Source organism: Devosia sediminis (genome assembly GCF_016411825.1).
In the GTDB taxonomy this organism is placed as follows: Bacteria; Pseudomonadota; Alphaproteobacteria; order Rhizobiales; family Devosiaceae; genus Devosia; species Devosia sediminis.
On record NZ_JAEKMH010000003.1, the window covers coordinates 54,918 to 164,312 of the forward strand.

Consider the following 109,395-nt stretch of genomic DNA (forward strand, 5'->3'; position numbering starts at 1 on the left):
GCATGGGTCTGTTCGAGGACGCTGCGGACGGTTGCTGCCAGGGTCGATTGCGCCTTGTAGGCGGGCGTGATGACGGCGACGGTCTGGGACATTGCGAGCTCCCCCCTGCTTGAACCTTGGGCCTTGCCGACCCATATCTGGCTCAGTCGGACGATGCCACTCCTATCGGGTCGCCGGCGACCGTTGCTTGACGATCAAGGACGATTCTCGACGATGACGCGTATCTCGGTGTTTTCCGCTCCCTTCCTCCTCGGCTTTGACAGCTTCGAGGAGCGCATCGACCGGCTGGCCCGCTCGGCCGAGGGCTATCCGCCCTACAATATCGAGCGCTCGACCGGTGGCGACGGCGCCGAGCGGTTCATGATCTCGATTGCGGTGGCTGGATTTGCCCGTTCAGACCTCGACGTGAGCGTGGAAGACAATCAGCTGATGGTCCGCGGCCGGCAGGCCGATGACCCCGCAAGGGAGTTCCTGCACCGCGGGATTGCCGCCCGCCAGTTCCAGCGCAGCTTCCTCCTCGCCGACGGCATGGAGGTTAAGGATGCAACTTTGGGGCATGGTATGCTCGTTATTGCTCTCGAGCGCCCCCGCGCGCCCAAGATTGCCCGGCAGATCGACATTCGCTCCTTGTGAGAAGAAGAACAAAGAAAGGGCCGAGAAATGATGGACAACAAGCGTAACACCGAAGACCTGCTCGACGCCGCCAACCCCCTCAAGCACCTGACGCGCGCGCAGTTCGCTGCCCTGGGTGGCGATGCGGTGGCCTATGTGAAGCCGGTTTCCGGCCTGGTGCTGTCGGCGATGATCGATGACGCCGAATTCGACGTCGCCACCCAGTATCAGCTTGTCATGTCGGCCGACGGCACGCCGCTGATGGTGGCCGATACCGCCGAAGCCGTCTCCGAATGGCTGGGCGACCAGAATATCGGGGTCGCGACCCTCCACTGACGGCGTCGCCTTCCCCATGAAAAGACCCCCGCAGCCTGGCTGCGGGGGTCTTGTGTTTCTGGAGCCGATGTCAGGCCGCGTAGGTGGTCCGCACCGGCGCGGTCAGAATGGCGTGGAGCCGGACCGGATCGGTCTCGGCACGCAACTGGTCGGTAATGCTTTCGGTCCGCAAAAGCCGCGCCACGCGCGACAGGGCCTTGAGGTGATCGGCGCCCGCGCCTACAGGAGCCAGCAGCATGACCACGAGGTCGACCGGCTGGTCGTCCACCGCATCGAAATCGATTGGCTGGTCGAGCCGGGCGAACACGGCCGTCACGGATTTGAGGCCCTGCAGCTTGCCATGCGGAATGGCAATGCCATTCCCGAGGCCCGTCGATCCGAGTTCCTCGCGGCCCGTAAGGGTCGCAAGGATCTGATCCTGTGGAAAAGCGGTAAGCTCTGACGCCGTTTTCGCAAGGGTTTCAAAGAGCTGGCTTTTATTGGCTACGCCCGTGCAAGACAGCACGGCGTGCTTTGCCAGAATATCGGCCAATTCCATCAAACTGCCTTAGGATCTACTCGGGTATCGCCCGCGATGTTCATCGCTCAATTGGCGCCCAGGGCCGGATCGATCCAGCCTATATTGCCATCTGCGCGGCGGTAGACCACATTCAGCCCGCCATGTCCAGCATGGCGGAACATCACGACCTGTTGTCCGGAAAAATCGAGCTCCATCACCGCCTCTTCGACGCTCATTTGCCGCAGGCTCTTGGTGGTCTCGGCGATGACGGGGGGTGCATAGTCCTCGTCCAGTTCGTCGACGTCATCGGACGCGCCAAACACGGTATATTGAGCGGTGACGCCATCGACGCCGCTGCCATTGGCGCCCTTGCGGTGCTGCTTGAGCTTGCGATTATAGCGCCGCAGGCGCTTTTCGATATTGAGCGCCATGACTTCATAGGCGCTGGTCGCGTCGCCGGCCTGGGCGCTGGCCTGGAGCGTGGCACCCGAATCGAGATGCACGACGCAGTCAGCGCGATATCCGATGCCATCCGGTGTCAGGGTCAGATGTCCGTCATAGCCGCCATCGAAATATTTCCCGACAACGGAGGCGAAATGGTCCTCCGCCTTGCCCCTGAGGGCATCGCCAACATCCATGTTTTTTCCCGAAACGCGTAGGGTCATGGCTCTTGTTCCTTTCGGTCGTTAAGCGCGACGCGAGAGGTCCACAAAGCCGCTTCCCGGCTTTACGGGACCCGCGTCTGCCGACACATCCTAAATGGGGTGTCGACCAAAAGGATGCTAGACCCGGCCGAGGGAACCTGTCCATGCGCAACTGGCCGCAGGGAGGCGAATATGCGGGTGACAGCCACACGAGCGCCGCATAGGCTTCCCCGGCGCCGATTTGCAGGGTGGCGGTTCAGGCGATGCGGCCTGCCGTTTCAAAGGCCTTCTTCTGCCTGCGTCGAATCACCGAAGAGGGAATATTCATGCCCTCCCGATACTTGGCGACGGTGCGCCGGGCGACGTCTATGCCCTGTTCCTTGCGCAGCATGTCGGCAATGGTGTCATCCGAAAGGATTTCATTGGCCGGCTCGGCATCGATCAACTGCCGGATCCGGTGGCGCACGGCTTCCGCCGAATGCTCGCCTTCGCCGGTCGCCGAGGCGATGGCGGTGGTGAAGAAGTACTTCATCTCGTAAAGGCCGCGCGGCGTGGCCATGTATTTGTTCGAGGTCACCCGGCTGATGGTGGATTCGTGCATGTCGATGGCCTCGGCCACCGTCTTGAGCGTCATCGGCTTCAGATGCGCCACGCCATGGACCAGAAAGCCATCCTGCTGGCGCACGATTTCGGCCGCCACCTTGGTGATGGTCTGGGCGCGCTGGTCGAGGCTCTTGGTCAGCCAGTTGGCGGTGTTGAGGCACTCCGACAGGAAGGTCTTTTCCGCCGTGTCACGGGTCTTCTTGCTCACCGTCGCATAATAGGTGCGGTTCACCAGCACGCGCGGCAGCACGTCGGAATTGAGTTCGATCTGCCAGTCGCCATCGGGACCGGGGCGCACAAAGACATCGGGCACCACGGACTCGACCGGCGAGGCGTCAAAGGCCAGGCCCGGCTTGGGGTCGAGCTGGCGCAGTTCGGCCAGCATGTCGGCAAGGTCTTCGCGATCGCAGCCGACGGCCCGCAGCAGGCCCGGCATGTCATGCGCGGCCAGAAGGTGCAGGTTGGCGATCAGCGCCTGCATCACCGGATCGAGCCGGTCGCGCTCGCGCAGTTGCAGCGACAGGCATTCAGCGACCGTGCGGGCGAAGATGCCCACCGGATCGCAGGTCTGGAGCACGGCGAGCACGGCCTCCACATCGGCCAGCTCTGCGCCGAGCAAGGTGGCCACGGCCTCCGGCTCGACCATCAGATATCCGGCCTCGTTGACCCCGTCGATCAGGTGCTGGGCGATCAGCCGGTCGGCTGCGGTGCGCAGCAGCAGGTGCGCCTGTGCCTCTAGGTGGTCGGAAAGGCGCGGGCGGCTCGCGACATACTGGTCGAGATCGGCGGCCTCGCCCCCCTCGAAGCTGCCATTGCGGTCGGGGCCGCCGGCCTGGACCTGGTCGGTTGGGCCGGCATCGGGAAAGACATTTTCGACGGCCGTGTCATAGCCCTCGGCGATTTCCGCCGCGTCCTTGGTCCGCTCGCCCGAGGCGACCGTGTCCTCATAGGCGCTCATTTCCTGGGGCAGGTGCTGCGGCTCTTCAGCGGCGGCATCGTCGCTGCCACCCTCTTCGCGCTCGAGCAGCGGGTTGCGCAGCAGTTCGGCGTCGACAAAATCGTTGAGTTCGAGATGGCTGAGCTGAAGCAGGCGGATCGACTGCATCAGTTGCGGCGTCAGTGTCAGGCTCTGGCTCTGACGAAACTCCAGCCGTGGCGATAGCGCCATGCGTTAAAGGCCCTTGCAAGCAAACAATTCCGACCGCGTGCGGCCGCTTCCCGCGCGGACCATGACTCAATTCGGTCCGCACGGCAAGTTTCGTGCCAAGTTTGTGGTGGAGCGGGCGGCTAAATGGAAAAGCTGTCGCCCAGATAGACGCGCCTGGCCTCGGGATCGGCGCTGATGGTCTCGGGCTTGCCTTGGATCATCACCTTGCCGCCATGGATGAGGTAAGCGCGATCCACGAGGCCCAGGGTCTCGCGCACCGCATGGTCGGTGATCAGCACGCCGATGCCGCGCCGGGTCAGTTGCCGGACGAGGCCCTTGACCTCGGCCACCGCGATCGGATCGACGCCGGCAAAGGGCTCGTCGAGCAGCATGAAGCCCGGATCCGCGGCCAGGGCCCGGGCAATCTCGACGCGCCGCCGCTCGCCGCCCGACAGGGCCAAGGCCGAGGATTTGGCGATATGGGTGATGGAGAATTCCTCGAGCAGGGCCTCGAGGCGCTGCTGGCGCGCCTGCCGCCCGCGCACGGTATTTTCCAGCACCGCCATGATATTGTCGGTGACGGAGAGGCCGCGGAAGATCGACGGCTCCTGCGGCAGGTAGCCGATGCCCAACTGCCCGCGCTGGAACAGGGGCAGCCGCGTGATCTCCTGCCCGTCGAGCAGGATCTTGCCGGCATCGGGTTTGACGAGGCCCATGATCATGGTGAAGACGGTGGTCTTACCCGCGCCATTGGGGCCGAGCAGCCCGACGGCCTCGCCCCGGCGCACGGCCAGCGATACATCGCGCACGACGACGCGCTTGCCGAAGCTCTTGGCCAGGCTATGGGCCACCAGCCACCCGGTCTGGTCTACGCGCGGACGGGTCTCTGCACTCATTGCGAGGTGAAGACGCCCGTAACGCGTCCGCCGCCGGTGCTGGTAAAGGTCGAGACATTGGTGGCGAGGTTCACCACCAGTTCGGTCGCATTCACCGTGCCGCTGGCATTGGTCACAGTGACATTGCCGGTGAGGCGCAACAACTGGTCGGCCGGCGTATAGACGGCGTGCTCACCGGTGGCGTCCTGGTCCTTGGTCTTGAGGCGGACATTGCCGCCCGTGGCCACGAAGGTCTCGATATCGGTGGTGCCGCCCTCGCCATAGGTGGCGATCACTTCCGGCGCCCAGACCGTAACTGTGGGATGCACCACGATGACGTCGCCGGTGAACACCACTTCGCGCTTGGCGTCATTCATCACCGTCTGGTCGGCGGTGATCTCCACCTGGCTCTGGGCCAGGACCGGCACTGCCGCGACCAGCGCCAGCAGCACGACAAGCGACCTGACGCGCTTCATGGTGTTTGTTCTCCGTTCGCCTCGGTCCCATCCTCGCCCGGGGTCGAGGGCAGGGTGACGACCGATCTGTTGAAAGTCCAGACCAGGCTGGCTGCGTCATAGACCAGGCCTTCGGCCCTGATCGTCGAGCCGTCGGCATAGTCGATGTCCGCGCGCCCCCGCGTGGTCAGGAGCTGGCTGTGCCAATCGAATACGGAATCGGTGAGTTCGCCCATGGTTCCGGTGCTGTCGGCCACCTCGGCCAGGCCCGGCACGATGGTGAGCTGCTGCGTGGTGTCGAGCTGGGCCGCATCGGCTTCCATGGTCAGTTGCACGCCGTCGACGCGGTCGATGACCAGCTTTGCATTGGTCAGGTCGATGAGATCGCTGCGCTCCGCTGTCGCCAGCGCCGTCTCGGCCGATACCCGATAGGTCGAGCCATCGGTGAGGGCCCCGACATATTCGGGCGTCTGGATGCTGACCGCCTCGGGCGTCACGGTGAGCTGGTCGATGCCGAACCGCCCGCCGAGGCTTGCAAGGTAGATTTGCCCCACCAGCCCGACCAGCACCAGCGCCCCGGCCATGGGCACGCCCAGGCGCAGAATGCCGATCGCCCGGTTGCGCCGGGCGAGGCGTCGGTAGATGTGCTGGGTCCCTGCGGGCGACGGCATGGCGCGATCCGGCCTCAGCTATGGGCGAAAATGTCGGTTTCTTCCCAGCCCATCAGGTCAAGTGCGCAGCGCGTCTTGAGGAAATCGAAGCACGACCGGGCCAGTTCGGTGCGGCCTTCGCGCGCCAGCATCCGGTCGAGATGGCGCTTGAGGTCATGGAGGTAGAGCACGTCGGACGCGGCATAATCGAGCTGGGCATCGCTGAGCTTGTCGCCGCCCCAGTCCGAGCTCTGCTGCTGCTTGGAAAGATCGACATTGAGCAGTTCGCGCACCAGGTCCTTGAGGCCATGGCGATCGGTATAGGTGCGCACCAGCTTGGAGGCGATCTTGGTGCAGTAGACCGGGCCGGTGACGACGCCGAAGCGGTTCTGCAGCACCGCCACGTCGAAGCGCGCATAGTGGAAGATCTTGGTAACGCCAGGATCGGAGAGGAGCTTGACCAGGTTCGGCGCTTCGGTGGCGTCCTGCGGGATCTGCACCACGTCGGCGCTGCCGTCGCCGGGCGAGAGCTGCACGACACAGAGCCGGTCGCGATGGGGATGAAGCCCCATGGTCTCGGTATCGATCGCCACTTCGCGGCCATAGTTGGAAAGGTTGGGCAAGTCTCCGCGATGCACTCGGATGGCCATGAATCTGGGTCCTGTTCTCTAACTCCGCCTTCCTTGGCACAGAGCGATGGCCAAGGAAAGGCGTGCCCGAAATCCGTGCCTGCCCAGACGATATAAAGCTTTCCTTATATGCCTGTTGCTTTCCGGCTCCGGACCTGCGAAAACCGGCGTTGAAAGTGTGGGGACGTCTCCACACGCGCACTGCCCGTGCGCCCTCGCCACTCGCAAAGAGGTTTAACGTGGCCCGTTCTTCGTATCTTTTCACCTCGGAATCCGTTTCCGAAGGTCATCCCGACAAGGTCTGCGACCGCATCTCCGACGAAATCGTCGATCTGGTGTTCAAGGAGGCCAAGAAGGCCGGCATGGACCCGGCCCAGGTGCGCATCGCCTGCGAAACCCTGGCCACCACCAATCGCGTCGTCATTGCCGGCGAAGTTCGGGTGCCCGAAACCCTGCTCAAGAAGGGCAAGGACGGCAAGGTGCTGCTCGACGCCGCCGGCGCGCCCCTGGTCAACCCCGCCAAGTTCAAGTCCGCCGCCCGCAAGGCCATCCGCGCCATCGGCTACGAGCAGTCCGGCTTCCACTGGAAGACCTGCCGCATCGACGTGCTGCTGCATGGCCAGTCGGCCGATATCGCCGTGGGCGTTGATGCCGCCGGCAACAAGGATGTCGGCGCCGGCGACCAGGGCATCATGTTCGGCTATGCCAGCCGCGAAACGCCCGAACTGCTGCCCGCCCCGATCTATTATGCCCACAAGATCCTCGAGACCCTGACCACGGCGCGCAAGGCCAATCACGGCCCCGCCGGCAAGCTCGGCCCCGATGCCAAGAGCCAGGTCACGGTGCGCTACGAAGGCGGCAAGCCGGTCGGCGTGACGCAGATCGTGCTCTCGACCCAGCATCTGGACGAGACGCTGACCTCGGCCGATGTGCGCACCATTGTCGAGCCCTATGTGCGCGAAGCCTTGCCCCAAGGCTGGATCGACGACCAGACCGTCTGGCACGTCAACCCGACCGGCAAGTTCGTCGTCGGCGGTCCGGACGGCGATGCCGGCCTCACCGGCCGCAAGATCATCGTCGACACCTATGGCGGCGCGGCTCCCCATGGCGGCGGCGCCTTTTCGGGCAAGGACCCGACCAAGGTCGACCGCTCGGCCGCCTATGCGGCGCGCTACCTCGCCAAGAACGTCGTCGCCGCCGGTCTTGCCGATCGCGCCACCATCCAGCTCTCCTACGCCATCGGCGTGGCCAAGCCGCTCTCGATCTATGTCGACCTCCACGGCACCGGCAAGGTCGACGAAGCCAGGCTCGAAAAGGCCCTGGCCGAGGTGATGGACCTGACCCCGCGCGGCATCCGCACCCATCTCGACCTCAACAAGCCGATCTATGCGAAAACCTCTGCCTATGGCCATTTCGGCCGCAAGGCCGGCCGCGACGGCAGCTTCTCCTGGGAGAAGACCGATCTGGTGAAGGCGCTCAAGGCCGCCGTCGCCTGAGCTGACATTGGACATTGACCGGGGGCCTCTTTTCCGCGAAAGCGGCAGGGAGGCCCCCTCTTTTTCAGATTGCCCATGACCGACCACCAGCTTCCCAAGACCCGCTCCGGCGAGCCGCGCGCCTTTTTCGGCAGGCGTTCGGGCAAGACCTTGCACGAGGGGCAAAAGGCGCAGGTGGCCGAAGTTCTGCCGCAGGTCGAAATCGTCCTCGACGGCGCACTGGACCCCAGGACCCTGTTCTCTGAGGCGAAAAAGCTGGTCATCGAGATCGGCTATGGCGGTGGCGAGCATCTGGCACGCAAGGCAAGCGAAGAGCCCGAGACCGGCTTTATCGGCTGCGAGGTCTTTACCGGCGGCATCGGCAAGATGGTTCAGGCCATCGACGCCAACGGCCTCGGCAATGTGCGCCTTTATACCGACGATGCGCTGAAGCTGCTGATGGCCCTGCCCGATGCGTCGGTAGATGCGGTCTACCTGCTCTATCCCGATCCCTGGCCCAAGAGCCGCCACCACAAGCGGCGCTTTGTCTCGCCCACCACGCTTGACCAGTTGGCGCGGGTGATCCGTCCGGGCGGCATGTTCTACTTCGCTTCCGACATCGAGGACTATGCCAACTGGACGCTGGCCCACATCGTGCGCGAGCCGCGCTTCCGCTTCGAGGCGGAGGCCCCCGGGAGCTGGCACCAGCCCTATCCGGGCTGGCAGCCGACCCGCTATGAGCAGAAGGCGCGGCGCGAGGGACGGATGATCAGCTTCTATTTCGCCTTCGTCCGGGTGTAACGCTCCGGTCACCCTGCCAAACTTTCATCTTCGTCCTCTCTGGACCTTGGCGCCGAATGCCCCATATCGGGTCTTCACGCCTCTCGGAGATGCCCCATGTCTGCCGCCACCCGCCTCGACCCCGACTTGAGTCAGGATATTCTGGTGGTGCGGCCGAGCAAGTGGACGCTGGTCGTGGTGGTGCAGTTGCGCTCGGGAACCATGCGGTTCAACGAGCTCAGGCGCAATATGGGCGGGGTGCCGCAAAAGTCGCTGAGCCAGACACTGCGCGAACTGGAGCGCGATGGCTTCGTCACCCGCACGGCCTATGCGACCATTCCGCCGCGGGTGGATTATGACCTGACCGCGCTGGGGCGCGAACTGCTCGACCTGGCGGATCAGTTTCACCTCTTTGCCCAGCGCAACCGGGAGGCCGTGGTCGAAGCACGGCGCCAGTTCGATGCGCTGGATATCCGTCCGGCCTGACGTCGGGCGGTTCGGGCGCCGCCATGGCTGGCGGCGCCGGGAGCGTCAGCTTACGGCGTGACGATTTCGTAGGTGTCCGGATCGAGATAGATCATGGTCTGGTTGCCATCGGCTCCGGTAACCCAGGCCACGAGGTAGGACGAGCCCCATTCCTGCACCGAGCTGGCATCGATGCCCTTGTCCTTGAGGGCGGTCAGCGCATAGTCGCTGTCGAAATCGGAGTTCGACAGGCCGGTGGTCTCCGTGACCGAAGTGCCCTTCGAGGACGAGGAGTCGGAGTCCGACGAGTAGGATGCGGCCATGGCCGGGGCGGCAAGACCGGCGAGAGCGGCGGTGGCGACGAGGGCGATAACTGTGTTCTTGATCATGGGAGGATGATCCTTTCTGGTTTGAACGAACCGGAAATGGCCACCATCAGGATCGCCCGCAAGCGGCCCAAAACCACTTTTTTGCTCTTGAAATGGCGTCGCGCCATCCGAAGGTTTGATCAAGGAAATCAAGCGCTTCAAACGAAACATGGTATCCTTATGGAAACCGGGTTCCCCTTCGGTAAGCGCCAGTTGCAACCGGCCGGACAGGCTCGCTGTTTCTCATGGAGAGGAGGGCCCAAATGCAGGTCAGCGTCAGAATTCTCGACACCATCCCCGTTACCCACAATGTCCGCCACTATCGCCTGGAGCGCCCCAAGGGCTACGGCTTTTCGCCCGGACAGGCCACGGAAGTGTCCATCGATCGCGATGGCTGGCGGGACCAGAAGCGCCCCTTCACCTTCACCTGCCTGCCCGATGCGGACATGCTGGAATTCACCATCAAGAGCTACTTCGACCATAGCGGGGTCACCAATGAACTCTGGTCGCTGGGCTCAGGGGATCACCTCATCCTCCGCGATGTCTGGGGCACGATCCAGTATAAGGGGCAGGGGACGTTCATTGCCGGTGGCGCCGGGGTCACCCCCTTCATCGCTATTCTGCGGCATCTCAACGCCACGGGCCGGATCGCTGGAAACCGCCTGATTGTTTCCAATCGCACCGAAAAGGACATCATCCTGCTCGAGGAGTTCGAGGCCATGGAGGGACTCGAAGTCATCTGGACCGTCACTGACGATCCGCGGTCAAAGCTCCTGCAGGAACGGATCGACGCCGCTTTTATGCGGAAGCACCTGCCGGACCTCGATGGCAATTTCTACCTCTGCGGTCCCGACGCCATGGTGGCCGACCTGCGCGGCCAGCTCGAAGAGGCTGGCGCCGATGTGGGCAAAGTCACCTGGGAAAAATGAGCCCCATGCTCAGCGGAAGGCCAGCTCGACGCTGTTCGGGCGGCGCTGGACAATAGCGGCATCCCAGGCATTGCCGCTCGACAACAGCTCCAGCGTTATGGCCTCGGGAATATCGGCCGAAGAGGCAACTTGCACTTCCGCGCCCCGCTCCCAAAGCGCGCGCACCGTGCAGTCGATGACCGACTTTCGGTCGTTGAACACCAGTCTGCCTGCCTTGAGCACCCGGCGCCGGTCGATCTTTTCGGCGACGGTGGCCGTGGTCGTGCCACGCCAGGCCATTGTCAGGTTGCGGCCCGCCCGCTTGGCTTCGTAGAGCGCCTCGTCGGCCTTGAGCAGCACGCTCTCGAGATCGTCGCGGCCGGGGTCGAGTGTCGCCACCCCGAAACTGGCCGATACCCTGATCGGTGGACGGCTGCCCGGAAAATCCAGCATCCGGAAGGCGAGGCGCAGCTTTTCGGCCACCGCCATGGCTGCCGGGCCATCGGCATCGGGCAGCACGGCCGCAAATTCCTCCCCGCCCAGCCGGCCAAGCAGGTCGCTCTTGCGCAAGCCGGTCTGGGCCGCCTGGGCAATGGCCTTGAGAACCATGTCGCCACCGGCATGGCCATAGAGGTCGTTGATTCTCTTGAAGTGGTCGATATCGAATGTCAGCACCGACAACTGGCTGCGGTGGCGGCGGGCCAGCGCAACATGCTTGTCCGCTTCGGCCTTGAAGGCCCGCCGCGTCGCAAGGCCCGTCAGTCCGTCGCTGGTGGCCAGCAGCCGCAATTCGAGTTCACTCATCACCACCTGCGCCAGCTCTTCGAGAATGGCGGTTTCGCGGTCCGAAAAATCGCGTGGGCTCCGGTCGATGGCACAGATCGTGCCGATCGTCTGGCCGTCCTCTGTTACCAGCGGCATGCCGGCATAAAAGCGCACGCCATTGGGGGCGGTGACATGCGGATTGGCGCTGAAGCGGGGGTCCAGCGTGGCATCGGGCACGACCAGCGCCCGCGGGGAAAGCAGCGCATGCTGGCAGAAGCTGTCCCGCACCGGTACCTGGCTCAGCGGGGTGCCGAGCGCTGCCTTGTACCATTGGCGATGGGCGTCGATCATGGTGACGAGCGACGTTTCGACGTCGAAGATCAGCCGAACCAGCCGGGCCACCCGGTCGAAGGCCGGCTCGGCCGGCGTATCGAGAATGTCGTACCGCTCCAGCGCCGCCAATCGCTCGATATTGGCCACGGCCTGCTGGGTCTGCGAAACCGCCATTGTGTCCATGGATTGCTTCCCGGCTCTTGCTGTTGCCGCCATCTTCGTCAGGAAAGTGGCGGCAACAGCAAGAGCCGGGTCACCCGAACCCGATATTTTCCCATTCATTGTTTACGAGCCCTTGCCGGGGTGACCCACCCTTGCGCTGGTCGCGATCCGGGTCTATATGAGGCCAACATCGTTGCTCTCATTCGAGAGTGGGTGCCGGAAGGCCCCCGCTCTTTTTGTTTATCAATGGCCATTTCCGCGCCGCGCGGGGAAGGCCCAAGGCGAAGATAGGCATGGCTTTCGACCTCACCGAAAAGCGCTACATCAAGGAAACCGGGCTCGAAGCCCGTATCTCCCGCATTGTCGAGCCGGTGGCCAATGACCTGGGCTTTGCGCTGGTCCGGGTGAAGATCACGCCGGAAAACGGCTGCACCCTGCAGATCATGGCCGAGGATGAGAACGGGCGCTTCACCATCGTGGACTGCGAGGCCCTTTCCAAGGATCTCTCGCCTGTGCTCGACGTCGAAGACCCGATCGACCGCGAATATCACCTGGAAGTGTCCTCGCCCGGCATCGACCGGCCGCTGGTCCGCAAGCGCGACTATGAACGCTTCCTCGGCCACGAGGCCAAGGTCGAGCTGCTCGACATGATCAATGGACGCAAGCGCTTCCGTGGCGACATTGCCGCCGTCGATGACGAGGGCGTCACCATCCGCCTGCCCGATGCTCCGGGCGGCACCGATCCCGATCACAAGCTTGCCTTCGGCACCATTGCCGAAGCCAAGCTCGTGATGACCGACAAGCTCATGGACATGGCTCGCGCCGACCAGGAGCTGCACCCCATCGACGACGACGAGACCGAGACGGTCGAATTTGCCGATGCCGATAATGACGATATCTCTGAGGAGAAGAACTGAAATGGCCGTTAGCGCGAACCGCCTCGAGCTGTTGCAGATTGCCGATTCCGTCGCCCGCGAAAAGAACATCGACCGCATGGTCGTGATCGAGGCGATGCAGGATGCGATGGAAAAGGCCGCCAAGGGCCGCTATGGCGCCGAGACCGAGATCAAGGTCGAGATCAATCCGCGTTCGGGTGAGACCCGCATGTGGCGCCTGCTCGAGATCGTCGACGAGGTCGAAGAGCCCTCCCGCCAGGTCAATCTCAAGTTTGCCCGGACCAAGTCGCCCGAGGCCAAGGTCGGCGACTTCCTGACCGAGCCGCTGCCGCCGATGGAATTCGGCCGCATCGCCGCCCAGTCGGCCAAGCAGGTCATCGTGCAGAAGGTGCGTGACGCCGAGCGCGACCGCATGTTCGAGGAATATACCGGCCGCGTCGGCGAAATCGTCAACGGCACCGTCAAGCGCGTCGAATATGGCAATGTCATCGTCGATCTGGGCCGTGGCGAAGCCATCATCCGCCGCGACGAACTGATCCCGCGTGAAATGTTCCGCTATGGCGATCGCGTCCGCGCCTATATCTACGACGTCCGCCGCGAACAGCGCGGGCCGCAGATTTTCCTCTCGCGCACGCATCCGCAGTTCATGGCAAAACTTTTCATGCAGGAAGTGCCGGAAATCTACGATGGCGTCATCACCATCCGCTCGATCGCCCGTGATCCGGGTTCGCGCGCCAAGATCGCCGTGACCAGCAATGACTCGTCCATCGATCCGGTCGGCGCCTGCGTCGGTATGCGCGGTTCGCGCGTGCAGGCGGTTGTCGCTGAACTGCAGGGCGAAAAGATCGACATCATTCCCTGGACTGACTCGATTGCCGACCTCGTGGTTTCGGCGCTGCAGCCGGCCGACGTCGCCAAGGTCGTGCTCGACGAGCAGGCCGAGCGCATCGAGACCGTGGTGCCCGACGACCAGCTCTCGCTCGCCATCGGCCGCCGCGGCCAGAATGTGCGCCTCGCCAGCCAGCTTATCGGCTGGGATATCGACATCCTGACCGAGCAGGAAGAAAGCGAACGCCGTCAGAAGGAATTCACCGAACGCTCGGCCCTGTTCATGCAGGCCCTTGACGTTGACGAGATGGTTGCCCAGCTATTGGCTTCGGAAGGCTTCTCCTCGGTCGAGGAACTGGCCTATATCGAACCGGCCGAAATCGCCTCGATCGACGGCTTCGACGAAGAGACCGCCGGCGAAATCCAGAACCGCGCCGCCGAATATCTCGCCGAGATCGACGCCAAGTTCGATGCCGAGCGCAAGGCGCTGGGCGTCGAGGACGACCTCTACGAAATCCCGGGCCTCAATGCCGCCATGCTGGTGGCCTTGGGCAAGGAAGACATCAAGTCGGTCGAGGACTTCGCCGGCTGTGCCGCTGACGATCTCGTCGGCTGGACCGAACGCAAGGATGGTGAAACCAAGCGCTTTGACGGCACTTTCAAGGACTTCCCCGTGTCCCGCGAGGAAGCCGAGGACATGATCATGCAGGCCCGCATCCGTGCCGGCTGGATCAGTGCCGATGACCTGCCGGCCGAAGAGGGCGGCGAAGACGGCTATTCCGAGGAGGAGGCGGTCTAAGGACCGCCCCTTTTTGGGAGCACCCGGTCTATGGCCCGGAGCGCTGACATGGTGAGGACCTGTGCCTTGACCCGGACTGAAAAGCCGGTCGAGGCACTGGTGCGTTTCGTGGTCGGGCCGGACGAGGCCATCGTGCCCGATGTCGATGCGCGCGCCGAAGGGCGCGGTGTCTGGATTACCCTCAGCCATGAGGCCGTGGCCGAGGCGGTCCGGAAGAAGGCCTTTGCCCGCAGCCTCAAGGCGCCGGTCACGGTGCCGGAGGACCTGGCGGAGCTGACGCGGATCCGCCTCGAACAGCGGCTGCTGTCGGCCCTGGGCATGGCGCGAAAGGCCGGGCAGTTCACCACCGGCGCCACCAAGGTCAAGTCGGCCCTCCAATCGGGCCAGGTGCTGGCTTTGCTCACGGCGAGCGATGCGGCCGAGGACGGCCGGAACAAGATGCTGGGGACCCTCAAGGCCCTCAACTATGCGCGGCAGGAGGCCGGTTTGACCGGTCCCGACGTGCCGCATTTCGAATCTCTCTCAAGTGAGCAAATGGGTTTGGCACTTGGGCTGGAAAATGTGATACATGCTGCCCTCATGACCGGGGCGGCAGCCCAATCGGCGGTGGAGAAGGCCCGTAGACTGGCCCGATACAACGCCCCAGCGACAGCAGACCACACCGACCGCCTCCCGGCGTCCGGTGTGCTTTTGCCCGCGGAACAGGACGAAAGACGATAGGAAGTATGGCTGATAACGACGACAAGCGTTCCGACGACACTGGCGCCAAGAAGACTCTGACCCTCAAGGGTGGCGCCGGGCTGGGCAATCGCCCCGGCGGGATGTCGCGTGGGCCTTCGCGCTCGACCGTGGTCGTGGAAAAACGCACGCGCATCGTGCCCAAGCCCGCTGGCACCGCGCCGGCTGGTGCCGGCCGGCCTGGCGCGCCCGGTGGCCGTCCTGGCCAGGGCCGCCCGATGCAGCAGCAGAACCGCGCGCCCCTGGGGCTGAGCGCGGCAGAGGCCGAGGCACGCCGCCAGGCGCTGGCTTTGGCCGGTGCCCGCCAGGCCGAGGACAAGGAACGCTTTGCCGCCGAGGAAGCGCGCCGCATCGAGGACGACAACCGTCGTCGCCAGGTGCGTGAGGAAGCTGCCCGGCAGGAAGAGGAACGCGCCCGTGCCGAAGAGGCGCGCCGCGCCGAAGAGGCCGCCGCCGCCACCACGCGTCCCGAGCCCGAGGCCGAACGCCCGGCTGCGCGCGAGCCCTTCGTGCCCGCCAGCCAGCGCAATCCCGGTCCGTCCAGCGTGCGCACCGTGTCGGGCCGTCCCGGCCAGCCGGCGCGTCCGCAGCGCAGCGACCGTCCCGGTGAACGCCCCACCGGCCGTCCCGATGGCGAACGCCCGACAGGCGCGCGTCCTGCCGGTGCCCGTCCTGCGGGCACAGCCGGCCGTCCGGCCGGTGAGCGTCGTCCCGGCGCCGGCATGGCGCCGATCGGCAATGTGCCCCCGGCGCCGCCGAGCGAGGCCGACGGCCGCAAGATCCGCACCGGCGCGCCGCAGCATCGCCCGACCACCGAGGCGGAACTGGAAAATGCGCGCCGCGCCAGCCGTGCCCAGCCCGAGCGCCCCTCGCGCCGCGGTGGCGACGACAGCGCCTCGCGCGGTCGCCTGACGGTTTCCAGCGCCACCACCGAGAGCGATCGCGATCGCGGTCCGTCGCTGGCGGCCATGAAGCGTCGCCGCGACAAGAAGATGGGCCGCAACCAGCAGGATGCGCCAAAACTCAGCCGTGAAGTGACCATTCCGGAAGTCATCACGGTGGGCGAACTCGCCAACCGCATGGCCGAACGCTCGGTCACCGTCATCAAGATGCTGATGCAGCAGGGCGAAATGGCCAAGATCACCGACGTGATCGACGCCGACACCGCCGAGCTGATCGCCACCGAACTGGGTCACACCGTCAAGCGCGTTTCCGACGCCGACGTGGAAGAGGGCCTGTTCGACATCGCCTCGGACGACAAGGCCGAGGATCTGACCGATCGTGCGCCGGTTGTGACCATCATGGGTCACGTCGACCACGGCAAGACCTCGCTGCTCGACGCCATCCGCGAAGCCAATGTGGTGTCCGGTGAAGCCGGCGGCATCACCCAGCATATCGGCGCCTACCAGGTCGAGAAGAATGGTCACAAGATCACCTTCCTCGACACCCCGGGCCACGAGGCGTTCACCGCCATGCGTGCCCGCGGTGCCCAGGCTACCGATATTGCGGTGCTGGTGGTGGCGGCCGACGATGGCGTCATGCCGCAGACCATCGAATCCATCAAGCACGCCAAGGCGGCGGGCGTTCCGATCATCGTGGCCATCAACAAGATGGACAAGCCGGAAGCCAACCCCACCCGCGTGCGCACCGAGCTGCTCCAGCACGAAGTGTTCGTGGAATCCATGGGCGGCGAAGTGCTGGACGTGGAAGTCTCGGCCAAGACCCAGGCCGGTCTCGACAAGCTGCTCGAGACCATCCTGCTGCAGGCCGAAGTGCTCGAACTCAAGGTGGCCCGTGACGGCCGCGCCGAAGGTCTGGTCATCGAAGCCAAGCTCGACAAGGGTCGTGGCGCCGTGGCGACGGTTCTCGTCCAGCGCGGTACGCTGCGCGTCGGCGACATCCTCGTGGCCGGCACCGAAATGGCCCGCGTCCGCGCGCTGCTCAACGACAAGGGAGAGCAGGTCAAGGAAGCCGGCCCGTCCGTGCCGGTGGAAGTGCTGGGCTTCTCGGGCGTGCCGAGCGCGGGCGACCGCTTCTCGGTGGTCGAAACCGAAGCGCGTGCTCGCGAAGTGACCGAATACCGTCAGCGTGCCATCCGTGAAAAGACGGCCGGCGGCGGTGCCACCAGCCTCGAGCAGATGATGAACCAGCTCAAGGCCTCGGGCATTTCCAAGTTCCCGCTGGTCATCAAGGGTGACGTGCAGGGTTCGGTGGAAGCCATCGTGGCCTCGCTCAACAAGCTCTCGACCGACGAAGTGTCGGCCCAGATCCTGTTCTCGGGCGTGGGCGGCATCACCGAGTCGGACGTGACCCTGGCCTCGGCCAGCAACGCCATCATCATCGGCTTCAACGTCCGCGCCAACAAGCAGGCGCAGGACCTGGCCACCCGCGATGCCATCGAGATCCGCTACTACAACATCATCTACGACCTCGTGGATGACGTGAAGAACGCGATGTCGGGCCTTTTGGCGCCGGAACGCCGCGAGACCTTCATCGGCTACGCCAAGATCCTGGAAGTGTTCAACATTTCCAAGGTCGGCAAGGTCGCCGGCTGTCAGGTCACCGAGGGCATCGTGGAACGCGGTGCCGGCGTGCGCCTGCTGCGCGACGACGTGGTCATCCACGAAGGCAAGCTCAAGACGCTCAAGCGCTTCAAGGACGAAGTCAAGGAAGTTCAGGTCGGCCAGGAATGCGGCATGGCCTTCGAGAACTACGAAGACATCCGTGCCGGCGACGTCATCGAATGCTTCCGCGTCGAGACCGTCAAGCGCACGCTCTGACCGTCGTCGACAACCGAAACAAAAAGGGGCGCGGAGCAATCCGCGCCCTTTTTCTATTCGATCACGGCTTTCACCAGCGCAACCACATTCTCGGGTGACCCCTGCGCATCGACCTTGTCGCCAAAAGCCGGATCGGCATGGGCCGCGACGCATTCGGCCGAGCGCCGGATCTCGAACGGGGTCAGGCCAGCCCGGCCCTCGGCCATGGCCCGCTGTTCCAGCCGGGCATGGATCACCTCCAGCGGCGCGACCAGACAGATGCGTTTCACCGACGCCGTCCTCTCCAGCGCACCGGCAAAAGCATCGAGATAAGTGAGATTGGTGAAGGCCATGGGCACGATGACCAGTTTCGCCCGCAGGTGCACCAGGCGGGCCTGATAAACGATCAGCCGCCGCCACAGCGCCATGTCCTGATAGTCGCCGGGCTGTTCCCGGAGACCGAGGAGGAGGGGCGGCAGGCGGCGGAGCACATAGCCCAGATGCTCCGGATCGGAAATGGCGGTGCCGGTCAAATCCCGTGCGAGCAGCCGGGCCGTCGTGGTCTTGCCGATGCCGAACGAGCCATTGAGCAGGATGAACACGGCCCGCCTATCCTTCCATGCGTCCTCCCGCATCCTATCGGCCATTGCGGCAAGGAAAAGGCCCGCCTCCGGGGGAGAGCGGGCCTGGGATGCCGGTGGCGGGTGACTACGGTGGGATCCGAACGCCGCCGGCAATTCTTGAAACTGGAGCGGGGACCTTGCCGGCCCCCGGGTCGTCAGACGACCGGGGTAAATCCGGGCGTGGCGACCACGCTGCCCGGCGCTCCGTTGATGACGGTCACGCGGGCGCCGACGGGCACGCGCGCATAAAGGTCGATGATGTCCTGGTTCATCAGGCGGATACAGCCCGACGAGACGTTGGTGCCGATCGTATAGGGTTCGGTCGTGCCGTGGATGCGGAACAGGGTGTCGGCGCCATTCTTGTAGAGATAGAGCGCACGCGGGCCAAGCGGGTTTTCCGGTCCCGGTCCCATGCCGTTGGCATAGGGGCCGTAGCGGTCCGGCTCGCGCTTGATCATGTCGCGGGTCGGGGTCCAGCGCGGCCACTCGGCCTTGCGGCCAATGGTGGCGTCGCCGCGGAACACCAAGGCTTCGTCCTTGCCCACGCCAATGCCGTAGCGCAGCGCGCGGTTGTTCTCGAGCACGAGATAGAGGTAGTGCGCCGGGGTGTCGACCACCAGGGTGCCGGGACGCTCGCTGGTGAAATAGGGAACTTCCTGGCGCCACCATTTCGGGTCGACGCGCTGCAGGTCCATGCCCGCGACCATATAGGGCTCGCCAACCACCGGCCCGTACATGCGCAGGTAATAGGGATCGATGACGGGTTCCTGGACGACGGGCTGGCTGGTTGTGGAACAGGCCGCGAGCGCGGAGGCGGAAAGGCCAAGGAGAAACAGGCGGCGCGAAATCAACTCAACAACCTCAGGACTTAGGGAGAACAGGCGGACGGCGCTGCGTCACCCGATCAGTAGCGCATTGGGACCTTAACGTGGCCCAAATGCGGCGGTTCCTCGCCGCAATGTGATGAAAGGCGTTCTGTGCCTTCTTGGCAACAGATCGCCTGGACCAAAGCCACGCATCGCTGGTAAGCCCTTGTCAGCCGATCCGAATTGCCCGCCAGATGCGCCACTATCGTCTGGGGCCGGTCATGGAATTCGCTGCGGATATCCAACTCTATGTGCGGCTCATCTCCGGCACCATATTGGGCCTCTCGGTCGGTAAGCTGCTCAGCGGCACGGCGAAATTCATCCAGCATCCGCACGAGTATCGCATCAACTGGCTGCATGCGCTCTGGATCGTCTTTCTCTTCGGCTCGATCATCATCTTCTGGTGGCAGGAAGCGCTGACCTTTTCGCGCGTGCAATGGAGCTTTCCGCTCTACGCCTTCCAGATCGCCTATTGCGGCAGCTTCCTCTTCATCACGGCCATCCTGCTGCCCGACGAAGTGACCGAATTCGATACCCACTACGAGTATTTCATGGCCCGCCGCGTTTGGTTCTACGGCGCGCTGATCGTGAGCTACCTCCTGGGCATCGGCAATGCGGTCATCAAGGATGGCTGGGAGGAGAGTTTCCTCTCCCCCGAATACATCATCCTCAATCTGGTCATGGTGGCGATCCTCGTTGCGGGGATGGTGCTCAACCGCCCGCGCCTGCAACTGGGCATCGCTGCCTTCATGGTGCTGCTGACCGTGCTCTCGGCGCTGCTCGAATAGCGATCAGGCGCCCTCTATGCTGCCTATGGCCGCCAGAATGTCGGGCGCCGCCTCTGCCGCTTCATGATCGATACCGGGCAGGCTTTTGGTTTCGGCATTGGGCAAGATGGCCTTGTAGCGATCGAGGTGGTCGGCCGTCACGGTGTCGTCCTCGTCGCCCAGAAGCATGATGAGGCGCGGCAACTGCAGTAGCTTGGTCGCCTCCTCAGGCGGCAGGGCATAGGCCGCATATTCCCAGCCCGGGGCGCCCCAGAACGGGCTCGCCAGTGTCACGACGCCCTTGAGGTTTACCGGCAGGCCGAAGCGCGCCAGGGTCTGGAGCACGGTCGACCCCCCGAGCGAATGGCCGACAATGACGAATTCGTCTTCGATGCCGGTAATGGCCGACTGGCAGGCGGCAATCCAGAGCTCGGCCTCGGGATTGTCCGGTTGCGGCATCAGCGGCGCTTCGAGCTTCATGCCGTCGGGCAGGGCCGCCCGCAAATTCTCCAGGAGCGCCGAACTGCCTTCGCCCGGATCCTGGGCCCCGGCACTATGGATGAAAAGCACTGTGGTCATGGCTGTCTCCCGTCTTGATTGCTAAGTGCGCGAGCCGGCAAGCCGGTTCCCGGTGCCGATGCTTCTGGGTAGACGAGAGAGGCCCCGGCATTTCGACAGGACGCCCGAAAGAGAAAGGGCCCGGATCGCTCCGGGCCCCTCAACACTCTGCGGGAGACGCGCCTTATTCGGCAGCGTCGTCCTTGGCGGCGGCGACGATTTCCTTGCCGGTCGCCTGGTCGACGACCTTCATGGACAGGCGGACCTTGCCGCGCTCGTCAAAGCCCAGGAGCTTGACCCAGACCTTGTCGCCTTCCTTGACCACGTCGGTGGTCTTGGCGACGCGCTGGTCGGCAAGCTGCGAGATGTGCACGAGGCCATCCTTGGCGCCGAAGAAGTTGACGAAGGCGCCGAAGTCGGCGGTCTTGACGACCGTGCCCTGGTAGATGGCGTTGACTTCCGGCTCGTCGGTGATCGAGCGGATCCACTTGATGGCGGCTTCGATCTGCGAACCATCAGAGGACGAGACCTTCACGGTGCCGTCGTCTTCGATATTCACCTTGGCGCCGGTCTTTTCCACGATCTCGCGGATGACCTTGCCGCCGGTGCCGATCACTTCGCGGATCTTGTCGGTCGGGATCTTGAGGGTCTCGATGCGCGGGGCGAATTCGCCCACTTCACCGCGGCTCTCGCCCAGCGCCTTGGCCATTTCACCCAGGATGTGGATGCGGCCGTCCTTGGCCTGCGCCAGGGCGATCTTCATGATCTCTTCGGTGATGCCGGCGATCTTGATGTCCATCTGGAGCGAGGTGACACCCTCTTCCGTACCGGCCACCTTGAAGTCCATGTCACCCAGGTGATCTTCGTCACCCAGGATATCCGAAAGAACGGCGAACTTTTCGCCTTCGAGGATGAGGCCCATGGCGATACCGGCCACCGGCTTCTTCATCGGCACGCCCGCATCCATCAGCGCCAGCGACGTGCCGCAGACGGTCGCCATCGAGCTCGAGCCATTGGACTCGGTGATCTCGGAGACGACGCGGATCGTGTAGGGGAATTCCTCGATCGACGGGCGGATCGGGTTGATGGCGCGCCATGCGAGCTTGCCGTGGCCGATCTCGCGGCGACCGGGCGAACCCATGCGGCCAGCTTCACCCACCGAATAGGGAGGGAAGTTGTAGTGCAGAAGGAAGTTTTCCTTCTTGGTGCCTTCGAGCGAGTCGATGAACTGCTCGTCTTCGGCGGTGCCGAGGGTCGCAACGACCAGCGCCTGGGTTTCGCCACGCGTGAAGATGGCCGAGCCGTGGGTGCGCGGCAGGACGCCGACTTCCGCCAGGATCGGGCGGACGGTCTTGAGATCGCGGCCGTCGATGCGGCTGCCGGTGTCGAGGATGTTCCAGCGGACGATCTTGGCTTGGAGGTTGTGCACCACCTCGCCCAGTTCTTCCTTGGACACGTCGCCGGCCTCGATCTTGGCGGCAAAAGCGTCCTTGACCTTGGCATTGGCGGCGTCGACCGCGGCATAGCGCTCGGCCTTGTTGGTGAGCTTATAGGCGGCGCGCAGGTCAGCTTCGGCCAGGGCCAGCACTTCGCTTTCCAGCGCCGAGAAATCCGGAGCCTGGAAGTCGCGCGGTTCCTTGGCGGCCAGCTCGGCCAGCTTGATGATGGCGTCGATCACCTGGGCCGAGGCCTTGTGGCCGAACATCACGGCGCCGAGCATCACCTCTTCGGAAAGCTCCTTGGCTTCCGATTCCACCATCAGCACGGCGTCCTGGGTGCCGGCCATCACGAGGTCGAGCTTGGAATCCGCGCGACGATCGATCGAGGGGTTCAGCACATATTCGCCGTCGATATAGGCGACGCGGGCGGCGCCGATCGGGCCCATGAAGGGCACGCCGGAAATGGTGAGCGCAGCGGAGGCGGCGACCATGGCCAGCACGTCCGGATTGTTTTCCATGTCATGCTGGAGAACGGTGACGACCACCTGGGTCTCGTTCTTGTAGCCATCGGGGAAGAGCGGGCGGATCGGGCGGTCGATGAGGCGCGAAACCAGGGTTTCGTTCTCGGTCGGACGGCCTTCGCGCTTGAAGTAGCCGCCCGGGATCTTGCCGGCGGCGAAGTACTTTTCCTGGTAGTTGACGGTCAGCGGGAAGAAGTCCTGGCCGGGCTTGGCCGACTTGGCGCTGACGACGGTGGCCAGCAGCACGGTCTCGCCGAGGGTGGCGAGCACGGCGCCATCGGCCTGGCGGGCAATCTTGCCGGTTTCGAGCGTCAGGGGCTGGCCGCCCCAGTTGAGCTCGACCTTGTGGTGATCAAACTTGATCGACATCTTGTTCTTCGTCTTTCCATTCTGCCGGGGCGCGGGAACGCGGGGCTTAGGCGACTGCCCCACGAACGCCTCCGGTGTGCCCGCACTCGGCAGCGCACCCCATGTGCGCGCCGGCTCAAAATCAGGCACGGTTTTCGTTTGGCGCGGACGAAACATGGACAAGACGATGAGCCTCTCCACGGCGGAAGAGGCCGATAATCCTGCCATGCTCCGGCTGCGCCGGCCTATGGCGCCAAGCTCGGGCCTGGCCTGCCCCCGGGCGACAGCCCAAAAGGCATCCGGCGCGGAAGCATTCTCCCGCGCCGGAAACTTTTTTCTCGCCTTAGCGACGCAGGCCGAGCTTCTCGATCAGCGTCTTGTAGCGGTTCTCGTCCACCTTCTTGAGGTAGTCGAGCAGCGAGCGGCGGGTCGAAACCAGCTTCAGCAGACCACGGCGGGAATGGTTGTCCTTGACGTGGCCCTTGAAGTGCTCGGTGAGGTTGGCAATGCGCTCGGAAAGGATCGCAACCTGCACTTCCGGCGAGCCGGTGTCGTTGGCAGTGGTGGCGTATTCCTTGATGAGGGCGGTCTTGCGCTCTGCAGTAATCGACATCGGGCATATCCTTTCGAAAGGGAGGATGGTTGTCGCCCCAGCCGGGATGTCGTCCAGGTGGGGCCGTGTAAAGGCAGGTGCCAGGCGCAAGGCCCGGCAACCGGCTGGCGCTGCTATAGGGCATCAGGACGGCAAAATCCAGAATTTATTGGGCTGGCGCCGCCCGGGACCCCGCCCGGCCTCGCGGCTCAGGCGTCCGGCGCCGGGTCGTCCGGACGGGCCGCGGCAAAGGCAGGATCAAGGGCCGACAGCGGCACCTCGAAGAGCCACTCCACCCCGTACTCATGCACATTCCTGTCGACCTGCGCGCCCAGCGCCCCGCCCACCATGGTGCGCAGCACGATGGTGCCGAAGCCGCTGCGCTCGCCCACCACGAGAGGCCGCCCGAGATATTCGCGCCAGCGCATCGAGAGCATGTCCTTGTCGGTCGTCCAGGTCAGCTCCAGCCGACCCGTAGTTTCAGCAAAGGCGCCGTAGCGGGTGGCATTGGTCGCCAGCTCGTGCAGCGCCATGCCCAGGATCTGCGCGCCCTGCGGATTGATCCGCAGGTCCGGGCCCGAAATGGTCACCCGGTCCGCCTCGGGCGGGCGGAATGCCGCCAACTGCTGGTTGATGAGCTCGGCCAGCATCACGCCGGCCCTGCCATGGGCGAGAAGCAGATCGGTCGAGCGCGCCAGCCCCATGATGCGCCGCTCGAGCGCCGCCACATAGGACTGGATGTCGGTCGCGCCGCGGGCCGTCTGCTTGGCCATGGCGGCAATCACGGCCATCTGGTTCTTGGAGCGGTGCGCCAGCTCGCGCATCAGGAAGCGGATGTCGCGATCCGCCGTCAGCCGCTGTTCCGAAGATTCGGCCAGGGCCTGGGACACTTCCGCGATTTCGGCGATCGGATAGGTGCGCGGATAGACCGCCTCGCCGCGGCCCAGCCGCATGGCGTCGAGCCGGAGCCCCTGCACCGAGCTGCCGATGCGCCGCCCGATGATGGCCGCCACGGCGGAAGCCAGAAGCGCGATGGCGAGGCCCCAGACCGCCAGTTGCAGCACCGAATCCTGCAGCGGCTTCTGCACCTGTGCCGAGGAAGCCCAGGCGATGATGCGCCAGCCGGTATAGCCCGAGCGCCATTCGGCGGTCACCACGCGCTGGCCTTCGAGGTCCTCCTGGGCCCAGTCGTCGCTGTCGCCGCTTTCGTTCCATTGCCGGATCGGCAGGATCTCGCCGATATCAAGAGCGGCGTCGGCGGTAGCGGCGATGACGGCATTGTTGGTGTCGACCAGGGCGGCGTGCCAGCCGTCCGGCAATTGCCGCGACTGCAGGGCCGGCACGAGGTTCTGCGCGTTCTGCGTCAGCGTGATCAGCCGGATCGGCGCACGGTCATCGATGGGCAGCCAGACGTTGAACACATAGGCCTTTGCCGTCTGGCCATAGAAGATCGGTGAAATCGTCGCCACCCCGCGCTCGATGGCCCGCTGCGCCGTTTCGGGGTCCGATGTGCGGCCCAGCGGAATGCCGAATTCGGCGCGCGTATTGAGCAATTGCTGCATGTCGCCATCGACGGCGAGAAGGTAGGAGCCGGTCCCTGCCAGCGCCGTAACGGCCCGGTCATAGAGGCCGTTGAGGTCACCAATTTCGATGCTTTCGCTCGAAGACAGCACGCGCAGCGTTGTCGCCATGCCGGTGATTTCCCGGTCGATCGACTGGCCCATGGCCTGCACGGTCGCATTGGTCAGCGCCGCCAGCACATCCTGCTGGGCGTCGTTGGTCCGGTTGATGAGCACGAGCGCTACCCCGAGCGCCGGCAACAGGATGGCCAGCACCATGCCGATCAGGTAGACGGAAATAGGCCAACCGCGTCGCACGCGCGAGCCTGCCGCATCTGGCGCGGTTGTGTCCGCCATTGGCTCCAGTCCCTCCATATCCCCGCTGCCCCGGGGATGAAAACTCAATACTTGGCGCTGGAATCGCTGGCCGGAAAACTCTCGTCGGAGGCCTCGTCGACCTCGTCCCAATTACTGGGCTGGTCCTTCATGGCCTCGGGTCCGGAATTGCGCACCTGCACGGGGGCGTCCTTGGGGCCGGGCTTTCGACCATCCCGCAGCGCTGCTGCCGCGTCGGTGGGTCTGTCTGGCTTGGTCATTATCGCACTCGTTTTCTGAACAGGTACAACACACAAAGCGCCGCGCGGTTGCAGGGGCATGGCATCGGCTGTCAGGCTCTGGTAAACAGCCCTCCATGACCGAGACCGACATCCTTCCTCAGCCCGCGCAGAAGCGCGTGTTCATCAAGACCTATGGTTGCCAGATGAACGTCTATGACAGCGACCGCATGGCCGATGCGCTGGCGCCGCAAGGCTATGTGCCGACACAGGAAATCGGCGAGGCGGACCTCGTGCTGCTCAACACCTGCCATATCCGCGAAAAGGCGAGCGAGAAGGTGTTTTCCGAGCTCGGCCGACTGCGCGAACTGCAGGATGAAAAGCGGGCTACGGGCGGCGACATGATGATCGGCGTCGCCGGTTGCGTCGCCCAGGCCGAGGGCGAGGAAATCGCCCGCCGCGCTCCCGTCGTCGACATGGTTTTCGGCCCTCAGGCCTATCACCGCCTGCCCGATATGCTGCAGCGCGCAGAGGCCCAGCGGCACCTGCATCCGGCACTGAAAAAGGCCGTGATCGACACCGACTTTCCCGAGGAAGACAAGTTCGCGCACCTGCCGGCGGCCAGGAAGGAAGTGACCATCAAGCGTGGTCTCACCGCCTTCCTCACCGTGCAGGAAGGCTGCGACAAGTTCTGTTCCTTCTGCGTCGTGCCCTATACGCGCGGCGCCGAAGTCTCGCGTCCCGTCGCCCAGGTGCTGGCCGAAGCGCGGAATCTCGTCGAGGCAGGGGTCAAGGAGCTGACGCTGCTCGGCCAGAACGTCAATGCCTATCATGGCGTCGACGCCGCCGGCCGCGCCGTCGGCCTTGGCGAGCTCGCATATCTGCTTGCCGACATCCCCGGGCTTGAACGGCTGCGCTACACCACCAGCCACCCGCGCGACATGGACGATGCGCTGATCGCGGCGCATCGCGACCTGCCCCTGCTCATGCCTTACCTGCACCTGCCGGTGCAGTCCGGCTCGGATCGCATCCTCAAGGCCATGAACCGCAAGCACACCGCGGCCGAATATCTGCGTCTCATCGAGCGCATCAAGTCCGCGCGCCCGGACATGGCGCTGTCGGGCGATTTCATCGTCGGCTTCCCGGGCGAAACCGACCAGGATTTCGAGGACACACTGACCATCATCCGGGAAACCGGTTACGCCTCGGCCTATTCCTTCAAATATTCGACCCGTCCCGGCACGCCCGGCGCCAACCTTGGTGACCAGGTGGCCGAAGAGATCAAGACCGAGCGCCTCTACCGGCTCCAGGAGCTGGTCAATCAGCAGACCACGGACTTCCACGCCTCCTGTGTCGGCAAGACCATGCCGGTGCTGATCGAGCGCGTGGGGCGCATGCCTGGCCAGGTGGGCGGGCGCTCGCCCTATCTGCAGGCCGTGCATCTGGATGGCTCGCCCGACCTCATCGGCGCGATCCACGAGGTCGAGATCGTCGGCACGTCCACCAATTCCCTGGTCGGGCGCCTGAAAGTCGCCGCTGCGGCCTAAACGGAGACAAACGTGGTGTTCAACGGCCTGTCCGCTTTTCCCATCACGCCCGCCGACGAGGCCGGGCGCGTGGACACCGAGGCGCTGGGCCGGCTGCTGGAGCGGCTCGTGGCTGCCGGCGTCGATTCCATCGGCCTCCTCGGCAGCACCGGCACCTATGCGTTTCTGACGCGCGAGGAGCGGCGCCGAGCCATCGACGCTGCCGCAGAATGCGTCGAGGGTAGGGTGCCGCTGATCGTCGGCGTCGGCGCCTTGCGCACCGACCAGGCCTGTGATCTGGCCCGCGACGCCGAAGCCGGTGGGGCATCCGGTCTGCTGCTGGCGCCGGTTTCCTACAACAAGCTGCTTGACGAAGAGGTGTACCAGCAGTTCCTCGCGGTCACCGAAGCCTCGCGCCTGCCGCTCTGCATCTACGACAATCCCGGCACCACCAATTTCAGCTTCGGCATCGATCTGGTCGCCCGCCTGACCCAGCGACCCAGCATTGCCGCCATCAAGATGCCGCTGCCGGCGAATGGCGACTTTGCCGGCCATCTGGCTGCCGTTCGCGCGCGGGTAGAGCCCGGTTTTGCGCTAGGCTTCAGTGGTGACTGGGGCATGGGCGACGCCATGCTGGCGGGCAGCGACGTCTTCTTCTCGGTTCTCGCGGGTACCATCCCTGGCCCGATCCTCGCCCTGGTCCGGGCGGCTCAGTCGGGAGACGCAGCCAGGGTGCGCGAGCTTGAAGGTCAACTGGCCCCGCTCTTTGCCCTCTGCAAGGAGCTCACCAGCCTCCGTGTCGTCTATACGATGGTCGATCTTCTGGGGCTGACCACGGCACGGCCACCGCGCCCCATCCTGCCGCTTCCGGCCGAAGCCCAACGGCGCGTGGCCGAGGCCGTCAATCGCATTCACGCCTGACCCAACACCACGTCATTGCCCGGCTTGACCGGGCAATCCATGCCTCCGCCCAGACGAAGGGCCAAGCGATCCAGCGAGGCGACATGGCGCTCCTGCCTGGCTGAATCCCGTCAAAACGTCACAAAATATCTACAGACAGCGAACGCAAATCATCCTAGCGTCGTTACTGCACTGGGCGACGCGCTCCGCGGCGCCCCCTCCGGGAGCCGAGAAAGTTTGAGCAGGCACTTGCCACCCACCGCCGATAACGCCCTTGCATCGCAACTCGAACTCGCCTTTGAAGACAATCGCCTGGCTGCCCAGCTTTACGGCGATTTCGACCAGAACCTCGCCCTCATCGAACAGCGCCTTGCCGTCAGCGCCACGCCGCGCGGCAACCATGTGCTCTTGAAAGGCGCGGCCAGTAAGGTCGACCAGGCGCGCCGTGTGCTCGAATCGCTCTATGCCGGCCTCGAAGAGGGGCGCGCCATGGATATTGCCGATGTCGATGCGGTCATCCGCATGATCGAGACCGAAGATTCGCAGCTCACCCTGCCGACGCTGGAGCGCAAGGGCAAGGTGCGCATGGCCCAGATCGCCACGCGCAAATCCACCATTGTCGCCCGCACCCCGGCACAGGACGCCTATATGCGTGCCATGGAGCGCTCGGAACTGGTCTTCGGCATCGGCCCCGCCGGTACGGGCAAGACCTATCTGGCCGTGGCGCACGCCGCTTCGCTGCTCGAGCGCGGCGACATCAACCGCATCATCCTTTCGCGCCCGGCGGTGGAGGCAGGCGAACGCCTCGGCTTCCTGCCCGGCGACATGAAGGAAAAGGTCGATCCCTATCTGCGCCCGCTTTACGACGCCCTCTACGACATGATGAAGCCCGAAAATGTCGAGCGCTGCATCAATTCGGGCATTATCGAAGTGGCGCCGCTCGCCTTCATGCGCGGCCGCACCCTTGCCAATGCCGTGGTCATCCTCGACGAGGCGCAGAACACCACGTCGATGCAGATGAAGATGTTTTTGACCCGCCTGGGCGAAAACTCCAAGATGATCGTCACCGGTGACCCGACCCAGGTCGACCTGCCGCGCGGCGAGAAATCTGGCCTCGTGGAAGCGGTCAAGCTGCTCGACGGCGTCGAGGGCGTGCATATTTCCCGCTTCAACGACAAGGACGTGGTGCGTCACGCCCTTGTGGGCCGCATTGTCCGGGCCTATGAGGCAGACAGCGCGCGCCGCCTTGCCGAAAAAGAAGGCGATACCGACGGCCTGGCGCGGACATTGGGCACTTTGCCTCGGAGCTGATCCAGAAGACCATGCCGACCCCGCCGCTGGAAATCGCCGTCATCCGCAATGCGGAGGGCTGGCCCGAACATTTCGATGCCCTTGCCGAAAAAGCCGTCCTCGCCGCGCTGGCCGGCGCCAGGCCCAAGCTCAAGGGCGCGGCCGAGATTTCGGTTCTGCTCACTGACGATGCCGAGCAGCGCGAACTCAATGCCCAGTGGCGCGGCAAGGACAGCGCCACCAATGTGTTGAGCTTCCCCCAGATCGAGCCGTTTGCGCCGGTCATCGGCATTCTTGGCGACATCACGCTGGCCCGCGAAACCCTGGAGCGCGAGGCCGCCGACCTGGGCAAGAGCCTTGAAGATCACTTCACCCATCTAATGGTGCATGGCTTTCTCCACATTTTAGGGTATGATCACCTCGATGAGGCGGAAGCCCTTCAAATGGAAGGGCTGGAAACCCAGATACTGGCAGGGTTGGGGATCGACGATCCCTATGCCGACTGATTACTGCCAGGGAACCCCTGCCATTGCGGGGCATTCCGCACCTTGGACAGACATGAAGCCGTCAATCGGGACGGCGCGAGATGAATGAACGATAGCCAAGACAAGGCCCCACGGGTGGCTGAAAACCCCGAGCCTCCCTCTAGTCCCGCCCCCGCCACCTCGTGGGGGCAAAGGCTGCTGCACCGTCTCCGGAGCCTGATGGCCCGCACGACCGTGTCCCTGCGCGATGACCTGCAGGTCGCGCTCGATGAAAAGGACAGCCCCGAAACGGCCGACTTTTCGGAAAGCGAACGCCTGATCCTGCAGAATGTCCTGAAACTCTCCAAAGTGTCGATCGACGACGTCATGGTCGAGCGCTCGGACATCCAGGCCGTGCAGGCAGATATCAATCTCGGTGCGCTGATCGCCCGCTTCCGCCAGGTCGGCCACTCGCGCCTGCCGGTCTATGAAAGCGGGCTCGACGATATCAAGGGCTTCATCCACATCAAGGATGCCCTTTCCAAAATTACCGAGCCGGTCACCGATCCTGAAAAGGAGGTGCCGGTGAAGCTGCTCTCGACCGCCCTGCGGCAGAAGATCGGCAAGCTCGGCATTACCCGCCCGGCCATGTTCGTGCCCACCTTCATGCCGGCGGCCGACCTCCTGCAATCCATGCGCGCCAGCCGCACCCACATGGCCATCGTGGTCGACGAATATGGCGGCACCGACGGGCTCGTGACCATCGAGGACCTGCTCGAGGCCGTGGTCGGCGAGATCGAGGACGAGCATGACGAGACGGAGGCCGCGCTGATCCGCAAGGTCGGCGAGGACACCTATGTCGCCAATGCCCGTGCCGAACTCGAGGACGTGCAGGCTCTGATCGGCCCGGATTTCGATCCCGGCGAACTGGCCGCGGATGTCGAGACCATTGGCGGCCTGGTCTTCGACCTTGCCGGCCACGTGCCCAAGCGCGGCGAGCGGGTCAGCGGCCTCGACGGCTTCGAATTCGAAGTCCTGGCCGCCGACAGCCGCCGCATCAAGCGCCTCCGCATCCATCGCAAGCGCGCCATCACCCATGTCGAGCCGCTGGCCATCACCGACCAGCGCCCCGAGGCCGAACGCGCCGCGGCGGAATAAGGGCTCTCGCAGACCCCCACCCTTGATCCCTCCCCACAAGGGGGAGGGAGACGATGAACACAGGCGCAGCACCCAGCGCCTCCCTCCCCTTGATGGGGAGGGACTGAGGGTGGGGTGACCTCCTCTAGCCTACCGGCTCGCCCATTCCAGCAGGCTGGCCAGCCCGACGAATGGCAGCTCGGCGCGTTCCGTGAGCCCCGAAGCGCAGGTCGACACCGTCGAGACGCCCAGCTCGCAGCCTTCGGGGATGTCCATTCCGACCCGCCGCGTGGCATGGGCATTGAGCTCGGGGATGAAGAGACCCTTGTCCCCGGCATAGCCGCAGCAGGTGATCGAGGTGAGCACCGCGATCCGCTCGGCGCAGGCCGCCGCGACGGCCTCGGTCATCGGCTGCTCGGCCAGGCGCTGGGCCGAGCAATTGTGATGCACGGCAACGACGGGCAGTTTCTGCGTGATCGTCAATCGGGGCAGCACCTTCTCGACCAGGAACTGCGCCGAATCGGCAACCGGCGCATCGCCCGGAAATTCCTTGAGGTGCTTGGCGCAGGTCGAGGCATCGGTCACGACAGGCAGGCGGCCGGCATCGGAATGGGTTGAGAGCGCGCTCTTGAGCGCCCCCCCGACCCGATCGGCCTCCTCCGGAAACCCCTTGGACTGGAATGGCTGGCCACAGCACTGACCGTTGAGATGTTCGGGCACGATCACGTCATAGCCGGCCCGTTCCAGCAGCGCGATCATTGCCGCCGGGGTATCGAGCAGCCCATGGCGGGTCTTCGGCGCCCCGAACATGCGACTGGGGCAGGCGGGAAAATACACCACCTGCTGCCGTCCGGTCTGGGCGATGGGCACCGGAAAGCCGGTCCGGCGCGGATCCTGCCGGGTCTCGCGAGCCCGTGGCGCGCCGGGACCGTGATGCAGAGCCCGCGACACGCGGGGCACGCGCTTGTTGGTCAGGCGTCGCGCCGTCTCGGTGATGACCTCCACGGCCGGCGCCGGGATCACCACGCGCGCCGCATCGGCCAGCGCCACGCCACCGCGCATCATCGTCTCGACGGCGCCGCGATGGTCGGCTGCGACCCGCGCCACCTTGTGCGCCACCGGGCCACGGCGTCTTGCGCGCTCGCCCATGATCATGGTGCCGGTCTCGATGCCGACGGGACAGCGCAGCGAACAGAGATTGCAGGCCGCGCAGGTATCCATGCCGGCATATTGGAAATCCGCATCGAGCCGCGCCAGCCGCGCCGGGTCCTCGCCCGTGGCGCGCAGGCGCTCCCGCTCGCGGGTCACGGCAATGCGCTGGCGCGGGGTCAGCGTCATATGGTGGCTGGGGCAGGCCGGCTCGCAGAACCCACATTCGATGCAAAGATCCACGGTCGCGTCGCTGAGCGGCATCAGCTTCAGGTTCTTGACGTGGATATGCTTGTCGTCATTGAGCAGCACGCCCGGATTGAGCAGGCGCTCGGGATCGAACAGCCCCTTGATGCGATGCATGATTGCATAGGCCTTCGCGCCCCATTCGGTCTCGACAAAGGGCGCGATGGCGCGGCCCGTGCCGTGCTCGGCCTTGAGCGAGCCGCCATAGCGCAGCGACACCAGCGTCGAGAGTTCGCGATTGAAAAGGTCGAATTTCTCCGCCGCGCCGGCTTTCGAAAAATCGTCGCCCATCTGGAAATGGAGGTTCCCCGCGAGCGCGTGCCCGAAAATGACAGCATCCTGATAGCCGTGATGATCGAGCATCTCGCGCAGGTCGACGACGAAGTCGGCCAATCTTTCGATCGGCGCCGCCACGTCCTCGGTGAGCATGATCGTGCCCTTGGGGCGCGCCGCGCCGGCCGAGGTGAAGAAGCCCTTGCGGATGTCCCAGAGCGCGTGGCTGCGATGCGCGTCCTGGCTGAGATCGATATGGGTGGCGCCATGCCGCGCCAGCAGCGCCTCGGCCTTGGCGATCTCGGCCAGCAGCGTCGCCTCGTCGGGCGCGGTGACGTCGATCAGCACCGCCGGGGAATCGGGCGTGAGCCAAGGCAACAGCGGCGCCATCGGTGCCAGATGCTCCACCGTGGCCAGCGCCCGCCGCTCGATATATTCGGCCGCAGTGATCCCGGTCGTCACCTGCAACCCACCATTGGCCATTTCGATAATGGCACGGCCCGCCGATTGCGGATCGGGGAAGGGGATCAGCCCCGTTGCCTTGAACGGATGCTCGGGCACGGTGTTGTAGGTGACCTCGGAGACGAAGCCGAGCGTCCCTTCCGAACCAACCATCAGGTGGATCAGGATATCGAGCGGGTCGTGGTAATCCACCAGCGCATTGAGCGAATAGCCGACCGTGTTCTTGATCTTGTATTTGTGGCGGATCAGCGCGGTGAGTTCGGCATCGTCGGCAATCTCGTGATGGAGGCGATGCAACTCTTCCAGCATGGCGCCGTGGCTTCGGCGAAAGGCGTCGCGGCTCGCTTCGTCCCCTGAATCGAGCATGGTGCCGTCGGGCAAGACGATCCGGAGGCGCGCCATGGTGTGGTAAGTGTTCTGCGCCACTCCGCAGCACATGCCCGATGAGTTGTTGTTGACCACGCCGCCGATCTTGCAGGTGGCCTGGCTGGCCGGATCGGGGCCGATCTTGCGGTCGAACGGCTTCAAGGCCCGGTTCGCCTCGGCGACGATGACGGCCGGCCCCAGCGTGACCTGATCGGCGCCCGGATGAACCACCAGCTTGCGCCAACCATCCCCGAGCACGGCGAGCACGCCATCGGTCACCGCCTGGCCCGAGAGCGACGTCCCGGCGGCGCGGAACGTCACCGGCAGGCCCTCCGCACGGGCAGCCTGGAACACGGCCCGCACCTCGTCCTCGCTGTTGATGAACACCACCACGGCCGGAATCAGCCGGTAGGAGCTGGCATCGCCGCTCCAGGCATAGGTCATCAGCGGGTCGGTATGGATGGCGCCGCGCACCTGGCCTTTGAGGCGGGCGGCAACGCGTTCACCGGCGGCGAGACGGTCTGGTGTCTGGGCGCGGGCTTGGAGGGAGGACGTCGGGGCTTGCATGGCCGCAAACTAACATGTCAGCCAGCCGCCGGAAAACCAAAATCCGCGTTCCCGGTTGCGCTCAGGTTCCGTCCGCAGGCTTCCAGGGCGGCAGCGCGGCATGGGCGGCGCGGGTAATGCGGTCTATCAGGTCTTCCACCCGGTCTTCGCCGCGGCGCTCCTTGAGCACATAGATGCCGGTCACCGCGCGCTTGGGTTCATCGCGCTGCTCGACCTCAACCAGGCCACGCTTGCGAAAATCGTCCCGCATCACATGGGTGTGGACCAGCACCGCATCGGTGGCGAGGGCATAGTCGACGCAGGCGGCCAGCGAATTGGTGCGGAATGCCACCGTCGTGCGGTCGAATACGGTCTCGACCCGGGTGCGGCGGCGCGACGGATCGAAGAACCGCTCGTGCCGGCTTTCCGCCAGCGAGCTGATGACGATTGGGTACGTGTCGATCTCCGCCAGGCTTTGCGGGCGCTCCAGGAGGGCGTGTCCCTCGCGCACGAAAAACGCATTGTAGACCCGGGTGAGGGGAATGAAGTCGGTGCCGATGGCGCCGCTGAGCCCATCGACCTCATGGGCCAGGAACATCGAAATGTCGCCCGAGAGCATCTGGTCCATCAGGCGAAGCTGGTTGCCGAGGCTCACCTGCACCGGCGCCTTGGGAAATTCGCGCTGGTAGTCGATGATCATGTCCCGCAGGAACATGGTCCACCACGAATAGCCCGAGCCGATGCTGAGGCCGCGCTCGGTTCCGCGCTTCTGGTCGGCAATGGCATTGAGCGTATTGTCGTAGAGCCGCTGCATCAGCCTGGCATTTTCGTAGAGGGTTTCGCCATAGCGCGTGAGGTGCATGCCGCGGGAGGAGCGATCGAACAGCGGGACGCCGATCGTCTGCTCGAGCTTGTTCATGTTGAAGCTCAGCGTCGGCTGGGTGACGAACAGGGCTGTCGCCGCACCACTCAGCGTGCCGGCGTCCGCCACGGCCAAAAACTGGGAAAGAAGCTTGTCCATCGGCCGACCTCCGGCATCTGAGCTATAGATATTTTCTATAGTGTTGCCGGAAATTCGTTCTTTTCCAATCGATTTTTTTGCGCCAGTCTGCCCCTTGAGAGGAGATGGCTGCCGCCTGAGGAGACCGGCCGCCCCAATGCCCTACCGCATCCGCACGACCGGGCGATCACGTCGCCGGGTAGCTTCGGTGACGTGGGGCAACTTCCATACAAGCTGGTTGCTGCAAGGCGCGCTTGTGTGGTATTGGGCGTAACTGGCTGGTTATTTGTGTCCGGGCTCAGTCAGCACCTGCACAAAACCCGGGGCCAATTGTGATTGACAACCACAACAAAGGCCCTAACGTAGTAACCAGTTGGTGATTTAGCGACGGGAGGTCGCTGATCGCTCGCCGGTTCCGCAAGGCGGATCGGCAACTGTTCATGGGAGGAAAGACATGACAATTCGACTTGGACGCCGTGAATTCCTGATGGGATCCTCGGCACTTGCCGCTGCCGCCGCCCTTGGCGTCAGCCCGGCCTGGGCTCAGAATGCCCTGCGCCTGATCTTCTGGGGCGGCCAGGCTCGCGCCGACCGCACCTATGCCGTGACCGACGCCTATGCGGCCGCCGGCAATCCCGGCGTCGAGGGTGAATTCCTGAGCTGGAACGACTACTGGCCCAAGCTGGCGACCCAGACCGCCGGTGGCACCGCCCCGGACGTCATCCAGATGGACTATCGCTTCATCGTGGAATACGCCACCCGCAACGCCATTGCCCCGCTCGACGACATTATCGGCGACCTGGGTGAATTCGACGCCGACCAGCTCGAAGGCGGCAAGGTCGACGGCAAGCTCTACGGCATTTCGCTCGGCGCCAACTCGGTCGCCATGCTGGCCAACGTCACCGCATTCGAAGCCATCGGCGAAGCCGTTCCAGACAATTCCTGGACCTATGCCGATATCGAGCGCCTGGGCGAGGCCTTCAAGGCTGCCGGCAACGGCATGGCTGCGATGTCGGACGGCTCGGGTTCCGAACCCTTCCTCGACAACTGGCTGCGTCAGCGCGGCAAGGCCCTCTACACCGCTGAAGGCAAGCTGGGCTTCGATGCTGCCGACGCGACCGAATGGTTCGCCATGTGGAACGGCTTCCGCGAAAAGGGCTATATCGTCTCGGCTGAAGACAATGCCCTCGATACCGGCGCGCCGGAAACCAGCATGGTGGCGCTCAAAAAGGCAGCTCTCCTGCCTTCGAACTCCAACCAGCTCGTGATCCACCAGTCGGTGAACGACGATACCCTGACCATCACCTCCTATCCGCGCATCGAAGCCGGTGTTGGCGGCGGTCACTATCGCAAGCCCTCTATGTTCTTCTCGGTCGGTGGCACTGCTGCCGAAAAGCAGGCTGCTGCCGATTTCATCCGGTACTTCGTCACCGATCCGGAAGCCGGCAAGATCCTCGGCGTCGAGCGTGGCATTCCCTGCAACGCCTCAGTCCGCGAAGCCATCACCCCGACCCTCGACGAACAGAGCCAGATCGCGCTCAACTTCGTGTCGAACCTGGGCGACCTGCTCGGACCGCTGCCGCCGTCCCCGCCGGCTGCCGCTGGTGAAATCGACACCTCGCTGCTGCGCGTGCTGAGCCAGGAAGTCGGCTTCGGTGGCCGTTCCGCGGAAGATGCCGGTCAGTTCTTCGTCGACGAAGCGACCGCCATTCTTAATCGCGCGGCCAGCTAACAATGGCTGTGAATGCGGCAGAAGCGGCTCCGCAGAATGCCGCATTCAGCACCACGAAATGGTCGAGGGCGTGGCAAAACCACGCCCCCGGCTATCTCTTCCTGCTGCCCTGGTTGATCGGCTTTATCGGCCTCACGGTCGGCCCGATGATCACCTCGCTCTACCTGAGCTTCACCGACTTCGACCTGCTGACGCCGGCGCAGTGGATTGGCACCGCCAATTACGAACGCATGTTCACCAATGACCGCAATTTTGCGGCCGCCATGCGCGTCACCTTCACCTTCGTGCTGTTCTCGGTGCCGTTGAAGCTCGCCTTCGCTCTGGCCATCGCCATGCTGCTCAACCGCGGCATGAAGGGCCTGCCGCTCTATCGCGCGCTGTTCTATCTACCGAGCCTGCTCGGCGCATCGGTCGCCATCGCCATCCTGTGGCGCCAGATTTTTGCCGGCGACGGCCTCGTCAACCAGTTCCTGTCCATCTTCGGCATTGTCGGCCCGAGCTGGATTTCCAACCCCAATTACTCGCTCTGGACGCTGATCATCCTGTCGATCTGGCAGTTCGGTTCGCCCATGATCATCTTCCTCGCCGGTCTGCGGCAGATTCCGCAGGACATGTACGAGGCAGCCAGTCTCGACGGCGCCGGCAAGTGGCGCCAGTTCTGGAAGATCACCCTGCCGCTGCTGACCCCCGTGGTGTTCTTCAACGCCATCATCCAGACCATCAATGCTTTCCAGAGCTTCACGCCGGCCTTTATCATCTCCAACGGCACCGGCTCGCCGATCAACTCGACGCTGTTCTATGCGCTCTATCTCTACAACGAGGCCTTCAGCTTCTTCCGCATGGGCTACGCATCGGCCCTCGCCTGGTTCCTGCTGTTCCTGATCGCGTGCTTCACCGCCTTCTCCTTCCTCACCTCGAAATACTGGGTGCACTATGACGACTGATGCACACAAGCTGACCGTGGTGACCGGGGCCGAAAACGACCCCTCGGCGCGGATGCGGAAGCGGATCGTCTCGGTCCTCGCCCATACGGCGCTGATCTCTGCTTCGATCCTGATGCTCTATCCCCTGCTCTGGCTCCTCGCGGCTTCGTTCAAGCCCGACAACCAGATCTTCAACACCGGCATCTGGCCGACGGCGGATTGGGATATCGACGCCTATTTCCGTGGCTGGAACGCCATGCGCGTCAGCTTCGGCGTCTTCTTCATGAACTCGTTCGTGATCGCCATTCTCTCCATCGTCGGCAATCTCATTGCCTGCTCGATGGCGGCCTATGCGTTCGCGCGGCTGGAGTTCAAGTTCAAGAACTTCTGGTTCGCCATGATGATGATGACCCTGATGCTGCCCGGCCAGGTCACCATCATCCCGCAATATGTGCTGTTCCGCGACCTGGGGTGGATCAACACCATCCTGCCGCTGGTCGTGCCGAAATTCCTTGCCGTCGACGCCTTCTTCATCTTCCTCATGGTGCAGTTCTTCCGCGGCATTCCGCGCGAGCTGGACGAGGCGGCGATGATGGACGGCGCCGGACCCTGGCGCATCTACTGGAAGATCATGCTGCCGCTTTCCGTCCCCGTTCTGGTGACGGCAGCCATCTTCACCTTCATCTGGACCTGGGACGACTTCTTCGGACCGCTCATCTTCCTCAATCGCATGCAGGATTACACGGTAACCTTGGGTCTCCGCACCTTCGTGGACTCCACGGGCGAAAGCGACTTTGGCGGGCTCTTTGCCATGAGCGTGCTCTCCATCGTGCCGATCTTCGTCTTCTTCCTCATCTTCCAGCGGTTCCTCATCGAAGGCATCGCCACGACCGGTATGAAACGCTAGCCCTATGTCTGACATCAAGTTTGCCGCCATCGGCATCAACCACGCCCATATCTATGGCCAGGTGGAATGCCTGAAGCGCGCTGGCGCCGAATTCGTCGCCTTCCACGCCATCGAGGATGATCTCGCCAAGACCTTTGGCGAGAAATTCCCCGAAGCCAAGCGCGTCTCGGACCCCAAGGCCATCCTCGAGGATGCCTCCATCCAGGTCATCGTTACCGCCGCCATTCCGGGCGACCGGGCCGACATCTGCCTGGCCGCCATGCGGCACGGCAAGGATGTGCTGACCGACAAGCCGGGCATGACCACCTTTGCCCAGCTCGACGAGATCAAACGCGTTCAGAAGGAAACCGGCCGCATCTTCTCGGTGCTCTATTCCGAGCATTTCGAAGTGCCGGCCGCGGTCGAAGCGGGCAATCTCATTGCCGCGGGCGCCATCGGCCAGGTGGTCAATACCGTCGGCCTCGGCCCTCATTCGCTCCGCCTCAACAACCGCCCCGACTGGTTCTTCACCCGCAATCGCTATGGCGGCATCCTCTGCGACATCGCCAGCCACCAGTTCGAGCAGTTCCTGTTCTTCTCGGGCGCCATGGATGGCGAAGTGGTTTCGGCCAGCGTCGCCAATCGCGGCAATCCCAATCGGCCGGGCCTCCAGGATGTCGGCGACGCCCATGTGCGCACCGCCACCTCGTCGGGCTATATCCGCGTCGACTGGTTCACGCCCGAAGGCCTGCCCACCTGGGGCGACGGGCGCCTGACCATCCTCGGCACCGAGGGCTATATCGAGCTGCGCAAATATGTCGATATCGCCGGCCGCCCCGGCAAGGATCACCTCTTCCTCGTCGACAGGAAGGGCGTGCAGCATGTCGACTGCGCCAATGTCGATCTGCCCTTTGGCCGCCAGTTCCTCGACGACGTCAGGAACCGCACCGAAACGGCCATGCCGCAGGAGCGCTGCTACAATGCCATGAAACTGGCGCTCACTGCCCAGCAGATGGCCGAAGTCGGGACGGAGTGGGCCCAATGAGCCGCGTATTGAACGTCGCCATCGTCGGCTGCGGCATCGGCCGCTCGCATATCGTCGAGGGCTACCTGCCCAATGCCGACAAGTTCAAGGTCGTGGCGCTGTGCGATCTCGACCAGGCTCGGCTCGACAAGATCGGCGATGAATTCGGCATCGAGCGCCGCATCCTCGACTTCAACGAACTGCTCACCATGGACGATGTCGACGTCATCGACGTCTGCACCCCGCCCGGCGCCCACTTCTTCATGGTGAAAGCCGCGCTCGAAGCGGGCAAGCATGTGGTCTGCGAAAAGCCGCTGGTCGGCTCGCTCGAGGCGGTCGACGCGATCATGGAGATCGAAAAGACCGCCAAGGGCAAGCTGATGCCGGTCTTCCAGTACCGCTTCGGCAACGGCATCGAACAGGCCAAGCGCATCATCGATGCCGGCATTGCCGGCAAGGCCTATGTCGGCACGGTGGAAACCTTCTGGCGTCGCGAGGCGCCCTATTACGCCATTCCCTGGCGCGGCAAGTGGAAGACCGAACTGGGCGGCGTCCTCATGGGCCACGCCATCCACCCGCACGACATCTTCACCTATCTCATGGGCGACATCGCCCGGGTGTTCGGTCGCGTCGCCACCCGCGTCAACCCGATCGAGGTGGAGGACTGCATTTCGGCCTCGCTCGAAATGAAGTCGGGGGCGCTCGCCAGCCTCACGGCCACCCTGGGCTCGGTCGACGAGATCACCCGCATCCGCCTGCAGTTCGAAAACGTCACCATCGAGAGCGACCACGCCCCCTACAATCCGGGCAAGGAACTCTGGAAAATCCTGCCGCGCAATGACGAGGTGAAGGCCAGGATCGAGGCGCTGCTGGCCAATTGGCAGGACGTGCCGAGCCGCTTCCAGACCCAGATGGCCCGCTTCCACGACGCCATTTTCGGCAAGGGCGAATTGCCCGTGTCCAGTGCCGACAGCCGCCGCGCGCTCGAACTGGTGACGGCCTTCTACCACTCCTCTTCAACCCATACCGAGGTCACGCTGCCGCTCGGTCCCGAACATCCGCTCTACCAGAGCTGGGTGCCGGCTGAGTTCCGCTAAGGAGACAAGACCATGGCTACCTCCATCCAGTTGCGTCAGATCAAGAAAGCCTATGGCGACGTACAGGTGATCCACGGCGTCGATCTCGATATCGAGCCGGGCGACTTCACCGTCTTTGTCGGCCCCTCGGGCTGCGGCAAGTCGACCCTGCTGCGCATGATTGCCGGCCTCGAGCCGATCACCGGGGGCGATCTCCTGATCGACGGCCAGCGCATGAACGAGGTCCCGGCAGCCCGCCGCGGCATCGCCATGGTGTTCCAGTCCTATGCGCTCTATCCGCATATGTCGGTCTACCAGAACCTGGCCTTCGGTCTCGAAACGGCAAAGATGCCCAAGGCCGAGATCGCCCAGCGCGTGCAGCGCGCCGCCGAAATCCTCAAGATCGAGCCGCTCTTGAAGCGCAAGCCCAAGCAGCTCTCGGGCGGCCAGCGCCAGCGCGTCGCCATCGGCCGCGCCATCGTGCGCGAACCCAAGATCTTCCTCTTCGACGAACCGCTCAGCAATCTCGACGCCGAACTGCGTGTGGCCATGCGCGTCGAGATCGCCAAGCTGCACTATGATCTGGGGAACACCATGATCTACGTGACCCACGACCAGGTCGAAGCCATGACCATGGCCGACAAGATCGTGGTGCTGCGCTCCGGCGTCATCGAGCAGGCGGGCGCCCCGCTCGAGCTCTACAACAATCCCCGCAACCTCTTCGTGGCCGGCTTCATCGGCAGCCCGAAGATGAATTTCATGACATCAACCGTCGAAGCCGGCGCGCTCAGGACCGGCGGCGTCGCCCTCGATCTCGGCCGCGACGTCACCGGCGCCACCACGCTCGGCATCCGTCCCGAGCACATCACCATCGTCGAAGGCTCGGGCGTGAAATTCGCCGACCTCACCGTCGATCTCGTTGAAAATCTCGGCGGCCAGACCGTGGTCTATGCCACGACCCGCGACGGTCAGGCGCTCACCATCGTCCTCGAAGGGCAGCGCCATGTCGAAATCGGCTCGTCCGTCTCCGCCTATGTCGATCCGGCCAAGGCCCATATCTTCGACGCCGAGGGCAATGCCATAAGGTAGCGCCGACCCGCTAGGGCAAATCTCTCCGGTGGAGAGATTTGAGGCAAGGAGGCCATGAGCGCTATGCGCAAATGGCGGAGCGCCGCCCCTCCTAGGCACGCTCCAACACCCTCGGGCCTTTCCCGAGGGTGTTTTGTTTGGGCGGGATGGGGGTGGGGAGCGGACTGGCAGGTTTTGGCAATCAAGTCGACAAGTCGGACCTGCGCCCCTGTGGATTACGTCGCAACGCGAGACTCTCGCTAAGTAGAACGGATATGTTTGGTATCAGGATTTCTGTGCTGGGAAGATTATGTCGGACGGCGATGAAACGTACTTTTGGGGACGCATCCCCCGATACACGTATTACTCGCGACGCATCAGCGCCATCTTTGAACGGCCGGTGAGCCCGAGGCGGTTTCTTCATCGTGTGATCGAGGGCAAAGGCGGGGTGGTGGCTATGAAGGAAGGTAAAGAGGTTGTCTTGCGTGAAGCAGAAGCCGCCCGGTACCAGCTAAAGGCAACTCTGTACGAGGACGACCACCAGATAACGAACCTCACCTTCCAGAAGTGGAACAACAAGGGTGGACCCAACAAGGAGATCGCCTTCTCCCTGCGCGGTCGAGAGATTGACGAGTTGCTCCACTTCATCCGCTCTTCCGAGACGATGATTTTTGTTGATGAGCAAGGCGGCCGGGTGTCCGACCGTACCTTGGTACAGTCCACGTTCGACCGGCGACAGATTGCTCGCGTGCTCGTGGAAGACCCCACCCTCCTGAATGCCGTGCTGGAGAACGACATCGAGGCGCAAGACATAGTGGGGCTGGCACGCAGACGCCGCGAGCTTGCCCACTTCCGCCAGATGCTCGATGACGCTGATTTTCGGCAAGCCGAAGCCGAGAAGAAAAAGAGTCTTGAGGCAGCTTGGCAGGCCTTCTTTGAACGGAACACTTGGATATTCGGCTACGGCCTGTCCTACATAGCCATGTCAGAGCTGGACGGTCGGGCCCTGCGGAACAAGGTGGCAGGCTACAACATCAGCGGGCGGGGCAAGGAGGTGGACGGGCTGATGAAGACCGTGGCGGCCATCAACTCCCTGTGTTTTGTCGAGATCAAAACGTCTGACACCCAGCTGGTCAAATACTACCGCCCAGGCGTTTTCGCTCCGAGCGTTGAGCTTGCGGGGGCCGTCTCACAAATTCAGGTGACGGTGCAGCGCGCTCTTGAGGACCTGACCGAGGTATATCAGCCGACGCATCTGGAAAGCGGCGATCCAACCGGCGAGACCCTGTTCCAGTTCCAGCCACGGTCGTTCCTGGTTGTTGGCAACCTTGGCGAGTTTCAGACGCCCGAAGGCACCAACAAGGACAAATTCAGGTCGTTCGAGCTGTTCCGCCGCTCGCTCAGATGGCCGGAGGTACTGACCTTCGACGAGCTATATGCGCGGGCGCGGTTCATTGTGGAGGATGCGTCGGCCGAGGGTAAGGCTGAGTGAGCCAGAAGCTGGGGAAGAGAAGCCGAAGCCGAGCAGAGGTGATGTCACGCGATGGCGAGTGCATCTATTGCGGCCAGCCCACCACGCACCAAGAGCATATGCCGCCCATTGGTATGTTCCGCAAGCGGGACCGGGCGAGCGGGATGGAGTTTGCCACCTGTGCGGCGTGCAATAATGGAACGAGTGCTGCCGACCTAGTGGCCAGCTTCATGGCGCGGATAGACGCCAATGGGGCACTGGGCGACTGGCGCTTTCAGGAGGCTTTTGCCCAGCGGAACATGCTCATGGAGCTTGCCCCGGGCTTTCTAGCCGAGCTTCTAAGCCCTGCCCGCGTCGAGCCTGTCCTATTAAACACCAACGGCGTACTTACCCGTCAGGCCATGATTAAAGCCGATGGTCCGCTGACCAAAGCATACCTAGACGTTTTCAGCGCAAAATTGGGCATGGCCTTGTATCGAGAGCACACCGACTCCCGATTGCCCGACCACGGCGGGGTGCAGGCGTGGTGGTATCTCAACTTCGGGCTGGCCATCAAAGACGTCGAGCAGATGTTGTCCATCATGCCTTTGGCCGGTCGGCTAGCTCAAGGGCGAAAGACATCAGATGGGCAGTTCAACTACCGTTGCAACACAGACAACAAAAGTATTGTAGTGGCCCTCGTATCCTTCCACGACAACCTGCACGTGTCGTTTGCAGCTACATCGGATCCGCAGTTTTACAATCTGCCGTTCGAACACCCGCGAGCGCGGTTCACGAAGCCAGGTCAGATTGCCGGGATGATGCCCAAGGTGACGCCGTCGCAGCTTATTATGCTGCCAGGGCTCGGCGGGGCGCCCTATACATCCCTCCGAATACCCGCGCGGCGCGCGTAATCACTCTATCAAATGAATGTCGGCTTTCGGGAATTAGAGGTTAGGGCCTCCACGACTGAGACGGGGTCGAACGCCGCCACTCCAAAACACTTATCCCCGCCCCCAAATTCCGCCCCATACTGCCCCCATCCCCGTCACACACGCGGCCCCGACGCAGGGTCGGGCGGGGAGGATCGGATGGAGAGGGCGCTCTCCTGCGTGGGTAGAAAACTTCGGCGCTGTCTGGCGCCAGCCTGACGGCACCCCCTTAAACATGGGACCGGACGGCTGGGGTCACCTATCGGACAGCGCAGATGCGCCGGCAGCCGGACCCCAAAGGTACCGCCTGAGGACCGGGCCCCCTAAGCAAGCCGATGCCGTGACGAACGGCCAGTGGCTCAGTTCTTGAACGTTCGTTTGGGCCGCCGGCCGTTCGTTACCGTGCACCCGATAGCCCCATGGGCGAGGCGGGACCTCTGCACGTCCAGCGCACAAATCCGCGCATTTAACGACAACCCGAAAACAACAAAGGCCGGACTGCTGTCCGGCCTTTTGTCGTATCCCGATCTTGGGAAATTGGAGCGGGCGATGGGATTCGAACCCACGACCCTAACCTTGGCAAGGTTATGCTCTACCCCTGAGCTACACCCGCGCTCCGTTGTCTCCGGCACTTGTAAGTGCGGCGACGGGCGCTATATGCCCAATCGCCGATCCGATTGCAACCCGGTTTTTTGCGGAAATCCGTTTCTTCCGGGCGCCTGTGGGAAAGGGGGGTTGCCACGAGCCCTCCGTGAGGCGCAAAAAGGCCGCCAACGCTCAGTTTTCTCTGCACTTGAAGAGTTGAAATCATGACCCTGTCCTTTGATGGCGCTCCCGGCGCCGCCCCGGTTCCCGCCGATCTCATCCGGGACGGTTCCGATGCCGGCTTCAAGGCCGACGTCATCGACGCATCGCTCGAACAGCCGGTGCTTGTGGATTTTTGGGCCCCCTGGTGCGGCCCCTGCCGCCAGCTCGGCCCGGCCATCGAAAAGGTCGTCACCGAGAAGGCCGGCGCCATCAAGCTGGTCAAGATCAACATCGACGAGCATCCGCACATTGCCGGCCAGCTCGGCGTGCAGTCCATTCCGGCCGTCTTTGCCTTTGCCGGCGGCCGCCCCGTGGACGGCTTCATGGGCGCCATGCCGGAGGGTGAAGTGCGGCGCTTTGCCGAAAAGGTGATCGCCGGCGCCCCCTCCGCGCCGCCGCAGGCGGATTCGCTCGAAGCCCAGATCGCCGATGCCCTCGATATCGCCCGGCAGGCTGAAGCCGCCGGCGAACTGGGCCAGGCTGCCCAGATCTATGGCCAGATCCTCCAGCATGTCCCCGACAATGCCGAGGCGCTGATCGGCCTTGCCGGCGTCTACATGACTGCCGGCGAAGCCGAGCAGGCCAAGGTCACGCTCGACATGGTGCCCGAGGACCAGCGCAAGGGCGAGGCCTATACGACGCTCGCCAATGCCATCCGCCTCAAGGACGAGGCTGCGGGCCTGTCCGAAGCGGCAACGCTGGAAGCCGCGATCGCCGCCGATCCCGACAATCACCAGGCAAGGCTGGATCTGGCCGTGGTGCTCAACGCCGAGGGCAAGCGCATCGAGGCCGCCGAGGCCCTGGTCGCCAGCTTCAAGCGCGACCGGTCCTGGAACGAGGATGCTGCCCGCAAGAAGCTGCTCGAACTGTTCGAGGCCTGGGGTCCAAAGGACCCGGCCACGCTCAAGGGCCGCCGCCTGCTCTCGGCCGTGCTCTTCTCCTAAGGTTCATCATGCCCAAGCGACCGACCAGCCCGGCCGAACTGCCAAAATCCGTTCCGGTCTTTCCGCTGAGCGGGGCTTTGCTGCTGCCCTATTCGCATCGCCCGCTCAACATCTTCGAGCCGCGCTACATCGAAATGGTGGACGCTGCCCTGCGCGGTGACCGGCTGATCGGTCTCATCCAGCCCGAGGACACCAGCGAGGAAAGCCCCAAGGGTCGCGCCCCGCTGCAAAGTGTGGGGTGTCTGGGGCGCCTCACCCATTTCGAGGAAAGTGGCGACGGGCGCTATTTCATCATCCTCGAAGGCGTCACCCGCTTCCGCCTGATGCATGAACTGACCGTGCTCACGCCCTATCGGCAATGCGTGATTTCCGCCGAAGGCTACGAAGCCGATTTCTCCCGCAATCACGGCGAGGAGGCGGTGGATCGGGTCCGTTTCGTCAAGATGATGCGCGACTATGCCGAATTCGCCAATTTCGAACTCAACTGGGAAGAGATCGAATCGACCGGCACAGCCGACCTCGTCAATTTCTGCTGCATGGTCTCGCCCTATGGCGCCGCCGAAAAGCAGGTCCTGCTCGAGGCCAATACATTGGAAGAGCGCGCCGAGACCCTGATCGCCATGACCGAATACGAGATGGCGCGTGGCGGCTCCGACGGCGCGGCCCCGCTCAACTGATGGCTGAAGCGCCCGCCGATCCGCGCCATGTGGTGTCGCCGCAGGTTCTCGACATGCTGGTCTGCCCGCTGACCAAGACCCGCCTGACCCTTTCCGCCGACCGGGCCGAGCTGATCTCGGTCGCGGCGCGCCTCGCCTTTCCCATCCGCAAGGGCGTCCCGCTGCTCAGCCTCGATGAGGCGCGCAATGTCGATCCGGAAGAAATCCAGCGCCTCAGCCGCTAGGCTTATCCCCGGCCCCTTGGGCTCTGCTAGCCTTGGTCTCAGATGGGCATGCCGCTGAGGAGTTTTGGAGCGCCGCCGCCGACGCTCGAGGCGGCGCGGATCAGCGTCGACTTGATCGGCCCCGCGCGATCGACGAGCCCCAGGCCGAAATCCCTGAGGGCGCGGATCGGCGCCACATCGTTGGAAAAGAGCCGGTTCATCCCGTCCGTCACCGCGGCCATCGAAGCGGTGTCAAGCCGCCGCCAGCTCTGGTAGCGCTCCAGCACATCGGCCGCGCCATGGTCGAGCCCGAGGCGCATGGCGTCGACGACCACTTCCGCCAGCGCCGCCACATCCTTGAGGCCGAGGTTGAGGCCCTGACCGGCAATGGGGTGGATGACATGGGCGGCATCACCCACCAGCGCCAGGCGCGGTCCGACAAAGCTCTTGGCCAGTTGCAGGCGTAAGGGAAAACCCATCAGCTTGTCTTCTAGCGTCACCCGCCCCAGGGTCGAGCCCATCACGGCTTCGATCTCCAGCGCCAGCTCTTCTTGGTTCATGGCAAGGAAGCGTGGTGCCTCACGGCTGCTTTCGGTCCAGACCAGCGAGGATCGGTTGCCCGGCAGGGGCAGGCTGGCAAAGGGACCCGCGGGGCGGAAATGCTCATAGGCCACGCCGTCATGCGCCAGTTCGTGGCCGATCGTGGCGACCAGCCCGGTCTGCTGGTAGTCATGCCCGAACGTCTCGATGCCGGCGCGTTGCCTGAGGCTCGATTGGGCCCCGTCGGCCGCGACGATCAGCGGCGCCGCCAGGACGCGTCCATCCGCCAGCGTCAACCGGCCAAATGTCTCGTCCGCCGACCAGTCGGCGATCTCGGCCGGGGCGACCACGCTGATCCGCCCCTCGATGGCAGCCATCAGCGCCGCGCCGCTGGCCTGGTTCGGCACCATATGGGCAAAGGGCTCTCCGGGACCGACATCGCCGTCAAAGCGCAAAAACAGCGGCCGTGCCAGGTCGCCCTCGCCCGAATCGGTGATGTGCATGGCGGAGATGGCCTGACTCTGCCCTTCCATCGGCGCCCATACGCCGAGCGCCTCGAAGATCCGTCGCACCGCGGCGGCTATGGCGGATGCCCGGTTGTCGCGCGGCACGCTCAGCGGCCGCCGGTCCACCAGCGCAATGCGCATTCCGGGGCCGGATTGCACCAGCGCCAGGGCCAGCGTCAGGCCCACCGGGCCACCGCCGACAATGATGACATCATGCTGCTGCGCTTGCGTTTTGGACATGCCGGTCTCCTTGCCGCCATTGTCGGTTCCCGCCCCTCGGGAGGCAAGTGCATCATTGCCGCGTCACGCCACAATGTGCCTGCGCAAATTATAAGCAGAGCCCTCTCTTTGTGCGCAATACATAGGCAGTGATTTGCCCATTTCTGAGTCGCCGCCGAATGCCGTTTGTTAAGCCGCTGTAAACGCTGCTCAATTTCGAGCGCGCCCATTTGGCATGCAGTTTGAGTGTGGTTTGACCGTTCCAACGCGCATCAGCGTCAAAGGGGGTCAGATGAAACTGGTGATTGCCATTATCAAGCCGTCACGGCTCGAAGAGGTCCGGCAGGCGCTCAATTCGCTCGACGTGCACGGCATGACCGTCACCGAGGTCAAGGGTTACGGTCGTCAGAAGGGTCACTCGGAAATCTATCGCGGCACGGAATATGCGGTGCATTTCCTGCCCAAGCTCAAGGTCGAGATCGCTGTCGACGACGCCCTGGCCGACCAGGTCAGCACCGTCATTCGCGATGCCGCTCAGACCGGTCGCATCGGCGACGGCAAGATTTTCGTGCTCGACCTCCTGGCCGTGACCCGCATCCGCACCGGTGAGACCGGCGCCTCGGCGCTGTGACCCGCATCCCATTTCCGGAGACAACAACAATGAAAATGTCCAAAGTCCTGGGGGGTGCGACACTGGCCTCCCTCTTGATGGCCCTGCCGGCCTTTGCCCAGGATGCCGCGCCCGGCGTTGCCGCCGCCGCTGAAGTCGTCGAAGAAGCCGCTGCCGTCGTCGACAAGGGCGACGTCGCCTGGATGCTCGTCTCGACCATGGTCGTCATCGTCATGACCATCCCGGGCCTTGCCCTTTTCTACGGCGGCCTCGTGCGCGCCAAGAACGTGCTGAGCGTCCTCACCCAGGTCTTCCTCGGCTTCTCGATGATCGCCATCCTCTGGGTAGCCTATGGCTATTCGCTGGCCTTTGCCGGCCCCACCGAAGGCGGTCTCTCGGCCTTTATCGGCGACTTCTCGAAATTCTTCCTCAATGGCGTGACGCTCGATTCGCGTGCCGCGACCTTCTCGGCTGGCTTCGAGCTACCCGAACTGGTCTTCGTCACTTTCCAGCTCACCTTCGCCTGCATCACCTCGACCCTCATCGTCGGCGGCATTGCCGAGCGCATGAAGTTCGGCGCGTTGATGGCCTTCCTCGCCATTTGGTTCACCTTCTCCTATGTGCCGATGGCCCACATGGTCTGGTCGGGCCCCGGCCTGCTGTTCGGCATGGGCGCTTATGACTTTGCCGGTGGCACCGTGGTTCACATCAATTCGGGTGTCGCTGCCCTGGTCGCCGCCCTGGTGCTTGGGCCGCGCGTCGGCTTCCTCAAGGAACCAATCCCGCCCCACAACCTGGTCCTGACCTATGTCGGCGCCGGCCTCCTTTGGTTCGGCTGGTTCGGCTTCAATGCCGGCTCCAACCTCGAAGCCAATGCCCTCACCGCCGTTGCCCTGATCAACACCGTCCTGGCTCCGGCCGCCGGCGCCCTCGCCTGGGCCCTGGGTGAGCGCATCACCCGTGGCCATGCTTCGGCCCTCGGCGCTGTCTCGGGTGCCGTTGCCGGTCTCGTCGCCATCACCCCGGCCGCTGGCTTTGCCGGCGTCGGCGGTGCCATCGTGCTCGGCGCCATTGCCGGCGTGGTCTGCCTCTGGGCCGTCGTCAATCTCAAGCCGCTGCTCAAGTATGACGACAGCCTCGACGTCTTCGGCATCCATGGCGTGGGTGGCATTGTCGGTGCCCTCGGCACCGCCGTCGTCGCGGCCCCCGGCTTTGGTGGCTACCCGCTCGGCGACGCAGCGGCCTACTCGATCGGCGGCCAGTTCATGGTGCAGCTGACCGGCGTGGTCATCGCCATCGTTTGGTCCGGCGTCGTGGCGCTCATCGCCATGCTGATCGTCAAGGCCCTGTTCGGTGGCGCCAAGGTCTCGGAAGCCGCCGAAAGCGACGGCCTCGACCTCTCGACCCACGGCGAACGCGCCTACAACTAAGCGCTCCTGGGCGGCCCACGGGCCGCCCAATCCTGCCCCAGCGTCGCAGCCATGCGGCTGGTCGGGGCGTGCGGCTCGTGTTCTCTTTGGCCCGCCACAGAGGCTTCCCACTCGCAAACAACGCGAGCCGCACTCCCGGGCCAGTTCCCACCGGCAAATTCCGATGGTTAGCACGCGATTAACCACACACCGCTAGCATGAGCCCATTACGGCCCACGCTGATGGTTTGCGGGCCGACAACGAGTAATGCGTGTCCATGCCCAGCCATCCCGTTCCTACGCTCGATGAAGTCCGCAGCTTGCCGGCCCGTGCGCCGCGCGCCTCGACGCGCACCGTCAGCGCCCCGATGCCGCCGCCGGCCATCGCCATCCGCATTCCCCTGCGAGTCGCTGGCGCGCTGATTCTGGGCTTCTGCGCCGTTCTGCTGCTCTCGCTCGCCTCCTGGTCGGTCGATGATCCCTCCCTGTCGCTGGCGACGGGCAAGACCGCGGCCAACTGGCTGGGCTTTCCGGGCGCCGTCATCGCCGATCTCACCTTCCAGTTCCTGGGCCTTGCCGGCCTCGTCATGGTCGTGCCGCTCGCCATCTGGGGCTGGGCCATGGCGCGCCGCCGTGCCGTCAGCCGCTTCGGCCTGCGTCTCGTCGCCTGGCTGGGGGCGGTACTGCTGTTTGCCGGTGTCTTCTCCTTTGTGGCCCTGCCCGAAACCTGGCCCCTGCCCACCGGTCTCGGCGGCCTTGCCGGATCCATGTTCACCGCGCTCGCCAGCTTGATTGCCGGCAGCGAGCCGCAGGCCATCACCTCGACCCTCTTCGCCATCATCCTGGCCGCCCCGGCTCTTGCCCTGTTCTGGATTGCGATGGGCCTCGGCACCTCGATCCCGGTCAAGCCGCAGAAGGCATCCGCCGCCCGCAAGGCCGCCGAGGCTGACGAGCGCGAACCCAATCCGCTGGTCGAAGTCGCCATGGGCGCCATCGTCCATATGGGCTATTCCATGCGCACCGCCTTCCGCCGCGCCCGGGCCGAGCATGCCGCCCGCCGCGCCGTGGAAGACGAACAGGATTTCGGACACGAAACCGAGCCGGCCATGACGGCCCGCCATGCCCCCGATGTGGCGGTGGAGCGCGAGCCTGTGGTCAGTGCCCCCCAGCGCCGCATCCATGCGCCTGCCCAGCATGTCGAGCCCAGCTTCGAGCCGAGTGCGCGCATCAAGGCGCAGCCCGATTACGACGATACCGCCATCGACTATCCCGACGAGCCCGAGGACGACGCCATTCCCTTCGTCCCCGACGCGCCGGTGGTCAATCGCACCCAGCGCGGCGATTCCCGCTTCCATCCGGTCGATCCGGCCGCGCCGCGTGTCACCGCCCCCGCCCCGCGCCCGGCTCAGGGCCAGCGCCAGTTCCGCGAGGCCCAGGGCTCGCTGCTCGACGAACCGCATGGTTTCGAACTGCCCGAGCTCAGCCTCCTGGCCGAACCGCGCCGCGCCGGTCCCTCGCCCGAGCACGCCCCGGAGCGGCTCGAGGAAATGGCCCGTCAGCTCGAAGCGGTGCTGGCCGATTTCGGCGTCAAGGGCGACATCATCAATGTCCGCCCCGGCCCGGTCGTGACCCTCTTTGAACTCGAGCCGGCCCCTGGCATCAAGTCGAGCCGCGTCATCTCGCTGGCCGACGACATTGCGCGCTCGATGAGCGCCATTTCCGCCCGCGTCGCCGTGGTGCCGGGCCGCAATGCCATCGGCATCGAACTGCCCAACCAGACGCGTGAAACCGTGTTCTTCCGCGAAATGCTGGCCTCGTCCGACTTCGAGAAGATGCGCGGCAAGCTGCCGATCTGCCTGGGCAAGACCATTGGTGGCGAGCCCGTCATTGCCGACCTGGCGCGCATGCCGCATCTGCTGATCGCCGGTACCACGGGCTCGGGCAAGTCGGTCGGCATCAACACCTTCATCCTTTCGCTGCTCTACCAGATGACGCCCGAGCAGTGCCGCATGATCATGATCGATCCCAAGATGCTCGAACTCTCGATCTATGACGGCATTCCGCATCTGCTGACGCCCGTCGTCACCGATCCGCAAAAGGCGGTCGTGGCGCTCAAATGGGCCGTGCGCGAGATGGAAGACCGCTATCGCAAGATGAGCAAGATCGGTGTGCGCAACATCGACGGCTTCAACCAGCGCGTCTCCGAGGCCGCCAAGGAAGGCCGCACCATCAGCCGCACGGTGCAGACTGGCTTCGATCGCGAAACCGGCGAGGCGATCTATGAGAGCGAGGAGTTCGATCTCGAGCCCTTGCCCTATATCGTGGTCATCGTCGACGAAATGGCCGACCTGATGATGGTCGCCGGCAAGGATATCGAAGGCGCCATCCAGCGCCTGGCGCAGATGGCCCGTGCCGCCGGCATCCATATGGTCACCGCCACGCAGCGCCCGTCGGTCGACGTGATCACCGGCACGATCAAGGCCAATTTCCCGACCCGTATCTCCTTCATGGTAACCAGCAAGATCGATTCGCGCACCATTCTGGGCGAGCAGGGCGCCGAACAGCTCCTGGGCAATGGCGACATGCTCTACATGGCCTCGGGCGGCCGCACCAAGCGCCTGCATGGCGCCTTCGTGTCGGACAATGAAGTCGAGGCGGTGGTCAACCACTTGAAGAGCCAGGGCGCCCCTGACTACCTCGACAACATCACCGAGGAAGACGACGAGGGTGGCTATGGCGAGGATGGTGCCGGCGGCGACGACTATGCCGGCTCGGGCGACGAGCTTTACGACAAGGCCGTCCATATCGTCATGACCGACAAGAAGGCGTCCACCTCCTATATCCAGCGGCGCCTCGCCATCGGCTACAACAAGGCGGCGACACTGATCGAGCGCATGGAACGCGAAGGCGTCATCAGCCCGGCCAACCATGCCGGCAAGCGCGAAATCCTCGTCGGCAACAATGCCGACGGCTACTGATCGATCTGATCGATAGTCCTCATCAAATTACAATCGCCGCCGGCGCCGTCATGGTGTCGGCGGCGCTTTCCTGTGTTCTCTGCAGTGCTGGAGGCGGGAGGCACAAGCATCCATTTCCCGCGCGCATCGTTTGCCCATGGAGGAGAGCTGCATGGCCAACGACGTTGCTTACTTCGGATTTACCGGCCCGATCGAGCCGGGGGGCGTAGGGCGGCTGGCTGGGGCGCTGAATTCGGCGGTCAATGGCGGCGTGGATACCGTCCATCTCGCCTTCAGCTCAAATGGCGGCTATGTCGCCGACGGCGTCTATCTTTATAACCATATCCGCGCCCTGCCGCTGCATCTGGTCATCTACAATAGCGGCTCGGTTGGCTCGATCGCGGTCTCGGTGTTTCTGGCTGCGCAGGAGCGCTACTGCTCGACCCATGCGATGTTCATGATCCACCCGACGACCATGGGCCAGTCCGAGGGTCTTACGGCGCGGCGGCTGCAATCAACGCTGGATGCGGCACTGGCGGATGATGATCGTACGGACAACATCCTGCGTGAGCGGAGCCGGATCCCCAGCGACATCCTGGCGGCCCGGCGTCACAGCGAGATCTACATCCCGCCGTCCAAGGCCGTTGATTATGGGCTGGTCAATGCTGTCCGGGAATTTGCGCTGCCACAGGGGCAGCAGATCGTGCAGATCTAGCGGCATTTCTGGTCCCCCCTTGATCGCCTGAGGCGGCGCGCGGTAAAGCCCGCCGCCGCCCAAGGCAAGTTACCGATCAGCGATATTGATTATTGTTGTTCTGGCCGGGGCGCTGATCGTTCTGCTGATTGTCGCTGAACTGATCGTCCTGCTGACCCTGGCGCTGCTGCTGGTCGGACTGCTGGCCGCCCATGCCGCCCTGACGGTTCATGTCATCGGACTGCTGGTCGTTCTGGCGGTTCTGCTGACCACCTTGCTGGGACTGGCCACCTTGCTGACCCTGCTGGTTCTGGCCCGACTGCTGGCCGCCCTGGTGACCCTGGCGGTTCTGATCGGACTGCTGCCCACCCTGGCTCTGCTGGCCGAACTGGTTCTTGTCGGATTCGAAGCCGCGGTCGTTCTGGTTCTTCTCGTGGTCCTGCATGGAAACTCCTCCGAGTTGGCCGGACCTGATTGTCCGGTGATGCGGAGGCAACGGTGCCCCCATCGCCCCGTTCCGCGAATGTGATCGGCGCCAGAAAACGTGATCGTCAGCGTTCGTCCTCTGGTAGGTGCGCATGGAAGCGGGAGGACGACATCGCCCTCAGCAAGACGCAGCGTGGAAAATCCTGCACCGCTATTCGTCGCAGACCAGGGGACCCGATTCCACCGCGAAGCGGCGCGGCCCGGATGCGGGTTGTTCGCCCAATCCCAGCGGCACATCAACGATCACCACCTCCATCCGGCACGATCCGCTGATCACTTCGTAAAAGTCGGTGTCGGTCGTGATGATGGCTTCGATGGGGTGGCTTATGCCGAATTCCTCGACGACATGCGCGATGATGGCCTCAAGTTCGTTCTGCCGCTGGTAATGCGGTGGCAGGGCGGCCAATGCTGGCGTTGCGATGAGCGCGAGCCCCGCAACCAGAAGTCTTTTCCGCATAGCCCCTCCCGCCCGCGCTAACCACTTCGGGAACCACAATGGAACTTTCCCGCTGTTGCCGCAATTGCTGCCTAGGGTAGGTTTCACCAAAAGATCCGCGAGGAATTTAAAGCCGATGATTCGCCGCACAGCCCTGATGCTTGGTCTTGCTGCCGCACTTTCGCCGGTTCTGCCGGCACTGGCCCAGAGCCGCGCCCTCACCCCGGAGGAGCAGCAGCTCATCAACGACATCAACGTGCACAATTCGGCCATCCGCACCATGGTGGGGCGGTTCCTGCAGATCGACAGCCAGGGCGGCAGGCAGGAAGGCACCTTCTTCCTCGAGCGGCCCGACAAGATCGCTTTCCGCTATGCGCCGCCCAGCCGCGAAGAGATCGTCTCGGTGGGCCGTGGCTTCTATGTCATCGACCGGCGCGAAGAGACCTATTACGCCTATCCGCAGGACTCCATCCCGCTGCGTCAGTTCCTCGGCGCCGAGATCAATCTGCTCAATGCCAATGTGGTCGATATCACCAATACCGATGGCTATATCAGCGTCACGGTCATCGACAATACCGTGGCCGGCACCGTGCAGGTCTCGCTGATCTTCGATACCGAGACCAAGGATCTGGCGCAGTGGACGCTGGTCGAGCCCAATGGTTCGGAATTGACCTTCTCGCTCTATGACGTGCAGAAGGACGTCGAAATCCCACCCAACTTCTTCACCTTCCCCTCGACCTATCGGGGCAAGGATCCGGCCTGAGGGTTGGAAGACGGCACAAGAAAGCCCCGGCGAGCCGGGGCTTTTGCTTTTCTAGAGGCCGAAAGCAAAGATGGCGATGAGCCCGGCGCCGCCTACAAGGATGCGCCACCAGGCAAAGGGCGCAAAGCCATAGCGCGACACGAAATCGAGCAGGTAGCGCACGACGAGCGCCGCCACCACGAAGGCCGCGGCAAAGCCAATGGCGACATTGAGCGCGATGGAAGCGTCGATCAGGTCGCGGCTCTTATAGAGATCGTAGCCGAATGCGCCGACCATGATGGGGAGGGCGATGAAAAAGGTGAACTCGGCCGCCGCGCGCTTGGAGGCGCCGAACAGCATGCCGCCCACCACGGTCGAGCCGGAGCGCGATACGCCCGGGATCAGCGAGATCATCTGGAAGAGCCCGATGATCACGGCCAGGTGCCAGGGGAAATGGTAGATGTCGTCGTATTTTGGTTCGAGCGGCAACCGGTCGACGATCAGGAGAATGATGCCGCCGACCAGGAGCGTGATGCAGATCAGCGCCGCCGATTCCCAGAGCGCGCCCTGGATGAAGTCGCGCAGCAGCACGCCCGCCACCACGGCGGGCAGGCAGGCGAGAATGACCGAAAGCGCGAACTGCCAAGCATAGGCTTTTCCGGTCAAGGCGTCGCGGATCAGCAGGCCCAGTTTGGCGAAATAGACGGTGACGACGGCCAGGATCGCGCCGAGCTGGATCAGCACGATAAACGTGGCCGGCTGGGTCAGCCCGAAGAAGTGCCCAGCCAGCAGCAGGTGGCCGGTCGAGCTGACCGGAAGGAATTCGGTAAGCCCTTCGAGAATTCCAAGGATCAGCGGCACAAAAAGACCTTGATCGGCGTTCATTTGATCCCCTAACTCGTTTTATTGGGTCACCCTCTGCTGCGCTCTCTTAGCCCTGTTCGGCAGGAGCGCCAAGGCGCGCAGGAGCAGGGCCGGGTCCGCAACAGTTCAGAGCGTCAGTTCATGCCCAGCCTCGTGCACCATCCCCTCGATCCAGCCTCGCGTCTCGTCCGGCTGATGTGCGCCGAATACGGGGTGCCGCTCGATCTTGAGGAGATCAAGCCCTGGCTGCGCGAGGAGGCACTGCTGGAAATCAATCCGGCCGCCACCCTGCCCATCCTGTTCACCGATACCGAGCAGGCCGTGGTGGGCATTCTCGCCACCCTCCACGTCATCGAGGATTTCTATGCACCCGATGCCGTCGGCGGGCTCGTGCCGGCCGACCCGATGGCGCGCGCCGAGATGTGGCGGCTGGTGGAATGGGCGCTGGTCAAACTCAATGACGAGGTGACCCGCTATCTTGTCGAGGAAAAGATCGCCAAGCGCGACCTGCGCGGCGCCACGCCCGAACCGGCGGTGCTGCGGGCGGCCAAGGCCAATTTCGTCGAGCATATGCTCTATTTCAATTACCTGCTGGCCAGCCGCAACTGGGTAGGTGGCGACGAGATGAGCCTGGCCGATTTCGCCCTGGCGGCGCATTTCTCCACCCTCGACTATATGGGCGATATCGACTGGTCCAAGGCGCCGCACGAAACGCGCGACTGGTATTCGCGCATCAAGTCCCGCCCGGCTTTCCGCACCCTGCTCAATGATCGCGTGACCGCCATGCCGCCCTCCAAGGGCTATGCGAACCTCGATTTTTAGCAGCCTTCCCCCGCGTCATCCCCGCGTAAGCGGGGACCTCCGTTTGCAGCGTGGGCAGTGGGCGCCTAAACAGGGGTTCCCGCTTCCGCGGGAATGACCCGGATGACAAATGGCTGGCCCATCGCAGATTGCCGATAGGATTGTCGAAGACATCAGAACCCGCGCCGAAGCGCTGGGTTTTGACGCCTTTGGCATTGCTCGTGCCGATGCGCGGCCGGACCTGCCCGAAAAACTGGCCCATGCCCTGGCCGAGGGCTGGCACGCCGACATGGAGTGGATGGCCGAGACCGAGGAGCGACGCGGCAGCCCGCAAAAACTTTGGGACGGGGCGCGCTCGGTCATCCTGCTCGGGGTCAATTATGGGCCGCAGACCGATCCGATGGCGCTGCTCGCCGAAAAGAAACTCGGCATCATCTCGGCTTATGCGCGCAATCGCGATTACCACGACATCATCAAGGGGCGGCTCAAGGAACTCGCCGGTCTCCTTGCCCGGCGCGCCGGCGCGGATGTCAAAGTCTTCGTCGACACCGCGCCCCTGATGGAAAAACCGCTTGCCGAGGCTGCGGGACTCGGATGGCAGGGCAAGCATTCGGTGCTGGTCAGCCGCGACTTTGGCTCCTGGCTGTTCCTCGGCGCCATTCTCACCTCCGCCGAACTGCCGGTGGATGCGCCACACGCCGAGAGCTGCGGCTCCTGCACGAAATGCCTCGACATATGCCCGACCAATGCCTTCCCGGCGCCCTTCCGGCTCGATGCCCGCAAGTGCCTTGCCTATTATTCGGTCGAGCATAAGGGCCAGATTCCGCGCGAATTCCGCCGGCCCATGGCCAATCGCATCTATGGCTGCGACGATTGCCTCGCCGTCTGCCCGTGGAACAAGTTCGCTTCGGTCAGCCGCGAGGCGCGCCTCCGCAGCCGCCCGGAATTCGAGCGGCCGGCCCTGGCCGATCTGGTCAAGCTCGACGATGCGGGGTTCCGCGCGCTCTTTGCCGGTTCGCCGGTCAAGCGCATCGGCGTTGCGCGCCTTCTCCGCAACGTCTTGATCGGCATCGGCAATTCCGATGACCTGAGCCTTGTTCCGGCCGTTCTGGAACGGCTCGATGACCCCGATCCCGTGGTGCGGGGCGCTGCCGTCTGGGCGCTGCGGCGGCTCGATCCTGACCGGGCTGAAGCCATGCGGCTGGACAGATTGTCGTCGGAAGGCGATAGCTCGGTGCGCGACGAATGGGCCGGAGTGGTGTGATGCAGGCGTTCTTTTTCGGGCTGGGATTTTCCTCGCAGGCCAGTGCGCGGGCGATCCGGGAGCGGGATCGATCGGCGCTCGTTTCGGGGACCGTGCGCTCGCCGGAAAAGGCCAATTTGCTAGCAGACCGTTATCATCAGGTGCTGCAATTCGATGGCACGCGTGAAACGCCCGCAATCGCCGAGGCCCTGGTCTCGGCCTCCCATGTGATCCAGTCGATCGCGCCTGATGACAATGGCGATCCGGTGCTGCGGTTTTTCCGGGACGACCTTGCTGCAGCACCTGACCTCAAATGGCTCTGCTATTATTCCACCGTCGGGGTCTATGGCGATTTCGGCGGAGACTGGATCGATGAGACGGCGCCGCTGGTGCCGCGCAATATGCGCTCCGATCGCCGGGTGCTGGCCGAACAGGAATGGCGCGACTTTGCCACCACTCGCGGCGTGCCGCTGACGATCCTGCGGCTGGCCGGCATCTATGGGCCGGGGCGCTCGACCTTTGACAAACTTCGTGAGGGCACGGCGCGGCGGGTGATCAAGCCGGGCCAGGTGTTCAATCGCATCCATGTCGAGGATATCGCCCGGGTGACGGCCCTGGCCGCCGAAGCCCGGCTCGACGGCACCTTCAACCTCGCCGATGACGAACCCGCCCCGCCCCAGGATGTCATCGAATATGGGGCAAAGATGATCAATATGCCGGTGCCACAGGACCTGCCCTACGAGACGGCGGAAATGACACCGATGCAGCGCAGCTTTTATCGCGATAACAAGCGGGTCTCCAACCGCGCCATCAAGACGGCGCTCGGCATCGACCTGCTTTATCCGGACTATCGTGCCGGCCTCCGGCAAATCCTCGAAAGCGAACAATGACGCCCCAACCTGCCAAGTCAGCACCCCAGCCGATCGTGCTCGAAGGCCGCTATGTCCGCCTCGAACCGCTCGCGGCCAAGCACGCCGCCGACCTGTTCGCCGTCTCCACCATGGAGGGCGGCGCCGAGCGTTATCGCTGGCTCTTCAGCACGGCGCCCGCAACGCTGGCGGAGGTGGAGGCGCGCTTCGCCGCCGCCGACTGGAACAGCGATACCAGATATGTCGCCATCATCGACAAGGCCAGCGGCAAGGCGCTTGGCCAGCAGGGCTGGATGCGCATCCGCCCCGAACACGGCTCCATCGAGATCGGTGGTGTTTATTGGGGCCTGCCCATGGCTCGTTCGCGGCTGGCCACCGAAGCGCTCTATCTCTTTGCCCGCCACGCCTTCGACGATCTCGGCTATCGGCGCTTCGAATGGAAGTGCAATGACCGCAATGAGCCCTCGAAGAGCGCAGCGACCCGCTTCGGCTTCACCTTCGAGGGCGTGTTCCGGCAGGACATGATCACCAAGGGTGAGAGCCGCGACACGGCCTGGTTCTCGATCATCGACGGCGAATGGCCGGCCCTGCGCGCCGAATACGAGCGCTGGCTCGCACCCGACAATTTCGACGCGAACGGGGCGCAAAAGACCCGCCTCGCGACGCGGTGACCTTGTTTCACCTCAGCGATGCGGGCGATATCGCCCGCTTCGTGCCCCGGCCCTCGGCCTATACGGCCGACCCGGTGGTCTGGGCGATCGCGCCTGAGCGCATCGCCAATTACTTCGCGCCGCGCGACTGTCCCCGCGTCTGCTTTCGCGCCGGGGCGGAGAGTTCGGCTTCCGATGTCGAGCGCTTTCTAGGCGGCGACCGCGCGGTGGTGGCCATCGAAGCGGGATGGCTGGAGCGGCTGCGCAGGGGCTGTCTTTATCGCTACGCCATGCCACGCGAGGGTTTCGTGCTGCAGGACGAGGGCGCCGGATACTGGGTGTCCCATGCGCCCGTAACCCCGCTTGCGGTAGAGCGCGTGGATGATCTTGCCACCGCCATCGCCGCTGAAGGCGTGACCCTCCGAGTCCTCCCCTCGCTCTGGGAGCTTCATGATGAGGTGAAGGCATCGAGCCTGGTGTTCTCGATGATCCGGATGCGGAATGCGGTGGCGCGAGTTGCCTGAACACATATTTATCGTTCATCGTCATTGCCCGGCTTGACCGGGCAATCTACCTACCGGCATCGCATGGACCACCCGGACAAGCCGGGTGGTGACGATGGATGGGAGGGGCCGTCAGGCAACCATCCCCAGAACCGCATCCCTCAACCGGACCAGGTCCTCCTCCCGGCTCAGCCGGTGGTCGCCGTCGGGAATGAGCGTATAGGTCACCGGATCGTGGAGGATGTGGGTCATGAGCTTCCGGGCATGCTCGGGCGGCACGTCGGGATCTTGCCCGCCCTGGAGAATATGGACGGGGCAGCCGGTTTCGATGACCGAGCCAAGTAAGAGGTGATTGGCGCCGTCCTCGATCAGCCCCCGCGTATAGCGGTAGAGCCCGTCGCCATAGGCGCTTTCCCGCTCGTAATAGCCAAGTGTCTCGAGGTCGCGCTGTTGCTGCTCGGTCATACGCGCGGCGATGCGCGCGCTGGCATCAGTGGCCGGCGCCACGAGGACCAGGCCTTTTAGCGGCTGACCCTTGCGCAATTGCCGCCGGGCCAGCAACAGGGCGATCCACCCGCCCATGGACGAGCCGCAGACGATCTGGGGGCCGCGGGTTGTGGCAAACACCGCCTCGGCCTCTTCGAGCCAGCGGCTGATGGTGCCTTGGTCGAAATCGCCTCCGGACACGCCGTGGCCGGAATAGTCGAAGCGCGTGACTTCGAGGCCCTTTTCGGCCCCCAGCGCATCAAGGCTCATTGCCTTGGCCCCGCTCATCACCGATCGGAAACCATTGAGCCAGAAAATTCCCGGCGCGCTGCCCTTGCGCTGTTCCATGGCGATGGAGCGCGCGTCCTCGCCGGCCCCGACGGTGATGCTGGAAACCTCTATGGAACTCATCGAGCGGCCCGCGACTTTCTCTGTGGCATTTTACTAGCGTACCCCCGGCGCAACAGCGGGAATTTCAGTGTTTCCGCCAGTTGACTTATTGGGCCGCTAACACGATTTTAGGGCCGAATTCACCCCCTGGCATCAATAGCACAAGGAAAGCTTGCCATTCGCCGTCCCATGAGACCCGTTGCGCCCCAGAAGGATGGGCCGCTTGCCAACGAGGACATCACCAGCCCCGACGTCCAGCTTATCGATGCCGAAGGTGAAAACCGCGGCATTGTCCGCACGCGTGACGCCATGGCTGAAGCGCAGGAACAGGGGCTCGACCTCGTTCTGATCGCCGCCAATTCGCAGCCGCCCGTCGCCAAGATGCTCGATCTCGGGCGCTACAAGTATGCCGCCCAGAAGAAGGCTGCCGAAGCGCGCAAGAAGCAGAAGGTGATCGAGGTCAAGGAAGTCCAGATGCGTCCGAACATCGACGATCACGACTACCAGACCAAGATGAAGGCCGTGCAGCGCTTCCTCGACGATGGCGACCGGGTCAAGGTGACCATGCGCTTCCGTGGCCGCGAAATGGCGCACCAGGACCTGGGCATGCAGTTGCTGATCAAGGTCAAGGAACAGACCGAAGCCATCGCCAAGGTCGAAAGCCAGCCGCGCTCGGAAGGCCGGCAGATGGTCATGGTCCTGGCGCCCAAGTGAGCTGACGCCGCAAGGCGACGGGATTGCTGGAATGAAGAAAGCGGGCCGCAAGGCCCGCTTTTTTTTGTTTGTCGCCATGGACCTGGGGACGTGTCAGGTGTTCGGGGAGAGAATGGGAGGAGTGCGCCATGATCACCATCTGGACTTATGACTGGGTGCCGCCGCCGCCGCGCGGCTTTGTGCGCGACCTGCGGCTGCGCTGGGCCTGCGAGGAGGGCGGGCTGGATTATACGGTCAAGGGCACGCCCTTCGAGAACCGTGGCGCCGAGCATTTCGCCCACCAGCCCTTTGGCCAGATCCCCTTCATCGAGGATGGCGACATCCAGGTCTTTGAAAGCGGCGCCTGCCTCATTTACCTCGCGCGCAAGACCGACAGGCTGATGCCCAGCGACCTCCGCGGCGAAACCGCCGTGATGCAATGGATCATCGCTGCCCTCAACAGCATCGAGATCGTTTCCGTCTCCTGGGCCGAAATCGGTGGCGCCCGCAACCCCGACAACAAGCTGACGGGCTGGCTCGACATGCGGCTCGGACAGCTCGACAAAGTCCTGGCGGAGCGCGAATGGCTGGTTGCGGACCGCTTCACCGCCGCCGACATCATGGTGGGCGACGTACTGCGCCAGACGCCGAAGGACGCGACCGGCAAGCATGGGGCGATCATGGCCTATGTCGAAAAGCTGAAGGCAAGGCCCGCCTTCCAGAAGGCCTATGCGGAGCAGCTCGCGTTTTTCGCCAAGGGCGACGAGGCGCGCGCGAGCTGAACAACCGCTGGTCTGCAAATCGCAACAGAAGTCCCCGCTTTCCCGGATATGACACTGTGATAGGGTGACGCCGTTCACTTGCGCCTTGGGGGAGGGGCATGGATAATTTTGTTTTGCGGTGTGGCCGATGACGTCCTCGGACAAGCCACTTCCGGCGCTTGTGCCGCAGATGCCGCGCGAAATGCGCATCGCTGTAGTCCCCCCATCGCAAACGCCTCCGCCTGAACCAATATTGGCAGGGACCTGCTGGGTTGTGGACGGTGACACAATTATTATCGACAAGGTCTCGATCCGTCTGGCCGGCATCGATGCACCTGAACTCGATCATCCCTTCGGGAAGCAGGCTATGTGGGCGCTGGTGAAGCTGTGCAAAGGTCACAGGGTTACCGCGCACATAAAGCCAGAAATGTCCTATGACCGTGTCGTGGCTCAATGCTTTTTGCCCGACGGGCGCGATCTGGCCGCTGAGATGGTCCGGCTCGGATTGGCAATCGACTGGCCGAAATTTTCAGGTGGCAAGTATCGCGATCTGGAACCAGAGGGTGTGCGCAAGAGGCTCTGGCGGGCGGCGGTGCGGCAGCGGGGCATGGCGTCACTTCTGGACGACCTCACCCCTGTCGCCCCTCAGCGGGCCGATTCCAGAGCCACGTCCACGGCGCCAATCGCGCCGAGCCCGGCGCGTAGATGGGAACATGACCCCGCGCCGGTCGTTCGACTTGCCGCGAGACGACGCGCCGGTCGCTCACTTTTCTGGCTCGTCGTCCCCTGTCTGCTTCTGACACCGGTTGGCTGCATGGTCATCAATGCCGGCAGCCCTTCCCACACCCGCCATGGCGCCTCAGTGACATATCGCCCAACGGCCACGCCTGACATTTATGAGGTGACAGCCGCCGAGCTCAATGTTCGTTCCAGGCCATCGGGAACGGCTCAAGTCATCTCTCAGGTCGCGGGCGGATCCAAAATCGTCTCAAATCGCGTATCTGGCAGGTGGCACGCCATCCTGCTGCAGGACGGTCGCACTGGGTGGGTATACGGCGATTTCCTGCGACCGGTTGCCGAGTGACGCGCTTTAGGTCCCAGGCTTCGCTGCAACTATAGTGTTTTCGATATTTCGCAGATGCGGTGACAGAAACCCCACGAGCGTGACGAGGCCGCCGAGAATGCCCATCAGCACGAAGAGCCAGACGATACCGATGGCCTCACCCAGCGGCGTGGCGATGGCGATGCCGACCGGTCCACCCAGAGCGATGACGGTGGTCAGCAGCGACAGGACCCTTCCCTGCAACCGGTTGGGCACAATGGTTTGGAGCAGGGCGGTGAAGGGCGCGCTGCCCAGGACATAGAGGAGGCTGCTCAGCGCCCACCAGAATGTGCCCAGCCACAGCATGTCCGAGGGCGCGAGGCTCATGAGGCTGAAGGTGAAGCAGGAGGCGGCCATCGATCCCAGGATCCAGAGCATCTTGCGCCTCGGTACCAGCAAGGCCGCGATGCCGCCGCCGAGCAGCATGCCGAGGCCGGCCATGCTTTCCATCAGCGCCACTTCCGGTGCGCCGCCCCTGAAGTGTTCCTTCACCAGGAGCGGGGCGAGCGTCATCGCGGGCATAATGACGATGGTGACCGCGGCCATGAGGCCATAGAGGCGCCGGAGTCCGGGATGAGACCAGACGGTGACGAAGCCCTCGCGCAGTTCGGTCCAGACACCCTGTCGGTCGGCTTTTTCGATTTTCGGCTGAGGAATGCGGAACACCAGCAGCGGCACGATGCCCAGGAGCGCCGTGACCACATCGATGGCCAGGGCATAACCGATGGGCATGAGGCTGATGGCCAGCGCGCCGAGCGGCGCGGCGCCGATCAACATCATCGCTGCCATCATCTGGTTGAGGCCAGCGGCGCGTGTGAGAAACGATGTCGGCACCAGCATGGCGGTGCTGGCGGCGGCTGCCGGAGCCTGGAAGGCCTGCATGGCGCTGCGGATGAACATCATGGTGTAGAGATGCCAGAGCTCGACCGAATTGGTCAGGAACAGCACGATCAGCACGCTCATGCAAAGGGCGCTGACGAGATCGGCCATGATCATCAGCGCGCGGCGGCTGGAGCGATCGGCAAACGTGCCGCCCAGCGGCCCGAGAAGGGCGTGGGGCAGCAGCGCGAAGACGCCGGCCAGGGCCAGCGCGGCGACGCTGCCGGTCGTGTCGGTGATCCACCACATCAGGACGAATTGGGTGAGCGCCGAACCGACCAGCGAGGAGGCCTGGCCGCCAAAGACGGCCCAATAGCGCAATTGCCAGCGCGAGCCGGGATCGACGCCTGGAGACAGGACAGCGGTAGCGGTATGGTCGGTCATCGCAGTTACCTTGATTAGAAACCGACCGTCCGGTATCTTAACTCGAGCCGAAAGTCAAAGCAGGGCAGCCATGACCAGTTCCGCCTATTCGAAGAAGAAGCAGCCCGAACTGGTGCGCCAGGCGCTGCTCGACGAGGCGCTGCGCCTTGCCATGTCGAGCGGGCCCGAGGCGGTGACGATCCAGGCGGTGGCTGCGGGCGCGGGCGTCACCAAGGGTGGGCTCTTCCACCACTTTCCCTCCAAGCAGGCACTGATCGAGGGCATGGTGGCCCATGTCTTTGCCCAGCTCGACCTCGCCATCGATCGGTATCTCCAGACCGACAGTGGCCGGGGTTGCTTCACCCGCGCCTATGTCGAGACTATCCTCGTGGATGCCGATTTCGGGCCGGGCTCGCCCATGGATGTGCTGAACCTGTCGGTGGTGAACTACCCGATCATGGGTCCGGCCTGGGACGACTGGATCGCCCGGCGCATGGACCGGCACAACGAGACCGACAACCATCTCGATCTCGAGATCCTGCGCTACGCCGCCGACGGCGCCTGGCTCTCGCATCTGGGGACCCGGCCGGAGGGCAAGTTCAGAGAGATCCGCGACCGGTTAGTTGCCCTGTCGCGGGAATAGAAAAAGCGGGCCATCGGCCCGCTTGCTGTTTGTGAGGCTGCGGTCAGGCAACCAGCTTGAGCTCCACCCGGTCGGTGGCGTGGGTGACGGCCCAGTTGAGGGCGTAGTCGGCCACTTCTTCCCAGCCGGCATCGCCGAGCGTCCAGTGCGAGCGGTCCTCGTAGACCTTGAGTTCCGTCAGGGCCTTGGCCTTCTTCTGCTTCTTGAAGATGGCGCGGGTCATCGAGGCATCGGCGATGAGGTCCTTGCCACCACCGATCAGCAGCAGCGGTGCCCGGTCCTGGCCGGCAAAGTCGATCTTCATAGGATTGATGACGCCGTTCCAGTAGACGAGGCCGGCCGTGGGGATCACGTAGCGGTTGTATTCGGCTTCCACCAGCTCCGCCGGGATGGTCTGGGCGAAGCGGGTGCGGAAGAAATCCAGCGTCATGGTCTTGGCCTTGCGCCAGCTCAGCGGATCGCCGAAGACCGGCAGGGCCGAGACGATGGCATGCGGTCCGAGCGGCACGCCGGGCGTGGGGGCCGGGTTGATCGCGACACCGGCAACGCCGAGACCGCGTTCAAGCAGATGCTGCACGAAGACCGCGCCCAGCGAGTGACCGATCAGGATCGGCTTTTCCGGCAGGGCCCGGATGATCTTTTCGTAGTGGGCGACGATGTCGCGCTGGCCGGTACGGGCAAGGGCAGGGTTGGGATTGGCGCGCAGCTCGGCGGGGCTGCGGTCGTCATGGAGCCAGTCGGGCACGATGACAGTATAGCCCTGGGCCTGGTAACGGGCCTTTACATGTTCGAACGAAAGGCTGTTGAGCCAGGCGCCGTGAACGAGAACGATGGTCTTGGTCATTTCTACTCTCCGGTTTTGGGCAAACCCTTGTTTGCCTTGATGAGAGGAGCCTATGCTTGAGCCAGGCAGGCGACGATTGCCGCAAGTGACAATGTCCGGTTCGGAAGTGACAAAGATGGTCCAAGGCATGCGACAGACCGAAATCGGCCTCCTCCTGTACCCCGGTTGCGCCATGGCCTCCGTGCATGGGCTGACCGATGCCTTCGAGGTGGGAAATCAGTATGCGGCCCAGCATGGCGGGCCGGTGCGCATCCGCACCACGCATTGGCGCCTCGGATCATCGGGCTTCGAGCGCAGCTTCGACAGCGCGCCCGATGATGCCGGGCAGCCCGACTATGTCGTCATCCCCGGCCGCCTGGCCGATCCACTGACCGCTGAGGAGGCGAGCGCCTTCATCCCCTGGCTGCGCCAGCGCCACGACAAAGGCGCCACCCTGGGGTCGATCTGTGGCGGTGCCTTCATGCTCGGGCATGCGGGCCTGCTCGACGGACGGCGGGCAACGACGCACTGGCTCTATGCCGAGCGTTTCAATGCCATGTTTCCTGCCGTCGCCATGACGCCGAGCGATATCGTGGTGGAGGATGGCGACATCATCACCGCCGGCGGCATGCTGGCCTGGACCGATCTCGGGCTCAGGCTCATCCATCGGGTGCTGGGCCCCACGGTCATGGCCGATGCGGCAAAGTTCCTGCTGGTCGATCCATCGGGGCGCGAGCAGCGCCATTATTCGACCTTTGCGCCAAAACTCACCCATGGCGACACGGCAGTGCTGAAAGTCCAGCACTGGCTGCAGGCGCATTCGGGCGAGGAGATCAATATCGGGGCGCTGGCCGGGCGTGCTGGCCTCGAACAGCGGACATTTCTCCGCCGCTTCCAGAAGGCGACCGGATTGAAGCCCACCGAATATGTGCAGGCCCTGCGCATCGGCCATGCCCGCGAAAAGCTCGAATTCAGCCGTGACAGTGTCGAGCGCATAGCCTTCAATGTCGGCTACAAGGACGCCTCGGCCTTCCGGCGCGTGTTCCAGAAGGTGACCGGCCTCTCGGCCAGCGCCTATCGCGAACGCTTTGCTGCGATTGGGGCGGCCTAAAGGTCCGGGCCGGCTACGAAAGGCATGACCTCCACGGCGTCGCCCGGGAAGGTACCGATATGGGGGTGGTCAGCGAACAGCGCGGCGGCAGCTTCCGCCGTTTCGGCCTCGACAATGACATAGCCGCAGAAGTCGTTCACGGCAGGTGCGATGGTGCCGTCGCGGCCTATGCGCGTGGTCTTGCCCACCATGCCGCCCTTGTTGACGATCGCCGCGGCATGGCGCTTTTCCCACGCCTCCCATTCCGGCAGGCCCTTATTGTCGACCGCGTCCTGCTCTTCCTTGGGCATGGCGCGGAAGCGGGTGACGTTTTCGCCCTTCATCAGAAGGGTGGCGAGAAACAAGGGCATGGCGGTTCTCCTGTGGTTCTCTCGCAAGCTAGCGCGTCTGCGGAGCGCCTGTCACCTCCACGGGCTGCAGCTTATGGAATGCTTATGGCGCGCGCCATGTTTCCTATGGAGCCCTTACGCGGCGCGAGCCTAGCGTCTGGCTCTGACAAGGAGACAGACATGCGCCCACCATTTCACCTGATCCCCCAGCCTTTGCCCGCCGGCAGGAAATGCACCCTCAGGATGAGCGCGAGCCGGTCGCGGCGGACATCGCGGCAGGCGTCGGATGCCAGTTGCTGGTGGGCGCTGCGGTGGTGTGGCACCACAAGGGCGCGAGCACGTCCCGCCTCTCCTGGATCGGAGTGGATCCGGCGGCGCGGCGCCGGGGCGTCGGGTCTTTGTTGCTCGAAAGCGTCATGGCACGGGCCAGCCTGGGTGGCGCGCACGATGTGTCGGCATCTGTCCCGGAAGCCGCCGAGGGACTGGGCGAACTGCTCGGCGCGCGCGACTTCGCGGCGGGCAAGGGTGGCGAGTGGCGCCTTTCGCTCGGGGGATGATCGTGGCGCCCTTGGGTCAGCCCGCTATGGCGTCAACGTCGCCCTTTGCCGGAATAGCCGGCTGTGCCCCGGGTTTGAGACAAGCAAGGCTGCCGGCAATGGCGGCGCGCCTGAGGGCGGTTTCAAGATCGTAGCCGGCATCGAGCCCAGCCGCGAGATAGCCGCAGAATGTATCGCCTGCGCCAACCGTATCGACGGGCTTGACCTTGTGCGCGGGCACCGCGATGGGCCCGTCGGGCGTGCGGGCCCGGGCACCCTCGGCCCCGAGGGTGACGACAATCGTGCGGCCGGTGCGGTTGACCCATTCGGCCATGGCCGCATCGAGCTGGTCGATGGGACGGCCGGTAAGCAGCGAGAATTCGGTTTCATTGGCGACGACGATGTCGGCCAGCGGCGCCAGCTTTGCCGTGTCGGGCAGGAAAGGCGCGGTGTTGAGAATCGAGCGGGCGCCCTTTTCGCGGGCGATGTCGAGCGCCCTGCGGGTCGCAGCCTGCGGTACTTCCTGCTGCACCAGCACCGTATCGGCCTCAGTCAGCGCGGCAAGGCCGCGATCGGCATCCTCGGCGCTGACCGTGCCATTGGCGCCGGGCAGGATGGCAATGACATTCTCGCCCTTGGCATCGACGAAGATCATGGCAATGCCGGTGGCGGCATCCGCCTTGCGCAGATGCGAGAGATCGACGCCACCTTGCTCGAGGAGATCGAGCGCCAGTTCGGCAAAGGCATCGTCGCCCGCCGCCGAGACGTGGCGCACATCGGCGCCGGCGCGGCGCGCGGCCAGGGCCTGGTTGGCGCCCTTGCCGCCGGGCGCCATGGAAAAGGTACCCCCGGCCACGGTTTCACCGGGCTTGGGCAGGCGGGAGACGGTGCCGATCTGGTCGAGATTGGTGGAGCCGAAGACGGTGATCATTTCAGAATCTTCTCGATCGTGTTCCAGTTGCGCATGGTGTCGAGATTGCCTTTGCCGATCTTCTGGTAAAGCGGTTTCAGCACCTCTTCCACATGCTCGGTATAGCGGCCATTGGGCTGCTTGTAGGCGGCAATGTAGACGTCGCGCGCATCCACGCGCAAAATCTCGGTATCCCCCGGCCGGCTCTCGATCGTCACGCCCTTGGGCAGGTCCGCGTCGAACATGATGATATGCCGCGTCAGGTCGGCTTCGGGGTCGAGCGTGCCGAAGGGATTGCCCTTGAGCATGGCGTCCATCTCCTGTTCGGAGCGGAGAACGACGCCGACCTTGAAGCCAAAGGCGTCGGAAATGGCTTTTTCGATTCTGGCCTTGACGGCTTCGGCGCTGCCCTCGCCGGTGAGCCGGACATTGCCGCTGGCCAGCACCGTCTTGACGTCGGTGAAGCCGGCTTCCTCGAGGCAGGCCTTGAGCTCGGCCATCTTCATCTGCCGCTTGCCCAGGTTAATGCCGCGCAGGAAGACGCCCCAGAGGTGCTTGGTGCCCTGGCTCATGATTTCACCTTCTGCGGATAAATGGTCTCGCCGCGCTCGAGCATGGCGACGAAGCCCTCGATCTTCTTCTTCCGGCCCGCCTCGGTCTTCATCGAAATGGTGCGGAAGGTGAGGGCAAAGCGGTTCTGCGATGAAAGGCCTTCATAGGTCTTTTGCGCCTCGGGGCTTCGGGCGATGGCGGCGAGCAGGTCGGCCGGTGCCTCCTGCGTCGTCTTGTAGGCCGCGTCCCAGCGCCCGTCCTTCCGCGCCGCCTCGACATGGACAAGGCCATGTTCGGTCATCAGGCCCAGCTCGGACAGTCGGGCGACATTGTCGCGATTGACCTGGCTCCACACCGATCTCGGGCGGCGCGGGCAATAGCGCTGGACGAAGCTATCCTCGTCCCAACTCTTCTTGATGGCATCGATCCAGCCCCAGCAGAGGACGGCATCGATGGCATCCACCGGGGTGATGGTCTTCTTGCCTGTGCTCTTCTTGAAGATGCGGATCCACACCTCGTCGGCCCTGGCATGGTTGTCGCGCAGCCAGGCATAGAAGGCGTCGAAATCGGCGAATTCGAAGAGCTTGTCCTCAGGGACGGTGACGGGCGCCATGGGTCACACGGGCGCCTGGTCCGGCATGTCCGGAGGCAGGGGAAAAAGCCGCGCCAGCGCCGGTTCGAGCCGCTCGTCATTGGGCAGGACGAGACCGAATTCATTGGTCAGCACGGCGCGCATTTCTTCCATCGAGCCGATTTCGCGCTGCGACTTTTCTCCATCCACCGGCTGGGCGGTGAATGATCGGTTATGCAGCTTGAGGCGCCGGCCGCTGGGCGACAGCGCCACCCGCAACTCGACGGTGAAAGGCGATGCCGTGGCGATCTCTTGGTTGATCGGGGCGATGTCGGCTTCGCTGACGGCATCGAGGCTGAAGACATAGACCGGCTTCCAGTCCTCACCGATTTTTGCTTCCAGCGTCCAATCCGGATCGCCGCCGGTGAGGCGGAAGGTTTCGTGCGGCGTCGGCTGCTCGACATCGGCGCGCAGGCGCAGTGGCGTAGTAAGGCTTAGGCCACCGAAACCGACATCGACCACGTAATTCTGGCCGTTGACGTCGACTAGCAGCAGGAGATGGCTGGGCGGCAGGCTGGCGCCTTCGGGATTGGTCCAGACGACCCGCGCCAGGAGCGGCCGCACCACAAAGTCGAGGTCCTCGAGCATGCGGATGAACAGGAGATTGTGCTCGAAACAATAGCCGCCGCGGCGCTCGGTGAGCATCTTCCTTTCGAGGCTCGGCTGGTCGAGCGGCACCGGATCACCCATCAACGGAGTGAGGTTCTCGAACGGGATCGTGGCGGGATGCAGGGCGTGGAGCAATTCCAGCGTCGGGAGGGTCGGGGCAATGGAACCGGCAAAGCCGATTCGCTCGAAATAGGCTTTGAGATTGACCTTTTCGGGCATCAGCCACCCTTGCAGCAGGTTTCAAACGACGTGCAATATGGGCGATGACGCCGCCGATGTCACCGGCAGGCCGGACGATTTGGCCCTAGGAAGGGACTGGACATGGGTTTGTTCGACTGGTTGACCGGCACAAAGGCAGCGCCCGTTGGCGTGGCGCGCCAGAGTGTGGCAGTCCTGCGCGAGGCCATGCTGGCATCCAATCGCGACACGGCGCCCTATCTGATCCGCGATGGTGCGCCCCAGGGCGTCGATCTGGTCGCCGAATGGCGCATTGTCGACGCGCGCTGGTACGAAATCTTCGCCAAGGCCGGCCTGACCAGGGTTTTCAAGGTGCTGATGAAATTCGACGCCGAAAACGGCGAGGTGCGCTCGGTGGACCAGGAATGGACCGTGGAATGGCGCGCCGGGGTCCCGACGATGGGGCTCAGCGCCGAGGCGTTTCGCGGGAAGAAGATGGAAGTGAGTTTCGGCTCGGCCTATGCCTTCAAGGAGGACCTGTCGGGCTGGGGCAAGGTCTACGAGTATCGGTTCAAGACCTCCGAGATCAAGGATCCGCTGGTTGCGCTGGCCCATGAACACGGCTGGGGCTGGCGCGGCGTCGCCTTCGGCAAGCTCTGAGCGTGTCCGGACTGTCGCAGGCGCTCCGGTTCTTTGCTAGAGTGTGGAAGCTTTCAGCGGGAGGATCGAGATGGAACAGGCATTGAAATGGCGCGTGGGCGGCTGGGGCCTGGCGGGGCTTTTGCTGCTGGTGCCGCTTCTGGCCATGCAGGTAACCGACGCGGTCAACTGGGGTGCGGGGGATTTCCTGATGGCCGCCGTGCTGCTGGCGGCCACGGGCGTCGGTCTCGAACTCGTCATCCGCTATCTGCGCGATCCGCGCCATCGCTGGATCGCCGGTTGCTGCGTGGTGCTCGTCGCCGTCCTGGTCTGGGCCGAGCTGGCCGTCGGGATCCTGCCCTAGGTCCGCATCACATGCGGAACGGTGATGGTGCGAGCGGCGTGCTCGGCGGGCGGAAACCTAGACCGGCGAGCGGCGGACGCGGATGACCACGTCGACATGGGCCACTTCCATGCCCTCGGGGGCCTTGGGCAGGGCCTTGAACTCCACCGACTCGGCCGGAATGTCGATCATGCGCTGCTCGTCTTCGACGTAGAAGTGATGATGGTCGGACGTGTCGGTATCGAAATAGGAGCGCGAAGCGTCGATGGCGACTTCGCGCAACAGGCCCGCTTCATGAAACTGATGCAAGGTGTTGTAGATTGTCGCGAGCGAGACGTTGACATTGGCCATGCCGGCTTCGCCATGCAACTGCTCGGCGCTGACATGGCGATGCGGGCCGCCGAACAGCAGTTCGGCCAGCGCCACGCGTTGCCTGGTGGGCCGGAGACCGGCCATCCGCAGGACGGCGGTGAGGCAGGGCTTGCGGGAAGGCAGCGGCCGGGCGGCAATGTCGCGATCGGGCATAGGGCCTGTAGGTCTCGTCCAGAGGTCAGATTTTGAAATTTTCTTATACGTGCGGGCAGGCTTCTAGACAAGCGTAGCGCGCCGAAGGCCTTGGGCCTGGACCTAAGGCTGGCTTGACCCTGTCCCGGCGCGCCTATACGAGACGGGGCTTGAGCGAAAGCGGGGACCGTCCATGGCCGATCGGCAACACGCATTTGACTATGAGGAACTGCTGGCCCATGGCCGCGGTGAACTTCCGGGCCAGGGCGATGCTCGCCTGCCGGCGCCCCCCATGCTGATGTTCGACCGCATCACCGACATCCAGGAGACCGGCGGTGCCCATGGCAAGGGCCTGGTGCGCGCCGAACTCGACGTCAATCCGGACCTGTGGTTCTTCCAGTGCCACTTCATCGGCGATCCGGTCATGCCCGGATGCCTGGGGCTCGACGCCATCTGGCAGATGACCGGCTTTTTCCTCTCCTGGATCGGCCAGCCCGGCAAGGGTCGCGCGCTGGGCGGGGAAATCAAGTTCACCGGCCAGGTGACCAATGACGTCAAGCTGGTCGAATATGGCATCGACTTGAAGCGTGTGATGAAGGGCCGGCTGACGCTCGGCATCGCCGACGGCTGGGTCAAGGCTGACGGAAAGGTGATCTACGAGGCCGCCAACCTGCGCGTTGGTTTGTTCACCGAAACCCAGATGAAGGCCGAGCAGCTCGCCTGAGCGGCCTTAATCCAGTCCCCGACCAAACCTATATATGTGCGACACGGCCCCCAACGCGAAGCGCACGACATGACTGAAACGAGGATGAAATGAGACGAGTTGTCGTAACCGGCATGGGTATCATTTCCCCGATCGGCAATTCGCTCGACGAGGTGACGGCCAGCCTGCGCGACGCCAAGCCGGGCATCATCTTTGCCGAAGACTATGCCGAATTGGGCTTCCGCTCGCAGGTCAAGGGCGACCCGCGCCTCGATCCGTTCGAAATCCTCGACCGCCGCGTCACCCGTTTCATGGGCAAGGGCGCGGCCTGGAACTACCTCGCCATGCAGCAGGCCATTGCCGATGCGGGCCTTGAAGAAAGTGACATCTCCAATCCCATGACTGGCATCGTCATGGGTTCGGGCGGCGCTTCGACCCGTACCATCGTCGAGGCCGCCGACGTTACCCGCAAGAATACCAGCCCCAAGCGCATCGGGCCGCTGGCCGTGCCCAAGTCCATGGGCTCCACCGCCTCGGCGACGCTGGCCACCTCCTACGGCATCAAGGGCATCAACTATACGATCACCGCCGCCTGCGCGACGTCCAAGCATTGCATCGGCAATGCCATGGAACAGATCATGCTGGGCAAGCAGGACATCGTGTTTGCCGGCGGCCACGAGGATCTCGACTGGACCCTCAGCAACCTCTTCGACGCCATGGGCGCGATGAGCTCGGATTTCAACGACACCCCGGTCAAGGCGTCCCGCGCCTATGACGCCAATCGCGACGGTTTCGTCATTGCTGGCGGCGCCGGCGTGCTGGTGCTCGAAGAGCTCGAACACGCCAAGGCGCGCGGCGCCAGGATCTGGGCGGAGCTGGTGGGCTATGGCGCGTCTTCGGATGGTCTCGACATGGTCGCCCCCTCGGGCGAGGGCGCCGAGCGCTGCATGCGCATGGCGCTGCAGAACGTCCGTGCGCCGATCGACTACATCAACCCGCACGCCACCTCGACCCCGGTGGGCGACCTCAAGGAAATCGAGGCTCTGCGCGCCGTCTTCGGCAACGAGGACAAGTGCCCGCCCATCTCGGCCACCAAGTCGCTGACCGGCCATTCGCAGGGCGCTACGGGTGTCCATGAATCGATCTATTCGATCCTGATGATGCGCCACCGCTTCATCGCCGAAAGCGCCAATATCGAGGTGCTGGACCCGGCCTTTGCCGACATGCCCATCCTCCGCCAGCGCCGCGATGACGTGGACCTGGGCTATGTGCTGTCCAATTCCTTCGGCTTCGGCGGCACCAATGCGGCCCTGGTGTTCAAGCATCCTGAGGCTTAGCAGGCGATCCGCGTAGCGGAAGAAAGGCTCCAGTGAGCCTATCTAGCCAATAAGGCCATGAGAGCTGTGCTCGAATGGCAGTGGCCCCACCCCTCACCCGTCTCGCGCTGCGCGCGATCCCCCTCTCCCGCAAGGGGAGAGGGGGAGCCGGTATACGCTCAAACTCGGTACCCCCCTTCTCCCCTCGCGGGAGAAGGGGCCCGAAGGGCGGATGAGGGTATGTCTCCCCCATGGGGAGAGGAACTAGAACGCCGGCGCTGGCCCGGGGTCCCTGCCGTTGCAGGTGAGGCAGTCGCGGCCGGAGTCCGTGAGCACCGGTCCGCCCTCCTTCTGCTCGAGCAGCGCCATCGACAGCAGTTTGGCAAAATGCTGCGGGTCGACATCCTCGGGCTGGCCCGGCTCGGTGAAGAGCGCGAGCGTTTCGAGCTCGTCCATGGTCACATCATAATCGGTCATCGCTGAACCCCTCGGTTTTTGCCGCAACTGCGGAGACCAAGGGAAAGTTGCGTGTCAGCAGCAGAACGGGTGTTCAAGGAACCTAAGGCGTGAGCTCCATTCTTCTCCCCATCGGGGAGAAGGTGGCGCGTAGCGCCGGATGAGGGGGTGATTTCCTCAAGTGCCAGCGCCTTTGATGGGTCCCCCTCACCGACTCGGCTGCGCCGAGCTACCTCCCCCCGAGGGGGAGAGGAATAAGGACGTCAGTAGCCGATCTCGGAAAAGCGCGCGTCCCTTGCGTCATAGACGAGGAGCCGGCCGATCAGCGGTTCGCCGATATCGGTCACCAGCTTGATCGCCTCCATGGCCATCAGCGTGCCGATGACGCCGGTAACAGGCCCCAGGATGCCGTTGAGCTCGCAGGAGGGCAGCGCGTCATCGCTGGCTTCATCCGGATAGAGGGCGGCGTGGACGGGCCCGCCCAGATGTGGCGCGAACACCGTGACCTGGCCCGAAAACATCGACACCGCGCCCGAGACCAGCGGCTTCCCATGCCGCTCCGCCGCTGCCGCCACCAGCCGGCGGGTGACGAGATTGTCGGTGCCATCGAGCACCACATCCACGCTCCCGATCAACGCCTCGGCATTGGCTTTGGTGATGGCCTCGGCGTGGAGGTCGAGCGCCACATGCGGATTGAGTGCCTGGGCGAAGTGTCCCGCGCTCCCAGCTTTGCTGGCATCCACAGATGCCGTTGTGTGGATCACTTGCCGTTGCAGGTTGGAGAGCGACACCGTGTCCGGATCGACAATGCCGAGCCGCCCGATGCCTGTTGCCGCAAGGTAGGCGATGGCGGGACTGCCCAGCCCTCCGGCGCCGACCACGAGCACACTTGCCGTCTTGAGCTTCTGCTGGGCCGCGCCACCAAATCCCTTGAGCACGAGCTGGCGCGCATAGCGCTGCGTCTCGTCGGAACTGAGCTTGATGTCAGAGGCCAAGTGGGACCGCCAGGAAGCGCCGGTCCGGGCCTTCGAAGCCGCCCGGATAGACCGAGATGATGGCCACGGCATTCGAAAGCGTCGTGCCGCCAAAGGGCATGACCACCGAATGGAGGCGATAATCGGAGGGGCAGCCGCGCGAGCGCGGCAGGTTCTGATCGCGATGCACCAGCCGCGTCCCACCGCTATCGGCAATGCTCAACTCGTAGCCCAGCGGCTGCATGCTGAACCATTCTGCGCAGGGGCTGGTGGCGGTGGTCTCGAAAGTGGCAAGGTCCAACGTATAGGCGCCAGAGACAGTCCCGGGCAGATAGGCCGGTGCCCCGAAGGCGAGGGTCCGCGCATCGGTATCGGGCACGCCGTCGCCGATCATGGCGGCAATTTCGACCGGCACATGGATGCCGAATTCCTCGACATGCCCCGCCGATTGTTCGGCAACGCTCCGGCGCACCGCGCTGAGGCTGGTCTCTTCGCTCTCGGCCTGGATCCGCACCGGCGTGCCGACCACCCAGCTATCGGTCGCGAGATCGACGACATAGACGCTGGAATAGGCAAAGCCCGAGCCGTCCTGGATGCCGAATTCCTCGAAGGCGAAATAGCGGAAGTCTTCGGAAAAGCCGACAAAGTCGATCAGCGCCCGGTCGCCCGCCAGCGCCGGTGCGACAAGGCCCAGAAGGGCGATCCCGCTAGCGGCCAGTCGAGCCGTGGCCACCCGTGCCGCGTTCGGTTGCATCCAGTTCATCCATTTCCACCAGTTCAACGGCATCCACCCGTGCCACCACCATCTGCGCCACCCGCTCGCCGCGCCGGAGCACGAAGGGCAGCTTGCCATGGTTGATCAACAGAATTTTGACTTCGCCGCGATAGTCCGCATCCACCGTGCCCGGAGAATTCAGCACGGTGATGCCATGCTTGGCGGCAAGGCCCGAGCGCGGCCGGATCTGCGCCTCGAACCCCTCGGGCAGGGCAATGGCAAGGCCCGTGGGCACCATGGCATAGTCGCCCGGCGCGATGGTCATCTCTTCGTCCGGCCCGATGGCCGCGGCGAGGTCGAGGCCGGCCGCGCCTGCTGTCTGCTGGCGCGGCAGGGGCAGGCCCACCCCATGGGCGAGCCATTTCAATCCGATGCGAATGGTCACGGCGCGCGCACCACCGCGTAGATTTCGGCCGGTAGGTCGGCCGCGCCTTTGATGAGGTCGAGCAGCGGAATGACCTGCTCGGCCTTTTTCCTGTCGCCCGAGATCGTCATGTTCGATTCCACGATCTCGGCCCCGGAAATGGCGATGGTCATGTTGCGGCCTTCGAAGAAGGCTTCGACCATCTGGCGGGTTTCCTCGTCCATGTCGTCTTCGGCGCCCAGTTCGGCCTGCATGTCCGATGTCGGCAGGGCGACGCGGACCACGCCGGGGCTCACCTCGGTAAAGGTCATGCCGCCCTCGTCCTGGCCGAGGTCCAGATCGGCGAAGGCGCCTTCCTCGACAATGGTACAGGTGGCGCTGCCATCGGCATTCTCGGTCAGTTCGCCCTCGGCGCAGAAGCTGTCTTCCCCGGTATTCTCGCCCTCGGCGCTCATCTTGACCATGGCATAGACGTCGGCGCCCATGACCTGAGTCATGGTGGCCTTGGCGGTGGTGGGGCTGGTGATCGCCACTTCGATATTGACGTCGATACAGCCGGCAAGGCCGGCCGCCAGCAGCGCGGTTGCCCCGAGCTTGCCCAGGAATTTGACGCTCATTTCCGCTTCTCCCTTGGTGGGCGGCGCCGGCGCCTGCCCGATGCCGCACCATATGGGCGGAGGGCGCTTGCGGGCAAGCTCCCGGCAGCGTGCAATTTTACCCGCCCAGGACCACCCGCACGATCAGCGTGACGATCAGGACGAAGGCGGCGCCGAGCACGGCCAGCAGCGTGCCCCGCATCAGCCGGTCGGGCGGCCGGCGCATCATGGCCCGATGCTCGGCCATGGTCAGTTCGGCCTGGGCCAGCAATGTTGGCACGCGGCCGAGAGCCTCGGCCGCCCGGCTCGCATGGCCCACCAGGTCCTCGATGCGGCCCACGGGGCCTTCCTCGCGCCGGATCCACTCGCCCACCACAGGCTCGGCCACGGTCCAGATATCGAGGTTCGGGTCGAGATTGCGCGCCACCCCCTCGACCAGCACCATGCTCTTTTGCAGCAGCACCAGTTCAGGACGGGTCTGCATGTCGAAGAGGTCGGTAATGGTGAAGAGCTGGCCCAGCACCTTGGCCATGGAAATATCGGCCGCGGTGCGCCCGTGCAGCGGCTCGCCGATAGAGCGGATGGCGAGGGTAAAGTCGTCGACCGACTGGCTGGCGGGCACGTAGCCGATATCGAAATGGCGCTGCGCCACGAGGCGATAATTGCGGGTGATGAAGCCGTAGAGAATGTCGGCGAGGAAGCGCCGTTCGAACTTGCCGATGCGACCCATGATGCCGAAATCGACGGCGATCACATCGCCGCTCCGGGGGTCGGCAAAAAGATTGCCCGGATGCATGTCGGCATGGAAATAGCCGTCGCGGATGGCGTGGCGCAAAAAGCTTTGCAGCAGCTTTGCCGCCAGCGCCTTGCGATCGATCCCGGCGGCGTCGATGGCGGCATGGTCGCGGATCGGAATGCCGTCCATCCAGGTCGTGGTCAGCACGTTCTGCGCCACCTGGTCCCAATGCACGTCCGGGATGCGGAAGCCTTCGTCGTTCCGGATATTCTCGGCCATTTCCGAAATGGCGGCGGCCTCGAGACGAAGATCGAGTTCGAGCCGCATGGAATGATCGAGCGTGCGCACCACTTCCGTGGGCCTGAGGCGCCGGCTCGCTGGCGAAAAGGTCTCGGCAAGGCGCGCGCCGGCATAAAGGCTGTCGGTATCGGCGCGGAAGCGTTCGGCGACCCCGGGGCGCAATACCTTGACCGCCACGATCTTGGGCACCTCGCCCGGCGCGCGCAGCTTGGCCTTGTGCACCTGGGCGATGGAGGCCGCGGCGACCGGCTCGCTGATCTCGGTGAGCTGGGCCGCCTTGGGGCCGAGCGCCAGGTCGAGAATGCCGGGAACCAGCGTAGGGTCGAAGGGCGGCATCCGGTCCTGGAGGCCGGACAGGTCGGCCGCCGCCTGCGCGCCGACAATGTCGGGGCGGGTCGCCAGGGTCTGGCCAAATTTCACATAGGACGGTCCGAGCTTGTGCAGGGCCGCGTTGAGCCGCTCGATGCTGCCGGTCTTGCGCACGTCGCGGCGCTCCACCAGCCGCGCCATGGAAATGCCGAAGCGCATCATCGGCGGCAGCGACTCTGCAGGCAGCACCGAAAAGGCGCCCTCGCGCGCCAGCACCCAGCCGGCATGGAAGAGACGGAAGGTCGAGCCGATGGACATCTCTTACCTCTCCCTCTGGGGGAGAGGTCGATCCTTGCGCAGCAAGGAGCGGGTGAGGGGGCCTTGCATCAGGCGACGGGACAAAGGCCCCCTCACCCGGCCCTGCGGGCCGACCTCTCCCCCAGAGGGAGAGGCGTGGCATCGTGCGTCCCGGAAATTCATGGTCAAATCTTCCAGCCCGAAAACAGCGTGGCGATATTGCCGGTAAAGCTCTGGAACTTTGTGCGCTTGAAGCCGGCTTTGCCGAGCATGGCGGTGAATTCCGGCGGGGCCGGGAACTTGCGGATGCTTTCGATGAAATACTGATAGGGCTGGGCGTCGCCGGTGACGACCCGGCCAAGCGGCGGGATCACGGCGTCGGAATAGGTCCGATAGGCGGCGTCGAAGCCGGGCACGTCGACCTGGGAGAATTCGAGCACCAGGATACGGCCGCCGCGCTTGAGGACGCGATGGGCCTCGTCCAGCGCCTTTTGCACGCGTGGCACGTTGCGAATGCCGAAAGCGATCGTATAGGCGTCGAAAGTGTTGTCCGCGAAGGGCAGCTCCTCGGCATTGGCTTCGCGGAACTCGACCTGGCCCGGATAGCGCCAGGATTTTGCACGCTCGGCGCCGACCCGCAGCATGTCGGCATTGATGTCGGAGACCACGACCTCTGCGTAACCGAGCGATGCATTGACGATGCGCTCGCCGATATCGCCGGTGCCCCCCGCCATGTCGAGCACCTTGTAGGGGCGGCTGCCGGCCTTGGGAGGGGCCAGTTCGGCCACCATGGCATCCTTCCAGAGGCGGTGAACCCCCATGCTCATCAGGTCGTTCATGAGGTCATAGCGGTCGGCCACATCGTGGAAGACCTGGTTGACGAGGCCCTGCTTGTCTTCCATGGCGACGGTGCGTTCGCCGAAATGCGTGGTTTCGCTGGACTGGGTCATGAAAGGCCTCATTAGCCGTCGTCAAAGTTCTGGCGCACCATATATAAGGCATGGATGAATGCCCATGGCACAAAGCCGCGCAGGGTGAAGGAGATTGCATGCCCGAACTGCCCGAGGTGGAAACCGTGCGCCGGGGCCTGGCGCCCTGGCTTGAAGGCGCCACCATCGAGAGCGTCACGCTCAACCGCAAGGACCTGCGCTTCCCCTTTCCCGAAGGGCTGAAGGCGGCGCTGGAAGGCCAGCACGTGAGCCATGTGGGGCGGCGGGCAAAATACCTTCTCATGACCCTGGGCAACGGCAAGACGCTGCTGAGCCATCTGGGCATGACCGGCTCCTGGCGTTTTGCCGAGCACGGCATCGACAAGCCGCCGCGCTACTACGAACCGGGCACCGAGCCCAAGCACGACCACATGGTCTGGGCGCTATCGCACCCCACCCACGGCAAGAGCCATCTCATCTATGCCGACCCAAGGCGGTTCGGTTTCATCGATCTCTATGACGACATCGAGGAAAGTCCCTATCTCAAAGGACTGGGGCCCGAACCGCTGGGCAATGAATTTTCCGCCCGGCAGATGGCCGCCGCCTTTGATGGCAAGAAGGCGCCGATCAAGGCGGCACTGCTCGACCAGCGCGTGGTGGCGGGCCTGGGCAATATCTATGTCGCCGAGGCCTTGCACCGGGCGCATATCCTTCCCACCGTGGAAGCGCGAACCCTGGTCACCAAGACGGGAAAGCCCAAGAAGGCACTCGAGGAGCTCGCCTATGGCGTGCGCGAAGTGTTGACCGCGGCCATCGAGGTGGGCGGCTCGACCATCCGCGATTTCCGGAGCACCAGCGGAGAGGGCTATTTCCAGCACAATTTTGCCGTCTACGACCGCGAGGGCGATCCATGCCCGACCCCGCTCTGCACCGGTGTGGTGAAACGGATCGTCCAGTCGGGCCGCTCGACCTTTTATTGCCCGGTGTGCCAGAAGCGGCATTAGTCACCACGAACACCGTGCCCCCTCGGGCTTGACCCGAGGGCCTGCCGCGACGATCCCATGGGTGGCGAGTTGTCCTCGGGTCAGGCCCGAGGACGGCATCGGGTGAATGAACAGAACTGGGGCCGACACTGCAGACTTGGTCCTGAATCCAGTTGACGACCCCCGCTCAATCTCCTATAGACCCCCCGACTTGGCGGCAGCGTGCCGCCGCTTTCATTTCATCCCGGCAGGTTGCGGCGTCAAATGGCGCGGTTTCTGCCGGTTGGACGACCCAAGAGGACCGAAATGGCCAATACGCCGTCAGCCAAGAAGGCGACCCGCAAGATTGCTGCCCGCACCGCGATCAACAAGTCGCGTCGTAGCCGCGTGCGCACCTTCATCCGCAAGGTCGAGGAAGCGATCACCTCCGGTGATCACGCCGCTGCCTTCGCCGCCCTCAAGGCTGCCGAGCCCGAGATCCACCGCGCTGCCGGGAAGGGCATTGTCCATGCCAACCTGGCCTCGCGCAAGGTGTCGCGCCTCAACAGCCGCGTGAAGGCCCTGGCCGTCTGATTTCGGACGGTTCCGGCGCTTCCTTTCGAGCTGCCGTCGCATTACAATCTGGGCTCCGTCAGGAGCCCTTTTTGTTGTATGGTAGCCGGGCAGGTTTTTTCGTCGTCCCAATGTCATATGTTAATTCCATGACAATTCCGCACTCCCTGGAACGAAGGGTGAAGGCGGGATTTTTATGAGTTATGACAAAGAGTTGAGCGGGCCGTTCTGCGCGTGAAACCGCCCGTCTTTGTTGTTCCTCAAACCTGCTCAGAAATAAATTTTTAAGTCTTCGGCGCGAGCTAAGTGTTGGAATCTGCGTTGAGTCACAGGCCCTTGCCGGAGGGTGGATTTCGGCGGCGGACAACCCCGAAAAACGCGGTTCCGAGTCAAGACCCTTTTTCAACGATTCACGTCTTGCTGCTCCAATTTCTGGCCTCTAAGGTGATCTGGCTGACGGGGAAAAAGAGGGGTGGAACGACCCTCCCGAACCGTCGGTCGACCTCCGAAGCGGAGGTTGGGTTTGGGGCAGTTCCGGCAGTCCTGCCGGAGATTTCAGCCAAGTATTTTGGGTTCGGTTGCTCTTGCGGCAACCAGTCAATTTGAGTTGGCAGCGTTCATTCGCCCGTCGGCCGGGGTCGTCGGGTTCAAGTGACAGGTCAAGTAGGAAACGGTGGCGTCAGTCACCGGGCAGGATGAGTGCGTCCCGTGCGAACGGGCGGGGGTAAAGCCGTGTCCACAAACAACCGGGCCATCAGGGACCCGGAAGGACACAACAAACAAGAACAGGGCTACCGGCTTTGCGGGCCGGGCAGCAGCAAACATGGGGCTAGACACGATGATGCAGGCGACCGCGGGACGGGATGATTGGGCCAGTGCCAATTCTCCATCCCCCACTTCTTCCACCAAAGGCGGCACCCCTGTCATGACCAGTTCCGAACTCGCTTCTCCCGATCATCGCGATCTCTGGGTGCGGGTACGCGCCCGTCTCAAGGCGGCGGTCGGCGAGGACGTCTTCACTTCCTGGTTCGCCCGCCTCGAGCTCGAGGAAATCGTCGACGATCTGGTCCACCTCTCCGCCCCGACGCGCTTCCTGTGCTCCTGGGTGCAGTCGAACTATGCCGACCGCATCGTCGAAGCCTTCCGCAATGACATTCCCGAGGCGGCCCGGCTGCAGGTGACCATGCGCGTCAACGGCCAGGCCCGCCCGCGCCTCGCGCCGGTGGCCGAAGTTGCCGCCGAAGCGCCCGCCGCCCAGCAGGCGGCGCCTGCACCGGCAGCCGTGGCCGCAGCAACGCCGCGCCTCTTGCGCGATACGGCCAAGAGCGGCGACGCCCTCAATGGCAGCGCCATCGATCCGCGCATGACCTTCGAGACCTTTGTCGCCGGCTCGGCCAATGAGATGGCCTTCGGCGTCGCCAAGCAGATTGCCAGCGCCGCCATCAACAATGCCGTGACCTTCAACCCGGTCTATATCCATTCGACCGTGGGCCTCGGCAAATCCCACCTGCTCAACGGCATCGCCCATGCGGTGAGCCAGGCGGACCCGTCCAAGAACATCGTCTATCTGACGGCCGACCACTTCATGTACCATTTCATCACCGCCGTGCAGCGCCAGAGCGCGCTCGGCTTCAAGGAATGGCTGCGCCGGGTCGACCTCCTTTTGATCGACGACATGCAGTTCCTCCAGGGCAAGTCCGCCACCGAATTCGGCCACACCCTGGGCACCCTGCTGACCGGGGCTAAGCAGGTCGTGGTGGCCGGCGACGCCCCGCCGCGCGATCTCGAAATGCTCGACGAGCGCGTCCGCTCGCGGCTCTCGGGCGGTCTTGTCGTGCCGATCACCTCCTTTGACCAGGACCTGCGCCGCGACATCGTGCAGCGCCGTGCCGACCAGGCCAGCGCCCGCTTCGGCCTCCACTTCCCCGGCCCGGTGGTCGATTACATCGCCCGCTCGGTGATCAGCCATGGCCGCGATCTCGATGGCGCCGTCAATCGCCTCGTCGCCGCCTATCAGCTGACCGGCGAACTGGTCACCGTGCCCCTGGCCGAAAAGACTCTGGCCGATCTGATCCGGGCCCGCGACGCCAAGCGCGTCCGCATCGAGGACATCCTCAAGGTCGTCTCGCGCCACTACAAGGTGCCGCGCAACGAACTGCTCTCGGCTCGCCGTTCGCGCGATGTGGTGCGCCCGCGCCAGATCGCCATGTATCTGGCCAAGGCTCTGACCTCGCGCTCGCTGCCCGAAATCGGCCGGCGCTTCGGTGGCCGCGACCACACCACCGTCCTCCACTCGGTCCGCAAGGTCGAGCAAATGATCAAGGACGACCTGGAGCTGGGCCAGGAAATCGAACTCCTGAAGCGCATGCTGGAGGAATAGTCAGCGGCCGCGCTGCGCGCGGTCAAATCGGTCCGGTGGACCGATTTGAGCTGACTATGCCCGAAGCGCTATGCGCGCAGGGCCAGTTGGCCGCGCTGCGCGCGGTCAAAACCCTCCGGTGGAGCGAATTTAGGACATCACGGAGACCTATGTTCGAAGGGCACGAAGCCTCGATTTCCTGACCGGCTGCGCATTGTGGCGCCTCACTCCCGCCGCTCGGCCCGCTTCCTGAACTGCTTGTCGGTATGCCGGCCGGCATAGGCCTCGTCGAGTTCGTTGATGATGGCCTCGCCATCCTGCTTGGCCACGCGCTTCAGGATTTCGTCGATCTTGGCTTCCATGCGGTCGTCGCCCTCTTTCGATTGCGGCGAGCCGACATGGAGCAGGATGGCGAGGCCGCCGACCTGCCAGAGCAGTTGCAGGAATTCGGACTGCCAGTTTTCCAGCGTGTCGCGCATCATTTCGATCACATACGGCCCGGCCTCCGCGGCCTGGCCATGGCTGGCCTGTTCCTGGGCGAAGGCGAACCAGCCGAAAAGCCAGTGGCCAATGATGGAAATGAGGAAAAAGCCCAGCGTCACCCAGGCATAGCTATATCGGCTCCAGATCGAGTGTCCCGGCATGTTCGCCTCCTCGTGTTGCCGGGGCGAACGGCGGGCCGCCGATCTGGTTGCAAGCCAGACGCGACTGACCTGTGCGGAACCGCAAAGGTGCCTTAATCTGACCCGATCCGCCCGGCAGAGACTGCGCATGGTTCGCTTCGCACTTTTTGTTCTTCCGTTGTTTTTCCCGGTCGCCTCCGCTGCTGCCGGACAGGCGCCCACGCCTGCCGACCTGGCCCAGCAGAACCTGGCCATCGCCGTCTCTGTGCAGGAGCAGTTGCTGGCCTGCTGGAGCCTGCCGCCGGGCTACGAGGACAAGCGCATTTCGGTGGGCCTCGCCTTTTTCGGCGACGGCACGCTCGATGGCGAGCCCTATGTCGAACTCGACAGCGTGCGCACGGCTGGCCAGTATCCGGTCTTCATGCAATCCATCGCCGCGGCCATTGCCGCCTGCCTGCCCTTCGAGGGTCTCGGAGATCTGGGCGCGGGGAGCGGCGAACGCTTCGACATCACCGTACATTTCCAGAGCTGAAGTCCACAGCTTGGGTGCGACGAGAAGCCCTGTCGGCCTTGCCAATTCCTTATGAAACTGTAAACGTCCCAACCCCGGCGGCTGCCGGATTTGCTGTGCGTAAGCCCCAGGAAGAACGGTCCATGAAAGTCACGCTCGAACGCAATCATCTGCTCAAGTCGCTGAGCCATGTGCATCGGGTGGTTGAACGCCGCAACACCTATCCCATCCTGGCCAACGTGCTGTTCAAGGCGAGCGACGACCGTATCGAATTGCGCGCCACCGACCTCGATATCGAGGTGACCGAAAGCGTGCCGGCCATGGTCTCGACCCCGGGCACCACCACGGTACCGGCCCACACGCTTTACGAAATCGTCCGCAAGCTCAGCGACGGCGCCGAAGTGCGCCTCGAGACCGATGGCGGCGAGAACATGGTCCTCACCTCCGGCCGCTCGCGCTTCAACCTCGCCTGTCTCTCCCCCGAAAGCTTCCCTGATCTCAAGTCCGGCGCTTTCGCGCATGAATTCGACATTGCTGCCGCCTCGCTCCGCGAGCTGATCGAGCGCACCCAGTTCGCCATCTCCAACGAGGAGACGCGCTACTATCTCAACGGCATCTATTTCCACTCCGTCGAGAATTCGCAGTCCGGGTCGCTGTTCCGCGCCGTCGCCACCGACGGCCACCGCATGGCGCGGGCCGAGATCGCCGCGCCCAATGGCGCCGCCGGCATGAGCGGCATTATCGTGCCGAAAAAGACCGTGGGCGAAGTCCAGAAGCTGCTCGATGGCGTCGATGGCGACGTCCATGTGGAAGTCAGCGACACCAAGATCCGCTTCACCGTGGGCCCGGTCGTGCTGCTCTCGAAACTGATCGAAGGCACCTTCCCCGATTATGACCGGGTGACGCCCAAGAACAACGACAAGCAGATGCTGGTCGACAAAGCCGGCTTTGCTATCGCCGTCGATCGCGTCTCGACCATTGCCTCGGATCGCGGCGGCAAGGCAGTCAAGCTCTCGGCCAAGGATGGCCTGCTCGAGCTCTCGGTGACCAACCCCGACCACGGCACCGCCAGCGAAGAAGTGGCGGTCGACTTCGACACCGACGGCTTCGAGATCGGCTTCAACGCCCGATATCTGCTCGACATCATCACCCAGATCCGCTCGGAAAGCGCCGTTTTCCTCTTCAACGACGCCAATTCCCCGACCCTGGTGAAGGAAGAGGGCGAGGCCAACGCGCTCTATGTGCTGATGCCGATGCGGGTGTAGGAGCGAGCAAAGATGCTCGCCTTCCCTTCTCCCCTTGAGGGAGAAGGTGCCCCGAAGGGGCGGATGAGGGGTCTGCGCATCCCTCGTGATCAACATATGTGTGGGCGGGACCCCTCACCTGTCTCGCGCTGCGCGCGATCCACCCTCTCCCTCAAGGGGAGAGGGGAAGAAGGGGCGAAATGATCCGCCACATCTCCCGCCTCCGCCTCACCGCCTTTCGCAACTATACCTCCGCCGCGCTCGATCTCGACGAACGCCACGTCGTGCTGACCGGGCCCAATGGCTCGGGCAAGACCAACCTGCTCGAAGCCGTGTCGGTGCTCTCGCCGGGACGGGGGCTGCGCGGCGCCAGTTTCGATACGCTGCAATCGCAAGGCTCCGATCTGCCCTGGGCGGTTGCCGCCACCGTCGAGACTGATGACGGGCCCGCTGATATCGGCACCGGCGCCTTGCCCGATGGCGGGCGGCGGGTCCGCATCAATGGCGCCAATGCCCGCTCCATCGAGGCCATGAGCGACTATCTGCGCGTGCTCTGGCTGACCCCGGCCATGGATGGCCTGTTCTCCGGGCCGGCGGGCGAGCGGCGGCGCTTTCTCGACCGGCTGGTAACGACGCTTATTCCCAGCCATTCCTCGGCGGTCTCGGACTATGACAAGGCCATGCGGCAGCGCAACAAGCTGCTCGAAGAGGGGGGCGATGCGCGCTGGCTCTCCGCCATCGAGGCGCAGATGGCCGAGTTCGGCGCCTCGATCCACCTCAACCGCACCGATAGTTTGCAGCATCTCCAGGCGCTGATCGCCGAAAGCCTCGACGATGGCAGTTTCCCGGCGGCCATGCTGTCGCTGACCCCGCTGTTCGAGGATGGGGCCGAGGCGACCACCTCGGCGGAGCTCGAAACGCTGCTGGCCCGGCGCTGGCACGATGCGCGCGGGCTTGATCGCGCCGCCGGACGCACCATATCTGGACCACACCGCGTCGACCTCGACGTGCTGCATGCGCAAAAAGCTATGCCGGCGGCCCTGGGCTCGACCGGCGAGCAGAAGGCGCTGCTGATCGGCCTCATCCTCGCCCATGCGCGCCTCGTGCGGCTGCGGACCGGCATAGTGCCTTTCCTGCTGCTCGACGAGATTGCCGCCCATCTCGACCCCGACCGGCGACGGGCGCTGTTTGCGGCGCTGGATGGGCTCGAGACGCAGTGTTTCCTGACCGGCACCGACATGGTGCTGTTTGAAGCACTGGAAGACCGGGCCCAGCGGATCGGCGTGCGGGATGGGCGGCTGAGCGGCCTCCGTTAGTGGCGCGGCAAATCGTTGAATACTGCAACGTCATCCCCGCGAAAGCGGGGACCTCTGTTGGTGTTGTGGCCTCCAAACAGAGGTTCCCGCCTTCGCGGGAATGACACCGCGTTTCTGAAAGCCTTATGCCCAGCAAAAGCCACGGAAACCGGCAAAATCCTTGGGGTTAAAGCCCCATTCCGCTAGAACATTCGTCACGTGAAATCGACTGATTCGGACCCCATGAGCGACAGCGAAAATCCGACCCCGAACGAGTATGGCGCCGACAGTATCAAGGTGCTCAAGGGCCTCGATGCCGTGCGCAAGCGCCCGGGCATGTATATCGGGGATACCGACGACGGTTCGGGCCTGCATCACATGGTCTACGAAGTCGTCGACAACGCCATCGACGAGGCCCTGGCGGGCCATGCCGACCTCGTGACGGTGACGCTCAACGCCGATGGCTCCTGTTCGGTCAACGACAATGGCCGCGGCATTCCCACCGGCATCCATGCCTCCGAAGGCGTGTCGGCCGCCGAGGTCATCATGACCCAGCTCCATGCCGGCGGTAAATTCGACCAGAATTCCTATAAGGTGTCCGGTGGCCTCCATGGCGTCGGCGTCTCTGTCGTGAACGCCCTTTCGGTGTTTCTGAAGCTCAACATCCGCCGCGACGGGCAGATCCATGAGATGAGCTTCACCCATGGCGTCGCCGACGCGCCGTTGAAGGTCGTGGGCGAATACAAGGAAGACAAGAAGCCCGGCACCTATGAAGGCCGCTCGGGCTCGGAAATCACCTTCCTGCCCAGCTCCGAAACCTTCACCATGGTGGAGTTCGACTTCAAGACGCTCGAACACCGTCTGCGCGAACTGGCCTTCCTCAATTCCGGCGTGCGCATCCATCTGCGCGACCACCGCCATCCCGAGCCGGTGGAAGTCGAATTGTTCTACGAAGGCGGCCTCGAAGCCTTTGTGAAGTATCTCGACAAGTCCAAGGCGCCTGTCATCGAGACCCCGATCGTCATGCGCTCGGAAAAGGACGGCATCACCGTCGAGGTGGCGCTGCAGTGGAACGACAGCTACCACGAGAATGTCCTCTGCTTCACCAACAACATCCCGCAGCGCGATGGCGGCACGCATCTGGCTGGTCTGCGCGGCGCGCTGACGCGCCAGGTGACGGGCTATGCGACGTCTTCGGGCATCGCCAAGAAGGAAAAGGTCGAGCTGTCGGGTGACGACACCCGCGAGGGCCTGACCTGCGTGCTTTCGGTCAAGGTGCCGGATCCGAAATTCAGTTCGCAGACCAAGGACAAGCTGGTCTCATCAGAAGTCCGCCCGGTGGTCGAGAACATCGTCAACGAAAAGCTTGGCCAGTGGTTCGAGGAACACCCCAACGAGGCCAAGACCATCGTCGGCAAGGTGGTTGAAGCCGCTGCGGCCCGCGAGGCGGCCCGCAAGGCGCGCGAACTCACCCGCCGCAAGGGTGCGCTCGAAATATCCTCGCTGCCCGGCAAGCTCGCCGACTGCCAGGAACGCGATCCGGCCAAGTCCGAAATCTTCATCGTCGAGGGCGACTCGGCCGGTGGTTCCGCCAAGCAGGGCCGCGACCGATCCAACCAGGCCGTGCTGCCGCTGCGCGGCAAGATCCTCAATGTCGAGCGTGCGCGATTTGACCGCATGATTTCGTCCGACCAGGTCGGCACGCTGATCACGGCGCTGGGCACCGGCATCGGCCGCGAGGAATTCAACGCCGACAAGCTGCGCTACCACAAGATCATCATCATGACCGACGCCGACGTGGACGGCGCCCATATCCGCACGCTCCTGCTGACCTTCTTCTACCGGCAGACGCGCGAACTGATCGAGCGCGGGCATATCTACATCGCCCAGCCGCCGCTCTACAAAGCCACCCGCGGCCGCTCCGAACTCTATCTCAAGGACGAGCGGGCGCTGGAGGACTACCTGCTCGAGGGCGGCCTTGAAGACGCGGTGTTCAAGACCCGCGACGGCGCCGAACATGCGGGGGCGGACCTCATGTCCATCCTGCAGCAGTCGCGAGACATCGTGAACGCCATCAACAATCTCAACCTGCGCTACAACCGCAATCTGGTGGAGCAGGCGGCGATCGTAGGCGGGCTCGATGCCGAGGGCATGTCCGATCCGGCCAGGTCGGAAGAAACGCTGAAGCGCGTTGCCAACCGCCTCGATCGCATTTCCGACGAGCTGGAGCGCGGCTGGACGGGCACCGTAAACGACGAGGATGCCCTCGCCTTCTCGCGCACCGTGCGCGGCGTGACCGAGACGCATTATATCGACCGCGCCCTGCTCCAGTCCGCCGATGCCCGCAAGCTCCGGCAGTTGGCCGGGCGGCTCGACGAACTCTTCGGCGGCGTGCCGACCTTTACCCGCAAGGGCGAGACGATCCCGGTCTTCGGGCCGGCAAGCCTCTTCAAGGCCGTCACCGATGCCGGCCGCAAGGGCGTGTCGCTGCAGCGCTATAAAGGCCTTGGCGAAATGAATGCCGAGCAGCTCTGGGAAACCACGCTCGATCCCAATGCCCGCACCCTGCTGCGCGTCGAGATGGGCCAGACCGACGAAGCCGACGAAATCTTCACCGCCCTCATGGGCGACCTCGTCGAACCGCGCCGCGACTTCATCCAGGACAATGCGCTGAACGTCAGCAACCTCGACGTCTAGAGGCTCGAATGACGGCGTCGGTCCCATCCCACCCTCCCCCTTGAGGGGAGGGTAGTGAAGCTTGGCCCGTGAGGGCCTTAGCGTAGCTGGGGAGGGGGTCCTGCGGCTCAAACGTGCGGACCGGCAAGCCTCCGACACCCCCACCCTAGCTCTGCTACGGCCGTGCCGGCCTAGCGCCGCTACCCTCCCCTCAAGGGGGAGGGTAAGAAGAAGCCGATGGCTTCCTGGCATTGATGACGGCGGTAACGGGCAATACGCGGGAAGTTACTCCGCCGCCAGCGCCAGCATTTCGTCGAAGCGTTCCTTGGCCTTGCCGGGGAAGCGGGCTTCGGCGATGGCGTCGAGATTGGCCGGCGCTTCGCCAACGACGATGAGGCCCACCATGCCCATGCCGAGGTGCGGGGCGCATTTATAGGCATAGGCGCCTTCCACGTCGAAGGTCACCGAAATGGTCTCGCCCAGCTTGCCCTTGAAGGCGGTGGCGCCTTCGGGGATCAGGTCCTTGATGCTCTCGGCATTGTGGCCCGGATCGGTGGCGACAAAAGTGACCGTGTCGCCGGCGGCGATTTCGAGATAGGCCGGCTCGAACACCATGCGGCCGGTGTCGCCCGAATTGAGCATTTTGACCTCATGCTCGGCGGCAAGGGCCGAAACCGACGCAAGCAGCGAGAGGGAAGCGGCCAGGATGGCGGCGCGGATAGTCATGATTGTCTCCTCAAATATGGATATGTGTCAGGCCGGCTGATGCTGGGCCGCAATGCTGGGGACGAGCCGCAGGGCGACGCCACGCGCCACCAGCAGGTCGGTAGTCACCTCCGAAGGGTTCTCGCCCACCAGCGTCACGCGCAGCCCGCCCATGCTCGGCCATTCAATGGGGATGCGATTGAAATTGAGCGGCAGGGCCGCATCCACGGCGATCACCTCGGCCACCTTTTCCGGCCAAGTCATGGCTGTGAGCAGCGCCATGGTGCCGCCCTCGCCGGCGCCGATCAGCGTCACCTTGTCGCCACCGCCGGCGGCATCGAGCAGCAGGTGCTCGAGATGGAAAAGGCTGTCGCCGAGGCTCGTGAGTTCGGCCCGCTCGCGCGGCCCCACATACCAGTAATAGCCCTGGACCTTGCCCACTCCGCCCACCGTCTGCAGGCGCGGCGCCTGCACGGCAAGGATGCTGGCGCTGGCGGGTGCCAGAGTGCGGCCGAGGGTGCGGGCATCGTCCAGGTCGCCATAGCGGTCGTGGAGAACCAGGCAGGGCTGTCCACCGGGCTGGCCCAGCCGGGCCGTGTGCAACATGCTGCGGGTCAAGGGCTCTTCCTCGGTGAAGGGGAGGGAGGGCGCGAACGCCCTCCCGGAACGACAGGTCAGGCCTGTGCCGCGGCGTGTTCGCCGGCCATGTAGCCGAAGGTAACGCCGAGGCCCAGCGTGCCCCCGCCGCCCAGATAGCTCTTGCCCGAGGGCGAGGCGGCGGCATTGCCGGCCACATAGAGGCCGGGGATCGGCTGGTCGTGGATATCGACCACCTGGCCGTTTTCGTTGAAGACCGGACCGCCCTTGGTGTCGAGCGCGCCCGCGCCCAGCAGCACGGCGTAATAGGGGCCAGTGTCAGAGATCGGCGCCATATAGGGATTGGGATAATCGCGCTTGTTTTCCGCCGAGTGGAAGAAGGCGTCGGCCGGGGCCTCGCCGCGGTGGAAATCGGTATCCTTGCCGGTTTCGGCAAAGCCGTTATAGCGCGCGATGGTTTCCTTGAGGTTGGCGAGGAAATCCGGATCGAGCTTGTAGGTGCCGATGCGGTCGGCCAGGGCATCAAAGCGCGCCTGCACCTTTTCGGCCAGCTCTTCGAGCGTTTCGGCCACGGTGGTCGTCGCCGAAACGTCGGTGTCGAGCGTCGGCACCAGCATGCCGCCAAATTCGCGCGCGGCATGGTCGAAGATGAAGATCTGGTAGAGGTTGGGATAGGAACCGGTCCACTGGTCATAGACCTGGTGGGAGCGGGCGCGCTCGGGATAGACGTATTTTTCGTCATACATGCGCTTGCCGAAGCGGTTGACGGCAATCGAGCTGTCGCCGCCAAGGAAGAAGACGCCGCTGGCAACGCTGGAGAATTCCAGCACTTCCTCGAGCACGACCTGCTGGTTCCAGGCCTCGTTGAGATTGCCGAATTTCGCGCCCACTTCGCTGGCCATGAGAATGAGGTCGCCCTCGTTGGCCGGCACGGCGCAACCGCCCATGATCGGGGTCCTGAGGTAATTGGCGCGCATTTCCGGGTTCTGGGTAAAGCCGCCCGAACCGAAGATCACGCCCTTCAAAGCGCGGAAGCGCTTGGCGCCTTCGGGCGTCTCGGCTTCGACACCGATGACGCGGCCGGTCTCGTCGCGCAGGATCCGGGTGACCCGGTGTTCGGTCAGGATGGTGGCGCCGCGTTCTTCCACATAGGCCTGCATATGCATGATCATGTGGAAGCCGAAGCCTTCATTGCCGTCTTCGTCGCGCGGCGAAGTCTGGCGGCCGCGAATGGCTCCGTTTTCCTCGATCTGGCCGTGGTAGTCGGCGCCGGGCTGGTTGTCCCAGGACATGGCCATGGTGGTCGGGTGGGCGCCGGTCTGGTCGAGCTTTTCGAAGACGCGCGCGGCGTTGTCGTAGAAGGTTTCGAGGAGCTTCAGATTATTCGGCATCAGCCCATAGGTCGGGCTCTGGTCGTTGTAGAGTTCGGGGAAGGAGACGCGGGCGCAATAGCGCAGGAAGGTGTCGCGGTCGTCCTTGAGGCCGGCGGCCTGCATGTGGTGGCTGTTGGGCACCCAGGAGCCGCCGCCCGATTTGCTGGTCGTGCCGCCGATGAAGTCGGCCTTTTCGAGGATCAAAACGCTGGCGCCATTGTCGATGGCGCCGCAGGCGCCGGCCAGGGCCGCGCCGCCCGATCCCACGGCGATGACGTCCACTTCGGCGTCCCAGTTTTCTTCCTGCGCCTGGGCCGCGCCCAATGTGGTCGCGCCGATGGCCGTGCTGGCGGCGCCTAGGCCGGCTGCCTTGATGAAATTGCGGCGCGAAACGCGCGAGGTTTCGGAAGTCATGTTCCCCTCCAGATCGGCAGCTCTTGCAGCGGCTGCAATTTTTGTAGGCTAGCATACATGTTTGCGCTGCATCAAGTTTGTAGCCTGCGATACAATTTACCATGGATGCATCGCGCATCGCGGGGTGCTAGGTAGCGGCCGCAGACGGAGAATGCCCATGGCCCAGCCGATCCAGTCGAATGGAGATCCCCAACTGGCCGACACCGAGACCGGATCGCGCGTGGACCATGGCCAGCTCTTCACCACCATCCATGACCTGTCGCGGCTGATCTCGGTCTATTTCGACGCCAAGATGGCCCGGCACCAGCTCACCCATTCGCAATGGTGGGCGCTGATGTATATTTCCGAGCACGAGGGGGCGACCCAGATCGAACTGGCCGCCTATATGCAGATGGGCAGGGCTTCGGCAGGCAAGCTGTTCGAGCGGCTCGAAGCCAAGAACTGGATCGAGCGCCGGCCTGACGACAAGGACGGGCGCGTGCGCCGGATCTTCCTCAAGCAGGACGCCATCGGCATTCTCGAGATCATGCGCGACGAAGGCACCAATCTATTCACCGATTTTTTGAAGGGCATCGGCCCCGAGGAGGAAGCCGCGGTGCTGGCGGGCCTCCTCAAGATCCGCGCCAATGCCGAGGGCCGCTGAACCTGCCTCGGGCGGGCCGAACACCATCGCGTCAACGCGGTGCTTGTGATCGGCACAAGGGGAACAGGCCCATCGGCCAGCCGTTGGGTCATACCTGAGCAATCCGACCGAGGAGCCCGACTTGTCCCCCGAACCCATCACCATCTTTACCGAGGATAGCGGCGGCACTGGCCGCCCGGTCATCCTCATTCACGGCTGGCCGCTCTCGGGTGCTGCCTGGGAAAAGCAGGTCCCCGCCCTCACCGCGGCCGGCTACCGCGTCATCACCTATGATCGGCGCGGCTTCGGCCGGTCCGATAAGCCGGAGTCGGGCTTTGACTACGATACGCTGGCGGACGATCTCGCCGGGCTGATCGATGATCGCGATCTCCGCGACATCACCCTTGTTGGCTTCTCCATGGGCGGTGGCGAAGTGGCCCGCTATATCGGCAAGTTCGGGGAGGACCGGCTGCACTCGGTGGTGTTTGCAGCGGCTGTTCCGCCCTTTCTCATGCAGGGGCCCGATAATCCCGACGGGCCGCTCACCGAGGAGAAGGCCAAGGAAATGGAGGAGGGCCTCAAGGCGAACCGGGAAATGTTCTTCGACCAGTTCACCAAGGACTTCTTTTCCGCCAATGGCGAACTCATGGTCACCGAGCAGGAGCGCCAGGACGCCATTGCCCTTTGCCTCCAGTCCGACCAGACGGCCGCCCTGGGCTGCATGAAAGCCTTCGGTACCACCGATTTCCGCAACGATCTCAAGAAGGTCACCGTGCCGACCCTCATCATTCATGGCACGGCCGATGGCATTGTGCCCATCGAAGGATCAGGCCAGCGCACCCATGATGCCATTGCCGGCAGCACGCTGGTCGAAGTGGACGGCGCGCCCCACGGCTTCAATGTGAGCCATGCCGACCGCTTCAACAGCGCGTTGATCGCCTTTCTCGGTCGCTGACGAAAAGGCCCTTCGAGAGAAGGGCCTTTTTCATGGGGGTCAGTGCTTGAGGTGCTTTTCGACGGCGTCGCGAGAATTGCCCGCTTTTTTCACCGCATCCTTGACCGCGCCGGCGCTCGTGCCGGTCTTTTCGGCCTCGTAGCGCACTTCGTAATCCTGACCGGCGGCGACCTTTGCGCGGTCCTGCGCACGGCCACGGTCACTCTGGTTGGAATTTGACATCTGCTCACTCCTTTCGGGTTTCGTGCAGAGCAAACGCATGACCGAGTCCTCGGGTTCAATAGCAGGGGTCGATCGCCGCTGTTCACTGGCTCGAACCGCATTGTTTCTCCGCGCTCCCTTGTCGCTGTGCGCCTCGCCTATTAGCTAGGTCAGGCAGCCGCGGCGCATTGATGTGAGGTCAACATGAAGAAGATCGGTTTCCTGTCCTTTGGTCATTGGAGTCCGTCACCCAATTCCGGAACGCGGAGCGCCGGCGACGCGCTGCTGCAATCCATCGACCTGGCCGTGGCGGCCGAGGAACTGGGTGCCGATGGCGCCTATTTCCGCGTGCATCACTTTGCACGCCAATTGGCCTCGCCCTTCCCGCTGCTCGCCGCCGCCGGCGCCAAGACCAAGACCATCGAGCTGGGCACGGCGGTCATCGATATGCGTTACGAGAACCCGCTCTACATGGCCGAGGATGCCGGCGCGGCGGACCTGATTGCCGGCGGGCGCCTGCAACTGGGCATTTCCCGTGGCTCGCCCGAGCAGGTGATCGATGGCTGGCGCTATTTCGGCTACCAGCCCGCCGAAGGCCAGACCGACGCCGACATGGCGCGCCTCAATGCCGAAATCTTCCTCAAGGCCATTACCGGCCAGGGTTTTGCTCAGCCCAATCCGCGGCCCATGTTCCCCAATCCGCCTGGCATGCTGCGGCTCGAACCTTATTCGGAAGGCCTCCTCGAACGCATCTGGTGGGGCGCGGCCAGCGACGCGACCGCCGTCTGGGCGGCCAAGCTCGGGCTCAATCTCCAGTCGTCCACCCTCAAATTCGACGAGTCAGGAAAGCCCTTCCACATCCAGCAGGCCGAGCAGATCCGTGCCTATCGCGCCGCCTGGGCGGAAGCGGGCCATACACGCACGCCCCGCGTTTCGGTCAGCCGCTCAATCTTCGCCCTCGTCAACGACCAGGACCGCATGTATTTCGGCTCCGGCCGGCCCGAGGAAGACCAGTTCGGCTATATCGAACCGGAAAAGCGCGCCGTCTTCGGCCGCGGCTATACCGCCGAGCCCGACAAGCTGATCGAGGAACTGCGCCAGGACGAAGCCATCGCCGAAGCGGACACGCTGCTCCTCACCGTGCCCAACCAGCTCGGCGTCGATTACAATGCCCATGTCATCGAGAGCATCCTGAAGTACGTCGCCCCGGCGCTCGGCTGGCGGTGAGTTTTCGACGACAACTTTTGCCGTGTTGACCTCGCCTCGCATTGACTGTGAGGTGAGGCATGGTCAAACGATTGCTGAGCGATAGTCGCGAGATAGTCCGTCGCCTTGAGGCCGACGGCTTCGCCCTTGTTTCGACCCGCGGTTCCCACCATAAATATCGACATTCAGGAACGGGCAGAGTGGTGATCCTGCCCCATCCCCGCCGCGACATCCCGATTGGGACGGTCCGATCCATCTACCGGCAAGCAGGTTGGTCAACCGATGACAGTCACTGACACGCACTACCTGGCCCTCATCCACAAAGATGCCCGTTCCGGCTACGGCATTTCCTTTCCCGATGTGCCGGGGGTGATTGCGGTTGCCGATAGCCTGGATTCGGCCATCTCCGAAGCGGCCGCCGCTCTGGACTTTGCCTTCGAGGATTGGGTCGGTGCTTTGCCCGCCGCGCGGACGCTTGAGGCGCTCCGGGCGGACCCCATCTTTGTCGCCGATGCTGCAGACGCCATCATCGCGGCCATCCGCCCATCCTCCAGTTACTATGCGGCTGCTGAATAACTAGGGCAGGCTGAACCCTGAGCGCGCGCAGCCATTGGCCTGCCAGTAGCTGTCGACCGGGGTATGGGCGCCGGTCGACAGCACCTCGATCCGCGCGGCAAAGGCCATGGCCTGGCATTCATCGGCACCGGCCACGACATGCACCATTTCGTGCAGGATGGTCAGCCGGCGCAGCGCCGGCGTGCCTTCCGCGGAAAATTGCGGACAGAGCGCGAGCCGGATCACGCCGTCGCGCGGCGGCAGATCGACAAAGGCGGCATAGCGCCCACAGGCCCCGCCGCCATCGCTCCGGTAAAGATCGAGCAACACCTCGCCGCCCCAGACCGCTGACGTGAACCGTCCCAGGGTCAGCGCGTCGCCATAGGCTGCGACGTCGACGCCGGCCAGTTCGCCCGGCAGTTGCGCGCGTGCGGTGGAAAAGGCGGCGATGGCATCGTTCAGCGCATCCAGCGCCGCATCGGCACGCGCCGGGGGCGCGGCAAACAGCAATCCGGCGATGGTCATGGCAAGAAGGGGCAGGCGCATGCCCTGGCTTGTGGCCGGGATTTGCGGCCCGGACAAGGCAGCAAGCGCTCATCATCCCGGCCGGAGCTTGAAATTTCCACCCGCCCCGGGTGATGTTGGTCCACGGTTCGGGGAAGGCACATGGCGGCTATCGGCATCAGGGACGGCATGGCTTGGGATGGCGCTCGTCGAGACTGGGACGATGCCGGTCCGCGCCCGCTGGCCTGGACGGCCTGGTATCCAGCCATGGCCGGGACGGGTGCTCCAGTGTCAGCCGAGGGACAGTTTTTCGAGTCGGGCGCGGTCAGCCGCGATGCCGACCACGAAGCCGGCGGCGCCCTGCCGGTGGTCCTACTCTCGCATGGCACCGGAGGCTCGCCGCAAAGCCTGGGCTGGCTGGCGCGGTTCCTGGCCGGCCACGGCCATGTGGTGATCGGTGCCCATCACCATGGCAATACGGCTCGCGAACCCTATCGGCCAGAAGGCTTCCTGGCCTGGTGGGAACGGGCCCCCGATCTTTCGGCGCTTCTGACGGAACTGGCGGCGCATGGGCCCTTTGCCGGCCGGCTGGATCTCGATCGGGTTTCGGCCGTCGGCTTTTCGCTCGGCTGCTACGCCGTGTTGTCGCTGGGCGGCGCGCGCGGCGCCATGACGCGATACGACGCCTGGGCACGGGCGGCGGGTATCACCGCCGCCGGTCCGCGTGAAATGCCCGATGCTGCCGCCCACCTCCCGCGCCTTCTCGACCAATCACGATCATTTCAAGCGAGCTGGTCGCGGCAGGGCGATGATGTCGCCGATAGGCGCATCCGCTCGATCGTCGCCATCGCCGCGCCGCCGCCGTTGCGCGCCTTTTCGCCCGAAAGCCTTGCCGGCATTGGCGTGCCGACGCTGCTGGTCACCGGCGATGCCGATGCCGAAGCGCCGTCTGCCTTCGGGGCAAACTGGCTCCGGGCCGAAAATCCGGGATTTTCCCACGTCAGCATGGGCGCCGAGGTGGGACACTATACCTTTCTCGAGCGGGCCAATGAGCCGGTACCAGAAGAAATGGCCTTTCTCTTTGCCGATCCGCCAGCGCTTGATCGGAGGGTCATGCACCAGGCATGTGCCGAGGTGGTTCTGTCCGCATTGGCCTGATCGCAGGCGATCCGGTCACTGTGTCGCCGCTGTCACAGCGCCGCAAAACCCGCCGGAGCCCCCATAAACCGGCCACATTTGCCGCTGAGAAGCTTGGCTCATGCGCTGCTAAACGCTCTCGGGGCAATGACGGGCCATTGGTCCGATCTTAACCTCCCGGTGACCATGTGTTTCCCTTGCCGGGCGAACAGGGTAGAAGCAGCATGGACCCCTTTCCGCTTTAGGTTGCCTGATGGATTTTCGCATTTCGGCCGATGACCGCGTGGGCGCTCCCAAGGATCGCCAGAACAAGCCCCAGGCCCGCCCGGCGGGCAAGGGCCAGCGCGTCGAGCCGACCATGGGCCAAAGCATGGCCTTTTCGGTCGATGACGTTCGTCCTGGCGGCCGCGGCGGCAATGGTGGCGGCGGTGGTGGCGGCAAGCCGCCCAAGGCGCAGAAGCCTCCCCGTAAGGGCAAGGCCGAACCGGTTCGCCCGAAAAAGCGCCGCTCGCGTTCGGGCGGCTTTCTCATGGGCCTGCTGTGGTGGGGCTTTGTCGCCTGCCTCTGGGGCGGCCTCGCCGCCATCGGCGTCGTCGTCTATTACGGCGCGCAACTGCCGGCGTCCAATACCTGGGCCATTCCCGAGCGTCCGCCCAATATCCGCATTCTCGCGGCCGATGGCAGCCTGATTTCCAATCGTGGCCAGACCGGCGGCGAGGCTGTGACGTTCCGGGAATTGCCGCATTATGTTCCGGCCGCCTTCATCGCCTCGGAAGACCGGCGCTTCATGAGTCACTTCGGCGTCGACCCGATCGGTCTCGTGTCGGTGGCCATCGAGTCGGTGCAGGCGCGCGAAGTGACGCGCGGCGCCTCGACTCTCACCCAGCAGGTCGCCAAGAATCTCTTCCTCACGCCCGACCAGACCCTGGGCCGCAAGGTGCAGGAGGCCATTCTCGCCGTCTGGCTCGAGCAGAATTTCTCCAAGGAAGAAATTCTCGAACTCTATATGAACCGCGTCTATTTCGGCGCCGGTGCCACCGGCATCGAAGCCGCTGCGCAGACCTATTTCGGCGTCTCGGCCCGCAATCTTTCACTAGGACAGGCCGCCATGCTGGTCGGCATCCTGCCCGCGCCTTCGGCCTATAATCCCAAGGTCAATCCGGATCGCGCCAAGGAGCGGCAGCGCCTCGTGCTCAATGCCATGGCCCAGGAGGGCTATATCACCGCCGAGGAAGCCAATGCCGCGCGCATCGACCCCAACCAGACGGTGCGCACCGTGGTCGCCGGCTCGGAATCCTACGTCGCCGACTGGGTCGAAAGCCTGATGACCGCCTATATCGGCGAGATCAAGTCCGACGTCGTGGTGCAGACCACCATCGACTACAAGATGCAGAAGGACGCCGAGTTCATCGTCAAGGAACAGGTGGCCAATGAGGGGCCCAAGCGCGGCTTTACCCAGGGCGCGCTGGTGGCCATGGAAGTCGATGGTACCGTGCGCGCCATGGTCGGCGGCGTCGACTACCAGGCGAGCCAGTATAACCGTGCCGTCACCGCCAAGCGCCAGCCGGGCTCGACCTTCAAGCCCTTCGTCTACCTTGCCGCCATGGAAAAGGGCTATACGCCCGATACCTTGGCCGAGGACGCGCAGTTCGAATACAATGGCTGGAGCCCGCGCAATGCCAATGGCAAATATGCCGGCACGGTGACGCTGCGCCAGGGCCTGGCCTATTCGCTCAATACCATTGCCGGTCGCCTCGCCATCGACGTGACCCCCGAAAAGGTGGTGGAAGTGGCCATGCGCATGGGCATTTCCTCCAATCTCACCCCCGTGCCGTCGATCGCCCTCGGCACGCAGGAAGTGAACCTGCTCGAACTCACCAGCGCCTATGCGCCCTTCGCCAATGGTGGTAATGGCGTCATCCCCAATGTCATCACCAAGGTCGAGGACGTCGAGGGCAATGTGCTCTACGAGGCCTCCACTGCCGGCCCAGGCCGCGTGATCGACCCCAATGTGCTGGCCGAGATGAACGACATGCTCAAGACCGCCGTCGAGGTGGGAACGGGCCGCGGCGCCAATCTGGGTGGCTGGGATTTCGGCGGCAAGACCGGCACCAGCCAGAATGCCCGCGACGCCCTCTTTGTCGGTTACACCTCCTCGTTGGTGACGGGCGTCTGGCTGGGCAATGACAATGACACCCAGACGAGCCTCTCTGGCGGCAACGTGCCGGCGACCATCTGGTCCGAATTCATGACCAAGGCGCATGCCGGCCGTTCGCCCACGCCCATTCCGGGCAGCTCCTATGCCGGTCAGCTCATCGCCCAGCAACTGGTCGATCCCAATACCGGCCTGCCGATCATCGATCCGGCGACGGGCCAGCCGCAGGTCCAGTATGTGGATGGCGGCACCGGCCAGCCGGTGCAGACCACGGTCGATCCGGCGACCGGCCAGATCGTGGCCATCGATCCGGCGACGGGTCTGCCCATGCAGGGCCTGACGCCCATCGGCGGTCAGACGGCTACAGCCCCGGCCGGCGCAACCATCGATCCCGCCACCGGCCTGCCCGTGCAGCAGATCGATCCGGCGACGGGTCTGCCGATCCAGCAGCAGATCGATCCGGCCACCGGCCTGCCGATCCAGCAGATCGACCCCGCGACCGGCCTGCCGGTCGGCCAGAGCCAGGTCGTGCAGTATGATGCCAATGGCCAGGCCATCGACCCGGTCACCGGCTTCCCGCTGCAGCAGGACCCCAACGCCGCCTTGACCAACCAGGCGCCCATCGATCCGGAAACGGGGCTCCCCATGGTGCTGATCGTCGATCCGGCCACCGGCCAGCAGGTCTGGGTGCCCAGCGCCCCGACCGGCCAGCAGGCCGTGCCGCAGGGACAGATCATCCCGCCCGGCCAGGTGATCCAGACCCAGCCCCAGCAGGTCTACCAGGAGCCGGAACGTCAGCGCACGCTGATGGACCTGATCTTCGGCGGCGAACAGAACTAATTCGAACCACAGACGCGCAAGGCCCCGGAAGCGATCCCGGGGCCTTTTTTGCCGGCGCTTTGCTGCAGCCTGTCGCCCCGCCTTGAGCCGGGGCCCAGCTTGAGATCCCAGGATGGATCCCGGCCTTCGCCGGGATGACATCGGTGGGGAGGGCATGTGTTCTGTCCAATCCGCCCTGCCGCCCTCGGACTTGATCCGAGGGCAAGCCGAAACATCGCGGATGTTGGAAGTGGCCCGAGGACGGAACTGCGATGCGAACGGTGTGGTGGTGTCACGCCCACACAAAAAGCTCCGGTCAAGACCGGGGCCGGGTCGGGAACCATTCTTCTCCCCATCGGGGAGAAGGTGGCGCACAGCGCCGGATGAGGGGGATGTTTGGGCGAGCTTTGTGGCTGTCGGGACACTCCCCCTCACCGACTCGGCTTCGCCGAGCCACCTCTCCCCGAGGGGGAGAGGAATAAGGCTCGCACTCGTCAGTCAAAAGAAAAGCCCCGGTCGTGAGACCGGGGCTCTTGCGCGGGTGGGATCGAGCCCTACAGCACCACGATGGGCGCGCCGTTGGGAACGCGGTCGTAAAGATCGATGACGTCGTGGAACAGGAGGCGCACGCAACCCGAGGACACGGCATGGCCGATGGTCGCCACGTCCATGGTGCCATGGATGCGGTAGAGCGTGTCCTTGTTGCCCTGATGGATATAGAGCGCGCGGGCGCCCAGGGCATTCAGCAGGCCAGGCGGCTGGCCGTGGCGGTACATTTCGAGCTCCGGCTGGCGCTCGATCATCTCGGACGGCGGGGTCCAGACGGGCCATTTGCGCTTATAGGCAATGTGGCCTTCGCCGCTCCATTCAAAGCCGGCGCGCCCCAGGCCCACGCCATAACGCATGGCGCGGCCATTGGGCATGGTGAAATAGAGCACGTAATTGCCGGTATCGACCACCACACGCCCTGCCGGCTCGCCGGTGGGGTTGTCGACTTCCTGGCGCCAGAATTTGGGGTCGAGATTGGAAATGTCGGCAGCCGGCACTGGATATTCTTCCTCCGGGCGGGCGGCATACATGGCCAGCACGTCGGGCGGGATCACCGGCCGCAGCGGCTCGGCAACGGTGGCGGTGGTCCGGCTTCCGGTGGTGGAGCAACCGGCAAGGGCGAGGGCGCCGAGGCTGGCAAAGCCAGCCAGGACGGCGCGGCGCGACAAGGTCGCGTCGATGACGATAGACATGACAAAAGTATCCTTGGCCCGGAAAGGGCCGTGCATCTTGGGTTTCGAGCGGGTTTTTCGGCTGGGCTCAGGCCGCTATGGGCGGGCGCAGCAGGCTCGTGGCCGGTCCGGTCGTGCCCACCAGGGCCACATCGGCTTCCGGCGCATCGGTTTCCGGCGCCTCGGGCAGCAGCGGCAGGGTCACACCGATAGCGTGATGGGCGCCACAGGGCATCATGATGCCGGCGCCCAAGTCGATCTGGCCGCGCTGGATTTCCACCACGACAGGGATGGCCTTGTTTTCGGCATCGACATGGTTGAGCACGACAATGGGGGTCGAAACATAGCGATGCGCATGCGCAACCGTCGCGCCCATGACGGACGCGAAGGTGAAGACGACGGCAATGAGGGCTACGAGACGACGCATGTGACCCTGATACGCGCTCGATTGCGGCAGGATCGGGGCGGGCGCGACCCTAACTCTCGCCGCCGGGCGCCTGCCAGGCCATAAGCTCGCGACCGTGTGCTTTTAGCCACGCTTTGCCCCGCTCCATGTCGGGCAGGGTGCGCTCGACGGTCGCCCAGAACGCGTCGGAATGGTTCATCTCCACCAGGTGCGCCACTTCATGGGCCGCGACATAGTCGAGCACATGCGGCGGCGCCAGGATCAGCCGCCAGTTGTAGTTGATATTGCCGGTCGAGGAGCACGAGCCCCAGCGGCTCGACTGGCTGCGGAGGCGGACCTGCTTGACCGTGACGCCGAGACGCGCGGCATGGTGCTGGCTCTGGGCTGTGAGGTCGACAAGCGCCTGGGCCTTGAGCCAGTCATAAAGGCGGCGCGGCTGGTGCGCGGCGTCGCCTGGCACACGCAGCACCGGCCCGTCTGCGGTCTGCGCCAGATCGACCCGGCCGCGCAGCGCGCCAGTGCCGACGACGAGATGCGGCACGCCGCGCAGCGGCAGCATCACCCCGGCCTCGAGCCGTTGGGCTTGTGCCGCCCGCGGCAGCCGTGCGGCCAGCCAGTGCCGGTGGCGATGAAGAAAGGCTTCGGCATCGCTCCAGCGCGCCGTCTCGGGCAGGGTCAGCAGCGGCCCCGAGGCCGGTAGCGACAGGCGAAAGGACCGGGCGCGCGCACTCACCTTGACGGCGATGCTGACGGGGGCGCCATCGACCTCGATCTGGGTCGTCTTGGGCGGTGCTGTGCGCTGGCGCAGGAAGGAGAACATGGGCCCCATTATAAAGGATTCGGTCCGCTGCCGAAGGGCGTTCCTGCAGCCATACGAACCGGTGGCTTACGTCTGGCTCTGTCACCCCACCCTCATTCCCTCCCCATCAAGGGGAGGGATGCAAAAGGCCGGGCCGCCAGTGTTCATCGTCTCCCTCCCCCTTGTGGGGAGGGATCGAGGGTGGGGGTGCGAGCGGCAAGGGCAATCGCTTCAAACGAAAAAGGCGCCCCTTGCGGGGCGCCAGTCTTGCCGTTGGAGGGCAGGGAAGGAGAGGGGCAGGCCGCTTACTGGCCGTTATTGCCCCAGTTGTACTGGTCGGCCGGCTTGTCGCCAAAGCCCTGGCGGCTGCCGCGGTGCTCGTTCATGAAGCGGTCGAACTCTTCGCGATCCTTGGCCTTGTTGAGGTTGGCCATGTATTCGTGGAAGGCGTCGATCTCGGCGTCGAGACGGGCGCGCTCTTCCTCGAGGCGCTTGAGCTGTTCGGCACGATATTCGTCAAAGGCGGCATTGCCCGAGGACGAGGTGGAGGCAAAGCCGGTGCGGCCGAAGCCGTGCTTGTTGTTGTTGCGCATGTAGCCGCATCCCTTGTTCCAGTAAGCCTGGGCCTTTTCGGCGGAGCCGCCGAACTTCTCACCCCAGAGGATGTAGCCGAGCACGGCCAGGCCCAGCGGCCAGAAGATGATGAAGCCCAGAACCATGAGGGCGATGGTCAGAGGCGACCATTGAGGTTTGATGATTGCAGTGGTCATGTGTTTCGACTCCCAGTCACGATGACTCTCAAATGGCCCGCTCCCTCGCAGGATCAAGCATGTGCCTGTCGATTTTTTACGCTTGAAATGGCGGCAGGCCCTCCCTATGCGCCATAATTGAGCTGCCCCGAATGTGCCAATGGAGACCGGCATGAGCGCCGAACCCACGCCAAGCCTGCCACCGCCCGCGGGCTGGCGCCCGCTGCGCCTGCAGACTCTGGTGCTGCTGCGCTGGCTCGCCGTGGCTGGACAGACCATCGGGGTCCTGTTCGTCAATTGGGGCCTCGGCTTCCCCCTGCCGCTGGTCGAATGCCTGGCGCTGATCGTGCTGTCGGCCGGCGTCAATATCGGGCTCACCCTGCGCTTCGGCCCGCATTACCGGCTTTCGGCCCGCGTCGCCGCCCTGCAACTGGCCTTCGATCTCTGCCAGCTCGGCGGCCTCCTGGCTTTGACAGGCGGGCTCGAAAACCCCTTTGCCCTTCTGTTGCTGGCGCCGGTATCGGTCTCCGCCACCTCGCTGCCGCAGCGCCAGGCCTTCCTCGTCGCCCTGCTCGCCGCCATGATCGCCTCGGTGCTGGCGGTCCTCCACCTGCCGCTGCCCTGGGAAATGGGCGGCACCATCGTCTTCAACCGCATCTATGTGATCGGCATCTGGGTCTCGACCATTTGCGGCGTCGTGTTCATTTCCGCCTATACCAACCGTGTCGCCCACGACGCCCGGCAGATTGCCGATGCACTGGCTGCCACCGAGCTGGCGCTGTCGCGCCGCGAACAGCTTTCCGCGCTCGATGGGCTCGCGGCCGCCGCGGCGCATGAACTTGGCACGCCGCTCTCCACCATTGCCCTGGCCGCCAAGGAAATGCGGCTCGAGGTGGAAAAGAACTCCGCCCTGGCCGAGGATGTCGAGCTGATCATTGCCCAGGCGGCGCGCTGCCGGGCGATTCTGGCCAAGCTGCGTAATCTGGGCAGCGAGCCGGCCGACCTGTTTGCCGAAGCGCCGCTGACCGACATTCTCGACGAGGTGGCGCGCCCGCATGAAGGGCGGGGCAAGGTCATCCTGTTCGATGCGGCCGATACGTCCGGCCCGCCGCCGATCTTTCCGCGCAGCGTTGGCCTGCTCTATGGGCTGGGCAATATCATCGAGAATGCCACCGATTTCGCGGCCCAGACCGTCCGCATTGAAAGCGGCTGGGACCAGCAGACCATCAGCGTCGCCATCACCGATGACGGCAAGGGCTTTGCCCCCGAGCTGATCGCCCGGCTGGGCGAACCCTATCTCACCAGCCGCCCGCGCGATCCCGGCGGCAGCGACGCGCACCAGCCCGGGGGCCTGGGCCTGGGCATCTTCATCGCCAAGACGCTGCTGGAACGAACCGGCGCGCGGCTCACTTTCGACAATGCCGAGCCGACAGGCCATGCCCGCGTCCGCATCACCTGGCCGCGCAGCGCAATCGCGTGATCGGACGGGTTGGTTTTGACGTAGGTCGAGCAAAGGCATATTGGAAGGGCCATGGATACGATCGAAGACCTTCTGGCTGCCGATCCAAGCATCTTGCTTGTCGATGACGATGCAGCCTTCCTGAGCCGCCTCGAACGCGCCATGGCGCGGCGGGGCTTTGAAGTGCGCATTGCCGCTTCTGTCGCCGATGGCCTTGCCGCCGTGGCCGACCGCCCGCCGGCCTATGCCGTGGTCGACCTGCGGCTCGAGGACGGCAATGGCCTCGATGTCGTCTCGGCGCTGCACCAGAAGCGCCCCGATGCGCGCGCCGTGGTGCTCACCGGCTATGGCAATATCGCGACGGCAGTGACGGCGGTCAAACTCGGGGCCATGGACTATCTTTCCAAGCCCGCCGATGCCGACGATGTCATCAATGCGCTGCTTGCCACCGGCGAGGACAAGCCCGAGCCGCCGGAAAACCCGATGTCGGCCGACCGCGTCCGCTGGGAACATATCCAGCGCGTCTATGAGCTCTGTGACCGCAATGTGTCCGAGACCGCGCGGCGCCTCAACATGCACCGCCGCACCCTGCAGCGCATTCTCGCCAAGCGCGCGCCGCGGTAATTTCGTGATTGTCGTCATTGCCCGGCTTGACCGGGCAATCCACCTTGTCGATGCATGGACCACCCGGTCGAGCCGGGTGGTGACGTTGAACAAGGGCGTCGCCTGATTGCCCTACCGCGAAAACAGCGTCTCGAAACCGCCAAAGATCATGCGCCTGCCGTCGAACGGCATTTCGCCGAAATCGGCCATGGCTTCGGGCGCCATCATCTTCTGCATCGCCGCGTCGCGGGTGGCCTTGTCGGGATATTCGATCCAGGAAAAGACGATGACCTCGTCCTCCTTTGCCTGCACGGCGCTGTAGAAATCGTTGTTCTCGCCATGCGGGACATCGTCGCCCCAGTTCTCGACGACGCGCGTGGCGCCCCAGCTCTTGAGCAGGTCGGCGGCCTTGCTGGCGTGGTCGATATAGGCCTGGCGGTTGGCCTTGGGCACGGCGGTGACCATTCCATCGATATAGGGCATTGGCTTTCTCCTTGTCGGTCTGGGCAAACGGTTCTGCTGACGGGGCGGTTTCCCGGCCCGCCTCGACTTTGACGAATGGCTGGGGCTAACCTCGACAGGCAAAGCCAAAAAAGAGGAGCCGCGCTTGACCGTCACCCTCCATTTCCACGGCGCGGCCGGCACCGTGACCGGTTCGTGCTACCGTGTGGTCCATCCGGCCGGGCAGTTTCTCGTCGATTGCGGACTCTTTCAGGGCAACAAGAGCGTGCGCGACCTCAATCTCAAGCCCACGCCCTTTGATCCGAAAAGCGTGGACTTCCTGCTCCTCACCCATGCCCATATCGATCATGCCGGTCTCTTGCCCAAGCTCTATGCCGAGGGCTGGCGCGGCCCGATGTGGATGACCGAGCCGACCGCTGGCCTCCTCGAATATCTCCTGCCCGACGGCGCCGGCATCCAGGAAAGCGAGGCCGAGCGCGAAACCAGGAAGCGCAGCCGGCGCGGCGAGGAACCGGCCAAGCCGCTCTATACGATGGCCGATGCCGAAGAGGCATTGCAGCATCGCCGGACCTGCGCCTATGGCGCATGGATCGAGCCCGGCCCGGGCGTCCGCGCCCGCTACTGGAATGCCGGCCATATCATCGGCTCGGCCTCGATCGAGGTGGAGGTGATCGACAGCGACGGCAAGCCGGTGCGGCTGATGTTTTCGGGCGATATCGGGCCGGACGAAAAGGTCTTCTACAACGAACCCGAAGGTCCTTCGGGCTTCGACTATATTCTTTGCGAATCCACCTATGGCGGGCGCGATCGCGCCGATTATACGCTGGTCGAGCGGCGCGAGGCGCTCAAGCTCGAGATCCAGGAGGCGATGCGGCGTGGCGGCAATCTCGTCATTCCCGCCTTTGCCGTCGAGCGCAGCCAGGAATTGCTGCACGATATCGGCGTCCTCATCCGCAATGGCGAGATCGACCCCAAGCTGGTGGTGCTCGACAGCCCGCTCGCCAGCAAGGTCACCAGCGTCTATCGCAAATATGCGAGCATGTTCGAGGATACCGAGCTTGCCGCAGACGAGCTGTTCAACGACCCGCGCTTCCGCATCATCGAGGCGGTGGAGGACAGCAAGGCGCTCAACGCCATCAAGGGCGGCGCCATCATCCTCTCCGCCTCCGGCATGGCCGATGCCGGGCGCATCAAGCATCACCTCCGGAACAACCTGATCCGCTCCAATGCCACCGTGCTCTTCGTCGGCTACCAGGCGCCGGGCACGCTGGGCCAGATCATTCTCTCGGGCGCGAAGGAAGTGCGCATCCACGGCACGCTGGTCCCGGTCCGGGCCACGGTCCGCTCCATGGGCAATTACTCCGCCCATGCCGATCATTCCGAGTTGATGGACTGGATTGCCGAGCGCCTGCCGGCCCATGGCGCGCTGTTCCTGACCCATGGCGAGGACGAGGAGCGTCACGCCCTGCGCGATGCGCTGGTCGCGGCGGGCCAGCTCGGCGGCGATCAGGTCATCCTGCCCCAGCTCGACGACTATTTCGAACTCGATACCGCCGGCATCAAGGCTGCCAAGGCGCCGCCCGCACGCCGCGTCGACCCGGCGCAGATGCCTTCGGATTGGCACAATGCCTTTTCCGATTTCACCATTCGCCTGAGCCAGCGACTGCATGATCTGCCCGACAGCGACAAACTGGCGCTGATGCTGGATCTGCAGGCACGCCTCTCCGACCTCGGCGCCGCCCCGAGCCCCAAGGGCCGGCCGACGCCCGTGACCCCGGTCGAGACGCAGGCGTTTGATGAATAGGTGTGCCGG

General features: G+C 64.2%; 113 protein-coding genes, 1 tRNA gene and 1 pseudogene (1 of these 115 cut by a window edge). 64 read left to right on the plus strand and 51 right to left on the minus strand.

What is annotated here, in order from left to right; all coding sequences use genetic code 11:
• On the minus strand, window positions 1-92 hold the 5' end (the start) of the coding sequence (locus JEQ47_RS13325; protein WP_198876932.1) for a glycosyltransferase family 2 protein. 760 nt of this gene lie to the left of the window's left edge; 92 of the gene's 852 nt are visible here — the first part of the coding sequence; it begins with the start codon at window positions 90-92; its stop codon lies off the left edge, out of view.
• Between the two features lie 121 nt (window positions 93-213).
• Here JEQ47_RS13325 and JEQ47_RS13330 point away from each other — a divergent pair, with 121 nt between their 5' ends.
• Window positions 214-633 (plus strand): Hsp20 family protein, encoded by a 420-nt coding sequence (locus tag JEQ47_RS13330; RefSeq protein ID WP_198876933.1) that lies wholly within the window; start codon window positions 214-216, stop codon window positions 631-633.
• 27 nt (window positions 634-660) lie between these two features.
• Window positions 661-948 (plus strand): DUF1150 family protein, encoded by a 288-nt coding sequence (locus tag JEQ47_RS13335; RefSeq protein ID WP_198876934.1) that lies wholly within the window; start codon window positions 661-663, stop codon window positions 946-948.
• Window positions 949-1,018: 70 nt separating this feature from the next.
• Here the strand turns inward: JEQ47_RS13335 and JEQ47_RS13340 are convergent, their stop codons facing one another.
• The 7 genes and pseudogenes from JEQ47_RS13340 to JEQ47_RS13370 form a co-directional block, all read right to left on the minus strand.
• Window positions 1,019-1,486: a PTS sugar transporter subunit IIA gene (locus JEQ47_RS13340; RefSeq protein ID WP_198876935.1), complete on the minus strand. Its 468-nt coding sequence runs from the start codon at window positions 1,484-1,486 to the stop codon at window positions 1,019-1,021.
• Between the two features lie 47 nt (window positions 1,487-1,533).
• Window positions 1,534-2,112 carry a ribosome hibernation-promoting factor, HPF/YfiA family gene (gene hpf / locus JEQ47_RS13345; RefSeq protein WP_198876936.1) on the minus strand — a complete coding sequence of 193 codons (579 nt, stop codon included), beginning with the start codon at window positions 2,110-2,112 and terminating at the stop codon, window positions 1,534-1,536.
• Window positions 2,113-2,347: 235 nt separating this feature from the next.
• Window positions 2,348-3,862, minus strand: coding sequence for an RNA polymerase factor sigma-54 (gene rpoN / locus JEQ47_RS13350; RefSeq protein ID WP_198876937.1), 1,515 nt, complete (start codon window positions 3,860-3,862; stop codon window positions 2,348-2,350).
• Window positions 3,863-3,981: 119 nt separating this feature from the next.
• Window positions 3,982-4,701, minus strand: a pseudogene (gene lptB, locus JEQ47_RS13355) (LPS export ABC transporter ATP-binding protein); the annotation flags it as partial.
• A gap of 32 nt (window positions 4,702-4,733) precedes the next feature.
• Window positions 4,734-5,192 (minus strand): LptA/OstA family protein, encoded by a 459-nt coding sequence (locus JEQ47_RS13360; RefSeq protein WP_198876939.1) that lies wholly within the window; start codon window positions 5,190-5,192, stop codon window positions 4,734-4,736.
• Window positions 5,189-5,842 carry a hypothetical protein gene (locus JEQ47_RS13365; protein WP_198876940.1) on the minus strand — a complete coding sequence of 218 codons (654 nt, stop codon included), beginning with the start codon at window positions 5,840-5,842 and terminating at the stop codon, window positions 5,189-5,191. The genes JEQ47_RS13360 and JEQ47_RS13365 overlap by 4 nt, the downstream gene beginning before the upstream one ends.
• Before the next feature lie 14 nt (window positions 5,843-5,856).
• The gene (locus tag JEQ47_RS13370; protein WP_198876941.1) at window positions 5,857-6,471 is read right to left on the minus strand and encodes a ribonuclease D; all 615 of its coding nucleotides are present in this window, start codon (window positions 6,469-6,471) and stop codon (window positions 5,857-5,859) included.
• Between the two features lie 218 nt (window positions 6,472-6,689).
• On the opposite strand from JEQ47_RS13370, the gene metK reads away from it, so the two are divergent.
• The 3 genes from metK (at window position 6,690) to JEQ47_RS13385 (ending at window position 9,191) form a co-directional block, all read left to right on the plus strand.
• Window positions 6,690-7,946 carry a methionine adenosyltransferase gene (gene metK / locus JEQ47_RS13375; RefSeq protein WP_198876942.1) on the plus strand — a complete coding sequence of 419 codons (1,257 nt, stop codon included), beginning with the start codon at window positions 6,690-6,692 and terminating at the stop codon, window positions 7,944-7,946.
• Between the two features lie 75 nt (window positions 7,947-8,021).
• Window positions 8,022-8,726: a tRNA (guanosine(46)-N7)-methyltransferase TrmB gene (gene trmB, locus JEQ47_RS13380; protein ID WP_198876943.1), complete on the plus strand. Its 705-nt coding sequence runs from the start codon at window positions 8,022-8,024 to the stop codon at window positions 8,724-8,726.
• A 96-nt stretch (window positions 8,727-8,822) separates the two neighbouring features.
• Window positions 8,823-9,191, plus strand: coding sequence for a winged helix-turn-helix transcriptional regulator (locus JEQ47_RS13385; protein WP_198876944.1), 369 nt, complete (start codon window positions 8,823-8,825; stop codon window positions 9,189-9,191).
• A 50-nt stretch (window positions 9,192-9,241) separates the two neighbouring features.
• Here JEQ47_RS13385 and JEQ47_RS13390 read toward each other — a convergent pair whose 3' ends face one another.
• The gene (locus tag JEQ47_RS13390; protein ID WP_198876945.1) at window positions 9,242-9,559 is read right to left on the minus strand and encodes a hypothetical protein; all 318 of its coding nucleotides are present in this window, start codon (window positions 9,557-9,559) and stop codon (window positions 9,242-9,244) included.
• Window positions 9,560-9,801: 242 nt separating this feature from the next.
• Between JEQ47_RS13390 and JEQ47_RS13395 the strand changes: the two genes are divergently transcribed.
• Window positions 9,802-10,467 carry a ferredoxin reductase domain-containing protein gene (locus tag JEQ47_RS13395; protein WP_198876946.1) on the plus strand — a complete coding sequence of 222 codons (666 nt, stop codon included), beginning with the start codon at window positions 9,802-9,804 and terminating at the stop codon, window positions 10,465-10,467.
• Between the two features lie 9 nt (window positions 10,468-10,476).
• Here JEQ47_RS13395 and JEQ47_RS13400 read toward each other — a convergent pair whose 3' ends face one another.
• On the minus strand, window positions 10,477-11,727 hold the full coding sequence (locus JEQ47_RS13400; protein ID WP_198876947.1) for a GGDEF domain-containing protein: 1,251 nt from the start codon (window positions 11,725-11,727) through the stop codon (window positions 10,477-10,479).
• A 272-nt stretch (window positions 11,728-11,999) separates the two neighbouring features.
• On the opposite strand from JEQ47_RS13400, the gene rimP reads away from it, so the two are divergent.
• Genes rimP through infB form a run of 4 tightly spaced genes read left to right on the plus strand, consistent with a single transcriptional unit; the run spans window position 12,000 to window position 17,747 of the window.
• Window positions 12,000-12,623, plus strand: a complete 624-nt coding sequence (gene rimP, locus JEQ47_RS13405) for a ribosome maturation factor RimP (RefSeq protein WP_198876948.1) — start codon at window positions 12,000-12,002, stop codon at window positions 12,621-12,623.
• Window position 12,624: 1 nt separating this feature from the next.
• Entirely contained in the window at window positions 12,625-14,229 is a 1,605-nt protein-coding gene (nusA, locus tag JEQ47_RS13410; RefSeq protein ID WP_198876949.1) for a transcription termination factor NusA, read from the plus strand.
• A 48-nt stretch (window positions 14,230-14,277) separates the two neighbouring features.
• Window positions 14,278-14,949 carry an RNA-binding protein gene (locus tag JEQ47_RS13415; RefSeq protein WP_268905766.1) on the plus strand — a complete coding sequence of 224 codons (672 nt, stop codon included), beginning with the start codon at window positions 14,278-14,280 and terminating at the stop codon, window positions 14,947-14,949.
• A gap of 5 nt (window positions 14,950-14,954) precedes the next feature.
• Complete coding sequence (infB, locus tag JEQ47_RS13420) at window positions 14,955-17,747, plus strand: translation initiation factor IF-2 (protein ID WP_198876951.1); 2,793 nt, start codon at window positions 14,955-14,957, stop codon at window positions 17,745-17,747.
• A gap of 53 nt (window positions 17,748-17,800) precedes the next feature.
• On the opposite strand, the gene JEQ47_RS13425 is transcribed toward infB, so the two are convergent.
• Both JEQ47_RS13425 and JEQ47_RS13430 read right to left on the minus strand, forming a co-directional pair.
• Window positions 17,801-18,328 carry an AAA family ATPase gene (locus JEQ47_RS13425; RefSeq protein ID WP_198876952.1) on the minus strand — a complete coding sequence of 176 codons (528 nt, stop codon included), beginning with the start codon at window positions 18,326-18,328 and terminating at the stop codon, window positions 17,801-17,803.
• A 176-nt stretch (window positions 18,329-18,504) separates the two neighbouring features.
• Window positions 18,505-19,200, minus strand: a complete 696-nt coding sequence (locus JEQ47_RS13430; protein WP_198876953.1) for a L,D-transpeptidase — start codon at window positions 19,198-19,200, stop codon at window positions 18,505-18,507.
• Between the two features lie 236 nt (window positions 19,201-19,436).
• Here JEQ47_RS13430 and JEQ47_RS13435 point away from each other — a divergent pair, with 236 nt between their 5' ends.
• Window positions 19,437-20,003, plus strand: a complete 567-nt coding sequence (locus tag JEQ47_RS13435; RefSeq protein WP_198876954.1) for a hypothetical protein — start codon at window positions 19,437-19,439, stop codon at window positions 20,001-20,003.
• A gap of 3 nt (window positions 20,004-20,006) precedes the next feature.
• Here JEQ47_RS13435 and JEQ47_RS13440 read toward each other — a convergent pair whose 3' ends face one another.
• From JEQ47_RS13440 to JEQ47_RS13460, 5 genes are all read right to left on the minus strand, one after another.
• Window positions 20,007-20,561, minus strand: a complete 555-nt coding sequence (locus JEQ47_RS13440; protein WP_198876955.1) for an alpha/beta hydrolase — start codon at window positions 20,559-20,561, stop codon at window positions 20,007-20,009.
• 163 nt (window positions 20,562-20,724) lie between these two features.
• The gene (pnp, locus tag JEQ47_RS13445) at window positions 20,725-22,869 is read right to left on the minus strand and encodes a polyribonucleotide nucleotidyltransferase (RefSeq protein WP_198876956.1); all 2,145 of its coding nucleotides are present in this window, start codon (window positions 22,867-22,869) and stop codon (window positions 20,725-20,727) included.
• Between the two features lie 322 nt (window positions 22,870-23,191).
• Window positions 23,192-23,461 carry a 30S ribosomal protein S15 gene (gene rpsO, locus JEQ47_RS13450; protein ID WP_198876957.1) on the minus strand — a complete coding sequence of 90 codons (270 nt, stop codon included), beginning with the start codon at window positions 23,459-23,461 and terminating at the stop codon, window positions 23,192-23,194.
• A gap of 188 nt (window positions 23,462-23,649) precedes the next feature.
• On the minus strand, window positions 23,650-25,356 hold the full coding sequence (locus JEQ47_RS13455; RefSeq protein WP_198876958.1) for a sensor histidine kinase: 1,707 nt from the start codon (window positions 25,354-25,356) through the stop codon (window positions 23,650-23,652).
• 44 nt (window positions 25,357-25,400) lie between these two features.
• Entirely contained in the window at window positions 25,401-25,595 is a 195-nt protein-coding gene (locus JEQ47_RS13460; protein ID WP_198876959.1) for a hypothetical protein, read from the minus strand.
• 95 nt (window positions 25,596-25,690) lie between these two features.
• Here JEQ47_RS13460 and miaB point away from each other — a divergent pair, with 95 nt between their 5' ends.
• The 5 genes from miaB to JEQ47_RS13485 all read left to right on the plus strand — a co-directional run bounded on the left by miaB (window position 25,691) and on the right by JEQ47_RS13485 (window position 30,891).
• Entirely contained in the window at window positions 25,691-27,100 is a 1,410-nt protein-coding gene (gene miaB / locus JEQ47_RS13465; RefSeq protein WP_198876960.1) for a tRNA (N6-isopentenyl adenosine(37)-C2)-methylthiotransferase MiaB, read from the plus strand.
• A gap of 12 nt (window positions 27,101-27,112) precedes the next feature.
• Window positions 27,113-28,000, plus strand: a complete 888-nt coding sequence (locus tag JEQ47_RS13470; protein WP_198876961.1) for a dihydrodipicolinate synthase family protein — start codon at window positions 27,113-27,115, stop codon at window positions 27,998-28,000.
• A 228-nt stretch (window positions 28,001-28,228) separates the two neighbouring features.
• Window positions 28,229-29,290, plus strand: coding sequence for a PhoH family protein (locus JEQ47_RS13475; RefSeq protein WP_236020875.1), 1,062 nt, complete (start codon window positions 28,229-28,231; stop codon window positions 29,288-29,290).
• An 11-nt stretch (window positions 29,291-29,301) separates the two neighbouring features.
• Window positions 29,302-29,775, plus strand: a complete 474-nt coding sequence (ybeY, locus tag JEQ47_RS13480; protein WP_198876963.1) for an rRNA maturation RNase YbeY — start codon at window positions 29,302-29,304, stop codon at window positions 29,773-29,775.
• Window positions 29,776-29,973: 198 nt separating this feature from the next.
• Complete coding sequence (locus JEQ47_RS13485; protein ID WP_198876964.1) at window positions 29,974-30,891, plus strand: hemolysin family protein; 918 nt, start codon at window positions 29,974-29,976, stop codon at window positions 30,889-30,891.
• A 129-nt stretch (window positions 30,892-31,020) separates the two neighbouring features.
• Here the strand turns inward: JEQ47_RS13485 and JEQ47_RS13490 are convergent, their stop codons facing one another.
• Window positions 31,021-33,933: an FAD-binding and (Fe-S)-binding domain-containing protein gene (locus JEQ47_RS13490; RefSeq protein WP_198876965.1), complete on the minus strand. Its 2,913-nt coding sequence runs from the start codon at window positions 33,931-33,933 to the stop codon at window positions 31,021-31,023.
• A gap of 61 nt (window positions 33,934-33,994) precedes the next feature.
• On the minus strand, window positions 33,995-34,933 hold the full coding sequence (locus JEQ47_RS13495) for a LysR family transcriptional regulator (protein WP_198876966.1): 939 nt from the start codon (window positions 34,931-34,933) through the stop codon (window positions 33,995-33,997).
• 433 nt (window positions 34,934-35,366) lie between these two features.
• On the opposite strand from JEQ47_RS13495, the gene JEQ47_RS13500 reads away from it, so the two are divergent.
• From JEQ47_RS13500 to JEQ47_RS13535, 8 genes are all read left to right on the plus strand, one after another.
• A complete protein-coding gene (locus JEQ47_RS13500) occupies window positions 35,367-36,644 on the plus strand; it encodes an ABC transporter substrate-binding protein (protein WP_198876967.1) in 1,278 nt (425 codons plus the stop codon).
• Window positions 36,645-36,646: 2 nt separating this feature from the next.
• Window positions 36,647-37,588: a carbohydrate ABC transporter permease gene (locus JEQ47_RS13505; protein ID WP_198876968.1), complete on the plus strand. Its 942-nt coding sequence runs from the start codon at window positions 36,647-36,649 to the stop codon at window positions 37,586-37,588.
• Window positions 37,578-38,474: a carbohydrate ABC transporter permease gene (locus JEQ47_RS13510; RefSeq protein ID WP_198876969.1), complete on the plus strand. Its 897-nt coding sequence runs from the start codon at window positions 37,578-37,580 to the stop codon at window positions 38,472-38,474. Before JEQ47_RS13505 ends, JEQ47_RS13510 begins: the two co-directional genes overlap by 11 nt.
• 4 nt (window positions 38,475-38,478) lie before the next feature.
• The gene (locus JEQ47_RS13515; protein WP_198876970.1) at window positions 38,479-39,498 is read left to right on the plus strand and encodes a Gfo/Idh/MocA family protein; all 1,020 of its coding nucleotides are present in this window, start codon (window positions 38,479-38,481) and stop codon (window positions 39,496-39,498) included.
• On the plus strand, window positions 39,495-40,574 hold the full coding sequence (locus JEQ47_RS13520; RefSeq protein WP_198876971.1) for a Gfo/Idh/MocA family protein: 1,080 nt from the start codon (window positions 39,495-39,497) through the stop codon (window positions 40,572-40,574). Before JEQ47_RS13515 ends, JEQ47_RS13520 begins: the two co-directional genes overlap by 4 nt.
• Before the next feature lie 12 nt (window positions 40,575-40,586).
• Window positions 40,587-41,642: an ABC transporter ATP-binding protein gene (locus JEQ47_RS13525; protein ID WP_198876972.1), complete on the plus strand. Its 1,056-nt coding sequence runs from the start codon at window positions 40,587-40,589 to the stop codon at window positions 41,640-41,642.
• Window positions 41,643-41,931: 289 nt separating this feature from the next.
• On the plus strand, window positions 41,932-43,113 hold the full coding sequence (locus JEQ47_RS13530) for a Shedu immune nuclease family protein (protein WP_198876973.1): 1,182 nt from the start codon (window positions 41,932-41,934) through the stop codon (window positions 43,111-43,113).
• Complete coding sequence (locus JEQ47_RS13535) at window positions 43,110-43,985, plus strand: hypothetical protein (RefSeq protein WP_198876974.1); 876 nt, start codon at window positions 43,110-43,112, stop codon at window positions 43,983-43,985. The genes JEQ47_RS13530 and JEQ47_RS13535 overlap by 4 nt, the downstream gene beginning before the upstream one ends.
• 556 nt (window positions 43,986-44,541) lie before the next feature.
• Here JEQ47_RS13535 and JEQ47_RS13540 read toward each other — a convergent pair.
• Window positions 44,542-44,616, minus strand: a tRNA-Gly gene (locus JEQ47_RS13540).
• A 196-nt stretch (window positions 44,617-44,812) separates the two neighbouring features.
• On the opposite strand from JEQ47_RS13540, the gene JEQ47_RS13545 reads away from it, so the two are divergent.
• Genes JEQ47_RS13545 through JEQ47_RS13555 form a run of 3 tightly spaced genes read left to right on the plus strand, consistent with a single transcriptional unit; the run spans window position 44,813 to window position 46,655 of the window.
• On the plus strand, window positions 44,813-45,754 hold the full coding sequence (locus tag JEQ47_RS13545) for a thioredoxin family protein (RefSeq protein ID WP_198876975.1): 942 nt from the start codon (window positions 44,813-44,815) through the stop codon (window positions 45,752-45,754).
• 8 nt (window positions 45,755-45,762) lie between these two features.
• On the plus strand, window positions 45,763-46,431 hold the full coding sequence (locus JEQ47_RS13550; protein ID WP_198876976.1) for an LON peptidase substrate-binding domain-containing protein: 669 nt from the start codon (window positions 45,763-45,765) through the stop codon (window positions 46,429-46,431).
• Complete coding sequence (locus tag JEQ47_RS13555) at window positions 46,431-46,655, plus strand: Trm112 family protein (protein WP_198876977.1); 225 nt, start codon at window positions 46,431-46,433, stop codon at window positions 46,653-46,655. Before JEQ47_RS13550 ends, JEQ47_RS13555 begins: the two co-directional genes overlap by 1 nt.
• 38 nt (window positions 46,656-46,693) lie before the next feature.
• On the opposite strand, the gene JEQ47_RS13560 is transcribed toward JEQ47_RS13555, so the two are convergent.
• Window positions 46,694-47,920 (minus strand): FAD-dependent monooxygenase, encoded by a 1,227-nt coding sequence (locus JEQ47_RS13560; protein WP_198876978.1) that lies wholly within the window; start codon window positions 47,918-47,920, stop codon window positions 46,694-46,696.
• A 271-nt stretch (window positions 47,921-48,191) separates the two neighbouring features.
• Here JEQ47_RS13560 and JEQ47_RS13565 point away from each other — a divergent pair, with 271 nt between their 5' ends.
• From JEQ47_RS13565 to JEQ47_RS13580, 4 genes are all read left to right on the plus strand, one after another.
• Window positions 48,192-48,530 (plus strand): P-II family nitrogen regulator, encoded by a 339-nt coding sequence (locus JEQ47_RS13565; protein ID WP_086471426.1) that lies wholly within the window; start codon window positions 48,192-48,194, stop codon window positions 48,528-48,530.
• 29 nt (window positions 48,531-48,559) lie between these two features.
• Window positions 48,560-49,939: an ammonium transporter gene (locus JEQ47_RS13570; protein ID WP_198876979.1), complete on the plus strand. Its 1,380-nt coding sequence runs from the start codon at window positions 48,560-48,562 to the stop codon at window positions 49,937-49,939.
• A gap of 346 nt (window positions 49,940-50,285) precedes the next feature.
• On the plus strand, window positions 50,286-52,895 hold the full coding sequence (locus JEQ47_RS13575; RefSeq protein ID WP_236020897.1) for a DNA translocase FtsK: 2,610 nt from the start codon (window positions 50,286-50,288) through the stop codon (window positions 52,893-52,895).
• Window positions 52,896-53,046: 151 nt separating this feature from the next.
• Window positions 53,047-53,589, plus strand: coding sequence for an ATP-dependent Clp protease proteolytic subunit (locus JEQ47_RS13580; protein ID WP_198876980.1), 543 nt, complete (start codon window positions 53,047-53,049; stop codon window positions 53,587-53,589).
• A 76-nt stretch (window positions 53,590-53,665) separates the two neighbouring features.
• On the opposite strand, the gene JEQ47_RS13585 is transcribed toward JEQ47_RS13580, so the two are convergent.
• Both JEQ47_RS13585 and JEQ47_RS13590 read right to left on the minus strand, forming a co-directional pair.
• A complete protein-coding gene (locus JEQ47_RS13585; RefSeq protein WP_198876981.1) occupies window positions 53,666-54,013 on the minus strand; it encodes a hypothetical protein in 348 nt (115 codons plus the stop codon).
• Between the two features lie 192 nt (window positions 54,014-54,205).
• A complete protein-coding gene (locus tag JEQ47_RS13590; protein WP_198876982.1) occupies window positions 54,206-54,511 on the minus strand; it encodes a hypothetical protein in 306 nt (101 codons plus the stop codon).
• A gap of 115 nt (window positions 54,512-54,626) precedes the next feature.
• Here JEQ47_RS13590 and JEQ47_RS13595 point away from each other — a divergent pair, with 115 nt between their 5' ends.
• Window positions 54,627-55,253, plus strand: coding sequence for a LolA family protein (locus tag JEQ47_RS13595; protein WP_198876983.1), 627 nt, complete (start codon window positions 54,627-54,629; stop codon window positions 55,251-55,253).
• Window positions 55,254-55,304: 51 nt separating this feature from the next.
• Here the strand turns inward: JEQ47_RS13595 and JEQ47_RS13600 are convergent, their stop codons facing one another.
• Window positions 55,305-56,117, minus strand: a complete 813-nt coding sequence (locus JEQ47_RS13600) for an undecaprenyl-diphosphate phosphatase (RefSeq protein ID WP_198876984.1) — start codon at window positions 56,115-56,117, stop codon at window positions 55,305-55,307.
• A gap of 120 nt (window positions 56,118-56,237) precedes the next feature.
• Here JEQ47_RS13600 and JEQ47_RS13605 point away from each other — a divergent pair, with 120 nt between their 5' ends.
• The 5 genes from JEQ47_RS13605 (at window position 56,238) to JEQ47_RS13625 (ending at window position 60,183) form a co-directional block, all read left to right on the plus strand.
• Window positions 56,238-56,918, plus strand: coding sequence for a glutathione S-transferase family protein (locus JEQ47_RS13605; protein ID WP_198876985.1), 681 nt, complete (start codon window positions 56,238-56,240; stop codon window positions 56,916-56,918).
• A gap of 109 nt (window positions 56,919-57,027) precedes the next feature.
• Entirely contained in the window at window positions 57,028-58,161 is a 1,134-nt protein-coding gene (gene queG / locus JEQ47_RS13610; RefSeq protein ID WP_198876986.1) for a tRNA epoxyqueuosine(34) reductase QueG, read from the plus strand.
• Window positions 58,161-59,030, plus strand: coding sequence for an NAD-dependent epimerase/dehydratase family protein (locus JEQ47_RS13615; protein WP_198876987.1), 870 nt, complete (start codon window positions 58,161-58,163; stop codon window positions 59,028-59,030). Before queG ends, JEQ47_RS13615 begins: the two co-directional genes overlap by 1 nt.
• Complete coding sequence (locus JEQ47_RS13620) at window positions 59,027-59,680, plus strand: GNAT family N-acetyltransferase (RefSeq protein ID WP_198876988.1); 654 nt, start codon at window positions 59,027-59,029, stop codon at window positions 59,678-59,680. The genes JEQ47_RS13615 and JEQ47_RS13620 overlap by 4 nt, the downstream gene beginning before the upstream one ends.
• 2 nt (window positions 59,681-59,682) lie before the next feature.
• On the plus strand, window positions 59,683-60,183 hold the full coding sequence (locus JEQ47_RS13625) for a DUF6886 family protein (RefSeq protein ID WP_198876989.1): 501 nt from the start codon (window positions 59,683-59,685) through the stop codon (window positions 60,181-60,183).
• 111 nt (window positions 60,184-60,294) lie between these two features.
• Here the strand turns inward: JEQ47_RS13625 and JEQ47_RS13630 are convergent, their stop codons facing one another.
• Window positions 60,295-61,059, minus strand: coding sequence for an alpha/beta hydrolase (locus tag JEQ47_RS13630; protein ID WP_198876990.1), 765 nt, complete (start codon window positions 61,057-61,059; stop codon window positions 60,295-60,297).
• 156 nt (window positions 61,060-61,215) lie between these two features.
• Here JEQ47_RS13630 and infC point away from each other — a divergent pair, with 156 nt between their 5' ends.
• The 3 genes from infC to JEQ47_RS13645 all read left to right on the plus strand — a co-directional run bounded on the left by infC (window position 61,216) and on the right by JEQ47_RS13645 (window position 63,576).
• Entirely contained in the window at window positions 61,216-61,752 is a 537-nt protein-coding gene (infC, locus tag JEQ47_RS13635) for a translation initiation factor IF-3 (protein ID WP_198877356.1), read from the plus strand.
• 128 nt (window positions 61,753-61,880) lie between these two features.
• The gene (locus tag JEQ47_RS13640; protein ID WP_198876991.1) at window positions 61,881-62,513 is read left to right on the plus strand and encodes a glutathione S-transferase family protein; all 633 of its coding nucleotides are present in this window, start codon (window positions 61,881-61,883) and stop codon (window positions 62,511-62,513) included.
• A 253-nt stretch (window positions 62,514-62,766) separates the two neighbouring features.
• Window positions 62,767-63,576, plus strand: coding sequence for a thermonuclease family protein (locus JEQ47_RS13645; protein ID WP_198876992.1), 810 nt, complete (start codon window positions 62,767-62,769; stop codon window positions 63,574-63,576).
• Window positions 63,577-63,582: 6 nt separating this feature from the next.
• Here JEQ47_RS13645 and JEQ47_RS13650 read toward each other — a convergent pair whose 3' ends face one another.
• Window positions 63,583-64,857: an MFS transporter gene (locus tag JEQ47_RS13650; RefSeq protein ID WP_198876993.1), complete on the minus strand. Its 1,275-nt coding sequence runs from the start codon at window positions 64,855-64,857 to the stop codon at window positions 63,583-63,585.
• Between the two features lie 70 nt (window positions 64,858-64,927).
• On the opposite strand from JEQ47_RS13650, the gene JEQ47_RS13655 reads away from it, so the two are divergent.
• Window positions 64,928-65,479 carry a TetR/AcrR family transcriptional regulator gene (locus JEQ47_RS13655; protein WP_198876994.1) on the plus strand — a complete coding sequence of 184 codons (552 nt, stop codon included), beginning with the start codon at window positions 64,928-64,930 and terminating at the stop codon, window positions 65,477-65,479.
• A 43-nt stretch (window positions 65,480-65,522) separates the two neighbouring features.
• Here the strand turns inward: JEQ47_RS13655 and JEQ47_RS13660 are convergent, their stop codons facing one another.
• Window positions 65,523-66,323 carry an alpha/beta hydrolase gene (locus JEQ47_RS13660; RefSeq protein ID WP_198876995.1) on the minus strand — a complete coding sequence of 267 codons (801 nt, stop codon included), beginning with the start codon at window positions 66,321-66,323 and terminating at the stop codon, window positions 65,523-65,525.
• Window positions 66,324-66,450: 127 nt separating this feature from the next.
• Between JEQ47_RS13660 and JEQ47_RS13665 the strand changes: the two genes are divergently transcribed.
• Entirely contained in the window at window positions 66,451-67,413 is a 963-nt protein-coding gene (locus tag JEQ47_RS13665; RefSeq protein ID WP_236020876.1) for a GlxA family transcriptional regulator, read from the plus strand.
• Here the strand turns inward: JEQ47_RS13665 and JEQ47_RS13670 are convergent.
• A complete protein-coding gene (locus JEQ47_RS13670) occupies window positions 67,410-67,763 on the minus strand; it encodes a hypothetical protein (RefSeq protein WP_198876997.1) in 354 nt (117 codons plus the stop codon). The genes JEQ47_RS13665 and JEQ47_RS13670 overlap by 4 nt on opposite strands.
• Before the next feature lie 209 nt (window positions 67,764-67,972).
• Between JEQ47_RS13670 and JEQ47_RS13675 the strand changes: the two genes are divergently transcribed.
• Window positions 67,973-68,299: a GNAT family N-acetyltransferase gene (locus JEQ47_RS13675; RefSeq protein WP_198876998.1), complete on the plus strand. Its 327-nt coding sequence runs from the start codon at window positions 67,973-67,975 to the stop codon at window positions 68,297-68,299.
• A gap of 16 nt (window positions 68,300-68,315) precedes the next feature.
• On the opposite strand, the gene JEQ47_RS13680 is transcribed toward JEQ47_RS13675, so the two are convergent.
• From JEQ47_RS13680 to JEQ47_RS13695, 4 genes are read right to left on the minus strand one after another with little or no spacing between them, the layout of a single operon-like run.
• Complete coding sequence (locus JEQ47_RS13680) at window positions 68,316-69,209, minus strand: ribokinase (protein ID WP_198876999.1); 894 nt, start codon at window positions 69,207-69,209, stop codon at window positions 68,316-68,318.
• Window positions 69,206-69,760, minus strand: coding sequence for a DUF1697 domain-containing protein (locus JEQ47_RS13685; RefSeq protein ID WP_198877000.1), 555 nt, complete (start codon window positions 69,758-69,760; stop codon window positions 69,206-69,208). Before JEQ47_RS13685 ends, JEQ47_RS13680 begins: the two co-directional genes overlap by 4 nt.
• A complete protein-coding gene (locus JEQ47_RS13690) occupies window positions 69,757-70,353 on the minus strand; it encodes a YdeI/OmpD-associated family protein (protein WP_198877001.1) in 597 nt (198 codons plus the stop codon). The genes JEQ47_RS13685 and JEQ47_RS13690 overlap by 4 nt, the downstream gene beginning before the upstream one ends.
• 3 nt (window positions 70,354-70,356) lie before the next feature.
• Window positions 70,357-71,199 (minus strand): arylamine N-acetyltransferase family protein, encoded by an 843-nt coding sequence (locus tag JEQ47_RS13695; RefSeq protein WP_198877002.1) that lies wholly within the window; start codon window positions 71,197-71,199, stop codon window positions 70,357-70,359.
• 102 nt (window positions 71,200-71,301) lie between these two features.
• On the opposite strand from JEQ47_RS13695, the gene JEQ47_RS13700 reads away from it, so the two are divergent.
• Window positions 71,302-71,817 (plus strand): hypothetical protein, encoded by a 516-nt coding sequence (locus tag JEQ47_RS13700; protein WP_198877003.1) that lies wholly within the window; start codon window positions 71,302-71,304, stop codon window positions 71,815-71,817.
• A 70-nt stretch (window positions 71,818-71,887) separates the two neighbouring features.
• Complete coding sequence (locus JEQ47_RS13705; RefSeq protein WP_198877004.1) at window positions 71,888-72,160, plus strand: hypothetical protein; 273 nt, start codon at window positions 71,888-71,890, stop codon at window positions 72,158-72,160.
• Window positions 72,161-72,217: 57 nt separating this feature from the next.
• Here the strand turns inward: JEQ47_RS13705 and irrA are convergent, their stop codons facing one another.
• A complete protein-coding gene (irrA, locus tag JEQ47_RS13710) occupies window positions 72,218-72,664 on the minus strand; it encodes an iron response transcriptional regulator IrrA (protein ID WP_198877005.1) in 447 nt (148 codons plus the stop codon).
• A gap of 172 nt (window positions 72,665-72,836) precedes the next feature.
• On the opposite strand from irrA, the gene fabA reads away from it, so the two are divergent.
• Entirely contained in the window at window positions 72,837-73,367 is a 531-nt protein-coding gene (gene fabA, locus JEQ47_RS13715; protein ID WP_198877006.1) for a 3-hydroxyacyl-[acyl-carrier-protein] dehydratase FabA, read from the plus strand.
• Window positions 73,368-73,456: 89 nt separating this feature from the next.
• Complete coding sequence (gene fabB, locus JEQ47_RS13720; protein WP_198877007.1) at window positions 73,457-74,683, plus strand: beta-ketoacyl-ACP synthase I; 1,227 nt, start codon at window positions 73,457-73,459, stop codon at window positions 74,681-74,683.
• Window positions 74,684-74,926: 243 nt separating this feature from the next.
• On the opposite strand, the gene JEQ47_RS13725 is transcribed toward fabB, so the two are convergent.
• The 7 genes from JEQ47_RS13725 to ubiE form a co-directional block, all read right to left on the minus strand.
• Window positions 74,927-75,139 (minus strand): hypothetical protein, encoded by a 213-nt coding sequence (locus JEQ47_RS13725; protein WP_198877008.1) that lies wholly within the window; start codon window positions 75,137-75,139, stop codon window positions 74,927-74,929.
• 242 nt (window positions 75,140-75,381) lie between these two features.
• Entirely contained in the window at window positions 75,382-76,113 is a 732-nt protein-coding gene (locus tag JEQ47_RS13730) for a HesA/MoeB/ThiF family protein (protein WP_236020877.1), read from the minus strand.
• Window positions 76,103-76,846 carry a DUF2259 domain-containing protein gene (locus tag JEQ47_RS13735; RefSeq protein ID WP_198877010.1) on the minus strand — a complete coding sequence of 248 codons (744 nt, stop codon included), beginning with the start codon at window positions 76,844-76,846 and terminating at the stop codon, window positions 76,103-76,105. Before JEQ47_RS13735 ends, JEQ47_RS13730 begins: the two co-directional genes overlap by 11 nt.
• Complete coding sequence (gene dut / locus JEQ47_RS20720) at window positions 76,800-77,252, minus strand: dUTP diphosphatase (RefSeq protein WP_328769057.1); 453 nt, start codon at window positions 77,250-77,252, stop codon at window positions 76,800-76,802. The genes JEQ47_RS13735 and dut overlap by 47 nt, the downstream gene beginning before the upstream one ends.
• On the minus strand, window positions 77,249-77,848 hold the full coding sequence (locus tag JEQ47_RS20725; RefSeq protein WP_236020878.1) for a hypothetical protein: 600 nt from the start codon (window positions 77,846-77,848) through the stop codon (window positions 77,249-77,251). Before JEQ47_RS20725 ends, dut begins: the two co-directional genes overlap by 4 nt.
• 97 nt (window positions 77,849-77,945) lie before the next feature.
• Complete coding sequence (ubiB, locus tag JEQ47_RS13745) at window positions 77,946-79,490, minus strand: 2-polyprenylphenol 6-hydroxylase (protein ID WP_198877011.1); 1,545 nt, start codon at window positions 79,488-79,490, stop codon at window positions 77,946-77,948.
• A gap of 164 nt (window positions 79,491-79,654) precedes the next feature.
• A complete protein-coding gene (ubiE, locus tag JEQ47_RS13750) occupies window positions 79,655-80,431 on the minus strand; it encodes a bifunctional demethylmenaquinone methyltransferase/2-methoxy-6-polyprenyl-1,4-benzoquinol methylase UbiE (protein ID WP_198877012.1) in 777 nt (258 codons plus the stop codon).
• 86 nt (window positions 80,432-80,517) lie between these two features.
• Here ubiE and mutM point away from each other — a divergent pair, with 86 nt between their 5' ends.
• The 3 genes from mutM (at window position 80,518) to dnaA (ending at window position 84,313) form a co-directional block, all read left to right on the plus strand.
• Window positions 80,518-81,402, plus strand: coding sequence for a bifunctional DNA-formamidopyrimidine glycosylase/DNA-(apurinic or apyrimidinic site) lyase (gene mutM / locus JEQ47_RS13755; protein ID WP_198877013.1), 885 nt, complete (start codon window positions 80,518-80,520; stop codon window positions 81,400-81,402).
• Between the two features lie 285 nt (window positions 81,403-81,687).
• Entirely contained in the window at window positions 81,688-81,954 is a 267-nt protein-coding gene (gene rpsT / locus JEQ47_RS13760; protein ID WP_198877014.1) for a 30S ribosomal protein S20, read from the plus strand.
• A gap of 904 nt (window positions 81,955-82,858) precedes the next feature.
• Window positions 82,859-84,313, plus strand: a complete 1,455-nt coding sequence (dnaA, locus tag JEQ47_RS13765) for a chromosomal replication initiator protein DnaA (protein ID WP_198877015.1) — start codon at window positions 82,859-82,861, stop codon at window positions 84,311-84,313.
• Between the two features lie 203 nt (window positions 84,314-84,516).
• Here the strand turns inward: dnaA and JEQ47_RS13770 are convergent, their stop codons facing one another.
• Window positions 84,517-84,936, minus strand: a complete 420-nt coding sequence (locus tag JEQ47_RS13770; protein WP_198877016.1) for a DUF6766 family protein — start codon at window positions 84,934-84,936, stop codon at window positions 84,517-84,519.
• A 127-nt stretch (window positions 84,937-85,063) separates the two neighbouring features.
• Here JEQ47_RS13770 and JEQ47_RS13775 point away from each other — a divergent pair, with 127 nt between their 5' ends.
• The 4 genes from JEQ47_RS13775 to gyrB all read left to right on the plus strand — a co-directional run bounded on the left by JEQ47_RS13775 (window position 85,064) and on the right by gyrB (window position 90,662).
• Window positions 85,064-85,447: a UCP034077 family protein gene (locus JEQ47_RS13775; RefSeq protein WP_198877017.1), complete on the plus strand. Its 384-nt coding sequence runs from the start codon at window positions 85,064-85,066 to the stop codon at window positions 85,445-85,447.
• Window positions 85,448-85,569: 122 nt separating this feature from the next.
• Window positions 85,570-86,691 (plus strand): DNA polymerase III subunit beta, encoded by a 1,122-nt coding sequence (gene dnaN / locus JEQ47_RS13780; RefSeq protein ID WP_198877018.1) that lies wholly within the window; start codon window positions 85,570-85,572, stop codon window positions 86,689-86,691.
• Window positions 86,692-86,870: 179 nt separating this feature from the next.
• Window positions 86,871-87,986, plus strand: a complete 1,116-nt coding sequence (gene recF / locus JEQ47_RS13785) for a DNA replication/repair protein RecF (RefSeq protein ID WP_198877019.1) — start codon at window positions 86,871-86,873, stop codon at window positions 87,984-87,986.
• Window positions 87,987-88,208: 222 nt separating this feature from the next.
• Window positions 88,209-90,662: a DNA topoisomerase (ATP-hydrolyzing) subunit B gene (gene gyrB / locus JEQ47_RS13790; RefSeq protein WP_198877020.1), complete on the plus strand. Its 2,454-nt coding sequence runs from the start codon at window positions 88,209-88,211 to the stop codon at window positions 90,660-90,662.
• Between the two features lie 264 nt (window positions 90,663-90,926).
• Here gyrB and JEQ47_RS13795 read toward each other — a convergent pair whose 3' ends face one another.
• The 3 genes from JEQ47_RS13795 to JEQ47_RS13805 are packed head-to-tail and all read right to left on the minus strand — an operon-like array spanning window position 90,927 to window position 93,730.
• Window positions 90,927-91,367 carry a pseudoazurin gene (locus JEQ47_RS13795; protein WP_198877021.1) on the minus strand — a complete coding sequence of 147 codons (441 nt, stop codon included), beginning with the start codon at window positions 91,365-91,367 and terminating at the stop codon, window positions 90,927-90,929.
• 27 nt (window positions 91,368-91,394) lie between these two features.
• Window positions 91,395-91,964: an alpha/beta hydrolase gene (locus JEQ47_RS13800; RefSeq protein WP_198877022.1), complete on the minus strand. Its 570-nt coding sequence runs from the start codon at window positions 91,962-91,964 to the stop codon at window positions 91,395-91,397.
• Between the two features lie 56 nt (window positions 91,965-92,020).
• The gene (locus JEQ47_RS13805; RefSeq protein ID WP_198877023.1) at window positions 92,021-93,730 is read right to left on the minus strand and encodes an FAD-binding protein; all 1,710 of its coding nucleotides are present in this window, start codon (window positions 93,728-93,730) and stop codon (window positions 92,021-92,023) included.
• Between the two features lie 157 nt (window positions 93,731-93,887).
• Between JEQ47_RS13805 and JEQ47_RS13810 the strand changes: the two genes are divergently transcribed.
• Window positions 93,888-94,373: a MarR family winged helix-turn-helix transcriptional regulator gene (locus JEQ47_RS13810; protein ID WP_198877024.1), complete on the plus strand. Its 486-nt coding sequence runs from the start codon at window positions 93,888-93,890 to the stop codon at window positions 94,371-94,373.
• A gap of 121 nt (window positions 94,374-94,494) precedes the next feature.
• The gene (locus tag JEQ47_RS13815; RefSeq protein ID WP_198877025.1) at window positions 94,495-95,307 is read left to right on the plus strand and encodes an alpha/beta fold hydrolase; all 813 of its coding nucleotides are present in this window, start codon (window positions 94,495-94,497) and stop codon (window positions 95,305-95,307) included.
• A gap of 39 nt (window positions 95,308-95,346) precedes the next feature.
• On the opposite strand, the gene JEQ47_RS13820 is transcribed toward JEQ47_RS13815, so the two are convergent.
• On the minus strand, window positions 95,347-95,529 hold the full coding sequence (locus JEQ47_RS13820) for a DUF3606 domain-containing protein (protein WP_198877026.1): 183 nt from the start codon (window positions 95,527-95,529) through the stop codon (window positions 95,347-95,349).
• 183 nt (window positions 95,530-95,712) lie between these two features.
• On the opposite strand from JEQ47_RS13820, the gene JEQ47_RS13825 reads away from it, so the two are divergent.
• Genes JEQ47_RS13825 through JEQ47_RS13835 form a run of 3 tightly spaced genes read left to right on the plus strand, consistent with a single transcriptional unit; the run spans window position 95,713 to window position 97,290 of the window.
• A complete protein-coding gene (locus JEQ47_RS13825; protein WP_198877027.1) occupies window positions 95,713-96,735 on the plus strand; it encodes an LLM class flavin-dependent oxidoreductase in 1,023 nt (340 codons plus the stop codon).
• A gap of 59 nt (window positions 96,736-96,794) precedes the next feature.
• Complete coding sequence (locus JEQ47_RS13830; protein WP_328769064.1) at window positions 96,795-97,010, plus strand: type II toxin-antitoxin system HicA family toxin; 216 nt, start codon at window positions 96,795-96,797, stop codon at window positions 97,008-97,010.
• Window positions 96,997-97,290: a type II toxin-antitoxin system HicB family antitoxin gene (locus tag JEQ47_RS13835; protein WP_198877028.1), complete on the plus strand. Its 294-nt coding sequence runs from the start codon at window positions 96,997-96,999 to the stop codon at window positions 97,288-97,290. The genes JEQ47_RS13830 and JEQ47_RS13835 overlap by 14 nt, the downstream gene beginning before the upstream one ends.
• Here JEQ47_RS13835 and JEQ47_RS13840 read toward each other — a convergent pair whose 3' ends face one another.
• Entirely contained in the window at window positions 97,291-97,815 is a 525-nt protein-coding gene (locus tag JEQ47_RS13840; protein WP_198877029.1) for a hypothetical protein, read from the minus strand. It lies immediately after the preceding gene.
• Between the two features lie 120 nt (window positions 97,816-97,935).
• On the opposite strand from JEQ47_RS13840, the gene JEQ47_RS13845 reads away from it, so the two are divergent.
• Entirely contained in the window at window positions 97,936-98,931 is a 996-nt protein-coding gene (locus tag JEQ47_RS13845; RefSeq protein ID WP_198877030.1) for an alpha/beta hydrolase family protein, read from the plus strand.
• 232 nt (window positions 98,932-99,163) lie between these two features.
• Window positions 99,164-101,905: a PBP1A family penicillin-binding protein gene (locus tag JEQ47_RS13850; RefSeq protein WP_198877031.1), complete on the plus strand. Its 2,742-nt coding sequence runs from the start codon at window positions 99,164-99,166 to the stop codon at window positions 101,903-101,905.
• A gap of 533 nt (window positions 101,906-102,438) precedes the next feature.
• On the opposite strand, the gene JEQ47_RS13855 is transcribed toward JEQ47_RS13850, so the two are convergent.
• The 4 genes from JEQ47_RS13855 to JEQ47_RS13870 all read right to left on the minus strand — a co-directional run bounded on the left by JEQ47_RS13855 (window position 102,439) and on the right by JEQ47_RS13870 (window position 105,079).
• Complete coding sequence (locus JEQ47_RS13855) at window positions 102,439-103,125, minus strand: L,D-transpeptidase (RefSeq protein WP_198877032.1); 687 nt, start codon at window positions 103,123-103,125, stop codon at window positions 102,439-102,441.
• A gap of 67 nt (window positions 103,126-103,192) precedes the next feature.
• Window positions 103,193-103,531, minus strand: a complete 339-nt coding sequence (locus tag JEQ47_RS13860; RefSeq protein WP_198877033.1) for a hypothetical protein — start codon at window positions 103,529-103,531, stop codon at window positions 103,193-103,195.
• Window positions 103,532-103,580: 49 nt separating this feature from the next.
• Complete coding sequence (locus tag JEQ47_RS13865; RefSeq protein WP_198877034.1) at window positions 103,581-104,330, minus strand: M48 family metallopeptidase; 750 nt, start codon at window positions 104,328-104,330, stop codon at window positions 103,581-103,583.
• Window positions 104,331-104,614: 284 nt separating this feature from the next.
• Complete coding sequence (locus JEQ47_RS13870) at window positions 104,615-105,079, minus strand: DUF2852 domain-containing protein (protein ID WP_198877035.1); 465 nt, start codon at window positions 105,077-105,079, stop codon at window positions 104,615-104,617.
• Between the two features lie 151 nt (window positions 105,080-105,230).
• Here JEQ47_RS13870 and JEQ47_RS13875 point away from each other — a divergent pair, with 151 nt between their 5' ends.
• Together JEQ47_RS13875 and JEQ47_RS13880 are read left to right on the plus strand one after the other, a co-directional pair.
• Window positions 105,231-106,538: an ActS/PrrB/RegB family redox-sensitive histidine kinase gene (locus JEQ47_RS13875; RefSeq protein ID WP_198877036.1), complete on the plus strand. Its 1,308-nt coding sequence runs from the start codon at window positions 105,231-105,233 to the stop codon at window positions 106,536-106,538.
• A gap of 51 nt (window positions 106,539-106,589) precedes the next feature.
• Window positions 106,590-107,141, plus strand: a complete 552-nt coding sequence (locus JEQ47_RS13880) for an ActR/PrrA/RegA family redox response regulator transcription factor (RefSeq protein WP_198877037.1) — start codon at window positions 106,590-106,592, stop codon at window positions 107,139-107,141.
• Window positions 107,142-107,252: 111 nt separating this feature from the next.
• On the opposite strand, the gene JEQ47_RS13885 is transcribed toward JEQ47_RS13880, so the two are convergent.
• A complete protein-coding gene (locus JEQ47_RS13885) occupies window positions 107,253-107,603 on the minus strand; it encodes a DUF1428 domain-containing protein (protein WP_198877038.1) in 351 nt (116 codons plus the stop codon).
• Window positions 107,604-107,727: 124 nt separating this feature from the next.
• On the opposite strand from JEQ47_RS13885, the gene JEQ47_RS13890 reads away from it, so the two are divergent.
• The gene (locus tag JEQ47_RS13890) at window positions 107,728-109,386 is read left to right on the plus strand and encodes an MBL fold metallo-hydrolase RNA specificity domain-containing protein (protein ID WP_198877039.1); all 1,659 of its coding nucleotides are present in this window, start codon (window positions 107,728-107,730) and stop codon (window positions 109,384-109,386) included.
• Window positions 109,387-109,395 lie beyond the last annotated feature (9 nt).

Bases quoted from the DNA above. Each gene is read 5' to 3' on its own strand.
- JEQ47_RS13630 (WP_198876990.1), bottom strand. From the start codon at position 61,059: ATGAGTTCCATAGAGGTTTCCAGCATCACCGTCGGGGCCGGCGAGGAC.
- JEQ47_RS13775 (WP_198877017.1), top strand. From the start codon at position 85,064: ATGGTTCGCTTCGCACTTTTTGTTCTTCCGTTGTTTTTCCCGGTCGCC.
- JEQ47_RS13655 (WP_198876994.1), top strand. From the start codon at position 64,928: ATGACCAGTTCCGCCTATTCGAAGAAGAAGCAGCCCGAACTGGTGCGC.
- trmB (WP_198876943.1), top strand. From the start codon at position 8,022: ATGACCGACCACCAGCTTCCCAAGACCCGCTCCGGCGAGCCGCGCGCC.
- JEQ47_RS13340 (WP_198876935.1), bottom strand. From the start codon at position 1,486: ATGGAATTGGCCGATATTCTGGCAAAGCACGCCGTGCTGTCTTGCACG.
- JEQ47_RS13415 (WP_268905766.1), top strand. From the start codon at position 14,278: ATGGTGAGGACCTGTGCCTTGACCCGGACTGAAAAGCCGGTCGAGGCA.
- ubiB (WP_198877011.1), bottom strand. From the start codon at position 79,490: ATGTCCATCGGCTCGACCTTCCGTCTCTTCCATGCCGGCTGGGTGCTG.
- hpf (WP_198876936.1), bottom strand. From the start codon at position 2,112: ATGACCCTACGCGTTTCGGGAAAAAACATGGATGTTGGCGATGCCCTC.
- JEQ47_RS13575 (WP_236020897.1), top strand. From the start codon at position 50,286: ATGCCGCCGCCGGCCATCGCCATCCGCATTCCCCTGCGAGTCGCTGGC.
- recF (WP_198877019.1), top strand. From the start codon at position 86,871: ATGATCCGCCACATCTCCCGCCTCCGCCTCACCGCCTTTCGCAACTAT.
- JEQ47_RS13605 (WP_198876985.1), top strand. From the start codon at position 56,238: ATGCCCAGCCTCGTGCACCATCCCCTCGATCCAGCCTCGCGTCTCGTC.
- JEQ47_RS13805 (WP_198877023.1), bottom strand. From the start codon at position 93,730: ATGACTTCCGAAACCTCGCGCGTTTCGCGCCGCAATTTCATCAAGGCA.
- fabA (WP_198877006.1), top strand. From the start codon at position 72,837: ATGGCCGATCGGCAACACGCATTTGACTATGAGGAACTGCTGGCCCAT.
- JEQ47_RS13440 (WP_198876955.1), bottom strand. From the start codon at position 20,561: ATGACCACAGTGCTTTTCATCCATAGTGCCGGGGCCCAGGATCCGGGC.
- JEQ47_RS13585 (WP_198876981.1), bottom strand. From the start codon at position 54,013: ATGCAGGACCACGAGAAGAACCAGAACGACCGCGGCTTCGAATCCGAC.
- JEQ47_RS13390 (WP_198876945.1), bottom strand. From the start codon at position 9,559: ATGATCAAGAACACAGTTATCGCCCTCGTCGCCACCGCCGCTCTCGCC.
- JEQ47_RS13520 (WP_198876971.1), top strand. From the start codon at position 39,495: ATGAGCCGCGTATTGAACGTCGCCATCGTCGGCTGCGGCATCGGCCGC.
- JEQ47_RS13735 (WP_198877010.1), bottom strand. From the start codon at position 76,846: ATGCAACCGAACGCGGCACGGGTGGCCACGGCTCGACTGGCCGCTAGC.
- JEQ47_RS13850 (WP_198877031.1), top strand. From the start codon at position 99,164: ATGGATTTTCGCATTTCGGCCGATGACCGCGTGGGCGCTCCCAAGGAT.
- JEQ47_RS13600 (WP_198876984.1), bottom strand. From the start codon at position 56,117: ATGAACGCCGATCAAGGTCTTTTTGTGCCGCTGATCCTTGGAATTCTC.
- JEQ47_RS13840 (WP_198877029.1), bottom strand. From the start codon at position 97,815: ATGCGCCTGCCCCTTCTTGCCATGACCATCGCCGGATTGCTGTTTGCC.
- JEQ47_RS13365 (WP_198876940.1), bottom strand. From the start codon at position 5,842: ATGCCGTCGCCCGCAGGGACCCAGCACATCTACCGACGCCTCGCCCGG.
- JEQ47_RS13725 (WP_198877008.1), bottom strand. From the start codon at position 75,139: ATGACCGATTATGATGTGACCATGGACGAGCTCGAAACGCTCGCGCTC.
- JEQ47_RS13690 (WP_198877001.1), bottom strand. From the start codon at position 70,353: ATGGCGCCCGTCACCGTCCCTGAGGACAAGCTCTTCGAATTCGCCGAT.
- rpsO (WP_198876957.1), bottom strand. From the start codon at position 23,461: ATGTCGATTACTGCAGAGCGCAAGACCGCCCTCATCAAGGAATACGCC.
- JEQ47_RS13330 (WP_198876933.1), top strand. From the start codon at position 214: ATGACGCGTATCTCGGTGTTTTCCGCTCCCTTCCTCCTCGGCTTTGAC.
- fabB (WP_198877007.1), top strand. From the start codon at position 73,457: ATGAGACGAGTTGTCGTAACCGGCATGGGTATCATTTCCCCGATCGGC.
- JEQ47_RS13705 (WP_198877004.1), top strand. From the start codon at position 71,888: ATGGAACAGGCATTGAAATGGCGCGTGGGCGGCTGGGGCCTGGCGGGG.
- JEQ47_RS13570 (WP_198876979.1), top strand. From the start codon at position 48,560: ATGAAAATGTCCAAAGTCCTGGGGGGTGCGACACTGGCCTCCCTCTTG.
- JEQ47_RS13495 (WP_198876966.1), bottom strand. From the start codon at position 34,933: ATGGACAAGCTTCTTTCCCAGTTTTTGGCCGTGGCGGACGCCGGCACG.
- JEQ47_RS13670 (WP_198876997.1), bottom strand. From the start codon at position 67,763: ATGCCCTTGTTTCTCGCCACCCTTCTGATGAAGGGCGAAAACGTCACC.
- JEQ47_RS13485 (WP_198876964.1), top strand. From the start codon at position 29,974: ATGGCCCGCACGACCGTGTCCCTGCGCGATGACCTGCAGGTCGCGCTC.
- JEQ47_RS13660 (WP_198876995.1), bottom strand. From the start codon at position 66,323: ATGACCAAGACCATCGTTCTCGTTCACGGCGCCTGGCTCAACAGCCTT.
- JEQ47_RS13855 (WP_198877032.1), bottom strand. From the start codon at position 103,125: ATGTCTATCGTCATCGACGCGACCTTGTCGCGCCGCGCCGTCCTGGCT.
- mutM (WP_198877013.1), top strand. From the start codon at position 80,518: ATGCCCGAACTGCCCGAGGTGGAAACCGTGCGCCGGGGCCTGGCGCCC.
- JEQ47_RS13590 (WP_198876982.1), bottom strand. From the start codon at position 54,511: ATGCGGAAAAGACTTCTGGTTGCGGGGCTCGCGCTCATCGCAACGCCA.
- JEQ47_RS13685 (WP_198877000.1), bottom strand. From the start codon at position 69,760: ATGAGCCAGGGCACCAAGCACCTCTGGGGCGTCTTCCTGCGCGGCATT.
- rpsT (WP_198877014.1), top strand. From the start codon at position 81,688: ATGGCCAATACGCCGTCAGCCAAGAAGGCGACCCGCAAGATTGCTGCC.
- dnaN (WP_198877018.1), top strand. From the start codon at position 85,570: ATGAAAGTCACGCTCGAACGCAATCATCTGCTCAAGTCGCTGAGCCAT.
- JEQ47_RS13510 (WP_198876969.1), top strand. From the start codon at position 37,578: ATGACGACTGATGCACACAAGCTGACCGTGGTGACCGGGGCCGAAAAC.
- JEQ47_RS13565 (WP_086471426.1), top strand. From the start codon at position 48,192: ATGAAACTGGTGATTGCCATTATCAAGCCGTCACGGCTCGAAGAGGTC.
- rimP (WP_198876948.1), top strand. From the start codon at position 12,000: ATGGCTTTCGACCTCACCGAAAAGCGCTACATCAAGGAAACCGGGCTC.
- JEQ47_RS13580 (WP_198876980.1), top strand. From the start codon at position 53,047: ATGGCCAACGACGTTGCTTACTTCGGATTTACCGGCCCGATCGAGCCG.
- JEQ47_RS13770 (WP_198877016.1), bottom strand. From the start codon at position 84,936: ATGCCGGGACACTCGATCTGGAGCCGATATAGCTATGCCTGGGTGACG.
- JEQ47_RS13550 (WP_198876976.1), top strand. From the start codon at position 45,763: ATGCCCAAGCGACCGACCAGCCCGGCCGAACTGCCAAAATCCGTTCCG.
- nusA (WP_198876949.1), top strand. From the start codon at position 12,625: ATGGCCGTTAGCGCGAACCGCCTCGAGCTGTTGCAGATTGCCGATTCC.
- JEQ47_RS13555 (WP_198876977.1), top strand. From the start codon at position 46,431: ATGGCTGAAGCGCCCGCCGATCCGCGCCATGTGGTGTCGCCGCAGGTT.
- JEQ47_RS13885 (WP_198877038.1), bottom strand. From the start codon at position 107,603: ATGCCCTATATCGATGGAATGGTCACCGCCGTGCCCAAGGCCAACCGC.
- JEQ47_RS13795 (WP_198877021.1), bottom strand. From the start codon at position 91,367: ATGACTATCCGCGCCGCCATCCTGGCCGCTTCCCTCTCGCTGCTTGCG.
- queG (WP_198876986.1), top strand. From the start codon at position 57,028: ATGGCTGGCCCATCGCAGATTGCCGATAGGATTGTCGAAGACATCAGA.
- JEQ47_RS13830 (WP_328769064.1), top strand. From the start codon at position 96,795: ATGGTCAAACGATTGCTGAGCGATAGTCGCGAGATAGTCCGTCGCCTT.
- infB (WP_198876951.1), top strand. From the start codon at position 14,955: ATGGCTGATAACGACGACAAGCGTTCCGACGACACTGGCGCCAAGAAG.
- ybeY (WP_198876963.1), top strand. From the start codon at position 29,302: ATGCCGACCCCGCCGCTGGAAATCGCCGTCATCCGCAATGCGGAGGGC.
- JEQ47_RS13560 (WP_198876978.1), bottom strand. From the start codon at position 47,920: ATGTCCAAAACGCAAGCGCAGCAGCATGATGTCATCATTGTCGGCGGT.
- JEQ47_RS20725 (WP_236020878.1), bottom strand. From the start codon at position 77,848: ATGAGCGTCAAATTCCTGGGCAAGCTCGGGGCAACCGCGCTGCTGGCG.
- JEQ47_RS13700 (WP_198877003.1), top strand. From the start codon at position 71,302: ATGGGTTTGTTCGACTGGTTGACCGGCACAAAGGCAGCGCCCGTTGGC.
- JEQ47_RS13650 (WP_198876993.1), bottom strand. From the start codon at position 64,857: ATGACCGACCATACCGCTACCGCTGTCCTGTCTCCAGGCGTCGATCCC.
- JEQ47_RS13515 (WP_198876970.1), top strand. From the start codon at position 38,479: ATGTCTGACATCAAGTTTGCCGCCATCGGCATCAACCACGCCCATATC.
- JEQ47_RS13435 (WP_198876954.1), top strand. From the start codon at position 19,437: ATGGAATTCGCTGCGGATATCCAACTCTATGTGCGGCTCATCTCCGGC.
- JEQ47_RS13865 (WP_198877034.1), bottom strand. From the start codon at position 104,330: ATGTTCTCCTTCCTGCGCCAGCGCACAGCACCGCCCAAGACGACCCAG.
- JEQ47_RS13335 (WP_198876934.1), top strand. From the start codon at position 661: ATGATGGACAACAAGCGTAACACCGAAGACCTGCTCGACGCCGCCAAC.
- JEQ47_RS13665 (WP_236020876.1), top strand. From the start codon at position 66,451: ATGCGACAGACCGAAATCGGCCTCCTCCTGTACCCCGGTTGCGCCATG.
- JEQ47_RS13675 (WP_198876998.1), top strand. From the start codon at position 67,973: ATGCACCCTCAGGATGAGCGCGAGCCGGTCGCGGCGGACATCGCGGCA.
- JEQ47_RS13505 (WP_198876968.1), top strand. From the start codon at position 36,647: ATGGCTGTGAATGCGGCAGAAGCGGCTCCGCAGAATGCCGCATTCAGC.
- irrA (WP_198877005.1), bottom strand. From the start codon at position 72,664: ATGCCCGATCGCGACATTGCCGCCCGGCCGCTGCCTTCCCGCAAGCCC.
- JEQ47_RS13530 (WP_198876973.1), top strand. From the start codon at position 41,932: ATGTCGGACGGCGATGAAACGTACTTTTGGGGACGCATCCCCCGATAC.
- JEQ47_RS13455 (WP_198876958.1), bottom strand. From the start codon at position 25,356: ATGGCGGACACAACCGCGCCAGATGCGGCAGGCTCGCGCGTGCGACGC.
- miaB (WP_198876960.1), top strand. From the start codon at position 25,691: ATGACCGAGACCGACATCCTTCCTCAGCCCGCGCAGAAGCGCGTGTTC.
- JEQ47_RS13680 (WP_198876999.1), bottom strand. From the start codon at position 69,209: ATGATCACCGTCTTCGGCTCCACCAATCTCGACCAGATCGGCACCGTC.
- JEQ47_RS13370 (WP_198876941.1), bottom strand. From the start codon at position 6,471: ATGGCCATCCGAGTGCATCGCGGAGACTTGCCCAACCTTTCCAACTAT.
- JEQ47_RS13395 (WP_198876946.1), top strand. From the start codon at position 9,802: ATGCAGGTCAGCGTCAGAATTCTCGACACCATCCCCGTTACCCACAAT.
- JEQ47_RS13825 (WP_198877027.1), top strand. From the start codon at position 95,713: ATGAAGAAGATCGGTTTCCTGTCCTTTGGTCATTGGAGTCCGTCACCC.
- JEQ47_RS13880 (WP_198877037.1), top strand. From the start codon at position 106,590: ATGGATACGATCGAAGACCTTCTGGCTGCCGATCCAAGCATCTTGCTT.
- JEQ47_RS13615 (WP_198876987.1), top strand. From the start codon at position 58,161: ATGCAGGCGTTCTTTTTCGGGCTGGGATTTTCCTCGCAGGCCAGTGCG.
- JEQ47_RS13490 (WP_198876965.1), bottom strand. From the start codon at position 33,933: ATGCAAGCCCCGACGTCCTCCCTCCAAGCCCGCGCCCAGACACCAGAC.
- rpoN (WP_198876937.1), bottom strand. From the start codon at position 3,862: ATGGCGCTATCGCCACGGCTGGAGTTTCGTCAGAGCCAGAGCCTGACA.
- JEQ47_RS13860 (WP_198877033.1), bottom strand. From the start codon at position 103,531: ATGCGTCGTCTCGTAGCCCTCATTGCCGTCGTCTTCACCTTCGCGTCC.
- JEQ47_RS13870 (WP_198877035.1), bottom strand. From the start codon at position 105,079: ATGACCACTGCAATCATCAAACCTCAATGGTCGCCTCTGACCATCGCC.
- JEQ47_RS13525 (WP_198876972.1), top strand. From the start codon at position 40,587: ATGGCTACCTCCATCCAGTTGCGTCAGATCAAGAAAGCCTATGGCGAC.
- JEQ47_RS13810 (WP_198877024.1), top strand. From the start codon at position 93,888: ATGGCCCAGCCGATCCAGTCGAATGGAGATCCCCAACTGGCCGACACC.
- JEQ47_RS13385 (WP_198876944.1), top strand. From the start codon at position 8,823: ATGTCTGCCGCCACCCGCCTCGACCCCGACTTGAGTCAGGATATTCTG.
- dnaA (WP_198877015.1), top strand. From the start codon at position 82,859: ATGACCAGTTCCGAACTCGCTTCTCCCGATCATCGCGATCTCTGGGTG.
- JEQ47_RS13820 (WP_198877026.1), bottom strand. From the start codon at position 95,529: ATGTCAAATTCCAACCAGAGTGACCGTGGCCGTGCGCAGGACCGCGCA.
- JEQ47_RS13500 (WP_198876967.1), top strand. From the start codon at position 35,367: ATGACAATTCGACTTGGACGCCGTGAATTCCTGATGGGATCCTCGGCA.
- JEQ47_RS13460 (WP_198876959.1), bottom strand. From the start codon at position 25,595: ATGACCAAGCCAGACAGACCCACCGACGCGGCAGCAGCGCTGCGGGAT.
- JEQ47_RS13835 (WP_198877028.1), top strand. From the start codon at position 96,997: ATGACAGTCACTGACACGCACTACCTGGCCCTCATCCACAAAGATGCC.
- JEQ47_RS13640 (WP_198876991.1), top strand. From the start codon at position 61,881: ATGATCACCATCTGGACTTATGACTGGGTGCCGCCGCCGCCGCGCGGC.
- pnp (WP_198876956.1), bottom strand. From the start codon at position 22,869: ATGTCGATCAAGTTTGATCACCACAAGGTCGAGCTCAACTGGGGCGGC.
- JEQ47_RS13545 (WP_198876975.1), top strand. From the start codon at position 44,813: ATGACCCTGTCCTTTGATGGCGCTCCCGGCGCCGCCCCGGTTCCCGCC.
- gyrB (WP_198877020.1), top strand. From the start codon at position 88,209: ATGAGCGACAGCGAAAATCCGACCCCGAACGAGTATGGCGCCGACAGT.
- JEQ47_RS13875 (WP_198877036.1), top strand. From the start codon at position 105,231: ATGAGCGCCGAACCCACGCCAAGCCTGCCACCGCCCGCGGGCTGGCGC.
- JEQ47_RS13845 (WP_198877030.1), top strand. From the start codon at position 97,936: ATGGCGGCTATCGGCATCAGGGACGGCATGGCTTGGGATGGCGCTCGT.
- JEQ47_RS13695 (WP_198877002.1), bottom strand. From the start codon at position 71,199: ATGCCCGAAAAGGTCAATCTCAAAGCCTATTTCGAGCGAATCGGCTTT.
- JEQ47_RS13620 (WP_198876988.1), top strand. From the start codon at position 59,027: ATGACGCCCCAACCTGCCAAGTCAGCACCCCAGCCGATCGTGCTCGAA.
- JEQ47_RS13360 (WP_198876939.1), bottom strand. From the start codon at position 5,192: ATGAAGCGCGTCAGGTCGCTTGTCGTGCTGCTGGCGCTGGTCGCGGCA.
- JEQ47_RS13400 (WP_198876947.1), bottom strand. From the start codon at position 11,727: ATGGACACAATGGCGGTTTCGCAGACCCAGCAGGCCGTGGCCAATATC.
- ubiE (WP_198877012.1), bottom strand. From the start codon at position 80,431: ATGAGGCCTTTCATGACCCAGTCCAGCGAAACCACGCATTTCGGCGAA.
- JEQ47_RS13595 (WP_198876983.1), top strand. From the start codon at position 54,627: ATGATTCGCCGCACAGCCCTGATGCTTGGTCTTGCTGCCGCACTTTCG.